Origin of the sequence: Acetobacter sp. DsW_063 (genome assembly GCF_002153745.1) — a bacterium.
Classification (GTDB): domain Bacteria; phylum Pseudomonadota; class Alphaproteobacteria; order Acetobacterales; family Acetobacteraceae; genus Acetobacter.
Genome location: NZ_JOPL01000005.1, coordinates 1 through 115,343 on the forward strand (window position 1 = coordinate 1; position 115,343 = coordinate 115,343).

Here is a 115,343-nt window from a genome sequence, read left to right on the forward strand (position 1 = left end):
GGGGCGATACAACCGGCGCCTCGACCGAGCGCTCTGCAAGAGCTTCCCCGCCACGTTGCGCCAGCATGTCGCTGTAGCCGCCCGCGTATTCGGTCCAGACGCCCCCGCCCGTCGCCGCGAGAATGGAGGTCGCGACGCGATCGAGAAAATCACGGTCATGGCTGACGAGCAGAACGGTGCCTTCGTAGGACGCAAGCATTTCCTGCAACAGGTCGAGGGTTTCCAGATCGAGGTCGTTGGTCGGTTCGTCCAGCACGAGCAGATTGGACGGCTGCGCCAGCGCGCAGGCGAGCATCAGCCGTCCGCGCTCGCCGCCTGAGAGCTGGCCGACCGGCGTGCGCGCCTGCTCCGGGCGGAACAGGAAGTCCTTCATGTAGCCGATGACGTGGCGCTTCTCTTCACCGACCTGCACCATGTCGCCGCCGCCGCCCGTCAGCGTGTCGGCGAGAGTACGGGTGGCGTCGAGCGCCTGCCGCTGCTGGTCGAGCGTCACCATTGCGACGGACGGGCCGATGAAAATCGTGCCGCTGTCGGGTTGGTCCACGCCGGTCAACAGGCGCAGCAACGTCGTCTTGCCTGCGCCGTTGGCGCCGACGACGCCAAGGCGATCGCCGCGCAACACGCGCAGATCAAGATCGCTGACGATCCGGCGATCGCCCCATGATTTGTTTGCGCCTTCCGCGACGGCGACCAGTTTGCCGGACGAGCCCGCCGACTGCGCGGCGAGTGTGACGGAGCCCTGCACGCGCACGGCCTCCCGCTTGGCGGTGCGGAGCGCGGCGAGTTCGGCCACACGGCGAACATTGCGCTTGCGTCGGGCTGTCACGCCGTAACGCATCCAGTCTTCCTCACGGGCGATCTGGCGGTCGAGCTTGTGGGCGTCGCGTTCTTCCTGCTCCAGAACTTCCTCGCGCCATGCTTCGAAACGGGCGAATCCCTGATCGAGCCTGCGGGTCGCGCCGCGATCCAGCCACACGACGTTGCGCGACAGCGTCTCCAGCAGGCGGCGGTCATGGCTAATGATGACCATCGCGGTCCGCAGCGACAGTAACTCCTTTTCCAGCCATTCGATGGTTGGCATGTCGAGGTGGTTGGTCGGTTCGTCCAGCAGCAACACGTCCGGCTCGGCCGCGAGTACGCGCGCGAGCGCGCAGCGGCGGGCCTCTCCTCCTGAAAGCGTCGCGGGGTTTTCCTGACCGCTCATGCCGAGTTCCGACAGCATGGCCGTCGCGCGCCATTCAGAGGAAGGGTCCGTCAGTCCGGCGACGACATAGTCGTAAGCGGTGGCGAAGCCGGTGAGGTCCGGTTCCTGAGGCAGGTAGCGTAAATTGCATCCCGGCTGGAGGAAGCGCGTGCCGGAATCGGCCATGATCTCTCCGGCAGCAATGCGCAGAAGGGTCGATTTTCCGGAGCCGTTGCGGCCGACGAGGCAGAGCCGTTCGCCAGCAGAGACTGAGAAACCGACGGAATCGAGCAGCGGTTTGCCGCCGAGCGTCAGCGTGATGTCCTGAAGAAGGAGGAGGGGAGGGGTGGCCATGGCGCGGATGCTGTGTCGGCGCGGCCTAGGATGCAAGTCGTGGCGTGAAGAATAGCGTGAAAGTCGTCCCGATTCGATCTGGTCGGAATTTCAGGGCGTTGGTACGCCGCCGGTTGTGGCCTGATAAGTAGCGATGGCGAGGGCTAGCGGCTCGAACGGTTTGGTGATGACGAAAGACGGCTCGACCGTATTGCCGGTCAGCAGGCACTCTGGATACGCGGTGACGAAGATAACCGGCACGTCCATGCTCTGCATGATCTCCGCGACGGCGGCCATTCCGTCTCCACCTTCGCCAAGGTTGATATCCGCCAGGATCAAACCGGGCTTTGTGCTCTTGGCCAATGTCACGGCCTCCGCTTGCGTATGGGCGACGCCCGCGATCGTGTGTCCGCACCGCGCCACGATGTCTTCGATGTCCATGGCGATGATCGGCTCGTCCTCGACGATGAGAATCGACGTCTGCGCCGACGATCGCAGCGCTTCATGTGCGCTGGCGATTTCGATCGCTGCTGCCTCCGGTTGCAGGTCAAGCACGTCTGCTGCGAGTTCGACGGGAACGTCCTCCAGCGTGGTCAGAAGCAGGAGCTGTCGCTGCAGCATGCTAAGAGAGTGAGGGACGTCGCCGTCGGTGAGGCTTGCCGCTTTCTCGGAAATGGCGCGATAAAGACTGAGGCGTGCGGGAAGCTTGTCGGTTGGACGGATGGCGAGGGCGCGCAGGCTCTCCGCAACCAGCAGGTCTCCTCGGGATTGGCTTCCGGTCAGGGCCCGAGCGTATCGACGCGCATAAGGTAGAGCGCGGATCAGTTCGCTTCTTTGCGAATCGGGCATAGAGGACAATCCTTCGCGGCGGAAACCGAAATGACAAGCATCGTTACGATGGCATGGCGAAGCCCCTCACGAAAAGGGGCGGAACTCTGAACGAGCGCAACCACCGTCGGGATGGGGCGTTCGCGCAACAATCGGACGGACAGACGGCATCTGCCGGAGAGGTCGCGGTGCGCGGGGGAATCGTGGCGTTGTTGCCCGACCTGCGGGCGTTTGCGCGGTTTCTTTGCAGAGATCGCGTGCGGGCCGACGATCTCGTTCAGGAAACTGTGGTTCGTTCCATCGCCGCGCGGGATCAGTTCGATCCCGCCACCAACCTTCGTGCGTGGACCTTCGCGATATTGCGAAACCTGTTTTATGAGCAGTCGCGGCGTCGCAAGCGCGAGAGAGAGGTTCTTGACGAATACGGTGCCGATCATGTCGGCGGCGGCGCCACGTCCGCCGACTTTTCGCAAATATGGGATCTCGACCGGATGCTCTGGTCTTTGCCTCCGTTGATGCGGGAGGCGCTGACACTCGTGGGCGCACACGGAATGTCTTACGAGGAGGCCGCCGCCGTATGCGGCGTTGCGGTCGGAACGATCAAGGCCCGGGTTTCACGGGCTCGCAGCGCTCTTGACCAGCAAATGCAGAACGATCAGCCGCCTGCCAAAGGTGGAGGTTGAGGTCAGCCTCGGGCTCCGTGAGACGTTTCGCCGACGTGACGGTGACATCCTCGCTTTTTCGTGATCGTCCGGTTCAATTCGTATGCAACCATTTTCCGTCCCCGTTCATTGGTGGTTCAAAAGAAGGGGAAAAGCGACATGGCTGACACGTTTCATACCCAGGTAATCGCAATCCTACCGAAGCTCCGCGTGCAGGCGCTGGCGCTGACGCGCAACCGGGCCGCGGCGGAGGACCTTGTGCAGGATGCGGTCTGCAATGCCCTCAGCGCTCGTGAGAGCTTCGTGCCCGGAACGAATTTCGGGGCTTGGATGCACCGGATTTTGAGAAACCGTTTTATCTCGGACCTGCGCAAGCAACGTAACGTGACGGATATCGAGGACGTGCCTGCCTCGCTCCTCAGCACCAAATCCGATCATGAAGACCGGCTCGCGGTGAAAGATCTGGCGTTTGCGCTGGCGCGCCTGCCGGAGGATCAACGTGAGGCTCTGGTGCTGGTGGTTCTTCAGGGGATGAGCTATCAGGAGCTTGCCGAACTTACGGGCTGCGCGGTCGGCACGGCGAAAAGCCGGGTTTTCCGCGCCCGGCGTCAGCTGGAGGCCTGGATGGTTGGTGATCTTCCGGCGGATGACAAGCTGCGTCAGCGCGCTGTGGCGTTGCGTGACGAGGCCAACCGTCGTACCTCCCTCGCCAGGGCGGGCGTATCGAACGGTTCCGGCGTGGCTCTTGGTTGAGCCGCGTTAGCAATCGTTGTGGGCGACGTATCCGGGGCGAGTGAGGTTGTGACGATCAATTCGCCGCCGGCGTCGAACCCGGACCGTTATGAACAAATCCCGTGGTGGTTGTGGATGTCGGCCAAGGACGCAAAGTCCGGTTCCGCAAGGAAGGCAAGAAGAAAGCGGGAAGATGCGTTCGAAATCTGGTTGAAGCGCGGCCTGCATCAGCTTTTCGACGACGTCGCGCAGGAGCCGATTCCCGAGGAACTGCTCAGACTGATTGAAGAGGACCGGGATAGCTGACTCCGGTCGGTTGACGCGCCGAGAGCGTGTCTGTTTCCGCTTCACAACGTTTTGTGGCGAGGGGTAGATTTTTGCGACGAAGAACGTAAACTTCGTCGAACGGGTCTTAAAAAAGAAAGACGAGACTACAGCCATGAAGCGGGAAGCGTAGCGTTTTGCCGGGCTGTAGGTCCGTAACGCTGCAGGACTGCCCAAAGTCCGTCAACGCAGCTCTAGAAACCTCGCTGTCAGTCGTTTCGCTTGCGCTAACGGGGAAGTCTTCTATCCCGCGTGATCTTGAACTGTATCGACGACGTCGCAGGAGATCGGTTTTTCGAGTCTCCCGGACTTTTCCTCAGGATAAGGGGCGGTTTGGCGTGCCGCCATGTTTCGTGCTTCCGATGGAAAAATTCTTCAGATGCTGCGCGATCTAGGCGCGCGCCTTTTTCAGTCTCGGCGGGTTTTCGACTCTGTCGGCGCACGAATGGGTGGAGTTATCTTGGGGTCCGTCGCGCCGGTTTCGGTGCTCGGCGGCGTTCTGGTGTGGCAGGATTACGTCCATCTGTCCGAAGCGAGCTTGCGGCGTGGCGAGGCCGTAAGGCTGACAGCCGACAGGCGGCTCCGGCACGATATCGACCGAACGACGGCGATGCTGGAAACAACTGGCGAGTTCGACGCTGATGGGGACCGCACGATGCGGTTCCTTTCGCTGGCCCAATCCGCCAGCGGGATGAAATATTGTTTCCTCGCCGAACTTGATCAAGCTGGATCAGTGGTCAATCAGGTCACTTCCACCGTGGCGTCCGGGGGGGGGTGCGAGGGGGTCGGCGGGCGTCCGACGGGAGACAAAACGTTCGCAGAAGTGGTGACATCCGGAAAACGCGCTTATGCGCGCGTCGTGGCGCCGATAGCCGGCGGGGGGGGAGGTTTTCCGACCCGAGTGCGCTTTCTTGTCGCCGTGGAACCGCTGGATCAGGCGGTGAGTCTGGCGGGGCCCCTTGATTCGACCGGCGGCGACGTGTTTGCGGATGCGGCGGCTTGGTACGTGGCTCCCGGCGGAGAGCTTTCACCGCTGTGCGCTCAGTGCGCCTGGTCCCGGCCTCCGGCGGGCGTCGTGGCGTCGCTCACGAGCGAGGCGCAGGAGACGAAATCCGAGACAGCGTCTCTGATCACCACGTATTCTTCCTACACGTATGGGCCGGTTGCGGGAGTCGGCGCGATACTTGTGGCGACGACGCGGCTTCCACGCGAGGCACACTCGCTCTGGATGCTTGGACTGTGGATACTCACAATCTTCGGTCTTCTCGTCACGGGGCTGATCGGCGTGATGGTTGCGGCGCACCGGCTGGTTGTCTCTCCTTTGAGACAGCTGACGCAGGACGTAAAAATGTGGGACCAGAGCGGCCGGTTCGAACCGGTGAACGCGCGCTCTACGCCGGTGGAATTTCGGACGCTCTCGAATGTATTCCGGCGGGCGACGGGGCGTCTGGCCCGGCGGGAGGCGGAACTGGAGCGTTCGATCGCCCGCCAGAATCTGTTGATCCGCGAAATTCATCACCGGGTCAAAAATAACCTTCAGATCGTGGCCTCTCTGCTGAACCTGCAGGGCGCCCGCATTCGCGCAGCCGACATGAAAGAGGAGTTCATGCTGGCGCGCGACCGCGTGCGCACGCTAGCGACGCTGCACCGCCATCTCTACGTGGAGGGAGAGGTCGAGAGCCTCAACATGGGACGTTTCCTCGCCGAATTGGGGCCTCAGTTGATGGAGGCGGCGGGAGAAGAGGCGCGTGCTTTCATAACGTTGCAGGTTGAGGCGAGCGACATTGTCTTCCCATCCAACCTTGCGACGCCCATGGCTCTGATTGTCTCGGAAACGGTGTCCAATTCGCTAAAATATGCGTTCCCGGATTTGAGGTCGGGAACGATCCTTATCTCTCTCACGCAGACCGGAGATGAAGTCATCCTCGTCGTCGCCGATGACGGGATTGGCTTGTCCGCGTCGCAGGGCATCAACGACCGGGAAGGGATTGGCCTGCAGTTGATCCGCGGGTTCGCGCGGCAGATGGGCGCGGTTCTGCAAATCGATGAAGGGGCAGGAACCCGTTACACTGTGAGGACGACATTGAGCGCCCGCAGAGCGGAGGCTGGATAGGAGGCTGGTTTTTCGGGCTCGGTCGCGCCCGACGCCGCCTATGCGCCTGCCGTGTGGCGACCCTTCCTTGCGGGGCTGTTTCAGGATGTGTCTCTCGGCTATAGGGAGGCATGACACAAAGCAAGGAAGCCACCCGCACATGGGTGCGCGCCCAGGCGCGGCGCGGCTTGCGCGCAGCGCGGCCTTCAATCGCCCTTGGGGTGTTTTCCGGGCTGGCGGGTGCGGCGCAAATGTGGTGCGCGGCCTGGTTGCTCGGGCAGGCGTTGACTGCGGCAGAGACGTCTGAGGCGCCGGCCATGTCAGCGTCGTCCGACGTTTGGCGTGCGCTGATCGCCTTCGCTGCCCTTGGCGCGCTCAGGATCGCGGTCGGCATTTGCGGCGAGACGCTTGCGGCGCGTGCCAGCGCTCGGGCCAGAACGCGTCTGCGTGGAGAGGTGCTTGGCGCGATCACCGAAGGTGGCCCGGCATTGCTGAGGCAGACGCATAGCGGCGCTCTCGCTGCGCTGGTGGTCGACAGGATCGAAGCGTTGGACGGGTATTTCGCACGCTGGGCTCCCGCGTCGGTGCTTTGGATGGCGGTTCCGTGTTGTCTTTTGGCGCTCGTCGCGCTGGCGCAGCCGCGCGCGGCGGTCGTGCTGGCCATCTGCGGCGCCGCCGTGCCCGTCCTGCAGGCAGTTTTCGGCATTGGCGCCGCCGTCGCGTCGCGCAACCAGTTTCTGGCCATGACGCGGCTTCAGGCGCGCTTTCTTGATCGCATACGGGGGATCGCCACCATCGTTCTGGCCGGTCGCGCCGAGGACGAGGCCGCGCGTCTGGCTGAGGCGGCCGACGATCTGCGGCGGCGGACGATGAAAATCCTGCGCGTCGCGTTCCTGTCCTCGGCCTCCATCGATATCGCGATGATCGTGGCGTTGATCGTCATCGCAGTCATGGACGGGCATGTGGCGCTTGCCGCCGTTCATGGTGGCGCGTCCGCGGATTTCTCCTCTTTTGTCTCGCGCAGCCTGTTCGCGCTGTTGATCGTCCCGGAGTTTTTCGCCCCATTCAGGGGACTGGCTCTCGCCTATCAGGATCGCGCGCATATCCAGGGCGCCGCCACCGACATTCTCGCTCTTCCGCCGCCGCCGCCGCTGTCCGAGGCGTTGCCGATCCGCACGGTCGAGGCGCATGGCGTGACCATAGCGTTCGAAGACGTTTCCTTTTCGTGGGACGCGTCGCGTGGTCAGGCCCTCGATCATGTGTCTTTTGTCGTCCCGGCCGGGGAAACGGTGGTGCTGGCGGGTCCGTCCGGCTCCGGCAAATCGACGATCATGGAATTGCTGCTCGGGTTCGCTCGGCCGGACAGTGGGCGTATCACCTTCAACGGCGCGGACCTTGCGACCGTAGTGCCCGACGCGCTGGCGAAGATGACCTCCTGGATAGGGCAACGGCCTGTGCTTTTCGCAGGCACGATTCGCGAGAACATCCTCTTTTCTCGCCCCGATGCGACCGATGAGGATCTGGCGTCGGCAGTCCGGGCCTCTGCCGTTGACCGTTTTCTCGCCGAGTTGCCTCAAGGATTGGAGACGCGCATTGGCGAAGGCGGGTTCGGCCTGTCGGGCGGGCAGGCCCAGCGGATTGCGATCGCAAGGGCGTATCTGAAGAACGCACCAATATTGCTGCTCGACGAGCCGACGGCGCATCTTGACCCGATGACCGAGGCCGACGTGTTCGAAAGCCTCAGGCGGCTGGCGCTAAAGCGCACGGTGCTGCTGGCCAGCCACTCCACTGCGGTTCACATGTTCAACGGGCGACGGGTCGACCTCTCTCATGGTCGCGTCAAGATAAGGCAGGGCGTGGCATGAGCAGCTCGGCAAGGCGCGCGGAGCGTTCTACAGCCGACCAGTGGGCGGCGGTTCCTCTGACGACGGAGACCGCGCCGATCGACGATGTCGCGGCGATGAAGCGTATTCTGGCCGTATGGCGGCCGCACGCGCCGCGCCTGTTTGTCGGGCTTCTGCTTTCCGTGCTGGCGGTTCTGGCCGGCCTCGCAATGATGAGCGGCGCGGGACTTCGGCTTGCGGGAGCTGTGCTCGGGGCCGTCGTCGTCACGACCGCCGCCCTGCGGCTCGTCGGCGGCGGTCGTGTGCTGCTGCGGTATAGCGAGCGGCTATACGCCCACGACGCCATGTTCCGCGCGCTGGCGACGCTGCGCGTCTGGTTCTTCCGTTCTCTTGCAAGCGGCGCAGGGGCGGGCCTCGGGTTTCGCCGGGCGGGGGATCTGCTGTCGCGTCTGGTTTCTGACGTGGAAGCGCTGGACGGCTTGTATCTGCGGCTGCTGCTCCCTCTTGCGGGCGCCTGCATCTCTCTCCCTGTATTGCTGATCGCCCTTGCGCGGGCGAACGGGTTGCTTGCCGCGCTGGTTGGCGCGCTGTTCGTTATCGCGGCGTTTCTCGCGCCTGCGTTGGCCGCTCGATTGAGCCGGGAGTCCGGTGACGGGCTGCTGCGTGCCTTGGCTGCGTTGCGGATTGACGCGCTCGATCTGATCGGCGGCATGCGCGAAATTCGGGCCTTTGGCGCTGGCGGCAGGATGCTGGAGCGTGTGCAGGAGGCGAATGACACGCTGGTCGGTCGTCAGACACGGCTGGCCGCACGCATGGCCCTCGTCGGCGGCGTCTCGCAGCTTTGCACGCAACTGGCCATATTGTTTCTGCTGGCCGCCATTGTGGGCGCCGGGTTTGTGCGGATACCGGCGGTCGAGGGTGTTGGCTTGCTGTTTCTGACACTGACGGCGTTCGAGGGCGTGGCGGGCCTGACCCGTGCGGGCATGCTGGCGGGCGCCATGGGTGCGGCAGCGTCGCGCGTGGTGTCGGCTGCGGGCGTTTCGACCACCGAGGAGTTGTCCGCCGGATCGGCGGAGACGCCTTCCCAGACAACACTTCCGACGCATTTCGACATCAGGTTCGAGGCGATCGGTTTTCGCTGGGCTTCGAACCGAGCTCCCGTGTTCGAAGAGTTTTCTCTAGATATCGTTGAGGGCAGCCGGGTCGCTTTGCTTGGGGCGTCCGGTGCGGGCAAATCCACGTTGTCGGCGTTGCTTCTCAAGGCCGTGCGACCGCAGAGCGGACGCGTGCTGCTTGGCGGCGTCGATATCGCGACGATCCCGGATGAGTGGTTGCGCCGCCGGGTCGCGTGGCTGTCGCAGGCGACACACCTGTTCGACGACACCATTCGCAGCAACCTGCTGTTGTCGAACCCTGACGCGTCCGAGACGGCGCTCTGGCGCGCTCTGGACGCCGCCGCTATCGGCGATTTCGTGCGCGCTCTTCCGGAAAGGCTGGACACCTGGCTCGGCGAGGGCGGGGTCAAGGTTTCCGGCGGGCAGGGACGTCGCATCGCGTTGGCGCGAACGCTGCTCGCCGACGCGCCGATTCTTGTGCTGGACGAGCCGACAACCGGGCTGGACGCGACTGTCGAGCAGGAGTTTTTGACGACGCTCAACACCGTCGCCGCGCATCGGACAGTGCTCCTGATCGCCCATCGTCTGACAGGGGTTGAGGAACTGGATCGGGTGTGGAGAATTTCGGGCGGAGAGGCGACGGCGGCCACCGCCTGAGCGCCCAGGAAGTTCTGCGCAGTTGACGGGGCCCGACCGATGGGGGCACGAAATATTTTTCAGGTTCGTGTCCCGGAATATCCTGATCGGGACGACGATTCGCGTTTTTTCGGAGTTCGCCTGATGCGCCGCCTGTTTCCTGTCTTAGCTCTTTGCCTGCTCGCCGGTTGCACCACGGGACCTGGGCGAAAATATGTCGTGTTTTTCAGCGAAAGCTCGACGACGCTCGATGACGCGTCAAAGAACGTGATTTCGGAGGCCGCTGCGATGGCGGCGAAGTATCCTCAGGCCGACGTGCGCGTTGAGGGGTACGCCCGCGCCAACGGCGACCTTTCCGCCGACTCTGCATTGGCGATCGACCGCGCCAAGCTCGTCGCGCAGCAACTCTCCGACGATGGCGTCGCGGCGAGTCGCATCTCTCAGCACCCGCGCGCGCCCTCCAACGCGGATGGCACGGTCGGCGCTCGCCGCGTGGAGATCGAGTTCGTTTCACACTGAAGGCCGGGATGTTGGGAACGAACCCGTCAACGTACGCTCAAAGTTCGCTAACGTTGCAACTCGGACATTCAACTTGTCCGGGCTGAAGGAAGCGCCGCCGGTTGAGGGTATTCCGGACGCGGATATTCCATATGAGGATATCTCCTACGACGATATCTACGACCCGGCCGTTCCGGACGAAGAGAGCGGGAACCGCGCACCGTCCCTAGGGGGGCGGGATCGTTTCGTTGGCGCAGAGCCGATTGACGTCCTGAAGACCGTGTTCGGCTTTCCGGCCTTTCGCGGTCTACAAGGCGACGCTGTTGCGCGGGTGACGGCTGGCGCGGACACGCTGGTCCTGATGCCGACCGGCGGAGGCAAGAGCGTCTGCTACCAGATCCCCGCCCTGTGTCGTCGGGGCATGGGGCTTGTCGTATCGCCGCTGATTGCTTTGATGGACGATCAGGTCGCCGCCCTTCGGCAGCTTGGCGTCAACGCTGCGGCCCTGCATTCGGAGCTTGGCGAGGACGAGGCGTTCCAGATTCGCGCCGATCTCGCGGACGGTCGTCTGGACATCCTCTACGTATCTCCCGAACGATTGCTTTCGCCCGGGACGCTCGACCGGCTAACGCGGCAGTCCATTTCGGTCATCGCAATCGACGAAGCTCATTGCATTTCCGCCTGGGGGCATGAGTTCCGTCCAGAGTACCGCGCCCTCGAAAGTCTGCCGCGTAATTTTCCCGGCGTGCCGCGCATCGCGCTGACCGCCACAGCTGATCCCCGCACCCGCGACGACATTCTCGCGGCGCTGGCGATGCCGCATGCTGAGGTCCTCTCGGCCAGTTTTCACCGACCGAATTTGATAATCTCCGCACGCCCCAAGGGCGGCGAGACGAAGCAGCTCATCGCCGCGCTGGACAGGCGGCGCGGCGACGCGAGCATCGTCTATTGCGGCTCCCGCGCCCGAACGGAACGTACGGCTGCGACGTTGCGGGACAAGGGTTTCCCTGCCTGCGCTTACCATGCGGGGCTCTCTCCGCAGGAAAAGCGTGCGGCGTTGCATCGTTTTCGCTCTGGCGAACCGATTGTGATGGTCGCGACCATCGCTTTCGGCATGGGGATTGACCGTCCCGACGTGCGGGCGGTCGTTCATCTCGACATGCCGTCCTCGGCGGAGGCTTATTACCAGCAGATCGGTCGCGCGGGTCGTGACGGCCTGCCGTCTGATACGCTGCTGCTTTATGGCGGGGAAGACATGACCCGCGCGCGGTACTGGCTGGACCAGTCGGCGGCTCCCGAGAGCGAGAAGCGGGTGATGAGGGGGCGGCTGGAGGCGATGATCGCCCTGACCGAAACCACGTCTTGCCGCACGCGGGCGCTGCTGGCGTGTTTCGGGGAAGTTTTGCCCGAACCATGTGGCCATTGCGACAATTGCCGCTCTCCGGCGCCGACGTTCGACGGGACCGAGGCTGCGCGCAAGCTGCTGTCCGCCGTCTATCGCACCGGACAGCGGTTCGGCGCCCTTCACGTTATCTCTGTGTTGCGGGGCAAAGCGTCGGATTCCGCCAGTCGCAATGGCCATGACAAGTTATCGGTCTGGGGCATCGGCAAGGATGGCAGTGAGACGTTCTGGCGTGGCGTCGTGCGGCAGCTCATTGCACGCGGGGCCCTGCGGATGGGCGACGAACATGGCGGTCTGGCGTTGAATGACGAGGTCGCGCGTCCGATCCTGCGTGGCGATGAGTCTGTGATGTTGCGCGAAGACGCGATCGAAGCGGAGACCGCCGGCGGGCGCAAAGCGGAGCGCCGTAATGATTCCCCTGCGGACGACTTGCCAGAAGAGGCGCGTCGCATTTTTGACGCCTTGAAGCTGTGGCGCCGGGCGGAGGCGCGCGAACAGGAGATTCCTCCCTACGTGATCTTCCACGACGCGACGTTGCGCGACATCGCATTGGAGCAGCCCGGCTCGCTTGCGGAGCTGGGGCGCGTGAAAGGCGTCGGCGGCTCCAAGCTGGATCGCTATGGAGAGGCCGTGTTGCGCACCTTGCTGGATGTGGGGCGCGCGGCGTGATCGGCGTTACGGGCGAGGACGGACCGTCCGCCCGGCTGATGGAGATCGCGACGCTTGTCCGCAAGCAAGGCTATGTCGCGAACGAAGATTTGGCGCGGACATTTGGCGTCGCCGTACAGACGATCCGGCGCGACATCCGTCGTCTGGCCGATGCGGGGGAGGTCGTGCGCCATCACGGCGGGGCCAGCGCGCCGTCCTCCGTCGAGAACATCGCCTATTCCGAACGGCAGATTCTCAATCACCGGGAGAAGGAGGCGATCGGCCGCCGCGCCGCCGCTGAAATTCCGGACGGGGCCTCGCTGTTCATCAATATAGGCACCACGACGGAAGCCTTCGCGCGCTCGCTGATCGGGCGGCGGGGGCTGCGGGTCATCACGAACAATCTTCACGTCGCCTCTTTGCTCGCTGGAGGAGACGGGTGCCGCGTCGTTGTGGCGGGTGGGGCTGTCAGAGTGCGTGACGGCGGCATTCTCGGGTTGTCGGCGCAATCGATGTTGGAGCAGTACCGGGCCGATTACGGCGTGATCGGAATAAGCGGCATCGATGACGACGGGACGCTACTGGATTTCGATCCGGAGGAAATACTGGCTTCGCAGACGATTCGCCGGCACTCGCGGCGTGTTTTCCTGTTGGCCGACCATGCCAAGTTCGCACGTCGACCGCTCGTGCGCGCCGGCCATATCAATGAAGCTACAGCTTTCTTCACCGATGCGCCGCCTCCGACCCGCATTCGCGACATGCTGACGGCGAGCGGGGTGGGGTTGCATGTGGTCGATACGAATGTTCGGAAACGAACATAGTGCTGTGACGTAATAATGATGACGAGGTATGGTTCTTGGGTATAGGGAACCATTGCTAAGTGTCGCCATGTTCGGATACGAATGTGCGGCGTCATCATCTTACGGACGAGGTGCGAGGTATGGTCGCTCAGGAACAGAAGTCGTCGCATGTCTTCGACCTGTTGGTCGTCGGCGGCGGCGTGAACGGGGCGGGCATTGCGCGCGACGCAAGCGGGCGCGGCGCCTCGGTGCTTCTCGTCGAACAGGACGATCTGGCGAACTACACGTCCTCTTCGTCCACGAAGCTGATCCATGGCGGCCTGCGCTATCTGGAATATTACGAATTCCGCCTTGTGCGCGAGGCGCTGATAGAGCGTGACCGCCTGCTGGCGATCGCGCCGCATATCATGTGGCCGCTGCGTTTTGTCCTGCCGCACTCGAAGTTGGTGCGCCCGGCCTGGATGCTGCGCGCCGGATTGTTCCTTTACGATCACCTCGCGCCTCACATGAAGCTGCCGAAATCACGCGGCATCGATTTGCGGAATCACTCTGCGGGCAAGCCGCTGAAGTCTGAATACTCCAAGGCGTTCGTCTATTCGGATGGTTGGGTCGAAGACAGCCGCCTTGTCGTCCTGAATGCGATGGATGCTGCGGCGCGGGGCGCAGACGTCCGCGTTCGCACGCGCCTTGTCTCGGCCAAGCGGGTCGATGGCGTGTGGGAAGCGCAGATCGAAGACAAGCGTTCGGGCGAGACGAGCACCGTTCGCGCCCGTGCGATGGTCAACGCGGCGGGGCCGTGGGTTGCGCGCCTGCTGTCCGACGAACTTGCCGTGCCGCACTCGAAGTCGGTCCGACTGGTCAAGGGCAGCCATATTGTCGTTCCTCGCGTATTCGAGGGACCGCAGTGCTATATTTTCCAAAACCCCGACAAGCGCATTGTCTTCGCTATCCCGTATGAGCGGAAATTCACGTTGATCGGCACGACGGACGAAGCGTGGGGCGAGGCTCCGGGACGCGTGGACATTTCGCCTGAAGAGGTCTCGTATCTCTGTGAGAGCGTGAACCGCTATTTCGAAAAGCCGGTTTCTCCGTCCGACGTCGTGTGGTCCTACGCTGGCCTGCGTCCGCTTTACGACGACGCTGCGGCCAATGCTTCCGCCGTGACGCGCGATTACGTGCTCGATCTCGATACGACGGGCGGCGCGCCGCTGCTGTCGATCTTCGGCGGCAAGATTACGACGTATCGCAAGCTGGCCGAGCACGCGATCGAGAAGCTGATCCCGGAGATGCCGATTCTCGCTGGCCGATCCTGGACGGCGGATGCGGCTCTGCCAGGCGGAGATCTCGGCGTCGGCGGATTTGAGGCGGCCCTGAAGCGCCTGCGCGACGCCGCGCCGTTCCTGTCGTTGACGCATGCGTGGCGTCTGACGCGGGCCTATGGTTCGCGCGCCTACGACGTTGTAGGCGCGGCCAGAACACTGGAGGATATGGGAGAGAATTTCGGCGCTGATCTTACCGCGCGGGAGGTCGATTATCTGATCGACAACGAGTGGGCGGTCACGGCGGAGGACGTGCTCTGGCGTCGCAGCAAGTTGGGCTTGCATATGACGCAGGAACAGAGGACGGAGGTGGAGAGGTATATCGCCGATCGCCAACATTAAACCGGCGTCCCGCCGGGTGTTGCGTCGTCGTTCAAGGTTTCCGAAACAAAATAATGAAAAGCGGACCTGTCATGAGCGAACAGAAGAAGTATCTGGGAGAGTTGATCGCCGAGTGTGTGGCGGTCTTTATCATCATCCTTTTCGGCGATTCAGTCGCCGCAATGTACAGCCTGTATGACCCAAGCCCGTACAAGACCGCCTACTGGGGCGTATGCATCGTCTGGGGCCTTGGCGTCACGGTTGCAATTTACGCCACCGGTGCAGTGTCCGGCACGCACGCGAACCCGGCCGTAACGGTCGCTCTGGCGACCTATCGTGGTTTCCCATGGCGTAAAGTCGCTCCCTACATCGTGGCGCAGGTGATCGGCGGCTTTATCGGGGCTGCGGTCGTATACGCGCTGTTCGCTCCGGTCATCGAGCACTTTGCCGCGGCGCAGCATCTCGACTTCATGCATGACGGAGCTGCCGCAGGCGTGTTCTTCACCCATCCGGGTGATTACGTGACGCCGATGCATTCGTTCTTCGTGCAGATTGTGCTTACTGGCATTCTGGTGTTCGGTATTTTCGCGATTACCTGCGAGTTCAACACCATGGCCCCACAGGCCAATGCGGGCGCGCTGATCATTGGCCTGCTGGTCGCGATCATTGGTGCCTCCGCCGGTTACCTTGACGCGTGGGCGATCAACCCTGCTCGTGACTTCGGTCCGCGTCTGTTCTGCTACCTCGCTGGTTGGGGCCCCTCGGCGATCCCCTCTCCCGGCAATTACTGGTGGGTGCCTATCGCCGGGCCGCTGATCGGCGGTCTGGTCGGCGCCGGACTTTACCAGTCGCTTCTGAAACCCTTCATGCCTCGCCCGGTCGCGTGATCGGCGAGCAGCCGAACCGTCTCTGAGACCCAAAGGAGTTGAAAAGATGATCAAGAAGGATCGCATCCTGGCCATTGACCAGGGCACGACGTCCACCCGCAGCATCGTTTTCGACGCTACCGGCGCTGAGTTGTCCGTGGCGCGTGAAGAATTCCGTCAGTACTATCCGCAGCAGGGCTGGGTCGAGCACGACCCTGAGGATATCTGGAAAGACGCGAAAAGCACTGCGATCGAGGCTATCGAGCGTTCCGGCGGCGTTGACCGGATTGCTGCGATCGGCATCACGAACCAGCGTGAGACTATCGTCGTATGGGACCGGGCTACCGGGAAGCCAATCCATAACGCGATCGTGTGGCAGGACCGCCGCACGGCCAAGCTGTGCGCGCAATTGAAAAAGGAAGGCGCAGAAGCTCTGGTGACGGAGCGGACGGGCCTTCTGCTCGATCCGTATTTCTCTGGCACCAAGCTGGCCTGGATTCTCGACAACGTCGACGGCGCCCGCGCTCGTGCGGAGAAGGGCGAACTTGCCGCCGGCACGATCGACAGCTTCCTTCTCTGGCGCCTCACCGGTGGGAAGGTTCATGCGACCGACATCACCAACGCCTGCCGCACGCTGCTGTTTGATATCCATAAGCAGGTTTGGGACAAGGATCTTCTCAAGCTCTTCAATGTGCCTGAGTCCCTGCTCCCCGAGGTCAAGGACAACAGCGGCGTGTTCGGAGAGACCGACCCGGCGCTGTTCGGGGAAGCGATCCCGGTTGCGGGCATGGCGGGCGATCAGCAATCCGCAGTCGTCGGACAGGCTTGTTTCCGTCCGGGGACGGCGAAGTCGACATACGGAACCGGCTGCTTCCTGCTGCTGAACACAGGGGACACGCCGGTCAAGTCCAGCAACCGGATGCTGACCACCATCGCCTATCGTATCGGCGGCAAGACCGCCTACGCGCTGGAAGGGTCGATCTTCGTCGCGGGCGCCGCGATCAAGTGGCTGCGCGACGGACTGCATCTGATCACGCATGCGTCTCAGACGGACGACATGGCGACGCGCATTCCACACAGCCATGGCGTCTATATGGTGCCGGGTTTTGTGGGGCTCGGCGCGCCCCACTGGGAACCGGACGTGCGCGGCCTGATCTGCGGCCTGACGCTCGACGCCACGGAGGCGCATATCGCGCGTGCGGCTCTGGAATCAGTGGCTTTCCAGACTCTGGACCTCGTTGCGGCGATGACGCAGGACGGCGGCGGCGCGGCGAACACCCTGCGCGTTGACGGCGGCATGGCGGCCAATGACTGGTTCTGTCAGTTTCTGGCGGACATGTTGCAGGCGAAGGTCGAACGCCCGAAGCAGATCGAGACCACCGCGCTCGGCGCAGCCTATCTGGCTGGCATCGGGGTCGGGCTCTGGGCCGGGCTGGAAGACGTCACCAACGCCTGGGAGCGTGACGCCCTGTTCGAGCCGAAAATGGACGCGGCTCAACGCAAGACCATGATCGACGGCTGGCACGTCGCAGTTCGCCGCGCGTTGCTGCAGTGACCATGTAACCGCCCCGCTTCCTCAGCCAAGGGGGTTTTGGGCGGTTGCTGAGGCCCGGGCGGTTTCGTCGTGCTGGCGGAATCGCCGCCCCACCGGATGTCGGATGGGGCGACGGCGTGTTATCCTTGCAGGATGCCCTACGCCGATTTTGTCCATCTCCGCGTCCATTCTGCCTACTCGCTCAGTCAGGGAGCGATCCGGATCCCCGAAATGGCGGCGCTCGCGCGCGGCATGGACATGCCCGCCGTGGCGATAACCGATACGGGCAACCTGTTCGGCGCTCTGGAATTTTCCCAATATTGCAGCGGCAAGGGCGTGCAGCCGATCATCGGTTGTCAGGTGGGTTTGCCTTCGCGCGACGACCGTCCCGGCGCGCAGTCGGAGCCCGTAGCGCTGCTGGCGCGAAACGCCACCGGGCTTGCGAACCTCCAGTTTCTCTCCTCAGCAGGATTTCTGGACAGCGACGCCAGCGATCCGTTCGTGACGCTGGACGTTCTCGCGGATCATGCAGAGGGACTTTTCCTGCTGACGGGAGGCACGCGCGGCCCACTGTACCGCATGCTCGCGGAGGGGCAGGAGGCGGAAGCCGAAGCTTGGCTCGCGCGGATGCGTGAGGCGTTCGGCGATTCAGTCGCTGTGGAGTTGCATCGTCACGGCTTGCCGATAGAGCAGGCAGTGGAGCCGGGCGTGATCTCGCTTGCGGACCGGATGCGACTGCCGCTGGTTGCGACGAACGAATGTTTCTTTCCCAAGCCGGAATTTTACGAAGCCCACGATGCGTTGATCTGTATCGCGCAGGGGCGGACGATGGCGGAGAAGGATCGCTGGAAGGTCACGCCGGAGCACTGGTTCAAGCCCCCCGCCATGATGCGCGAGCTTTTCAGCGATCTGCCCGACGCGTGCGACAACACGCTCGCGATCGCTCAGTGCTGCGCCATCAAGGTCGAGACGCGCAAGCCTCTTTTGCCGATCTGCCCGAAAGTGCGCGAAGGCTCGACGGAGGACGAGACCTTGCGCGCCATGGCGCGCGAGGGGTTGGCGTCACGCATGGAGATTCTTTCGCCCGACGAGACGACACGGCGGGTGTATGAAGACCGTCTGGAGTTCGAACTCGACATCATCTCGAAGATGGGTTTCCCCGGTTATTTCATGATCGTCGCGGACTTCATCCAGTGGGCGAAGGCGCATGACATCCCGGTGGGGCCGGGACGTGGATCGGGCGCAGGGTCGCTCGCCGCATGGGCGCTGACGATCACCGATATCGACCCTATTCCGTTCAACCTTCTGTTCGAACGCTTCCTGAATCCGGAACGCGTGTCGATGCCTGACTTCGATATCGATTTCTGTCAGGACCGTCGGGACGAAGTGATCGCCTATGTGCGCCGCGAATACGGCGCGGACCGGGTGGCGCAAATCATCACGTTCGGAAAACTGCAGGCGAGGGCAGCCGTTCGCGACGTTGGCCGCGTGCTCGGCCTGCCTTACGGCATGGTCAACAAGGTAGCCGAGCTGATCCCGAACAATCCGGCGAACCCCGTGACGTTGAAGCAGGCGGTGGACGGCGAACCGCGTTTGCAGGAAATGCGCGATACGGACGAGGCGCTACGGCGTCTGCTCGAGATCGGGCAGCAGCTTGAAGGGCTTTACCGACACGCTTCCACTCACGCCGCGGGCGTCGTGATCGGCGATCGGCGTCTTGTCGAACTGGTCCCGCTGTATCGCGATCCGAAAAGCGACATGCTGGTCACGCAGTTCAACATGAAGTTCGTCGAGCAAGCGGGGTTGGTGAAGTTCGACTTCCTCGGCCTGACGACGCTCACCATTCTGCAGCGTGGCGTGAATTTTCTGAAAGGACTTGGCGTAGAAGTCGATCTTTCGAAAATTCCTCTTAACGATGCCCCGACGTACGAAATGCTGTCGCGTGGCGATACGGCTGGCGTGTTCCAGTTCGAAGGCGCGGGCATGCGCGACGTCCTCAAGCAGATGCGTCCGACGCGGCTCGAGGATCTGATCGCCGCCGTGGCGCTGTATCGTCCTGGGCCGATGGCGAACATTCCTGATTATTGCCGCAGAAAACACGGGGAGGCGTGGGAGCCGCCGCACGAGGAAATTCGCGAGATCCTGGAAGAGACCTATGGGATCATGGTCTATCAGGAACAGGTCATGCAGATCGCCCAGAAGATGGCGGGCTACAGCCTCGGCGGCGCCGATCTGTTGCGTCGCGCGATGGGCAAGAAAATCCGCGCCGAGATGGACAAGCAACGCGAGATTTTCACCGAGGGCGCGACAGGGCGAGGCGTCGATAAGGACAAGGCGGTCGAAGTTTTCGACCTTATGGCAAAATTCGCTGACTACGGCTTCAATAAATCTCACGCGGCTGCGTATGCTCTTGTGTCGTACCAGACAGCGTGGATGAAGGCGAATCACCCGGTCTCCTTCCTGGCCGCGTGCATGTCGCTCGCGCGGGAGCGCACGGAGAAGCTGGCGGCGTTGCGGCAGGAGGCGACGCGTCTGGGCATTGCGGTGTTGCCGCCGGATATCAATCGCTCAGGGCCGGATTTTACCGTTGAGCATCTGCCTGACGGCAAACTCGGCATTCGATACGCTCTGGCGGCTGTGAAGAAGGTCGGTCTCGCGGCCATGTGCGGCATCGTGGACACGCGCGGAGACAAACCGTTCGAAAGCCTCGCCGATTTCGCAGCGCGGGTCGATCCGAAGCAACTCAACAAGATGCAGTTGGAAAATCTGGCCAGAGCTGGGGCTTTCGATACGCTGGAGCCCAACAGGGCGCGTGTTTTCGGGTCGGTCGAGAGCATTTTGCGTCGCGCCCAAATGCGCGCGCAAGAAGCGGCGAGCGGGCAGGTCGGACTGTTCGGAGATGCGCCGGAAGCAGAGCCCTTGCGGTTGAGCCAGGACCCTGAATGGCCGGAGTTCGACAAGCTTTCTTACGAAGCCGATGCGATCGGCTTCCATATGTCTGGCCATCCGCTCGACGCGTATCGGGCGACGCTGCGCCGTCTTGGCGCAATTCCAATGGCCCGATTGACAACATCTGCCGAGAGCGGGGTGACGCGCGCGAAAATCGCCGGCTGCGTGATCGATCGCAAGGAGCGCCCGACGCGTAGTGGGGGCAAGATGGCGTGGGTGCGGCTGTCGGACGCCACTGGTGGCTGCGAAGTGACGCTGTTCTCTGAAATCCTGGGACGGACTCGTGAATTGCTGGTCGCGGGTAAGGCGGTGATGGTGACTGCCGAACTCAAGGTCGAGGGGGAAGCCGTTCGGATAACGGCCACCGACCTGCAGTCGCTGGAGGATGTAGCCTCGCAGGCTGGTGGAGAAATGCGGATCTGGCTGGATTGTGAAGACGCGGTGTCGGGTGTGCAGGCGATCCTGTCCCGACAACGCGGCGGCGTTGGGAGGGTGGTGCTGGTTCCGGCGATTGGAGACAGCAGGGACGTGGAGCTTCGCCTGCGCGGCGGTTACCGCGTCAGTCCGGTAGTGGGTCAGGCGCTGAAGAGCGTGATGGGTGTTACGAAAGTAGAAATGGGATCTTCAATCCAAGGTTGAAAAACTGTTGCCGAAATAATATTTTTATGGTTGTATTTGTCCGGGGTGTGACATGCAAATCTTAAGAAACGCTTTAGTCCAGACGGCGTCTGCAACCTATGAGAGTTCCGAGGGCCATGCGACGGCGCATGTTTCGGGCGTAGCTGCGGAGAAAAAGGCGTCGATTTCGGCAGACACGCCGCTTTTCAATCCGGCCTCTCATATCGATCCGGCGCTGGGCATCGTGGTTGTCGAGACTTACGGCACGAACGGCGTTGTCGAAGACCAGTACCCGACCGCCAGAATGATGGAGCAATACAGCCTCTACGGACTGCATCAGGCGTCCTGAATTTTTCTTTATAGGTAGTCTTTCTCTCGGCCTTCGAATGTTTTGCGTGGCTGCCATGCCCAGGCACACTTGCAACATCCTGTAACAGGTTCGATCCTCATCCTTCAGCGCCGTGACGTCGCGTGGAGGGACATCTGAAGCCATGCTGCAGGAAAGCCGCCAATTTGATGCGCCGAACGATCCACGTTCAGGCGTGACCAGCGACCATGTCGCGCGTAGCGGTCCCGACCTGCGGCGCGTCGATCTCAATCCGGATTTCTGGCTCCCCGTGGCCTGGTCGCATCAGGTCAGGCGGGGCAGGCCGTTCGCTGCGCGTTATGCGGGTGAGCCTCTGGTTCTCATACGCCCTGAGACTGGTCCGCTCTATGCGCTGGAAGACCGGTGCGCCCACCGTCAGGTTCCGCTGAGCAAAGGTAAGATCGAAGGCGAGACGATCCGGTGTTGCTATCATGGCTGGGCCTTTGATCGGAAAGGCTCCTGCGTCACCGTCCCTTATCTCAATAAGCCCGGAAACGGACGCGGCGTGCGTGCATATCCGTGCCGCGAAAGCGGGGGGCTCGTGTTCGTGTTTCCCGGAAATCCCGAACTTGCGGCCCGTACGCCCGTGCCGCAGCCGTGTCAGGTGGACAATCCGGAGTTCAAGACGCGTCGTTTCGATCCGCGCGTGGAATGTCACTACAGCTTCATGCACGAGAACCTGATGGATATGAACCATCAGTTCCTGCATCGCCGCCAGATGGGGCAGATCACTGCGCGTTTCATGGGGCAGGGCAAGGGCGAGGATTTTGTCGAGGCGCGTTACAGCTTTGCACGCAAGGGCGGCGACCAGCCGCTCGCGGAGCGTCTGCTGTTCGGCAAGCACAAGGATATCGACGTCAGCCAGCAGCCGGTCGACGAAATCGTGACCGTGCGAACGTCTTACCCTTACCAGACCTTGCAAATTCACGACAAGGATGGGGATCTGGTGATGGATCTCTGGGTCGCCTATGTGCCTCAGGGGCAGGATCAACTGACAACGCAGACATTCGGCCTGCTGTCCGTGAAGCGTCCTAAGTGGAAGTTTCTGCTGGATCTGGCGTGGCCGGTTCTCGGCATATTCACCGATCGGATTTTCCACGAAGACAAGGAAGTCGTGGAGATGGAGCAGCAGGCGTGGCGCGAACTGGGAGGCGACCATAATGTCGAGGTGTTTCCGGTGGTTCGCAACCTGAGGGATCTGTTGATCCGCTCCGGCGTCCCGGCGGTCAGGACCTCCCTCTGACACGGTGACGCTGGCTCGTCATGTCCGTTGCCCAGACGGAGTGACGCGAAGGGTTGCTTTTTTGGCCTGAAACCGCCATATGCGGCGCGTCCGCGTGGAGACGCGCGGGACTACGCACGCGGCGCGATTCCTGGTGTCCGACATTGTCGGGCCGATGCGCTGCGGAGGAATAACCGGAACTTAAGGATACCGCATCATGGCGATGCCCGATTTCACCCTGCGTCAGCTCCTCGAAGCCGGCGTTCACTTTGGTCACCACACCCGCCGCTGGAACCCGCGCATGGCGCCGTACCTGTTCGGCGTGCGTAATCAGGTCCACATCATCGACCTGCAGCAGACGGTGGTGCTTCTCGACCGCGCCCTGAAGGCCGTGCGTGACACCGTCGCTGGCGGCGGCCGTGTCCTGTTCGTCGGCACGAAGCGCGCCGCGGCCGATCAGGTCGCCGAAGCTGCGCAGCGTTGCGGCCAGTATTACGTCAACCACCGCTGGCTCGGCGGCATGCTGACGAACTGGAAGACCATCACGGGCTCCATCAAGCGTCTTCGTCAGATCGAAGACATGCTGGCTGGCGACACCCATGGTCTGACCAAGAAGGAAGTCCTCGACATCACCCGCGACAAGGAGAAGCTTGAGCGCTCCCTCGGCGGAATCAAGGAGATGGGCGGCCTTCCGGACATCCTGTTCGTCATCGACACGACGAAGGAGAAGCTGGCGGTCGAGGAAGCCAACAAGCTTGGCATCCCGGTTATCGCCGTCCTCGACAGCAACTCGAACCCGGAAGGCGTGACGTTCCCGATCCCGGGCAACGACGACGCCATCCGCGCGATCGAGCTGTACTGCAACCTCGTGTCGGGCGCCGTTCTTGACGGCATTTCCGCCGAGCTGAGCGCGTCCGGTCGTGACATCGGCGCGTCGGAAGAAGCGCCGATCGATCCTGCGATCGAGGCGGCTGAACTGGCCGCCGCCGAGGCTGCTCCCGCAGCCTGATGACGACGCTCCGGGATAATCCGGAGCGCCCCACGATTTTGAGCATGAACGCAAGCACGTCCCGCAATGGCGACGTGCTTGCCGCTATTCTGGAGATGGGACTATGGCGGAAATCACCGCAGCGCTGGTGAAGGATCTTCGTGAGAAGACCGGCGCAGGCATGATGGACTGCAAGAAGGCGCTGAACGAGGCGGGTGGCGACATTGAAGCCGCCATCGACTGGCTGCGCACGAAGGGCCTCGCCGCTGCGGCGAAAAAGTCCGGTCGCGTCACGGCCGAGGGCCTTGTCGGCGTCCTGTCGGAAGGCCGTCGCGGCGCGATGGTCGAAGTCAACGCCGAGACCGATTTCGTTGCGCGCAATGAGGCCTTCCAGGGCTTCGTCGAGTCCGTGGCGAAGGTTGCTCTGAAGGTTGGCGATGACCTTGAGACCGTGAAGGCTGCTGCTCTGGAAACCGGTCGCACGGTCGCCGAAGAGCTGACGCACCTGATTGCCACGATCGGCGAGAACATGTCGATCCGCCGCGTGCGCGTTCTGGAAGTTCCGTCGGGCGAGGTCGCGACCTATGTCCACGGCGCCCTGAAGCCGGGCCTCGGCAAGATTGGCGTTCTGGCTGCGGTTGAAGCGCCGACGGCCGGCGATGCGATCGTCGCTCTGGGCCGCCAGGTCGGCATGCATGTTGCGGCGACCCGCCCGGCTGCTCTGGACGTCTCCAGCATCGATCCGGCTGCGGTCGAGCGTGAGCGTGAAGTTCTTAAGGAGCAGGCGCGCGCCTCTGGTAAGCCGGAAGCGATCATCGAGAAGATGATCGAAGGCCGTATCCGCAAGTTCTACGAAGAAGTCGTTCTTCTGGAGCAGGTATGGGTGCATGACGGTGAGAGCCGGGTGAAGGCGATCCTTGATAAGGCTGGCGTCAAGCTCGCTGCGTTCGATCGCTTCCACCTTGGCGAAGGCATCGAGAAAGAAGAGAGCGATTTCGCCGCGGAAGTAGCCAAGGCTGCTGGCGGCTGAGGTCGGACTCACTCCGGTGACGAAGGAGGGCGGGGCTTCCCTGGAATGGGAGGCGCCCGCCCTTGTTCTTTCTACGGCCCCGTTTGGCGAGGCCGATCTGCTCGTTCACCTGTTTTCAGCAGAACATGGTGTCGTGCATGGTCTTGCGCGTGGCGGCGGCGCCCGGCGCAATGCGGCCATGTGGCAACCGGGAAATCTGGTTCATGCGCAATGGCGGGCGCGCTCCGCCGAGCAACTCGGTTCGCTTGTCGGTGAGACCGTCGCGGCAATCGCGGGCCGCGCCATCCAGTCGCGCATTGCCCTCTCATGCTTGTCCTCTATTTGCGTCGTCGCGGATCTGGCGCTGCCGGAGCGACAGCCGCATCCGCATCTGTTTGACGACACGGTAGCGGTGCTGTCCGCTCTTCCTCGGGAAGAAAACGCATTCGCAAATCTGCTCCGTTGGGAAATGGCGCTTCTGGCTGACCTGGGGTTTGCCCTCGATCTTTCGGTTTGTGCAGTGACGGGCGAGCGAGAGGGGCTGGCCTACGTCTCTCCGCGGACGGGCCGCGCGGTATCGCGGGACGCAGCGGGGATATGGGCGCAGCGTCTTCTACCGTTGCCGGCGTTGTTCATGGACCCGGCGGATTTTGGAACGCCGGAGCAATGGAGCGAAGGTTTGCGGCTCACTGGACATTTTTTGTGGCGTGACGTGTTCGGTCCACTCCACCGCCCACTACCCTCTGCACGTCAGCGTATCGCTGATTTAGCGCGTGCATTAGGCGAGCAGTCCGCCTGAATCGGCTTCAACCTGCCGCCACAGTCTCGATCCAGCAGGCTAGTAGCCCCCTGGACCTCCGCCATAGCCATAACCGCCATAAGGCTGCGCCGATCCGGGGGGCGGTCCCATGGGAGGGGTTGCGCCGCTCGGCGCGTAGGACGGCCGTTGGGCCATGCCGGGGATAAGGTTACCGTAGGTCAGCATGCATGCTGCGTAGACGTTGTCATACTGCTGTTGAATGCCGCCCTGAGCCCGGCTGGACGAGGCCATGCCCATTGCGCCTCCGACGGCGGCACCAGACCCCGCGCCGATCCCGGCGCCTGTGCCCGCATAGGATCCATGCCACGGATCTCCATAGGCCGACCCGATCGCGGCGCCCAGACCGGCTCCAATGGCTGTCGGGATCAGGGCGCCGACGATGGCGCGGTGGTTTGCGCTTTCCGCCTGTCCATGGACGGCGTTCGTCGCCTGAGATTTGCAGAAACCCGATTCCTGCGAGAACTGCGCGAAACTTTTGCCCGGCGGCGGCATCACGGGAACGGACGGACCATCCGGAGTGGTCGCGCACGCTGAGAGGAGTGCGGCAAATGCGAGTGTCGGCAGGGCGAGACGGGAGTTCATGCGCGGATCAAAGCTCAGCCAGAGGGGGTGGGCAAGAATAACTGCGTAACAACACACGCTACCATAGTTGCAAAGCGCATCTCTGTAACTATGCGTGCGTGGTGTAGGAGCGGCGTTCCGTGTCGGGCGAGCGGTAGTAACGTTCGCGCACTCACTCCGACTGTCGATGAGAAGCGTTGGCGACGAGCTGTGTGTCTGGGGCCTGGTGGGAACAAGGTTATGACGCGCCCGGCCGCTTAACTATTGTAGCGGAGCGATCCGGACGCGTCGAATTTTGCGTATATTCAGCCCAAGCTGAATTGGCAGGAAGGTGGACTGATCACCTTTTGGCTCCTGCCCCGGCGAGCATCTGGGTGGTGAGTTTTCGAAAAACGCCTTTTTTAGTCAAGCTTCACGACGACCCGTCCATGCAGTTTTCCGTCAAGAAGCGCAGCCGCCGATTCGGATACATCCCGTAACGAAATTTCTTTTGTCTGACTTTCAAGTTTTTCTACGTCGACGAGTTTCGCGAGTGCGTCCCATGCTTTGACCCGGCGGTCATGATCACACATCACGCTGTCGATGCCGACAAGGGTGACGCCGCGCAGGATGAAGGGGGCGACGGTCGCTGGAAAGTCCATTCCGGCGGCAAGGCCGCAGGCCGTAACTACGCCGCCGGGTTTCATGGAGGCGCAGACATTGGCCAGAACCTGACCACCGGCGACGTCGACAGCGCCAGCCCACCGTGCTTTCTCCAGTGGCTTCCCGGGTTTGCTGAAGTCCTCTCTGGGAAGAATCTCAGCGGCGCCGAGATGGGTAAGGTGGTCGCGCTCTGTCTCCCGTCCTGTCACGGCGGCGACGTGGTAGCCAAGGCGAGCCAGAAGCATGACTGCAACGCTTCCGACGCCACCGGACGCGCCCGTGACGATTACAGGCCCGCTTTCTTTCGTAACGCCTTGTTGCTGAAGCGCGAGAATGCAGAGCATTGCCGTGTAACCGGCTGTTCCTAACGCCATGGCCGAGCGGGTGGAGAATGCGGAGGGAAGCGGCGTCAACCACGCGGCGGGTACACGGGCTTTTTGCGCGAGCCCCCCCCAATGCTTCTCTCCAACTCCCCAGCCGTTGAGCAGCACGCGGTCGCCGGGAGCGTAGGCGGAGTTAGACGACTTTTCGACCACGCCTGCGAAATCGACGCCGGGCGCCATGGGGAATTGTCGAATGATCGGTCCCCGTCCTGTGATGGCGAGCGCGTCCTTGTAGTTGAGCGTCGACCATTCGACGCGAACGGTTACGTCCCCATCGGGGAGTGACGTTTCATCGACTTGCCGTACATGAACGCTTTGCTGTCCGTCGGGAGATTTTTCTATCAACAGGGCGTCAAACATTGAGAGGTTCTCTTCAGAAGGTTGATGAAGCGTCGTTTGTCTGATTGGATGGCGACAGCCCGCCGCGAACGAGCGCGAAGAAGCCGTTTGCGAAAATGTCGAGTGGTCGTGAAGAACGTTCCATACGCGCGCGGAGCACAGCGCCTTCCCACCCGATCCAGAAAAAATTCGCCCAGATTTGGGCTCGTTCAGCGTCGAATTCTGTGAGGCAGGCTGCCAGACGTCGCTCCCACTCGCGCATGACGTTCTGCAACGCCAGTTGAAGGCTCTCGGGAACGGAGGAGAATTCCTGTGTGAGGTTCCCGATCAGGCAACCGCGTCGAAAGTCATGCCGCGTCATGCCGGCGGCTGCGTCGGCGACAAAGTTCTCCACCCGCCTTAGGGGAGGGACGTCTCTGTCTGTCAGCCATTTGTCCAGTTTGGCGTTGAAATAGTCAGCGTAGGAGTCGATCAGGGCCAACCCCAATGCCTCTTTACTGTCGAAGTAGTAATAAAACGAACCCTTGGGCACGCTTGCGTCTTTAAGGATCGTGTCGAGTCCCGTTGCAAGAAACCCCTGTTCAGTAAGGGCCGCCACGCCCGCTTGCAAAAGTCGTTCGCGCGTAGCTGCGTGCGTGTTGGTGCGTCCGGGGGGGCGTCCTCTGCGCCGGGTAGGGACGGTTGCGTCCATGGCGTAATATTGTAGACGATCGTCTAATTAAACAAGTTGCGAAGCAGCAGAGTGAGATCAAGAAAATGAGAGGGGTCGCGCCAACGCCACTTGGCGCGGGGGGATTCAAAAAGGAAGAGCGGAAAAGTCGGGGTCTACCCAAGTACGTCTGGCGACGGGACTGAAAAGAATCGGGCGGGTCCAGTAGGACAGAAGCCAGTCCGAGCGCCCGAGGGGTGACGCCATGGTGTGACCGAGCAGGATATGCAGCGGCGTCTCCGGCGCGTGTGTCGTCAGATGATGCCGGGCGCCTCTCAGGGACGCCTGCGTGATGGTGTGGTGATAGCCGCTGACATCGGTGTTCGGCGTGTTGGTGGCGTCATTGTAAGTGGTGATGAGGGCACGTAACGCGTCCGGGGTCGTGAGCTCAGGGCGCTTTCTCAAAAGCCACAAGGTCGCTGCAAAGTGGGCTTCATGCGTCCACTCGTGTTTGGGAAGGCTGTAATCGAGCAATCGGTGGGCGAGATGTTCGATGGCGTCGTCTGAAAAAACCATGGTCCGATGCCTCTCGCGCGGTGTTGTGGGCAGAGGCCGCCAGTTGGATCGAAACCTGACGTTGGCAGGACACAGCGGACTCGGAATTCGCCGAGATTACGCATGAGACCGCGCAGCCGCAAACATAGGCTCGAGTTTATCAAGGCAGATTTGCGAAAAACGTTCTCATGATAAGCGCAGGAGTGAAGGGGTGGTCGCGTCCATCAGCGTGAGGTTGCGGTGGCCTCGTGCTTGGGCCATCTGCGATGAAACCACAGCCATTGGTGTGGTTCATCCTTGACCCATCGTTCGACATGCGCGTTGACGAGTTTCATGATGGAGAGCTCGTCCGCCGCGCGCTCTCCTGTCTTCGTAATTGTCAGGGCTGGTTCACAAATAAGCTGAAAACGTGCGGCGCCGAGCCGTACGACCCGGATGGGCACGATGTCGCGCTGAAAGCGCATTGCCAACTGCGCGAGGGCAGGCGCGGTCCACGCATCCTTGCCGAAAAAAGGGACGGCGATGCCATCGTTCATTTTCTGATCGACGAGAAGACCGACTGTTCCGCCTGAGGCCATGTGTCCGACGATGGATCTGGCGCCACGAGATCCCTTGGGGAACATTGACGTTCCATTTCCTGCTTCATGGCGGATGCCCTGAACGAGGCGCTCGACGATCGGGTTCGACGCCGCACGGTAGACCCCGCCGACCGGCAATCCCAAAGCGCCTGCAATGGGAAGGATCATTTCCCAATTTCCGACATGAGCGGAAAAGAAAATCGGAGGCTGTCCATTCCGCCATGCGGCTGCGATATGTTCCTCTCCCGCGATTTCCCATCCCGGTCCGCTGGATGTGCGAGCGAAGTTTCGAAGATGGGAAAACTCTCCGATTACGCGGCCAAGATTGTTCCAGGCTCCACGCACGACCTGCTTTCTCTCCCTGTCTTCCATGTCAGGGAAAGCGATTGCCAGATTCTGCATTCCCGTTCGCGTGGATGAGAGAAAAGGACCGATAAATCCGGCTAGTTTCGCGCCGACATGAGAGGCCTGAGCCGGGCCGATAAGTCGCATCAGGCCGACTGCGCCGTTGAAACTCATTTCCGTCATATAAGCCCGGAAGCGGCGGCTTCGGGACGGCGTGATGTCCGTAATCATAAATTCACGCGATAATTTGGAGAGTTTCCTAGAAAATCAAGACACGCGCGCCCAGCCGGGCAGCACGATAGCGCGCCGCGAGTCGACGTCCGGTGGGCGTTCATCGGGTGTATCCTGTTATGGGGGGCAAACAGGAATGTCCTGTGCGTCCTGTATATCACATATTTTTCTTTTGACGCGTTACGAACAGTTTCGACGCGTCGCACAAGCGCACCAGCCGCAACTTGAATTGCGGCGGGTTGAAAAATGCCGAGGCCCAGCCAGCGTGGCGATTGCGCTTGATCGTGGTAGAGAAGGGATGCTCCGAACATGCGCCCATCGGGACGCTGACGGACATAACTTCAGGGGGGCGTTAACACGAGGATTGTACGCGTGTGCGCGTGGCGTAGCAGGAGCAGAGAAAACAGCCGTGTAAGCCTGAGCGCACTGACTTACACGCCGACTTTTACCCCGGCCTCCTGAAGCGCCGCCTGTTGACGGCGTGCGAGGTCGTCCTCATTGAAATCCGCAATCAGGTCCTGGAACATTCGGTGCCAGTTCAATTTCGCGCCCAGACGCATGAATACGGAGCCAAGCCCGATGGCGGAACGATCCACCAGAACAAATTCGCGCGGCGGTTTCACGCCGCCCGTGCGCTGCAGTCCTGCGTGCACTCGCGCGGCGATATCCCGACCGAAGATTGTACCTTCGTCCTCCTGAATGGCGCGCTCACGATCCTGCATCAAGGGTTCGTAGAGAAAGCTGGCCCACTCGTTGAGCACCGTCATCGTGTCACGCGACAGATTGCTGAAGCCCCACATTTCGTAGGCATGTGCGGTCCGATCGAGATCGCCGACCCGGAGGCCTTCGCAAAGTTCGATGATGCCGCGCACGAAGCGCGGACGAAACACACGGATTGCGCCAAAGTCCAGAAGATTGAATCCGAAATCGTCGCGGACGGTGAAATTGCCCATGTGCGGGTCGCCATGGATCACCCCGTAGCGATAGAGCGGCACATACCAGGCTTCGAACAACGCGCGCGCCATGGCGTTGCGCTCTTCCTGTGACGGGTTTGTGTCGAGCACCGACTGTAAAGAACGCCCATCCACCCATTGCATCGTCAGTAGGCGTCGCGTGCAGAGATCGGGGACCGTGCGGGGTATGGTGACGGATTGAGAGTTCCGAAGCATTACACCGTAAAGCCGCAGGTTCGCGGCTTCGCGTGTGTAGTCCAGCTCTTCGCGCAGGCGCTCGGTCAGTTCCTCGATGACGTCGTCCTGCCTTATGGCGTTGTCGAGGCGATGGTAGACGCCCATCGCCATGCGAAACTGCTTGAGATCGGCTTCGACCGTCGTCGTCATGTCGGGATATTGCAGCTTGCAGGCGACGATTTTCCCGTCAGGCAGGACGGCCTTGTGGACCTGTCCCAGACTGGCGGCGGCTGCGGCTTCCTGTCCGAACTGCTTGAAGCGCTGCTGCCAGTTCGGGCCGAGTTCCGTGCTCATGCGGCGGCGGACGAAGCTCCACCCCATGGGTGGGGCGTTCGACTGGAGCTGCGACAGCTCAAGCGCGTAATCGTCGGGCAGCGCGCCCGGAATTGTTGCGAGAAGCTGAGCCGCTTTCATCAACGGACCCTTGAGGCCGCCGAGAACGCCTTTCAGATCCTCGGCGTGCGCGGCGCTGCCTCCGGTAATGCCGATGCGATGACCGGCGATGCGCGCCGCTATGCCGCCAACCGTTCCGGTCGTGCGCACCATACGTCGCAGCTCGCCGAAAAGGCCGCTGTCGTCCAGATCGCGCCCGGCCATGTCAGGCGTTCTCCAACTGATCTATGAAGCCGGAAATAACGTCCAGCCCCTTGCGCCAGAAGGCGGGGTCGCTGGCGTCCAGCCCGAACGGCGCCAGCAGTTCCTTGTGGCGCAGCGTGCCGCCTGCTTGCAGCATGGCGATGTATTTATCCTGAAAGCCCGAGCCGTTTTCGCGATACACGCCATACAGGGCGTTCACCAGACAGTCGCCGAACGCGTATGCGTAGACGTAGAACGGCGAATGGATGAAGTGCGGGACGTATGACCAGTACGTGTCGTAATCCGGCGTGAAGTTGAAAGCCGGTCCGAGGCTTTCGGTCTGCACCTGCCGCCACAGTTCGCCGATCCGTTCTGGAAGAAGCTCGCCGTCGCGACGTTCATTATGAACGAGGCTCTCGAACCGGTAGAAGGCGATCTGTCGGACGACCGTGTTCAGCATGTCCTCGACCTTGGACGCCAGCATCAGCCGTCGTTGCGTCGGGTCTTTCTCGGCGTCCAGCAGATGCTGGAACGTCAGCATCTCGCCAAAGACGCTTGCGGTTTCGGCCAGCGTCAACGGGGTCGCAGACATGAAATAACCCTGCTCCCCCGCAAGCGTCTGATGCACACCGTGCCCGATTTCGTGCGCAAGGGTCATGACGTCGCGCGTGCGGCCGCGAAAATTCATCAGGATATAGGGATGAGCGGACGGCACCGTCGGGTGCGCGAAGGCGCCGGAGGATTTGCCCGGCACGGGCGCCGCGTCGATCCATGGCTTGTCGAGAAAATCGCCGACGATCGATCCAAGGCGGGGATCGAAGCCATCATACGCTTGCCGCACGATGCGCGTCGCCTCGGGCCACGAAATGTCGCCCTCATTCATGCCCGGCAGCGGCGCGTTGCGATCCCAGTGCTCCAGCTTCTCAAGCCCGAGCCACTTCGCCTTGAGCGTGTAATAGCGATGAGAGAGGCGTGGGTAATCGGCGACGACGGCGGAGACCAGAGCGTCAACCACCTCGTCCTCGACCATGTTCGAGACGTTGCGGTAGGATTCGGGGCGCGCGTAACCGCGCAGCTTGTCCGAGATCGCCTTGTCCTTGGCCAGCGTGTTGGTGACCAGAGACAGAAGGCGCAGATTGTCCTGCAGCGTGGCGCCGACCGCCTTGGCTGCGCGCTCACGCACTGCATGGCTGGGGTCGGACATTCGGTTGAGTGCATCGCCGAGCGTCAGGGAGGCTCCGTCGAAGGGCACGCGTAGCGCAGCGAGGTGCTCGTCATAAAGGCGGCGCCACGCGCTCGCGCCGGTGACGGATTTCTCCAACAGCACCTGCTCGATGTCGTCGGCGAGCTGATGGGCGCGGAACATGCGCAGATCGCGCAGGAAGGGACGCCAGCGGGCCAACTCCGGCGTCTGAAGCTTCAGTTCGAGATCCGCGTCCTCGATCCGGTTCAGTTCCAGCGTGAAGAACAGCAGGCTGGAGGAGATGTCCGACAGGCTCTCCGTCACCGACTGGTTGAATTTGGCCACGCCTGCGTCCGACATGTCGGCTGAGAACGACAGGGACGCGAAGGAGCCGATCCGGCCAAGCGTCTCGTCGATGGCTTCGTAGGTCTCGATCGCCCCCGCGAGTTCCTTGCCGCTCAGGCTGGCGACGCGACCGCGATATGCGTCCTGAAACGCGCGGGCGTCTTCGGCTGCGCGCGTCCTGTCGGCGACGAGTTTCTGCGAGTCGGGGGCGGGGTAGAGATCGGAGAGATCCCACCGTGGCGGCTCGCCTTCGTTCAGGCGCGCCGACGGGCCGTTCGCGCCGTCTGGAGAGAAGCGGAAATCAGAGGTCGATCCGAGATGGGGACGCGAAAGTTCATAAGCCATGCGGGAACTGTAGCGCGGCCTCAAACAGGAGGCGAGACCACGCCGCGCGGCGCCTCTTCATTACTTTGCGCGCGCGGAGCCGGGCATGGGTTCGGCAGGTGAATCTTTGCGCATCTGGATGGCTGACTTTTCCCGGTTTATCGCCTATGGGACGCGCATGACCGATACCTCGCTCCAGTTGATCCGTAACTTTTCGATCATCGCCCATATCGACCATGGCAAGTCGACGCTGGCCGACCGCCTGATTCAGGCCTGCGGGGCCTTGTCCGCGCGCGAGATGACCAACCAGGTCCTCGACAACATGGACATCGAACGCGAGCGTGGAATCACCATCAAGGCGCAGACCGTGCGCCTGACCTATCCGGCGAAGGACGGCAACACTTACGTCCTCAACCTGATGGACACGCCGGGCCATGTCGACTTCGCCTACGAGGTCAGCCGATCCCTCGCGGCGTGCGAGGGGTCGTTGCTGGTCGTCGACGCCTCGCAGGGCGTTGAGGCGCAGACGCTGGCCAACGTGTATCAGGCCATCGATGCAGGCCACGAGATCGTGCCGATCCTCAACAAGGTCGATCTTCCGGCGGCTGAACCGGAGAAGGTGAAGGCGCAGATCGAGGAAGTGATCGGTATTCCCGCCGACGACGCGGTCGAGATTTCGGCCAAGACGGGCCTGAATATCGAAGGCGTGCTGGAGGCCATCGTGACGCGCCTGCCGCCGCCGGTCGGCGACGCGGAGAAGCCGCTGAAGGCGATGCTGGTCGACAGCTGGTACGACCCGTATCTTGGCGTCGTGATTCTGGTCCGCATCAAGGAAGGCCGCCTGCGCAAGGGTGCGCGTATCCGGATGATGTCCAGCGGCGCCGTGCATATGGTCGATCAGGTTGGCGTTTTCGCCCCGCGCATGGTCGCTGTGGATGACCTTGGGCCGGGCGAGATGGGCTACATCAACGCCGCGATCAAAACAGTCGCGGACTGCAATGTCGGCGATACGATCACGGACGACCGCAAGCCTGCCGATGAGCCTTTGGCTGGATTCAAGCCTTCCATCCCTGTGGTGTGGTGCGGCCTGTTCCCGGTCAACGCCGATGATTTCGAGAAGCTGCGCGACAGTCTGGCGAAGCTGCGTCTGAACGACGCGTCGTTCCATTATGAGGCGGAGACGTCAGCCGCGCTTGGCTTCGGCTTCCGCTGCGGCTTCCTCGGGCTGCTGCATCTGGAGATCATTCAGGAGCGTCTGTCGCGCGAGTTCGATCTCGATCTGATCGCGACGGCGCCGTCAGTCGTGTATCACATCACGCGGACGAACGGGGAAACCGAAGATCTGCACAACCCGGCGGACATGCCGGATCCGTCGCTGATCGAGCGGATCGACGAGCCCTGGATCAAGGCGACGATCATGGTGCCGGACGAGTATCTGGGCTCGGTCCTGACGCTGTGCTCTGAGCGGCGCGGGACGCAGGTCGACCTCACCTATGTCGGCAACCGCGCGATGGCGGTTTACCGCCTGCCGCTGAACGAGGTGGTGTTCGACTTCTACGACCGTCTGAAGTCCCTGACTCGTGGGTACGCCAGCTTTGACTACCAGATGGACGGATACGAAGAGAGCGATCTCGTCCGCATCTCCATTCTGGTCAACCAGGAGCCGGTGGATGCGCTGTCCTTCGTCGCGCATCGCTCGGCGGCGGAAAGCCGGGGGCGGGCGATCTGCGCTCGGCTGAAGGACCTGATCCCGCGTCAGCTGTTCAAGATCGCGATTCAGGCGGCCATCGGTTCGCGCGTCATCGCGCGCGAGACGATCGGCGCGATGTCCAAGGACGTCACCGCCAAGTGCTATGGCGGCGACATCTCGCGCAAGCGCAAGCTGCTGGAGAAGCAGAAAGAGGGCAAGAAGCGCATGCGGCAGTTCGGCAAGGTCGAGATTCCGCAAAGCGCGTTCCTCGCAGCTCTCAAAATGGATCGCTGATAGCGGGTTCAACCATCGGTTTCACGTTGTCGCGCGTCCGGGCCGCGCGGCCTTGAACCGCGACGACGTCCGGCGCAGCGTCGGGCGATGGACCATCTTTCGCTGCTGTTCATAGCCGGGACGCTGGCTGGCGCGATGAACGCGCTGGCGGGCGGCGGCTCGCTCGTCATGTTTCCCGCATTTCTGGCCGCGGGTCTTCCTCCCGTGACTGCCAATGCTTCCAGTACGGTCGCCCTTTGGCCGGGAGGAGCCGCAAGCGCCTGGACCTATCGCGCCGGTCTCCATCCGGTGTGTGGGGTTTCGCTTCAGCGCCTCGCGCCCGTCACCCTTGTCGGCGGCTTGGCTGGCGGCCTGTTGCTGCTTTTCACGCCGGGTCGGGCGTTCGACGAGATCGTGCCGTGGCTGCTGCTTCTGGCGACGCTCGCACTGGCCTTTGGCAGAAGGGTAGGGGACTCGCTGCACGGCAAGCTGCCTCGCGGTCCGATCCTGCTGATTCAATTCGGGTTGGGCGTCTATGGCGGCTATTTCGGAGGCGCGGTCGGGTTGATGATGCTGGCGGCGTGGTCGTTGCTCGGCGAACGGGACATCAAATCGCTTAACGGGCCGCGAACCCTGATGGTTACGCTGGCGAACACAGCCGCTATTGCGGCCTTCGTTGTTGCGCATGCCATAAGCTGGCCCGGCGTGATTGTCGCCCTGCTCGGTGGATTGCTGGGCGGCGTGCTGGGCGCACGGTTGGGGCGTCGTCTGCCGTCAGGCGTCGTTCGCGCGATGACTATTACCGCGACGGCTTTAGTGACGGCGGCGTTTTTCGCTCGCCTGTGGTTTCCGGGTGTTATCTGACCTGACCTGACGAGGCGTCCGTTTTGGATGGGGAACATGGCCGCTTAGCGCAGGCCGGAAATGAGGCCTGAGGTCATCAGGCGACACGATATCAGTCCTTCGCATGATATGATTCCGTCATGGCAATAACGTTGGAAGTTTGTATCGCTGTCTGTGGCGAGGGAAAGCGGCGTCGCTGACCGCCCGGTTTGAAGGCGGACGTCATGAAAGATGAACCTCGCTGATGGAGTCGGTTCCCGAATGTCGTCGTTGGCGAGGCGCATAGCGATGATCCTCGTGTCGATAAGCTCTCGGAGCAGCGGACATGGCTGGCTATTTCGTCAAAAACGGACTGCGGGGATCTTCGGAAAAGCATCTCTCTGTTTCGTAAAATATAAAAATTATCGAGTGTTTTCTCATTGATCCGAGGGAGGGAGCTGGAACATAGCCGCGCGGAGAAAACAATCTTTAGGCGGGGACAGCGTCCGCCGGAGCTACCATCGGAATTAACTGACGGAACGTCTCAAGAGACGTGTGGTCGGCTGTATTATTTTTGCATCACCCTGCGGTTGTATACGGTCCGATACAGAAATGTGTCTGTTTGTATATAGACATCCCGGAGCGCGCTTGGCAGAGAGTTGAACTGTTCCTTTCCCAGCTCAGTCGCGGACTCTGCCCACTTATGCACGACCGTTCTTACAATCCGTTTTGTATCGGCATGCTTGCCACATTCCTGCTGACAACATCAGCGCTGGCTGCCGCGCCGGCTCCGGCTTCCGCTCCTGAGAAGAAGATACAACCCGCCAAGTCAGCCACGGCAAAAGTCGGCGTGAACAAGGTCGCCCAGGGACCAAAATCCGCTTCCACGACCCCGATCGCGGGGACGCTTGACGGTTCAGGCGGCGAAACGGTCACGGTTCACGGTCATCATGTGGCCGACGGCGCCCATGCCAGGTATATGAATAAAACCGTCTATCTGGGGCCGCTGGGTAACCGCGACACGCTGGATACGCCTTATTCCATCATGGGCGTCCCGCACGACGTCATCATCAATCAGCAGATCCGCAACCTGAACGACATGGCGCAATATTTGCCGTCCGTGCAGCTGGAGGTCCGGGGCGACCCCAACACCTCTCGTCCGCAATCGCGCGGCTTTGAGGCCGATGTTGTCGCTAACTCTCGTCTGGACGGCCTGAACGTGGTGTCGACCACGCCTTATCCCGCCGAACAGGTCGATAACCTGCAGGTTCTCAACGGGCTTGCCGGCGCAATGTACGGACCCCAGAATCCGGCTGGCGTCTTCGAGTATACACTAAAACGTCCTACCGACCGTCAGACGGAAAGGTTCTCGATCGGCGTTGATTCCATAGGCACCCCAACGGTCAATGGCGATATTTCTGGTCGCGTGGGTCGGAATGGCTGGTTCGGATATCGTTTGAACCTGTTGCACGCAAACGGCACGTCCTACGCACAGGGTAGCTGGCTGCGCCGCGATATGGTGAGTGGCGATTTCGATATTCATCTTGACAATAAAACGGTTATCGAAATCGACGCCAGTCATTACACCTATGATCAGCGCGGCGGGGCGCCTGCGTTCGGTATTCTGGCGACAGGCGTTGGTGGAGATAAATTGCCCGAGGCCCCGGACCTCAGCAAGCGTCTGGCTCCAGACTGGAGCGGGTACCACATGGAGACCAACACGTTTCTTGCCAAAATCAAGCATGAATTCAACGAGAACTGGAGCTTTACGCTCGGCGGTCTCTATCAGGATGCGGCGCGGCAATCTTTCGGCGTAACCGATACGCTGTGCGACGGCAGCAGCACCTGTGGCGGACGAAAGGGCAGCGATGGCTGGTACAGCTCGAAGGCGACCGCCACCACGACCGCAGATGATTTTCGTGTTGGCAGCAACATGGCCTATATTAATGGGCGCGTTCACACTGGCCCCATCCAGCATGACCTCGTCATAGGCACCAATGGTTATATGATGGGGAATTACAACCCGGTGGCCGCCGTGACCAGCGCGCAGAACTTGGGTTTGGGAAACCTGTATGAAATCACGTCAAACAAAGGTTCGCAGCCCTATTACCGTGGACGCTACAAATCCAGCAGTGTGACCAGCCAGTCTTTTATCGTGGGCGACACCATAAAATTCAACGAACACTGGTCGATTATGGGCACTCTTTCCTGGAGCTGGATCAACCAGGAAGGCGCGCTTAACGCCCAAAGCGCTCTGAGAAAAACATTTGACACGTCTGCGGCTTTTAGTCCGACAACCAGTCTGATTTACAAGCCGACCAAAAATCAGACTCTCTATTTTACCTATGGGCAATCAGTTGAAGCTGGCCCTGTCACGCCGAACAGCGCCAGCTACACCAACACGAATATCGCTCTCCCGATCGCGCACTCGGAAGAGTACGAAGTGGGCTACAAGCTGCGATACAAGAAAATGCAGGTAAACATTGACGGGTTTCGGATGACATCGCCGTACGCCCTGTATGTTTCCGCATCGAACCCAACGGGTTGCGCGGCAGGAAGCAATTGCCAGACTTACGAATATGGCGGCACGCAGCGGAATTATGGCGTCGAAGCCCAGATTTCCGGCGAAATTCTGCCAAACCTTTCTGTTCTTGCAGGCATGACATGGCTGGACGCGGAACTGGTCAAGGCGTCCTCTCGGTCTCTCAACAAAAAGGAAATTGTCGGCGCGGCTCCGCTTCAGGCGAACATATTGCTGGATTACCGACTGCCGGCTTCGATGGGCGCTTTCGCATCCGGATGGGCCTTCAACGCCGGCGTCCATTACATGGGCAACCGCGCCGCCAACGTCACCAACACATTGCAGACCGGGTCTTACACGACGCTGGAATTGGGCACGCGTTACGCGTTCAACGTGTATCGTTTCCCCTGGGTCGTGCGTTTCGGCGTCAGTAACGTCACAAACGAGCGGTATTGGGCGTCTGTTTACACCGGCGCGCCAAGCGGCACATCTGGCGCGTCCTCCAGCCTCTACGCGGGATTGCCACGCGTCTATCACTTCACTCTGTCGGCCGAGTTCTAAGGAAGCGTCTGTCAGGCGGCGCCGGCAGCCGCCCGACGTCGTCGCCTGGCCGATGATGTAGTCTCTCTGTTTGCCGGGAGATGCCGAATGCTTGAGGCTTGGTGATCCAAGATCTCAAGTAACGGTTTTAGCGGAAAATACGCTCTCAGAGAGAGCGTCCGGGCGCGCCGCGTTGCAGAACCTCGATCTTGTAACCGTCGGGGTCGGAGATGAAGAAAAACTTCCCGACAAAGCGATCGCCACAGGAAAGCTCTTTGATGGGCAACGGATTCAGCCCGGCGCGTTCAATACGTTCGTGCTCCGCCTCCAGATCGTCGACTGAAACCGCGAGGTGCCCATAGCCGTCGCCGAGTTCGTAAGGACGGTCGCGGTCGTTGTTAATCGTCAATTCCAGCTCGAAGCTCTGCGCATCATTTGACAGGTAGACAAGAGTGAAGCCGTCGAACGCGAACCGTTCGGCGACCTTCAGGCCGAATGCTTTTTCATAAAAATCCAGAGAGGCCTGCTCATTGAGCACCCGGATCATTGAGTGAATCATTTTCGCCATGGTGGTGGGGTCCTTTCCGGAAACTGAGGGTTCAGTCGCGGCGCTCGCACAGGGCGTCACCTGGTTCATAGAGGTTCGCCGCATGGGCATCAAACGTGTCAGGCAATAGCGCCGCCATAACTCATCGGGCGCCGAGCTTCCGAACATGAGGTTCCGTGGGCGGGCAAAGTGTTGCCTTCATGTCGCAGGCGCGGGGTTGCAAACGCCGCCCGTTGGATATGGTTCACACTACGCTTGCAAGTGAGAGTTATTCTTATTAACGCATCGCGCAGATTGGTTCTTTTTCCGAAAGCGCGTCGAGTCATGTCCACGATGTCCAGCCGAAGCACCCTGAGACGCCTCTGCCTGTCGAGCCTCCTGCTCGCCGGGGCGAGCGCAACGCAGGCATGGGCCGCCACTACGCATCATCGTCATGTCGGATCGAAGGCGCATGTGGTGAAGGCGGCGTCCGCGCCCACGCCGGTTGTCCCTGCCGCCGCGCCTTCCCCCAACGGCCCGACTGCGGCAGTTCCCGTGGGCGGCCCGGCAGGCGCGGGCGTTGCTGCGACGGCTCGTGAGAACATTCTTGTGACGGCTGAACGACGCAACCGCATGCTGGTCAGCAGCGGAGGGCAACTCGGCGCGCTGGGGAACAAGAAGGGCATCGACGTTCCGTTCAATATCCGCAGCTACAACTCCAGCCTGATTCTGAACCAGCAGTCACAGACACTGGGCGAGGTGCTTCAGAACGATCCGTCGGTCCGCACCACCATGGGCTACGGCAATTTCTCCGAAATGTTCGTCATCCGAGGCTTTCCTGTGGACGGGGACGACGTAGCGGCGAACGGCCTCTACGGCATCATCCCCCGGCAGCTCGTCTCCCCGCAGCTTTACGATCAGGTGCAGGTTCTCAACGGCGCCAGCGCGTTCCTGAACGGAGCGGCGCCGAGCGGATCAGCGATCGGCGGCAACATCAACCTGATGTTCAAACACGCTGAAGTCGCGCCGCTCAACCGTCTGACCGCCGATTACACCAGCAGCGGGCAGGGCGGCGGTGCGGTCGATTTCGGCCGCAGGTTCGGTGCGGACAAGGCGTACGGTTTTCGCCTGAACGCCGCAGGCATGGACGGCCAGACCTCCATCGATCACGAACATCGGCATGACGCTGTCGTTGGTGGCGATTTTGACTGGCATGACGACGCGACCCGCATAACGCTCGATATGGCGTTCCAGAACCAGAACGTGCAGTGGGGCAGGGGAGGTGTGTTTCTCGGTTCCGGCGTGACGTCGGTTCCGCGCCCGGCCAAGGCGTCGCATAATTTCAGCCAGCGCTGGACATATGCGGACCTGAACTATCTGTTCGGCATGATGAACATCGAACACGATTTCGGTAAGCACGTTACCGTATATGGCGCTTTCGGGTCTTTGGGTAGTAACGAGAAAGGAAACTACTCGTCACTGACAGTCACGGACGCAGCGACGGGCGCAGGCACGATCGGCAGCATGTACGTGCCGTATCAGGAGCAAAACGAAAGCACCCGGGCCGGTGTGCGCGCCCATGTGGACACCGGCCCGATTCACCATGAGATCAACGCAGGCGGCTCGGCTCTCTGGGAGCAGGCGAACACGGCCTACGCCATGTATTACAATAACGCCGTGCCCCTGCGCAGCAATCTGTACTCCACGCAGCAGATAGCCCAACCCGGAGAGAATCTGGTCGGTGGCAATCTTTCTGATCCGTTGAAATCAGCCTGGACGAAGCTGTACAGCCTGTACTTCTCGGACACGATGACATTCTGGCATGACCGTATCGCCCTGACCGCTGGCTTCCGCTATCAGAACATTCTCGAAAACAGCTATTACTACGCGAAAAAAGGCGGTTTGAGCGCAGGTTATGACAAAGACGCGTTTACGCCGGTCGTAGGGCTCGTCATCCACCCGACGAAGCAGACCGCGATCTACTTCAACCGTATTGAAGGTCTGTCCGCAGGGCCGCAGGCCTCCGGCACGAACCTGATCAATCAAGGGCAGGTCTTCTCGCCGTATCAGAGCGTGCAGTATGAAGTTGGTGCGAAATACGACATCGGTCGTCTGGCCGCGACCATCGCATTCTACCAGATATCGCAGCCTAATTCCTACACAGAAGCCTACGGCAACACGGGTTACAATATTTTCCGTGTCGACGGCATGCAGCGTAATCGCGGTATGGAACTGATGCTGAACGGCGAGGTCCTTCCCGGCCTGCGTTTCAACGGCGGCCTCACCCTGACCGACGCGGACCTTCGCCGCACGGCGAACGGCGCGAACAACGGCCACACCGCTATCGGCGTGCCGAACTACACCATCAATGGCAACATTGAATACGACCTGCCGTTCCTGAAAGGCGCGACAGTCGTCGGGCGCGTGGTCAATACCGGCAAGCAGATGGTCAATGTCGGCAACACCATGCACCTGCCGGTCTGGACGACATTCGACGTCGCCGCACGCTACACGTTCCTCGCAGGGAAAAAACCGATCACGGCGCGCTTCGGCGTCGATAATATTGCCAACAAAAGCTACTGGTCGTCCGCCTTCAACGGCTACCTGCTGCAAGGCATGCCCAGGACGTTCAAGTTCTCCATGACCGTCGATTTCTGATCCGACCGAGGCAGAGATGCGACACCCGGACGCCATAGTGACGGCGCGCCGCTGACGGCGCGCCGGATATGGTGTAAGGCCGCTCCGACACGCGCGCGCAACGCGCTTTTCCGAGCGGTGAATAAGGACATAAACGACTGTGACGCCAGCGCCCTATCGCATTGAGGACGAGCGGCGCCGCTCCGTCACGTCAGCACCCCGCAAAAACCTGAAGCGTCACATCCTGTTTCTGACTGCGGCGGTCTTTGCCGGCGCGCCCCTGACCGTGGCGAAAGCTGCCGCCCAAAGCGTGGCGAACCGCGAGGCTCAGAGCACAGTGAACCAGCCCGCAGCGTCGCCGAACGCCCGGGTTCGCAGCGTTCAGGCCGTAAAAAAACACTCGGCCCGTAGCCACGCAGCCCCGCAGCCTACAAGCCAAGCCACGACCCACGCCGCCGCACGGACGCAACCGTCAGCCCGCGCCGTAAAGCCCGTCACGGCAGCCCGCCGCCCCTTACCCACGCATGAAGCCGTGCAGGTCACAGGGCAGCGCCGCGACTTCAACTACCCCGAAGCGCAGCAGGAAGCAGACGCCTCCACGCATCTGACGGCCGCGCGCCTGATCGAACGCGGCGTCGTCACCCTGCGAGGGCTGGAGCGCGTCGCGCCGAACCTTACCATCCAGAGCATCAACGGCACGGCTTCCACCAATTTCTACCTGCGCGGCGTCGGCTTCAACGACTTCACGCAGAACAACACCGGTCCCGTCCTGACCTATTACGATGATGTGCCGTTCATCTATTCCACCATGACCAACGGCATGATGTTCGACCTCGCCAGCGCCACCGTAACACCCGGTCCGGTCGGCACGACGCATGGCCTGTCCGACACGGGCGGGGAGGTCATGCTCCGCACCGCCGACCCCACCAGCACGTGGCATGCAGGGGCGAGCGAGGACATCGCCTCCTATGCCCGCAGCCGCAGCGTGGCCTATATCTCCGGGCCGCTCGCCAAGGGGCTGACCTTCCGCCTTTCTGGCCAGACGCAGCACGGCGGCGGCTGGCAGACGAACCCGGTCAACGGCGCGCATCTGGGCGACGCCGATATGTGGGCGTTGCGCGGCAAGCTGCAATGGAAACCCGACAGCCATACGACCGTCACCCTGTCTGGTCACTTCACGCAAGACGACAGCCAGGTCGTCGGCGCGATCCCGATCGATCGCCTGCTCGGCTCCGGCTCCCTGCCGAACGTTGGCTGGAAACAGTCGGAATGGGACATCCGCCCCGCCTTCGCCAAGCTGATCGGGCGCAGCGCCAGCCTGAAGCCCAGCGAGCATGACCAGTTCTGGGGCGCGGATCTGCATATCGTCCACGATTTCGGCCCCGTCACCCTGACAACCATCAGCGCGTTCGAGACCGAGCGCGAGGGCGAATACACCGATCAGGACGCGACGACGCGGGCGGAGGGCGACGCCTATCGCAATATCGACGCCAACACGTTCACGCAGGAAGCGCGCCTGCAATCTTCCCACCCTGAAGACCGGCTGCAATGGGTGGTCGGCGCGATCTATCAGCGCAGTCGGATGAATCAGGAATTCTTCTTCGATTACACCGACTATTCGGCGCGCGGCTACATGTCCGGCACCAGTTTCGGCATCAATCAGGAAAGCACGTCGGAGTTCGGCAATGTCAGCTATCGCCTGCCGCACGGCGTGAAAATCTGGGCCGGGTTGCTGCATGCGCTGGACGACCGGGGCGTCACCGGTCTGCAATCCGTCATCTATGGCGCAGGCGGAAGCACGCTGAACTTCCACAGCCAGAACACGGCGTCTAACCAGTTCGCAGGACAGGTCGGCGTGTCGTGGCAGGTCGCAGCCCACGCCATGCTCTATTACAAGATGAGCAAGGGCTTCAAACCCGGTGGTTTCACCGCGAACAACACGCAGATTCAGGCGCAGCTCGACCCGTTCAAGCCGGAGACGGTTCTGACATATGAAGTCGGGATCAAGAGCGATCCGATTCCGAACAAACTGCGTATCAACGCCGCCGCGTTCTACAACGATTATCACAACCAGCAGATTCTGGGCACGGTGCTGATCCCGGATTACGGGCCGCTGAGCGAGATCACCAACGCACCGAAATCCGAAAGCTGGGGGTTCGAGGCGACGATCGAGGCGCGGCCTCTGCCGCAACTGTTCATCACGCAGAATATCGGCTGGCAGCGGGGAACGTTCCAGAACTTCCCGACGACCAACCGCGCCGCCACCAACGCCTATTACAAGAAATACGGCGTGTGGAAGGCTATCAACGACAATTTTTCAGGCGTGGACATGGGGCAGCCGAAGCTGACCCTGAACGGCTCGGCGGAATGGCGGCAGCAACTGACCCGCGATTACGCGCTGGAGTTTGGCCCGGACTGGTCCTATCGCGGCAGTCAGGCGATGACGCCGGGCGGCACGGGCTTTTATCGTTTGCCGCCGTATTTCCTTTTGGGCGCGCACGCCACGTTCCGCCCGGCGTCCGGGCACTGGCAGGCGACGGTCTACGCCAGCAACCTCCTGAACCGGCATTATTACGAGACCGGCGGGCAGGCGCTGACGGTGTATATGTACACGCCGGGCGAGCCCCGGTTTGTGGGGGCTCGGGTTTCTTGTGATTATTGATCTATGTAGAACAATTTTCACGTAATTTATGTTTTATAGAGATCCTTGCGGTCTTTATAGCTGACATAAATCACGAGCCTTTTGTGCAAGTAATCTTCCCCGCTGTTCACAAAATTCAGCATATGCACCTTCAAGGGAGTCGGGGGGGATTAGTGCTCTAGATAGAATGTCGTCTCTATCTGCTTGAGGAATATCACGTTGGTAGACGCTTGGGGCCTTGTTTTTTATTTTCCTGTTATCTGTCTGTGATAAAAAAGCAAAATTGGCTAGGCAAAACTGCAGATCTCTTCCTTTGATGCCTAACTGATTTTGTAAATAATTTTTCGGGAAAATATGATGAAACTCTGTTCTGTTGCAAGACAGAAGAGCTGTTTCTATATCAACCGAGGCTCCAGACAGAAAGGATCTTGGCTTGCACTGAGATAAAAGAAGAATAAAGGTCTTCGTGTTAACTGATGTTAGTGAAAATACATTCTCTACAAAAAAAGTAAATTCTATTTTGGGGGTGGTTAGGTTAAATAGGGAAGGATCCCCACTTTCCCTAAGCTTTATCATTGCTCGAATATCGGTCGTTAACGCTGTGTCGACGCTGTTTGAATATCGCCGAGAAAAACAACTAATCCAGAACCATGCTCTTAGTGTCGAAAGCTGATTCCCCGATGGATGAAAACCGTTTTCATTGTCGGTAGAAAAGAAACGAACTAGCGGTATGAGCATAGTCCTATAAGGAAGAACTTTTAGGGAGGCTACACCACATTGTTTTTTAAGAAATTCGACTGCTCCCTTTATGCCTAGGGTAAGATTTGAAAATTTATCGCGTACATCGCTACCTTTTAGCGCAACCACTGCGTGTGCGGTGCTTTCATCGGCGATAACCGCTGCAGCGCATTTAAGCAGCAAATCAGGATCGCTGGCTAATTCAGCGTAACCCTCGCCGTCAATCTCGGAAGACAGGTCGTCGAATTTGCTTCTTAAGTCAAAGTCTCCGCTCCATGTCCACGCGGCAAGAAGCTGGTAGGTATCTAGCGGCACACCACCACGGTTAACACGTTCGAATACGATTGCTATTTTTGAATGGTCATTTGTTTCTATGGTCTCTACGGGTATTTGAGCCTCTTTAAATCGGTTTTGTAAATCATCAATGATTGCGGCTTGATCTTCACTTAATTTGCGCACATGTGCGCCATAAGCGGCAACGTTGAACAGAATTTTTAATGGAAAATGGCAATTCTGATTTACGTCTTCGGGCTTTAGTGCGATGAATTGGCTGTCTTGGGCATCTTCGTGTGCATTTAAATCAAAATATACGTCCACCCATTCAATTTTTGGGTTCGGTGACTGACTTATCTCAGTTTGAAACACGCTGAAAATGGAAGTTAGGCGCTGTTGTCCGTCTAATACATAGTCGATCGGATACTGATCTTTGGGTTCAGGGAGCGTGTAAGGGCCCAAGTCTCTATCGGCCTGAAGTTTCTCCCGTGTCCTCCAAAATAACAACGTCCCTATAGGGAAGCCTTTGTAAATACTGTCCATAAGAAACTGAACTCTATCGGGTTCCCACACAAACTCTCTCTGAAATGCGGGGATTTGTATTTCACCCTGCGCTACCCGGTTCAATAGGTGGCGTATAGGAATAGATGACACTGACATGTGAAAATCCTGCTATAATGTAACGTTATGATACTCAGAAAAAATTATGGAAAAATATATAAAATGGTAATAATTAATATTTCTTTTCCGGATCAAGCCTGCATCGCCCTAACCATATCATAAGCCGCATACCCCGTGGTCAGCTTCGCCTCCACATGCCGCAGTCCCGTCAGCAGCCGCTCGCGGATATCGTGCAGGCGCCGTTCGTCCGTGACCTTCATGCCCGACAGGTCCTTGACGTAGAACACGTCGACCGCGCGCACGCCGTAGGTCGTGATATGCGCTGACGCGATCTGCAATTTTTGTTCATTCAGCGCACCAGTGACGTCGAACAGCAAGCCGGGGCGATCGCGCCCGTTGATCTCGATAACGGTGTAGGAGTTCGAAGCTCGGTTATCGATCACCACGCGCGGTGGCACATGGATGGCGCGGGTTCGCATATGCATCTGCGCGGGCGCGGACTCAGCGATGGCGGCGCGGATGTCCAGATCGCCGCGCAATGCGCGCTCCACGCTGTGCGATAGCTTCGCCAGACGCTCCGGCTTGTCGAACGCCTCTCCCGACGCGTCCTGAATCCACAACGTGTCGAGCGCCATGCCGTTAGTCAGCGTATGAATACGCGCATCGACGATGGACGCGCCCGCCAGCGCCATCGCGCCCGCGATCTGTGAGAACAGGCCGGGATGGTCTTCGGTGTGGATCGTCACTTCCGTCACGCCGCGGGCGGGCAGCGGCTGCGTCTCGATGACGAAGGGGGCGGAGCAGGCGTCGGCCTCGCGGATCAGACGGGCGTGGCGAAGCTGCGTCTCCTGATCGAAAGACAGCCAGTAACTGGCGTAGCCGAGGCCGAGGAAGTGCTCGATGTCGGGCTGTGCGACGCCGTCTTCCTCCATCAGCTCGGCGAGCATCGCCTTGCTGTGGGCCACGCGCGCATCGCGCTCGGGCGTCGCCAGACCGCCTTCCAGCACTTCTGCGACGCGCGTGTACAACTCGCGCAGCAGGGTCGCTTTCCATGCGTTCCACACGCGTGGGCTTACGGCGCGCATGTCCACGATGGTCAGCAGCAGCAGCAGGCGCAGACGCTCCGGCGACTGCACGACGTCGGCAATGTCGAGGATGGTTTTCGGGTCGTCGATATCGCGCTGGAACGCCGTGTGGCTCAGCAACAGATGGTGCAGCACCAGCCAGGAGACGGTTTCGGTTTCCTCGCCAGACAGTCCCAGCTTAGGGCAAAGCTCCAGCGCGACTTCGGAGCCAAGCTCCGAATGGTCGCCGCCGCGTCCCTTGGCGATGTCGTGCAGCAGAACGGCCATATACAGCGCGCGCCGCGACTGGATATCGCGCGCAAGGTCATAGGCGACGGAGATTTCGTCCGCCATCTTGCCGCGTTCGAGGCAGCCGAGGATGCGGATCGCCTCGATCGTGTGCTCGTCCACGGTGAAGACGTGGTACGTGTCGAACTGCATCTGGCCTACGATGCGCGACCAGTCCGGGATCAGCGCGCCGAGCAGCCCGGTTTCGTTCAGGATGCGTAGCCAGTGCGCGTGGTCGAGCTGTTTTTTTTCCGGCTGTTCCGGCGCTTCGTCCTTCGCGCCGGGGCGTCGGCCGCGATGCGGGCGCTCGTCCGGCCTGTCGCCGCACAGCAGCGTAAGAAAGATTTCGGAGGCGTGCGCGTCTTCGCGCAGCGACGCGGCGCGGCGCTCCCAACGGATCAGTTGCTGCCGGGCGAGGGGGTGGATCGGGATGTGCCGGTTGCGCGACCATTCGAGCAGTTCGAGCATCCGGATCGGCTCTTCGTCGAAGGACACGCCTCTCGCGGGCAGGATCTGCCCGTCCAGCAGCGTGAACCCGGCGTCGCGCATCGCCTCGTCCGCCTTCATGGTGTTGGCGGCGGGGCCGAGCGACAGACGCATGACCGTCGGCTCCAGCACGTGGGTCAGGCGCATGACCTCGCGCGCGGTCAGGAAATAGTGGCGCATGAAGCGCTCGACGCCGTTCTGGCGGCCGTGGCGCGTGTATCCCATTCGCCCGCCGACGACGGGCTGCATGTCGAAAGTCAGGCGGTCTTCGGCGCGCCCGGCGACGTAGTGCAGGTGCAGACGCACGGTCCAAAGGAAGTCCCACGACCGGCGTGCGCGGGCGGCTTCCTGTTCCGTCAGCAGGCCGAGACGCGTGAAGTCCGGGGCCAGCAGGTCGGAGACGTGTCGCGTGCCGAAGCTGTACCGGCACATCCAGTACAGCGTCTGCATGTCGCGCAGTCCGCCGCGACCTTCCTTGATGTTCGGTTCGACCATGTAGGGGCTGTCGCCGAACCGGCGGTGGCGTTCGGTGCGTTCCGCTCGCTTGTCGGCGACGAAACGGGCGGACCCGGCCTCGACGCAGGCCACGATGAAGCGGGCTTCGAACATCGCGAACAGCGTGGGATTGCCGATCAGCAGGCGTGCGTCGAGCAGGGCGGTGCGGACGGTGGTGTCGGCTTCGGCCTGTTCAATGCATTGCTGGATCGACCGTGTGGCGTGCCCGACTTTCAGGCCGAGATCCCACAGGAAGTAGAGGACGTATTCCACCAGCGCGAGCACTTCAGGCGACGGCGCTTCGGGAGTAAGGAACAGAAGGTCGATATCGCTGAACGGCGCAAGCAGACGCTTGCCGTAGCCGCCGGTGGCTGTGATGGCGATCTGCCCCAGCAGGTCGTCGTTAGGCGCAAGTGTTTCGCTGGCGAAGCGTGCGAGCGCACGCACCAGTTCGTCGGCGTACGCCGCGAGTTGTTTCGCGGCAGGCACACCTTTGATTTCCCGATTTTCGAACCGTGTTCGGATCTCGGCCTGATAGCGGCCGAGATGGCGGCGGAAGATCGCCAGCGCGGCTTCGCGGCCGGGCGTCGCCTGTTCGCCGGGCGCGGCCTCGCGCAATGCCGAGGCTAGGCCAGCGGCGAAGCTTTGCGGGGTCAGCGTGTCGCGGGCGGCCGACGCAATGTCGGCGACTGGGAACGGATCGCTCAGGGAGGTCGACGTCAAGGTGGGATCGGTCTCGGGCTATCGGCGGGGGTGGGCGAATGCCCGGTGCGCACGGTGGAAAGTTATCCTCGGGTCAAATGGCCCTTGGCTTCAAGTATTGCTTTCTTGATCTCGTATAAAGCGTCCAGCGCTTCCCGCGGACTCATGGAATCCGGGTCCATCCGCGACAGCAACGCGAGGACTTCATCTGCCCTGTCGTCGTCGTCCTCGCAACTGGCCGAGGCTGGCGTCGGCGGCGGCGAAAGGTCTTCGAACAGAGGCAGGGGACGCTGCCCGACGGAGTGATCCTGCTCCAGTTCACGCAGCAGCCGGGCCGCGCGATCGACCACGGGACCGGGCACGCCGGCCAGTTTCGCGACGTGGACGCCCCAGCTTTTACGGGCGGTTCCCGCCACGACTTCATGCTGGAACACGACATTTCCTTTCCAGTCGCGCACGGCCATGGTGTGCGGGGAAAGGCGCGGAAGGGTCTCCGCGAGCTGGGCCAGTTCGTGGAAATGCGTCGCGAAAATGGCACGGCAGCGCAGCGTGGAATGCATGGCCTCCAGCACCGCCCAGGCGATGGACAGGCCATCCAGCGTGGAGGTGCCGCGTCCGATTTCGTCCACCACGACCAGAGAGCGTGGACCCGCCTGATTCAGAATCGCCGCTGTCTCGGTCATTTCGACCATGAAGGTCGATCGTCCGCGCGCAAGATCGTCGGCGGCGCCGACGCGCGAGAACAGACGATCGACGACGCCGATCCGCGCCGATTTCGCGGGAACGGGCAATCCGGCTTGCGCCAGTATGACCGCGAGCGCGGTCTGGCGCAGAAAGGTCGACTTGCCCGCCATGTTCGGGCCGGTGAGCAGCATGACGCGGCGTTCCGGAGCAAGGGAGCACGCGTTGGCCGTAAAACGGACGCCGGAACCCAGCGCCGCTTCCACCACCGGATGGCGACAGGCTTCGAGTTCGAACGCCTCTCCGTCCTCGACCTTGGCCCGGCTCCATGCGCCGCCAGCAGCGAGGCTGGCGCAGGACTGAACGACGTCGAGCAGGGCGAGTGCTGCGGCGAGGGCGGGCAGGCCCGGATCGGTCAGCGCCTCCTGCGTCAGGGCGGCGAAAATCTGCCGCTCCCGTGCGGCGGCGCGCTCGGCGGCTTCGGAGATGCGGGAGTCCAGGTCGGCCAGTTCTGCTGTTGAGAACCGTGCGGCGCTTGCTGTGCCTTGCCGGAAGGAGAGTTCCGGCACGTCGCGCAGCTTCGCAGCTGCAGCGGTGGGCGCCTCGATGACGTAGCCCAGTTGGGCGTGGTGACGGATTTTCAGGCTGGCGACGCCGAAACTTTGCGCATACTCGTTTTGCAACGACAGGATGATGCGCCGTGAGTCGTCGCGCAGGCTGCGATGAGCGTCCAGCTCTCCGTCAAACCCGGTGACGATGAAACCTCCGTCGTCGATCCGTGCGGGCAGTTCGTCCGACAGCGCGGCTTCGAACCGGTCGAACAACGCGACGCATCCGCGCATCGCCTCGAACGCTTCGGCCAGAAGCGGCGGAAGTGTCTTGCCTGCGTGCTTGCCTTCCGGCGTCAAGGCGGCCGCCTCATGTGCGGCCCGGACTCCGTCGCGCAGGGCGGCCAGATCACGTGGCTGTCCGCGCCCCACAGAAAGGCGGCCAAGCGCGCGGTCGATATCGGGCGCGCCGCGCAGGACGGTGCGAAATGCTTCGGGCTTGCCTGTCGCGTGGCGCATCCAGTCCCAGCATTCCTGCCGGGCGGATATCGACGGGACATCGGTCAGCGGCGAAGCGATCCACTGCGAGAGAAGGCGGGCGCCCGGCGCGGTGACGGTGCGATCGACTGCCGCGAAGAGCGTATGCTCCTGCCCGCCGTCGCGTGCGCGCAGCAGGTCGAGGCTGGCGCGTGTCGCCGGGTCGAGGCCGAGCGAGCCGCGTTCAGACTGTGGAACAGGGTGGCCGAGGCGGGGCAGGGCGCCCGCCTGCGAGCGGCGAATATAATCCACGGCGGCCATCGCGGCGGCGGCTTCGGCGTCTCCAAACGTTCCGAAGGCGTCGAGGCTTGCTACGCCGAAGGCTTCAGCAAGCCGCGCCCGCGCGGTGTGGGCGGCGGGAGCGGGGAACGCGCTCGCGCGGCGCGCTTCGTAATCGCCAAGGGAGAGATCAGTCGGGGCGAGGATTTCCGCCGGGTCAAGCCGGGCGAGAAGATGCTCCAGATCGGCGGCCTCGCATGAGGCGGTTTCGAACTGGCCTGTTGAAATGTCGATCCATGCCGAACCCCACTGGGACGTGGCGGTGCCTTTACGCCCGGCGACGGTCGCAAGCGAGACCAGCAGGTTCGAGCGCCCCGCCTCCAGAAGTTCGTCTTCCGTCAGCGTGCCGGGGGTCACCAGACGGACGACGGCGCGGGGCAGCGGGCCTTTCTGGGCAGGGGCTTTGCCCGCGCGGGCTTTTGGCGCTTCCGCCGTCTGTTCGGCGATGGCGACGCGAAAGCCGCGCCGGATCAGCCGGGACAGGTAGGCGGGCGCCGCGCCCACAGGCACGCCGCACATGGGGATGGGGGCGCCTGCGTGAGAACCGCGCGCAGTTAGCGCGATATCGAGGGCCGCCGCCGCCGCCGCCGCATCGTCGAAGAACAGTTCGTAGAAATCCCCCATGCGAAAGAACAGCAGCATGTCGGGGTTTTCAGACTTCAACGCGAACCACTGGGCCATCGCGGGGGATGCACCCTCGGCGCTCGGACGTCCGGGAGGATATGCGACCGGTGGGACGTCCTCAGGAGCCTGGTCGAGGGCGCCATCCTCGTCGTGGCCGGAAGGACGCCCGGGTGGTCGCTGGCCTAAACGCGATGTCGCGCTTTCCGGCGCAGTATCGGTATGAACGTCAGCATCCACCATGGCCGCTTCCCGAGCGGCCCGTGTCTTGCGCGGCGATTTCATGACGGGTTCTTGACGGCGTATATCGTCATGTTCTCCCACACGCGCATGACGTAGCCGCGCGTTTCCGCATAAGGAATGGTCTCGATCCAGTCGAGCATCGCGTCCTGATCGCCGCCCGTTCGCGCGGGGTCTCCGGCCGATTCCAGCCACTGGCTGACGCGATGCGGACCGGCGTTGTAACCAGCGGCGGCGTAAGGCGCGACCCCGCCGAACTTGTCGTAGATCTGCCCGAGATAGGTCGTGCCAAGCTGCATATTGATCGATGGATCGCGCAACGTGCCGCCATCGACGGCGATTGAACCGCCGCCATTGCGTGCGACAAGCCGCGCCATGTCGCGCGCCGTGCCGGGCAGAAGCTGCATGAGGCCGATAGCCCCTGACCCGCTGGCGATTTCGGGGTCGAAGCTGCTTTCCTGCCGCATCAAGCCCAGCGCGAAACCGGGGGGAAGGGAGGAGGGCGGCGGCGTCACTGGCGCGGGCCAACCCAGAGCGGGAAGAGCAAGGCCCTCTCGCCCGTCCCGTCGCGCCACGGCGACGGCAACGTCCTGCAGGCCAAGTCGCGTCGCGAAAGCGGCCAGAGCGCTGCGCTCACCCGCGTTCGTCGTCTGCCCGAGCAGCATCGTCAGAAATTCGCGCGCGTGCCTTTTGTCGCCCCAAGCGACGAGAATGCGCGCGGCCTGCGCCAGATCGCTGTTGGCGATTGTCCGCACGGCGACGGACGACGCAACCGGATCGCCGGACGCATCGAACCGCTGCAGGGCCGTCTTGACGGACGCGGGCACTGAGCCGGGAGAAAGCAGCGTGGCGCCATCATGGGCCAGCGCCGAGATCGCTATCTGTCCGTAGAACGTCTGCGGCCATTGCGAAGCCTGCCGCCATGCGGCCTCGCTTCCCGCAGCGTCGCCCGCCGCCGCACGCGCGCGGCCGAGCCAGTAATAGCCTCCGCTGCGGACGATCAGGGATCGAGATTGCGCGACGCTCGTGAAGCGTTGCGTCGCGATCGTTGCATCATGGAGTCGCCGCAGGGCGATCCAGCCACTCAGAAACGCGGCGTCAGCGCTGTGGACGTCAGTCGCAGGCATGCCGTCGTCGGCGATTGCGAAAGCGTCCGCGTCGCGACCCTGCGCCAGCAACGCACGGGAGAGGGCGTCTCGTTCAGTCCAGAAGGCCGTCGCAGCGCCAGCCTCGCTGGCGCGACGCTCCGCCGTCATGCCTTCGGATTTCCATAGGGCCAGCGCATCGTCGATGCGCTCCGCCTTACGCAGCCAACGCAGGCGGTCGAGTGCGAGAACCGGGTCGCTGCGCCTTGCTGCGGGCACGTTGGCGAGCAGCGCTTCCGCGCCGGGATCGTTGCGGTGGAAGGCGACCCGCGCGGTCGCAAGCGCCGCCAGATCGGCGGGAAGAAGCTGCGCCGTCTGGCTCGCCGCCGTCAGTTGGCCGGATCTTTCCTCGCGTTGAAACCGCGCCCAGTTATCCTGCGCGGACAGATCGGCCGCGAAGAGGGAGCGCAGCAGGGCCGCGTCCTGCGCGCCGTCGTTCGCATCGCGCCACGCCGCGCGTCCGGCTGTCCGCAACGCGGGCGTCATGCCCAGCACGGCGACACACCGCGAGAGGGCGCGGGCGGAGTTGAGCGAGGCCGAGGCGCAGAGCGAGCGGGCGACGCCGTCGTCGGGTTCGTCAGCCAGAGCCTTCTGAAAACGCGTTTCGATCAGCTTCCAGCGCGGCCAGATCGGTCTGGTGGCGAGAAACTGCGCGTACGTCGACGCGGGAATCTCGCCGGGAGACGGAGCGACAAGCTGTCGCCAGACGGTCAGACGATCTGTCAGCTTCATCGACACGGCAGCGACAGGCTGTGCCGGAGCCGTCGGCGGGGTCGTTGCGGCGGGAGCGGAGTAGGCGGGCGGATCAGCGGGGTCGGGCGCTCCGGCGCAGGACGGCAGAAGGACTGCGCTGGCTACCCCGGCGTGCAGAAACGATTTCTTCAATGCATCACGCCCCAGACGTCGTTGCCGCCACGGATAATCAGTTCGATGGCCACGCCGAGCACGACCAGCAGTCCCAGCCACGCGATCCAGCGAAAACGTTCGAGCAGGCGCGCTATCAGGGACGCTGCGACGGCCATCAGCAGGACCGAGAAAGCCAGGCCGGTGACGAGCACCCAGGTGTGCTCCGCTGCAGCGCCTGCGACCGCGAGCACGTTGTCGAGACTCATGGACAGGTCGGCGACGATAATTCGGAATATCGCCGCCCGCAGTGCGCCGGGCGCCGGAGCCGCGTCGTCAGTGTGATGATCCGGGCCGCGCAATTCGCGGTACATGCGCCAGCAGACCCATAGCAGCAGCAGTCCTCCCGCCAGACGCAGGCCAATGACCGCAAGCATCTGCGTGGCGATGAGCGCCAGGCCCAGTCGAATGATGGCGGCCGCCGCGACGCCGACGATGACCGCGATACGTCGTTGTTCGGCGGCGAGACGACGAACGGCGAGGCCGACGACGATGGCGTTATCGCCAGCGAGCGTGACGTCGATCAGCACCACCTGGGCGAGAGCGGTGATGGCGGCGAGGGAAAACATGTCGGAAATAATCGTGCTCCGGTGCTGGCTCCGCCCCATTGGAGCAGACGCCATACTCTAGCTAACCACCTGGAAAAGATTAAGGGGGCGTGCGGTGGCTCGTCGTGCGCGCGGGCGGCTGGTTTCAGGATGCGTGATCGCCCTCGCCACGCGGCGAGATGACACGATGGCGCACGACCTCACCGACGATGATCAGGGCAGGGCTCTTCACATTTTCCGCAATAGCCTTCGCAGGAAGGGTGGCTAGGTCGCCGACGATCACGCGCTGTTCCGGACGTGTGCCGTTCTCCACCAGCGCGGCGGGCCAGTTTGCGGGCAGGCCGTGCGTCTGCAACTGCGCGGACAGGGAGGCGAGGCCGCCGAGGCCCATGTAGATCACGACTGTCTGTCCATGCCGGGCTATTGTGTCCCATGGCAGATCCAGTTCGCCGTCGGCGCGGGCGTGTCCCGTTAGAAACAGGCAGGACTGTGCGCAATCGCGATGGGTGAGTGGAATGCCGGCGGTCGCAGCGCATCCGTTCGCAGCCGACACGCCGGGCAGGATCCTGAACGGGACGCCAGCCGCCATTAGCGCCTCAACTTCCTCCCCCCCGCGTCCGAAGATGAACGGGTCGCCGCCTTTCAGGCGAAGGACGCGCTCTCCGGCGCGGGCGCGCCGCACGAGTTCCTCGTTGATCTGGTCCTGCGGCAGCACATGGTCGCTACGCGCCTTGCCGACGAAGATTCGTTCGGCGTCACGTCGCACGCGTTCAAGGATTTCGGGCGGAAGCAGACGATCGTAGAGCACGCTGTCGGCGTTCTGCATCAGTCGCAGTGCGCCGAGGGTGAGCATGTCCGGGTCCCCCGGCCCGGCGCCGACAAGCCAGACCTCGCCCATCCGCTCGCCCTGGCCACGGGCCAGTCGCTCCAGTGTTTGCGTGGCGAGGCCTTCCTGTCCGGCGAGCGCCTGTTCGGCTCCCGGCCCGTCGAGAAAAGCTTCCCAGACACGCCGTCGCGTATCCGCTCCGGGATGGATGGCGTTCATCTCGGGTCTTCGGGCGCGCATGAAGCGCGCGAGCGCGTCAAGGCGACCGGGCAGCATCGCTTCGATCTTTTCGCGCAAACGTCGCGCGAGAACCGGTGCTGCGCCAGAGGTGGAGATCGCGACCTGCACCGGTCCCCGCCGCACGATGGCGGGCGTGATGAAGGTTGACGCCTCCGGGTCGTCCACGGCGCAGACCGGTATGTTCGCGGTGCTGGCGATCCGGGCGACCGCACGGTTTACACTGCGATCATCGGTGGCGGCGAAGGCGACGCGGGCGCCGGGGAGCAGGGATTCCAGCAGGGTCTCGCTTACCGCCTGCGCGACGTGCTCGATGCGTCCGTCCCGATGCAGTCTCGCGAGTTCCGGGCAGAGTTCAGGCGCCAGGACGACGACATGCGCGCGGGCGGCGACGAGCAGCGCAGTCTTGTTAGCGCCTATGGCGCCTCCACCGACCACTAGGGCGCGGGCGCCGCCGCCAAGACGCAGGACAAGGGGAAACCATGCGTCGTCTTCGGCGTCCGCCTCGGAGGCCCGCGTCTCGGCCTCGGCACCGTCGTGGAGCGCCTCTTCATACGGGAGTTCCTGTTTGTCCGGATCGGAAAGCCCTTCAGGCCGTTGCACTGTCATAAGCTCCTCCGGCGGGATCAGGTCTGGCCGACGCAACCGGCAAAGCGGCGTCAGAGTCTCGTCCGTCTACGCAGATAACGCCTTAAAACTGTTGTTTTGACGAATATCGTTGTCTTGTCAGACGTTTCCGTCCGATTGGACGATGCTCTAGCGAATTGGCGTAGCTCGATCCAGCCCGGTCTGCGCAGCCATCAGGTCCAGGAACCACTGGCGTGGCGTTCCGACCGTTCCAGGCCGAACGTGGAAATCAGCCGCGCTGCGTCAACAGGCAGATCAGCGTGAAAAGCCGCCGGGCGGTGGGTCGGTCCATGGCGATTTTCCCGTCGAGGCGCTCCATCAGAAGATCGGCGGCTTCGTCATGGATACCGCGGCGCCCCATGTCGATCGCCTGCACCTTGCTGCGATTGCCTTCTTCCATGGCGGCTTCGAAGCTGTCGATCATCAGCGCGTAATCCTTGAGAAGCCGACCGAACGGCGTCAGGGATATGAGCTGTGCGTGTAGCGGTTGATCTTCCTCGCTGCGGACGTCGAAGACCAGTCCCTGATGGCCGCTGACGGAAAGGTGCAAAATGAACGGTCCGGTAAGTCCAACAGGCCGGAAATGCGCGGTCTGGCAAAGGTCCACGATAGCCTGTTCACGGTCGCGCTGGCGCGCCGGATTTGCGTCGGCGGCGGTGTCGAGCGCAGATGCGAGAACGACGCCAATCAAGGCGTCGGGCCGGTCAGGCGGCAGCGTCGGTTCGTTGCTGCGGTTCCGATCGTGAAAGAGTTTCGTCACTCTGAAATCTCCGCCCCGTTCCGGGCTCGCGCCCTGGGTCATCGTTTTTGTCGCTGCTTTTATTTTATCGTCGTCGTTCAGGGTCGATGATCGGTAATGTGACATAGCGCGAGGTTTTAATCTCGCGGAAAAATCCGGAGGCCATCGAACGCAAGTCCAATTATTGGCGCTATTGATTTTTTTTGACCTTTCGACATTACCTATGTGCGACCTTACGGCGCGGCCGGCGTGGCGCGTGGGAGATGATCGAGAGCGCGATGCAGGTTTTTGTCCAACTGAGTTACGGTTACGGGGCGCGGGTTTGGCACGACCTCTGGACCCGGGGCAAGGTCATCGGCGTCAACGAGAAATACGCCTATGGATATTACCGCGCAGCTGGGCCGGACGTCGTCATCGAGCAGTCCGAGGATCTGGTCGAGCCGTTGCCGTCCAAGGCGGTCCGCTATGCAATGCGGCTGCTTCTCGGGTTCGATTTTGTGCACGCCTGGCGCAATCGTCACGGGATACGGAAGGCGGACATAGTCTGGACCCACACGGAGGCCCAGAGTCTTGCCACGGCGATGGTTTTGCTGCTGTCGCGCGGACGTAAGCCGCGTCTGCTGGCCCAGTCGGTGTGGCTCGTGGATCGATGGCCGCGGCGTAATAGCCTTCAGAAAGCTCTGTATCGGTTTCTGCTTAACAAGGCGGACCTGTTGACCTTCCATTCTCCGGACAACCGCACCGTTGCGGCCCGGATGTTTCCGTCCCGCCGCACGGAGGTGGTTCTCTTCGGCATCAACGCTGATACCGTGCGTTCGCACCCGTTCAGGGAGGTTGCGCGCGACGTGCGTATCCTCTCTCTCGGCAACGATGAGCACAGGGACTGGAAAACGCTCGTTGCGGCAGGACGTCGCATCCATGGCGAGGTGAGGATCATATCGCGGGCGAAGGCGGCCAACGACGCGGTCGTCGGGGCAACGGGCGCGTCGGTCGTGACTGTGCAGAACAACGAGGAGTTGTTGGCCCAATACCATTGGGCGGACATCGTCGTGGTGCCGCTGCTGCCGAACCTGCACGCTTCTGGTTGTACAGTGGTTCAGGAGGCGACGTTGATGGGCCTTCCGGTCATTGCGACGGATGTCGGCGGTCTGCGTGAATATTTCGAAGAGACCGCAGTTCGTTATGTGCAGCCAGGCGATGCGCATGAACTCACTCTTGCGATCAACGAGGTCGCCGCCGACCCAAGTCTACGTGCGCGCATGGTGTCCAATGCGCAAGCGCGGATGAAAACGGTTGTGAATTCGCAGGTTTACGCCGACCGACATGTCGAACTGTCGCGAGAGTTGCTCGGGCGATAAAAGCGGCGTCGACTGAGCTTCGCACCCGGGGGCGCGCCGCAAGCGGCTCTCTTGCAGTTTGCTATTTGTTTCGATCCGGACTTTTACATTTCTGGCTACGCTACGCAGTCATACGCATGGTTCTGCTTGTCAGGCGTCCCGCTTGCTCTTATGAGGGTGCGCCAACGGTCGGGGACCCGAGGCGAGCCGTCAACACGGCCTGCCCTTGAGGAGACGTCCGGAAACGAGCGGCGTATTTTGCGCTGTCGATTTTCCGAACGCACAGGGCTGCAGGCTTGGGCCTGTCATGCAGTTGGGTCGCCCGCTTCACTCAGAGGGGTTCCCGCGCCATGGCGACCAGAGGCACACAATTCGGCTCACTCTATGACCGTATCACCGAAGCGCTGGCGTTCGACGACGTGCTCGTCGTCCCGGCGGCCTCCGACGTGCTGCCGGCGCACGCCGACACGCGCACGCGCCTTACCCGCACCATCGATCTGAACATCCCGCTGATCTCCGCCGCGATGGACACGGTTACGGAGTCGGCCATGGCGATCGCGATGGCGCAGCAAGGCGGCCTTGGCGTCATTCATAAGAATCTGGACCCCGAGGAGCAGGCCGAGCATGTCCGCCGCGTCAAGCGGTTCGAGTCCGGCATGGTCGTCAACCCGGTTACAGTTGGCCCCGAACAGACGCTCGCAGAAGTGCGGACGATCATGGCGCGCAACGGAATCAGCGGCCTGCCGGTGGTTGAGCCCGGCACGCAGGTCCTGGTCGGCGTTCTGACCAACCGCGACGTGCGCTTCGCGACTGATCCCAAGCAACGCGTCGCCGAACTGATGACGCATGAAAATCTGGTTACGGTGCGGCATGGCGCGGACCCAGCCGTTGCGCGTCAGCTCCTGCACAAGCATCGGATCGAAAAGCTGCTGGTGGTTGACGATTCCAACCGTTGCGTCGGCATCATCACCGTGAAGGACATGGACAAGGCGGTCGCTCATCCGCTGGCGATCAAGGACGGCCTCGGCCGCCTACGTTGCGCTGCCGCGACGGGCGTGGGCGAGGACGGCTTCAGCCGTGCGCGCCTGCTGATAGAGGCTGGCGTCGACGTGCTGGTGGTCGACACCGCGCACGGTCACTCCTCGGGCGTGCTGCGCGCGGTCGAGAGGATCAAGTCCGTTGACAGCTCGGTTCAGGTCATTGCGGGCAACGTCGCGACGCCGGAGGCCGCCGAAGCCCTGATCGACGTTGGCGCTGACGGCGTGAAAATCGGCATCGGGCCGGGCTCCATCTGCACGACCCGCATTGTCGCAGGCGTCGGTGTGCCGCAGTTCTCTGCGGTGCTTGAGACGGCCGCCGCCTGCCATGGGCGCGACACGCCCGCCATCGCCGACGGCGGTGTCCGGAACTCGGGCGATCTGGTCAAGGCGATTGGCGCGGGCGCTGACGTGGTGATGGTGGGGTCGCTGCTCGCCGGAACGGAAGAGGCGCCGGGTGAGGTGTTCCTCTATGAGGGACGTTCCTACAAATCCTATCGCGGTATGGGTAGCCTCGGCGCCATGGCGCGCGGATCCGCAGACCGTTACTTCCAGCAGGAAGTCAAGGACACCCACAAGATGGTGCCGGAAGGCATCGAGGGGCGGGTCGCTTACAAGGGCGCGATGGGCGCTGTGGTGCATCAGCTCGTCGGCGGCCTGAAGGCGGGCATGGGCTACACGGGTTCAGCCCACCTGCGCGACCTGCAGACGCGCACGCGATTCCGCCGGATCACCGGAGCGGGGTTGCGTGAGAGCCACGTCCACGACGTCTCCATCACACGTGAAGCGCCGAATTATCGGCGCGACTGATCTGCCCGTCCGCGCGCGGCGTCTTGTGAGGCGCGTGCGGACGAACCGGATTTTGTGGGACGCGCGTTGGCCGCGTTCCTGACGCTTGTGGCGTCGGCGCCAGTTTCTGTTTCAGGATATTCATGACCCCCTCCGCCCGCCTCGCCGCCGCCATTGATCTTTTGACCGCCATGGACGCCACGCCGCGCCGTCCGGCGGACGCCGTCGCCAACGCGTTCTTTCGCGAACGTCGCTTTATCGGCGGGGGAGACAGACGCGCCATTTCCATGATCGTGTGGGACGTGCTGCGGCATTGGCGGCGTGTCGCCTGGCGCCTTGAACAGGTCGGGGCTTCTGCGACGCCGCGTCTGCGCGTCGCCGTCCGGCGGATGGAACAGGGGGATAGCCTTGGCGCATTGTCCCAGGGCTTCGTCGAGGGGCGGTTTGCGCCCGGCGCCTTGAGCGCGGACGAACGTCACGCGTTGGACAAGCTGACGCAGCCCGACGCCGCTCCACTTGAGGGTGCGCCGCGCGCTGTAAGGCTTGAGATCCCGGAATGGCTGCTGCCGCATCTGGAGCAGCGATTCGGCGATACGCTTGAGGCGGAGCTTGCGGCGATGGCGCGGGAGGCGACGCTCGACCTACGCGTCAATACGCTACGGGGCGATCGGGAGGCCGCGCGCAAGGCGCTGGCGCGAGACGGGCTGCATGCCGACCCGACCGAACTGTCTCGGTGGGGTCTACGCCTGCCGGGCCGTCTGCCGGTTACGAGCAGCGCCGCTTTCAAGGATGGGCTTGTCGAAATTCAGGACGAAGGCAGCCAGCTTGTCGTGGCGATGCTCGGCGCCGGGCCGGACATGCGCGTGCTCGACTATTGCGCTGGCGCTGGCGGCAAGACGCTGGCCATCGCCATGACCATGGGGAACAAGGGGCATATCGTGGCGTGCGACGTTTCCGAGCCACGGCTGGAGGGGGCAGTACGCCGCCTGCGTCGCGCGGGCGTGCACAATGTCGAGAGACATCTGCTTGTTCCGGGCGACAAGTGGGCGAAACGTCGGGCTGCGAGCTTCGACCGCGTGCTGGTGGATGCGCCATGCACGGGGACGGGGACGTGGCGGCGCAACCCGGATGCTCGCGTAAGGCTGGAAGAGGCTGATCTGGCCGAATTAACTGTAAAGCAGAGCGAGATTCTTGATCGTGCGGCGGCTCTGGTGAAGCCTGGTGGCCGCATGGTCTACGCCACTTGCTCGATTCTGGATGCTGAAAACCAGAACCAGATCGACGCATTCCTCGTTCGCAATCCGACGTTCCGTCTAGCCTCCCCCGATGCGCGTGATGTGCCGGACGTATTGGCGGGTTCGCCGGTCTTGTCGCTGTCGCCCGGCAGAAACGGCACTGACGGGTTTTTCGCCGCTGTTCTGGAGCGCGCCCCAGCCTTGGCTGCTCAGGAGTGACGTCCGGCCTGGTGGGGTAGCGGCGTCGCGGCGTCGTCGTTCAATGGCCTTCTTTGGGATGAAGAGAATAGTGTGTGCGTCTTCGTCGTATTTGTCGCTGCGGCGGGTATTGGCGGATCGGTATGGGTTTGAAAGGCCAGGTGCGTCACCTTATTGCGTTTGTGCTAATTCGCTATGTCTCCCCGGGGGCTGGCACAGGTGTTTTGTGGCGCGACTGTTCTGAAGTATGGAGAGGATTTCTCTCTATTGTCTTGAAAAAATTCGTGTTGACGAGGCGTGGTCTAGCGCGGGCGCTGATGTAGGCGCCGTAGCCTGTCGTTTTTAAAATTCATATTCTTCTAAAAAATTTCCGATAATATATCGTGATATTTGTTCTGATTTTTATTGATGAATATCGTCCAGTGAATGCCTATTATGGCAGGGTGAAATATTGATTCGATAAAAGAGCGATAATTTTCAGCAGGGGTTTGGGATGATTATTGTGACTGGGAACGATAATTTTCTAGCTGTTTCTCAGGGTGCTCTGGTGGCAAAAGAGCAATCTCCTGGGATTGGGTTTATGAAAATAGGGAGATTTTACGTTATCTATGATAAAGATTGCGGTGAAAAATTCAAAATATTCGATTGCGATCGGATGTCTTATGGGCATTTAGTTAAAATTTCCCGCCATGTTGATGATTGTTTTTCTATATTACATTTAGATGGTAGAAAGTTTCTTTGCGCGGCACCTGCGTATGGACCGGACGATGTTGGTCGTATTGAACCGAGAGAGCACGTCAATGCCTGGGAGCTGTATCGTTCGACGCATGGCGTGCCCTTTGACGTTGAGTCGCGATATGATTTCGATTTTAGGGAAAGTGATGTCGGAGCTGTCAGGGAGTTCCTTCTGTCGGATCTTGAGCCGATAGAGAAACGGGCAGTTTTCTCCTGCGTGTTGAATAATTGTCGCGACGCTCTGCTTAGGGAAATTGTGCAGAGACTTCTTGTTGACGCCTCGTTTTTGGGATTGATTTCGGAACTGTTCGGAAATGATCTGGCGGCTGATATAGGCGATTTGGCTTCGTGGCTCAGGGATGGGAGAGTGGAGAGTCAGTATTACGACCTGAAAGCGTTGCCGTCGGAGATTTCACGCACGAGCTTGCCTCAATACAGGCTGGATACTGAAGAGCTGTTGCGGTTTTCGGCAAGAAGCTGCGTGCAGCCCGTAAAAAAATCCTGTGTTGTGACTACGATCCGCAATGAAGGAATTTATATACTCGACTGGGTCGCTCATTATCGGGCGATTGGCGTTGATAAGATAATTATTTACAGCAATAACAATACGGACGGATCAGATGATCTTCTTAAAGCGTTGAGCGATGCGGGTCTTATAATCTGGTGTGATGGGGATGTGACGCAGGGCGATAGCGCCCAAAGAAAGAGTTATTCGCATTGTCTCATGTTGAATAAAGAAGTTCTCAATTATGAATGGTCCATATTTTTGGACATGGACGAATTTCTGTGCTTCGATAGAAATATGTTCAGTAATATAAATGATTTTCTAGACTGGCATTCGTTGTCGCGAGAAGATGTTGTCGCGGTCAACTGGCGCTTTGTCGGTTCGTCAGGTCAAAAAAAGCGGACCGCAGGTCCGGTTTACAGCCGATTTTTCAGTTGGGGCGTAGCGGATCAACATGTAAAATCCATATTTAAAACAAGATATTTCTACGGATCATGTCCGCATGAACCTGTTTCCAACTCCCGTCGAAATTCTATAATGGTCGCGGCGAACAAGCGGCCATATGTTCCGTTGGACAGGAGCGCCGGGAACGCCAAATCTGATTTGCCCCTCGCGTCGTATGCGCAAATCTATCACTATTTCTTCAAATCCGCTGAAGAATTTTTGTGGAAATTTTCTAGAAATAGAGGGGATTTCCCTTTTGTTTCTGAAGATATCTTTGTTAACGTCTTGGATATGTCGATTTTTATTGACGCGTTTATCAGCGCGTTCAATGGCGAGGGCGACGAAAACGGCGGCGTCATGATGCAACGGCAGCTTCCGTCAAACATTCAAGAGTATGAGAACTTATTAAGCGCTGAGGTAATTCGTCAGGCGAATGATCGTGTTCAGAGCGCCTATGATGTGCGGCTGAACAAGTTAAAGGATGCCTTTCGTCTTATCGTTCCGCGTTTTCCGCAACTGGAAATATTGGCAGCTGTTCTGGATGATGGTTGCGCTGACTGAATGGAGGAGCGTGAGCTTGTCGGTAAGTGGCTGGCGTGACGCTGGTTGATTTCCGGTATGGCTGAGTGCTGCCTGAGTATGGTGCCAAACCTACCCCAAGGAGCGTTTGTCAGTTCACCCCTAACTCCCGTAGAGACGTGAGTCAGATGGACGGACGATTGTCGTTTACGCGGCTTCGCTTGATCCGCTGCATATGGTTGAGCCTGCGCCGTCCCAACCCCGTAACTAATGAAACGAAAGCGTCTTATTGAGGCGCTGTGTTGGGACTGGATATCGTCGCGCCGCGAAAGCCGCGCCTGCGCTGACGTTCCGACCATACCAGCGTCAGGCTCGCGCCGACGATCAATAGCGCGCCGCCAAATACATTGGCGTGCGGAACGTCGTTCCAGATCAGGTATTCGTAGACGAACGCCCATATCAGCCCGGTGTATTCCATAGGAGCGGCGACAGACGCAGGTGCGTAGCGGAAGCCTTCGTAAAGAAGGAACTGGCCGAAGCCGCTGGCGACTCCCAGACCCAGCATCATGGCGAGGGCCGCGAGATCAGGCGTCCGCCACATCCATGGCAATGCGACCGCGCATGCGGCTGCAAAGAAGCCGTTCGTAAGGACAATCTGACTTGCCGTTGAATCGGAGCGGCTTATGACGCGGATCAGGATCGAGCTCATACCCCAGCAGATCGCTGCAAAAAACGCCGCCAGTGCGGGCGTCAGGTCAGAGATTTCGCCGTGCGGCGCGGCGGCCGTCAGGACGCCGGTGAAACCGACGAGCACCGCCGCCCAGCGGCCTGCGGTGACGCGCTCTCTCAGCACGAAGACCGACAGTGCGACGGTTATGACCGGAGCGGCGAAGTAAATCGTCGTCAGTTCCGCCAGGCCGAGTGAACGCGCGGCGGAGTAGTAAGAGAACCACGCCATCAGCATCAGCGAGGCGCGGGTAAGGATGGCGCTCGGGTTGCGGGGCCTGAACAGCGTCAGACCCTGGCGGCGTCCGATGAGGCAGGCGATCGCCACGACGACGAAGCTTCGAAAGAGCAGGATTTCCGGCACGGAATAAGTGGCGACCAACCACTTCACCGTTGCGTCCTGCATGGAAAAACATAGATAGCCAAGCGCGCAGAGCGCTAGGCCCCGGGGGATGTTGTCCTGTGCGGTGGTCATTTTGAAAAGTCCGCGCTGATTCCTCGCCAGCCAGCGACGAAGAAGCATCAAGGCTTATATGAAATTTTTCAATGACAGATAATCGGTTTACACATACCGGCTATAATCTGTTGTAAGGTCGTATCGATAATCGTCAGATCGCAAGGCGCCTCGCCAGGGCCGAGGCTGCAATAGCCAACGCTTCCGGAAGCGTTGGCGCGACATGGACGGAGCCGCCGGAGAGGCGAATGAAACCTTCCGTCATCCCGTTCTGCACCATGCCTTCCGAATGAACGATCAGACCGTCCGCATCCTCCCACGCGCCGCTGCCGCCAGTCGTCTGGCGAAGACGCAGGCGCTCGCTCCAGGCTCGGGCGCAGTAGTCGCGCACCTTGTCGGGATAGGATCTACCATCAACGGTGTAACCTTCGAGCGCTTTGCCCTGCGCCGTCATGTAGCCGATCTCAACGGCGGTGCCGGGGTCCATGTCGGCGGCACGGCGAAACGGATCGAGGCAAAACATCCCCGCGTCGCACGAATCCATAAGGGTGCGATCGGCGGCGACAATCGACAGCGTCGTTTCAAGGCCGGGCGGCAATCCGCTGAGGTCGATCTGCCCGTCCAGCGGCGCTACGCCTTCCAGTCCGTGTGTCGCGCATACGGCCTTAAGGGTGGCGAACAGGCTCTCCGCGTTCGGGCGAAAGACAAGATCCCCGGCAAGATAAACGCGGGGACGAGGGCTGGCGGGCTTGGGCTTCGTCGGCACGGTGGGCGCTCATTTCCGATGCTGGTGGTTGTCGCCAATGCGATCGCCTGATCGGATTCTGTCAACCACCGGATCAGCGTGAGCTGCATGGCGGAGGGGTTTGACCGGAGGCCGAGGGATCGCCATCATAAAGGCATGATCCTGTTGATCGACAATTACGACAGCTTCACCTTCAATCTTGTCCACTATCTGGGCGAACTGGGTGAAGTCTGCGACGTCCGCCGTAACGACGCGCTGACCGCCGACCAGGCGATTGCGCTGGCGCCGGAGGCTATCGTGCTGTCTCCCGGCCCGTGCACGCCCAATGAGGCAGGCGTCTGCTGCGACCTGATCCGTCAGGCTGGGGGCATGATTCCCATATTCGGCGTGTGTCTTGGCCATCAGGCGATTGGTCAGGTCTTCGGCGGAGACGTGATCAGGGCTCCGAGTCCGGTGCACGGCAAGGTGAGCAGGGTGTTCCATGACGGGGCCGACGTATTCGCGGGCCTGCCCAGCCCTTTCCTCGCGACCCGCTATCACAGCCTGACTGTCGATCCGGCGACGTTTCCAGACGCGCTTGAAAAAACCGCGTGGACTGACGACGGCGTGATCATGGGGTTGCGCCATCGCGCGCTGCCGATCCATGGGGTGCAGTTTCACCCTGAAAGTATAGCGTCGGAGCATGGGCGCGACATACTGGCGAATTTTCTAGCGTCTGCGCGCGGATGGCGTGCGACGCAGAAGGCGGCGTGAGGCTGCACGGGTAATGTCAGAGTTTCGCTCCCGGCGAACCGTCATCGTGCGTCCCGTATGAGCGGCGCGAGTCACGTTGCGGTTACGGCCGCCGATCCCTTTCGTCCGGTTCTGGCCGCCGTGGCCACCGGTCGCCCCTTTTCCGTGGACGAGGCGCGTGACGCCTTTGGTCTGATCATGGATGGCGCGGCTAGCGAGGCGCAGATCGCAGCGTTCCTGATGGGACTCAGGGTGCGGGGTGAGCGTCAGGAAGAACTGCTCGGCGCGGTACTTGCCGTGCGCTCCCGCATGTTGGCGATTGAGGAATCACCGCCGGGCGCTATCGACGTATGCGGCACAGGCGGGGACGGCCACGGGACGCTTAACGTATCGACGGCTGTGGCGTTCGTCGTCTCGGCCCTGGGTGTTCCCGTCGCCAAGCATGGCAACCGGGCGTTGTCCTCCTTGTCCGGCGCGTCAGACGTGTTGGGCGCGCTCGGGGTGCCGCTTGAAAGCGACTGCGCGACCCTTGGGGCGGAGCTGCGTTATCGGCGCCTCATCTTCATGGCGGCGCCATCCCATCACCCGGCCATGCGCCATGCCGCAGGCGCTCGCCGGGCGCTGGGCGTGCGAACCTTATTCAATCTCGTCGGGCCTCTGGCCAACCCGGCGCGCGTGACGCGGCAGCTCGTCGGGGTTCCTGAAGCTGTGTGGCTTGAGCCGGTCGTGACGACGCTGCGTGACCTTGGGTCCGAGCGTGTGTGGGCTGTTTGCGGCGACGTTCCGGGTGCTGGGCCGGGTGTTCCGTCCCGGGGCGTCGACGAAGTCACGCTGTCTGGCCCTACGGAGATAGCAGCTCTGGAGAACGGCGAAATTATTCGCACGATTCTCACGCCGGATATGGCGGGCCTGCCTTCTGCGCCCATATCAGCGATAGCAGGCGGTGGTCCGGTCGAAAACGCGGAAGCGCTGTTGGCGTTGCTCAAGGGCGCCCATGGACCTTACAGGGACACTGTTTTGCTCAACGCGGCGTGCGCGCTGCATGTGGCGGGACGTGGCGTGGTGCTGCAGGCAGGCCGCATAGCCCCGGAGGCTTTACGGGAACTCGTTGCGCTTGCGGCGCATGTGATCGACAATGGCGCGGCGCTATCCAGTCTTCAGGCTGCCCGCAGGGGCAGAACTGAGGTTGCGAGCGACCGGGGCGGGAGCGGTTCGTGACAGTTGGTGACGCGACTTTCGCTATGGGTGGGAGCGGTTTCGAGCTGCGTTCGACCCGAATTACAGTTTCAAATGCGAGATCAGGGACATGATGAACGAGACGCCGAATGAGGCGCCTGTTGAGGCGTCGGGGGAGGGTAATTCCTCGCTACCAGACGTTTTGGCCCGCATTGTCGCGCGCTCCCGGATCGAGGTGGCGCATCGTTCGACATTGATGTCTCTGAAGGACATCTCGGCGAAGGCGCGTGAGACGGAGTTTGGGCCTCGCGGGTTTGGCCGAGCTCTCAAGGAGAAGACGGCGGACCAGCTTCCGGGCTTGATCGCTGAAATCAAGAAGGCGTCGCCGTCGGCCGGATTGTTGCGCGACCCGTACGATCCGGTCGCCATCGCGAAGTCATACGAAGCGGCGGGCGCCGCCTGCCTGTCGATCCTCACGGAAAGCTCCTGCTTTCACGGCGATGTGGAAGATCTGAAGGCGGCCCGGGCGGCCTGCGACCTTCCGGTGTTGCGGAAGGACTTCATCTTCGATCCGTGGCAAATCTACGAGACGCGACTGATCGGCGCGGATTGCGTGTTGCTGATCATGGCGATCCTCACGGACGTGGAGGCTGCCGAACTTGTGGATCATGCGCGCGGCCTCGACATTGATGTGCTGGTCGAGGTGCACTCCGAGGAGGAGTTGACGCGTGCTCTGGCTCTCGACACCTCCCTGATCGGGATCAACAATCGAGACCTCAAGTCGCTTCGCACGGATTTGGAAACGACGATGCGGCTCGCGCCGCTGGTGCCGCCTGACAAGATTATCGTGTCGGAAAGTGGCATCGGCACGCATGAGGATGTCGTCCGTCTTGGATCGGTCGGCGCCAGCGGCTTTCTTGTGGGTGAATCGTTGTTGCGTCACGAGGATCCGGGCGTCGCCGCGCGAGCGTTGCTTGGTCAGGGCTGACAGCGCGACGTCTCTCACGTCCGGTCAGGCGGAGCGCTGACATAATGTCTTCAGATCATTCCGAGTCCGGGGCTGACCCGGATGGGTTCACGCACCTCGATGCGCGTGGCCGGGCACTCATGGTCGACGTTTCGGGGAAGCAGGAGACCGTGCGCGTTGCGGTGGCCCGTGGTCGCGTGAGTATGGCGCCGGAAGTCGCGCTGCTTTTGTCTTCTGGCGAAATACCGAAAGGTGACGTGCTCGCGGCGGCCCGTATCGCAGGTGTGATGGCTGCGAAGCGCACTTCGGACCTGATTCCGCTTTGTCATCCCATAATGTTGACCTCGGTTAAGGTGACGCTTGAGGTAACGCCTGGATCTGTCGAAATCGAAGCAACGGCCAAAACCTGCGGCCAAACCGGAGTCGAGATGGAGGTGTTGACTGCCGTAAGCGTCAGCGCACTAACAGTTTATGACATGTGTAAGGCTCTGGATCGCTCAATGCGTATCGGCGATATACGTCTTGTGCAAAAATCTGGCGGACGGTCCGGCGATTTTACGGGTTCCTGAAAATCCCGACACGCGGGCGGCGCGCTGCGTTGCCCGCACGATATATTTTGACGAGTGGAGCGTTTTTTATGGCTGATACCCCCACGTCCAACCTGGCAGCGGGACGGAACGACCCCTCGCTCGACACGGAAGGCCTCAAGCGCGCCTTTCACGACATGCTTCTGATTCGTCGTTTCGAGGAGAGGGCCGGCCAGCTCTACGGCATGGGACTCATCGGCGGGTTCTGCCATCTGTATATCGGGCAGGAAGCGGTCGTCGTCGGCGTGCAGATGGCGCTCAAGGAAGGCGACAAGATCATCACGTCGTACCGTGACCACGGTCAGATGATCGCGGCTGGCATGGACCCGCGCGGCGTCATGGCGGAGCTGACCGGCCGCGCGACCGGGTATTCGCGCGGCAAGGGCGGCTCGATGCACATGTTCTCGCGTGAGAAGAATTTTTACGGCGGCCACGGCATTGTGGGCGCGCAGGTTGCGCTGGGCATAGGCTTGGCCTTCGCCAACAAGTACCGTGGTACGGATGAGGTCTCGATGACCTACTTCGGCGAGGGCGCTTCCAATCAGGGGCAGGTGTACGAAAGCTTCAATCTTGCCGCCCTGCACAAACTGCCTTGCGTGTTCGTGATCGAGAACAACCGTTATGGCATGGGGACGAGCGTCGAGCGGTCTTCTGCAGCCTCCCAGCATTTGTGGCGTAACGGCGAGCCCTGGGGCATTCCGGGAAAGCAGGTTGACGGTATGGATGTTTCCGCCGTCAACGCAGCAACCCGGGAGGCCGTAGCCTACTGTCGCGCAGGCAACGGGCCGTACCTGCTGGAGATGTCGACATATCGCTATCGCGGTCATTCCATGTCCGATCCGGCGAAATATCGTCAGCGCAGCGAAGTCGACGAAATTCGTCAGAAGCATGATCCGATCGATCACGTTCGTAATCAGTTGCTCGCCTCGGGTGTCGAGGAAGCCGAACTGAAGGCCGTAGAGGATGGCATCAAGGCCGTCGTCGCTGACGCCACGGAATTTGCAAAAACGAGCCCGGAGCCTGATCCGGCGGAACTGTACACAGACGTGCTGGTAGAGGCGTAAGCGTAATGGCCACCGATATTCTGATGCCGGCGCTTTCGCCGACCATGACCGAGGGCAAGATCGCCCGTTGGCTCAAGAAAGAGGGCGACAAAGTGTCCTCCGGCGACGTGATTGCGGAAATCGAAACCGACAAGGCGACGATGGAGGTCGAGGCTGTCGACGAAGGCGTGCTTGGTCGTATTCTTGTGCCTGAGGGAACCGAAGGCGTGGCTGTGAATGCGCCGATCGCCGTTCTCGTCTCTGACGGGGAGAGCGTTCCCGAAGCGGGTGGCGCCGCACAGTCGGCTGCGCCCTCTGCCGCGCCGGAAAAAGTCGAAGCAGCGGCGGAGTCCGCCACGTCGTCCAAACCTGCAGCCGCTCCGGTTGCGTTATCTGCGCCTGAACCTGAAAAGGACTGGGGTGAGACGAGCGAAATCACCGTCCGCGAAGCGCTGCGCGACGCCATGGCGCTGGAAATGCGACGCGATCCGGACGTGTTCCTGATCGGTGAGGAAGTCGGTCAGTATCAGGGCGCCTACAAGGTGTCGCAGGGACTGCTTGACGAGTTCGGCGAAGGGCGTGTCATCGACATGCCGATCACCGAACACGGCTTCACGGGCATGGCGACGGGCGCCGCGCTTACGGGGCTGCGTCCGATCGTCGAGTTCATGACGATGAATTTCTCGATGCAGGCCATCGACCACATCATCAATTCCGCAGCGAAGACGCTGTATATGTCCGGTGGGCAGATGGGTTGTCCCATCGTCTTCCGTGCCCCGAACGGCGCCGCATCGCGTGTCGGCGCACAGCATTCGCAATGTTATGCGAGCTGGTACGGGCACGTTCCCGGCCTGAAAGTTGTCGCCCCGTGGTCGGCGGCGGATGCGAAGGGTCTGCTGCGCGCGGCCATTCGCGATCCGAACCCGGTGATCGTTCTGGAAAACGAAATGCTCTACGGGCACAAATTCCAGTGTCCTGTCGATGAAGATTTCATTCTCCCGATTGGAAAGGCGAAAATCGAACGGCCCGGCAAGGACGTCACGCTGGTCGGTTTTTCGATCTCCGTTGGAACAGCAATGGCTGCGGCGGATATTCTGGCGGAACAGGGGATTGATGCGGAGGTCATCAACCTGCGTTCCATCCGTCCGCTGGATATCGCGACCATCGTGGAGAGCGTGAAGAAGACCTCCCGTCTGGTGACGGTGGAGGAAGGCTGGCCCTTCGCAGGTATCGGCGCGGAAATTGTCATGCAGATCATCGAGCACGCATTCGACTGGCTGGATGCGCCGCCGGTGCGCGTTGCGGGCGTCGATGTGCCGATGCCTTTCGCCGCCAATCTGGAAAAACTGGCGCTGCCGCAGCCTGACTGGGTTGTAGACGCCGTCCGCAAGCTGGTCTGAGGAGACATCATGGCTACCGATATCCTGATGCCGGCCCTCTCGCCGACTATGACGGAGGGCAAGCTTTCGCGTTGGCTCAAGCAGGAGGGCGACAAAGTCTCCTCCGGTGACGTGATCGCGGAAATCGAAACCGACAAGGCGACGATGGAGGTCGAGGCGGTTGACGAGGGTGTGCTCGGACGCATTCTTGTGCCAGCTGGGACCGAAGGCGTGGCGGTGAATGCGCCGATCGCTATTCTCGTGGATGACGGCGAAGCTGTTCCTGACGCGACGGCGTCGGGTAATGCTGTGGCAGAGGCGCCGAAGGAAAAGTCTGCCGTTGAGCAGGCGGCTGCGGCGCCTGCAGCCAAGGTTCCGCAGGCCGCGTCGAACGCGCCCACGAAATCTGCTCCTGCAGGGCGAGTTTTTGCGTCGCCATTGGCGAAGCGGATTGCGAAAGACGCTGGCGTCAACCTTGCGAACGTGAAGGGCTCTGGCCCGAATGGACGCATCGTGAAACGTGACGTTGAAGCTGCGAAAACAGCGCCAGCCGCGGCATCAAAAGGGGCCGCCGCTCCTGTTGCGCCTGGTGGTTTCATCAGCACGCCACTGTCGTCGATGCGTAAGGTGATTGCGCGACGTCTTACTGAATCGAAAACAACGGTTCCGCATTTCTATGTGTCGATCGACATGCAACTGGATGCGCTCCTTGCGCTGCGGTCGCAGTTGAACAAGGCTTCTCCGGAGGATGGGCCGGATGCATTCAAGCTGTCGGTCAACGACATGCTGGTGAAGGCGGCGGCTCTCGCGCTCCGCCGTGTTCCCGGACTGAACGTGTCCTTCACGGAAGATGCGCTTATCCAATACAATGACGTCGACATATCGATCGCGGTTTCGATTCCCGACGGTCTGATCACTCCGATCATCCGGCAGGCTGACAAGAAGACGCTCCGCGAGATCAGCAACGAGACCAAGGATCTTGTCGCCCGCGCCCGGGCAGGCAAGCTGAAACCGGAAGAGTTTCAGGGAGGCTCGTTCTCGATCTCCAATATGGGCATGTTCGGCGTCACGTCGTTCTCTGCGATCATCAACCCGCCGCAAGCTGGAATCCTGGCGATCGCCGCCGGTGAAAAGCGCGCCGTGGTCAAGGGAGACGCTCTGGCTGTCGCGACGGTCATGACGGCGACCCTGTCTGCGGACCATCGCGTGGTGGACGGGGCGTTGGGAGCGCAATGGATGTCCACGTTGCGTTCGATCGTCGAAAATCCGATCGCGCTCGTCATCTGAACATGAAGTGTCCCCGGGCGGCGTGCTGTAGTCGACGCCGGGGGCGGGGATCTCAACCGATCCCGTTTTCTCAAGAATCAGCCAGGAAACAGGCATGAGCACCACCGAGTTCGATCTTGTCGTCATCGGCGGCGGCCCCGGCGGTTACGTCGCGGCCCTTCGCGCGGCGCAACTGAAACTGTCGGTCGCCGTTGTGGAGGCCAATCACCTCGGGGGTATTTGCCTTAACTGGGGCTGTATTCCGACAAAAGCGCTTCTACGCGCTTCGGAAATCAACCACCTGCTGCATGATCTCGGGCAGTTCGGGTTCGCTGCGGACAATCCTCGTTTTGACTTCCAGAAGGTCGTTGCGCGCTCTCGTGCCGTGTCGAAGCAACTCTCCGGGGGCGTAGCGCATCTGCTGAAGAAGGCGAAGGTTCCCGTTTTCGACGGACTTGCGAAGCTCTCCGGCGTTTCGGGTAAAAAGCGCAAGATTGAAGTGACGTTGAAGGATGGGGCGAAAACCGTTCTGACGGCGACCAACGTAATTCTTGCGACAGGCGCGCGCGCGCGCGCGTTGCCGGGGCTGGAGCCCGACGGCAAGTTCGTCTGGTCATACCGAGAGGCTCTGGTTCCGGAAGAGTTGCCCAAGCGGTTGCTGGTTATCGGCTCAGGTGCGATCGGCACGGAATTCGCGTCGTTTTATCGCAACATGGGCTCCGAGGTGACGCTGGTCGAGGTCGCTGATCGCGTTCTTCCTGTCGAGGATGAAGAGATTAGCAAGCTTGCGCGCACGGCCTTCGAAAAACAGGGAATGAAGGTTCTCACGGGCGCCAAGGTTGGGCCTTTGAAGAAAAGCTCCTTGGAGGTCAACGTCGATATCGAAGCAGGCGGCAAGACGCATAGCCTGACCTTCGATCGCGTGATCTCGGCTGTTGGAATCGTCGGCAACGTCGAGAATATCGGCCTTGAGGGCACCCGGATCGTGGTCGAAAAAACACACATCGTCACCGACGAACTGTGTCGGACTGGCGAATCAGGCGTGTACGCCATCGGCGACGTCGCAGGCGCGCCATGGCTTGCGCACAAGGCCAGCCATGAGGCGGTGATGTGTGTGGAATCTATTGCCGGTCGCCACGTCCACCCGATTGACGCGACAAAAATTCCTGGTTGCACATATTGCCGACCGCAGATCGCTTCAGTGGGTTACACGGAAGCAAAGGCGAAGGCGGCGGGGTATGAAGTCCGGGTGGGCCGCTTCCCATTCATCGGTAACGGCAAGGCAATCGCCATGGGCGAAGTCGACGGGCTGGTGAAGACGGTGTTCGACGCGAAGACGGGAGAGCTTCTTGGCGCGCACATGATCGGCGCGGAAGTCACCGAGATGATTCAGGGCTACGTGATCGCCCGGAGCGGGGAGTTGACGGAAGCTGAGTTGAAGGAAACGGTGTTTCCGCATCCGACTATTTCCGAATCCATGCATGAGGCGGTGCTGGCGGCATACGACGGAGCACTTCATTTTTAATGTTCGTGTGATGGCGTTTTCTTTGTTTTTCCTTGATTTTGGAGCGGCGCATTACGATGCGCCGCTTTTTTTATATTGAAATTCTCCGATTTACTCGTGTAGTTTTATTCGGACAAAACGCAGTGAAACCACGCTATACCGACTGTTTTTCTGTTCGTATTTATTTTCACGATAATCGAAAATAAAACCTCATCGCATCAACGGTTAAGTAATTTGTTTATTATATAAATCCAGAATTTTTAGATTTTAAAGTGTGGCATATTGACATTCCGTGTTGTTTTCGGTCTTGCGCTTTGGACGTGAAGCGTGTGTCTAAGGTTTGTTCTGCAGGAGCACAATCAGGCCATGCCACCTAGCCTTGGGGCGCATTTCTTCGCGTCACTCTTGAACCCAGGCGTAAGTCTCCTGCTTGCCGTGGCGTTCGGTCTCTTGTGGAGACATAACCGCTCACAGGTGTACCCAAAGCTGGCGGCATATTGTTACGCGGTAATGACGGCTGCGTTTATTTTGGCGGAGCTGATTGGCCCAGAGTATCGCGCACTGTCTCTTATCGCAAATATAGGATTTCTTCTTTCTTCTATACTAATGTCGGCGTCTATAATAATTCGATACGAAGTTGGAATACCTTTTCTTCTATATTCTTTGATATTTTTGTTGATGGTTATTTCGTATTCTGTGGCGTCATTTGTTGATAATTGTTTGACTTGCAGGCTTTATAACGTGAACTTTGCGTTAGGCTCTGTTTCCTTATTGACGGCTTTCAAAATGAGTAAAGCTCAAAGAAAGCATGTCATAGACAATATATTGTTTGTTTTGTGCTTTTTGGTTTCTGCGAATTATTTTATTCGACCAATTCTTTTGAGGGTGCTGTTTTCCGACAATTTCTCGGCGTTTCATGAGTCCTTATACTGGGCGACGACTATTTTTGCCCAAATTATGATTTCAGTTGCAGTGGCGCTTAATCTCCTTATTGCCATCGCAGTTGATCAGATGATGGAACTCAGGCGAGAGGCTCATACCGACAAATTATCTGGTCTTCTGAATCGAGATGGATTTGATCACGCTTTGCAGGCGCTGAGAAACGCAGAGAGAGACAGGAATGAGCCAATCGCACTGGTGATAGCCGACCTCGATCATTTTAAGCGAATTAACGACACATTTGGCCATGGCGTTGGCGATGCTGTTATAGCGGCGTTCGGTTGCGTCGTGCGTGATACTCTGCACGACCGGTGGATCGCGGCGAGGTTCGGCGGAGAAGAGTTCTCAATTTTGATGTGCGGCGTCACCCCTTCGGAAGCTTACGGAATCTCCGAAAAAATTCGTAGAAAATTTGAAATTCACTGCCGCGACAATATGTCCGGAAGACTTCGGGCGACAGTCAGCATGGGGCTGACGCTGGGCACCTTATCAGGTGATATAAAGCGTTTGTATACAGAAGCCGACAGCACTCTTTATGAAGCAAAACGCGCCGGTCGAAACAACGTAAAAATCCATGTATTCGATGAAAAAATAGGGGATTTTCTCTCTCAAAAGAATGAAAACTGCCTGCATAGCGTCGTGTCCTAGGCCACGAAGCCACACGAAAAGACGAAACCGGTTGCGTCCGTGGATACTCTTCGTCCACGCAAGGGCTATGCTCGCCTTGAGTAAGGCTATGCTTTCATCGATATGGACGGATTTGTGTTAGATCGCTGAAAAGCGGCGTCACTAGCCTCATCGGAGTGCTTTGGAAGGAAACTTAGCGCAAGAGGTTTGATGTCGCGTTAGGCGCGGCGCCGCGATCGTCCGGCTCAGCTTGAGCGTGTGACCGGACGACGCGGCGCAAGGCGTATAGCCCGAACGATCGGGAGTTTCGATTTTTGAATACGTGAAAGCTTAGAGAGCGAGTTCGTTCAGAAAACCTTCAAGAATACTCAAAAATTCCATTGGTTTTTCGGCATGAAGCCAGTGCCCCGCATCAGGAATGGTTTCCAGATGATAGTGCGGAAACAAGTGCTTCATTTCCGGGTAATTCGACGGCTGTATATACCGGGATTTGCCGCCAGAAACAAAAAGCGTGCGCCCGGTGAAGTTCGTTTCTTGCGGCACGGGCGGCCATCCTACGATCTCGGGCATGGCGGACGCGATCTCATGTATTCCTATCGTCCATCCCGGGTTTTTACCCAGACGGAGATTTTGAAGCATAAGGTTCCGAACGTCGGCTTCCGGAATGACGCGGGACAGAAGCGCGTCCGCCTCGGTGCGGTTCAGCGACGCAGGGAAGGGCAGGGCGGCCAGAGCCGCAGCCAGCGTGTGGTTCTGTTGAAAGCCGCCTGCACCTGGGGCGATATCCGCCACAAGCAGGCGCTCGACGGCCGCTGGATGGCGAAGCGCCAACATCATGGCCGTTTTGCCACCCATCGAATGCCCGACGATCACGGCGGGTATTGCATCGTGCGCCTTCAACGTCTCGTAGACGTCTTCGGCCATCGTGGGATAATCTGCGGGGCCGTGGGGGCTGTCGCCGTGGTTGCGCAGGTCGAGCGCCAGAGTTCGTCTGAATTCCCCTATCCGTCTTTGAAAAAATCCGAAATTTCTGGCGCGCCCAAACAGCCCGTGCAGAAACACGACCGGAGGCTTAGACAAGCCGCCGCCTGATTCAGGTTTCCGTTCGATAACGTCAAGCAGCATGATTTTCAGAGCTCCGCTTCATGCAGCAGGACGATTTTTCCGGAATGCGTTCCGTCTTCCATCATCCTGTGCGCCGCCGCCGCGTGAGCGAGCGGGAATGTCGCATGTATCAGCGGTGCGATTTCGCCAGCGTCAAGTTTGGGCCAGACGTTTTTCAGCAATTCCCGCGCCACGCGCGCCTTGAACGCCGAATCTCTGGGACGAAGTGTCGTGCCGGTGATGGTAAGACGTTTTGTCATCAGACGGGCGAGCCCGACCTCCGACGCCTTCGGTCCGCCCTGAAGGGCGATGATTACGAGCCGCCCTTCTTCTGACAGGCAGCGCAGGTTGCGATCGAGATACGAGCCGCCGACGATGTCGAGAATGACGTTCACGCCTTTTCCAGCCGTCAGTGCGCCGATGCGTTCAACGAAGTCCTCATTACGGTAATTGATCGCTCGGGCCCCGAGCGTTTCGCACACGGCGCATTTTTCAGCGCTTCCAGCCGTGGCGTAGACCTCCGCGCCGAAAGCGCGCGCTATTTGTATCGCCGTGGTGCCGATGCCGCTGGAGCCGCCATGGATCATGACGCGCTCTCCAGCGCGAAGCCCTGCTGTGATGAACAAGTTCGTCCAGACCGTAAAGAACGTCTCTGGCAGGGCGGCGGCCCGCACTGCGTCGAACCCTTTCGGCCAGGGCAGGCACTGACCGCTCGGAACGGCGCAATAATCGGCATAGCCACCGCCATTGGTCAGGGCGCAGACGCGGTCGCCGATGGAAAGCGCCGGGGGAGGGGCATCGTCCGCAGTCGGCCCGAGCGCCACGACTTCGCCAGCGATTTCGAGGCCGAGTAAGGGGCTGGCGCCCGGCGGAGGCGGATAAATACCCTGACGTTGCATGACGTCCGGTCGGTTCACGCCACTGGCGAACACGCGCACCAATACTTCGCCGGGACGGAGCGTTGGAACAGCCTCCTCTCCGAGATGCAGGACCTCGGGGCCGCCGGGTTGATCGAGCACGATGGCTTGCATGGTCGGAGGGATGGTGGGGGTGGCTGTCATGATCAGGCGTCCTGCCGTTCAGCGGTAAGGAATCGTCGAAAACCCGGAGCTCTCGCTCGAGCGAAGATGCGATTGTGCCTCTCCGGGAGCGTCTGTCACGTCACATAAGCGGAGCGTCATTGTACATTCGTCGAGACGTTGATCCGCTTCTGATCAACAAAAGGTGCGTGTGTCAGAGTGAGAGTGTATGTCAGGGGAAGCGTGCTGGGCTGGAAGCCGGGTGGAGGCCGTCATTACGAACTCCGGTTGAGATGGCCCGCGAACGCAGTGCGGGGAAGCAGCGGGTATGGCCGCGAAGGCTGGAACAGAGGCAGGCGAGGCGACTAATCTTCTGCCTGAAGAGGAGATCCGGGACAGTTCGCGTGGACGTCCAGTTGGCCGCCGTCACAGATTTTCAGGCGCGCTGCAACTGGTGCTTGATGGGTACTTCGTCCCCGGCGCTCGCACGCTCCGCAATATCCGATGTCTGGTACGCGTCGATTCTCTTTGGTTGCTTGCTCTTGCGGCGTTGGTCGGCTCGTTGGCCGGGCTGGTCGTGGCGGCGATGACCCATGCGACGTTGCTGGCGCACGCTGTTCTGTTCGGGGCGCCCGGAGGGCGGCTATCCGGGCTTACGGCTCTGGTGTCGTGGCGTTGCGCTGTCCCGGCGATCGGAGGGCTGGCTCTGGGGCTGTTCGGCGTGGCGATCAGGCGCAGCCTGCCGCCGCGCCCGGTCGATCCGATCGAAGCGAACGCGCTTCATGGCGGCAGGATGTCGCTTCGACAGAGTGTGCTGATCGCGATCCAGACAATTATCTCCAATGGCTCGGGCGCCTCGATCGGGCTGGAGGCCGGTTTCACCCAACTGGCTTCTGCGGCAGGCGCGCGGCTGGGCTGCTTTTTACGTGTGCATCGGGCGGACATGCGGCTGTTGGTCGGGTGCGGCGCGGCTGGCGCCATAGGCGCCGCATTCGACGCGCCGCTGGCTGGCGCGTTTTATGCGTTCGAATTGGTGATCGGCAGCTACACGATGGCCAATCTCGCCCCGGTGGCGCTCGCCTCGATATGCGCGACAGGCGTTGCGACGGTCGCGTGCAGCGTGATTCCACCACTACATTTAGCGCCTCCGTCGGCGCTGCGGCTGCGCGATTGCCTGCCCATCGCCGGTCTGGGCGCGTTCTGCGCGTTATCTGGTATTGCGCTGATGCGTGTGGTTACGCTGATCGAGAGCGGGTTCAACCGGACCCGTTTACCCGTCTGGAGCCGCCCCGCGCTGGGCGGCGCGGTCATTGGTGGATTGGCGCTGTTATCGCCGACGGTGCTGTCGTCTGGTCACATGGCCATGCGCGCCGGATTGATGGAGAGTCTGACGCTCGGGCGGGCGTCGTGGCTGTTTCTTCTGAAGGCTCTGGCGTCGGCGGTGTCCATAGGTTCGGGGTTCCGCGGCGGCCTGTTTTTCGCTTCGCTCTATCTGGGCGTGCTGAATGGCGCGATGTACGGCGATGTTCTGGCGTTGATCGGGATCGACCCGGTGTCGGTTCAGGTCTGTGCAATGGCGGGGATGTGCGCGTTGGCTGTGGCCGTCATCGGCGGTCCAATGACGATGATCTTTCTGGCTCTGGAGACGACCGGCAGCTTTCCCCTGACGGTCGCCGTGCTGATCTCGGCGTTGACGTCATCTTTCGCGACCCGGCGCTGGTTTGGTTATTCATTCGCGACCTGGCGGTTTCACCTGCGTGGCGAGAGCATCCGTTCCGCCGTGGACGTCGGGCGGGTACGCAGTCTGACTGTTGAGCACGTCATGCAGAAAGTCCCGCCGGTTATCGCCATGACCGCGTCTGTTGGCGAAGCGCGTCGACGTTTTGAGGGGCTTCAGCCCCGGCATGTCATCGTCACGGATGAACTCGGAAAATATGCTGGGCTTGTCGCAGCGGACGCCTACAACGCGATCGGCCTGCCGGAAGACGAGTTGCTGGGGCTTTTGCGTACAGACCCCGGCGCCGTGCTCAGACCGTATGAACCTGTTCGCGACGCGCTTGCGACTTTTGAACGCATCCGCGCGCCAGCGCTCGTGGTGCTGGGCGGGTCGTGTCGTGGAGAGATTGTTGGCCTTCTAACCGAGCGTTACGTGCTCAGGCGCTTCGCGAAGGAGCTTGAGCGGGCCTGGCGGGATATCGCCGGAGACGTCTGACGGCGTCCGCCGGGTATGACGGACGCCCGGTCGCTTTCACCAGCCAAAGCCAGGGCCATACATGAACCCCGGACCAAATCCCGGTCCCCATGCGCCCCAGTTCCAACTTGCGTTGTCGTATTCCTGCGCTGACATCGCCTGCTCATCGGCCAGGTTTTGCTGTTGCTGAAACTGGCGATAACGCCCGTAAGCGTCCTGACTGCCTACATACAGGCAGGCGCAGACGGTCGGGTCGGCATAGACGTAAAATACTGAATCACCTTTGGTTCGGCGAACGAACCGGTGGCTCGGCAATGAGCGCAGCATCGCCTGTCGTTCGGGCGTGTTCGCAGGCTGGTCGACGAACCCTGCGGCCGAGAGGTGATCCTCCTTGGACGAGACGATCTCCTGAGGGGAGGCGCAGGCCGCGAGCGTGGCGAGGCCCAGCATTAGAGCGGCGACGGCTCCGGGGCGAACAGTTCTGATAGATGTTTTTGAAAGCACGGAGAGTGGCTCCCTTCCTTCTGCGACGGATCGATGCCGGGGGTCTGTTGGCGGTTTCACACTATCAACTGCTGTTTCTGCGCCAAGTTTGACATGTTTTGTTGTAATTTATATTTAATTTTGAGACGAGCTTCGTGTTGGAAGCTGTCGCTGCGAGATTGCCAGTTGCCTATCGCCGCGTGATTTCGGATGTTCCGGACATGTGGGACGAACCTTACCTTGAAACCTGTTGTCGATCGGCGCTGCATCGGCTCTGCCTCTCCGGTTCTCTGGGCAGGCCGACCGGGCTGAGGGACCAGCCATGCCTCGAGCGGCTTGAGGGGCTTGGATTCGCGTGTATGGGCGCGGATGGGCGATTTCGTGCCACGCCGGAGGGCGAAGCCCGGCGCCGCTCAGAAATTCTGAAACTCGCTTCATGACGGAACGCCGGCTCGGGAGAAGCGCCGGAGGTTACGAGAGAGATGAGTCTCCGCAAGCGGCGGAAGGCATGCGCTGGGAGGCGTTCTGGGAACTGCTTGATCTGGCTGCGGCTGAGCGTGGGCTGAGCGTGTCGGGTCTGGCGAAGGCCGCAGGGCTGGACCCCACTGCGTTGAATCCGTCAAAGCGTTTCGCCCCTGACGGCCGCCGACGCTGGCTGCGGATGGATACGGTGTTTCGCTTGCTCGATATCGCGGAGATCTCCTTGGCGAGGTTTGGGGAAGCAATGGAGCAAGGAGCGGCGCGAGGAAACGTCACGCCAGGCGCGCAGACGGGCTTGCCGGAACACGCCTTGCTGCGCGCGACGTCGTTCTCGCATCTCGCGGTCGCAGGACTTTTTGATCGTGCGTTTTTGCCTGTAGGGAGACCTCGCGGGAATGTCGTAGCGCGCCGTCGGCATGACGCCTCTGCGTCTTCATGGGGTGAGATCGCTGCGCCGACCACTGGCTGCGGTCCGCATGATTATGCAGTGCGCCTCGATACGGCAGATTATGAACCGGTGTTTCGCGACAACAGTTTGCTCGTCATGGCGCCCGACGCCGCTTTGCACTCGGGAGATCGCGCGCTTTTATATGGAGAGGGTCTCGTTCCGCGGATTGTAAGGATTCAGATATTGAACGCCGATACGGCGACGGTTGTTTCGCCGATCGGAGACGTTGCTGAGACTGTAGATTTGTCGTCGCGACTGGTCTTGCATCGAATTGTCGCCGCTACATTATAGCTACTCAGTCGACTATGCCGCGTCGCGCAGTTGAGCGACGGTTACTAAAAACAAGGCTGTATCTGCGGAGTGGCTCGAGCAGGTAAATGGTTCGCTTCTTTTGAATGTAAAACTTGAAGTTGAAGGCAGACAATAAAGCCTCCCGTTCCTGATGAGGCGATCATTAAGCGCGATCGTTGGCTTCGTGCGTCCCGTGCGTGGAGCGCATGTGGTCCAGGAGGCGTCTGGAAATGGAATTTCGAACGGAGTAAGTGGCCAGTCTTGATCCGTCCGAAGGAAGTTCGTCTTCGGGCGCCTGAAGGGTTGATTTAACGGCAGGTCATTCTCCAGCGGCCAAGAGAGTCGAAATGTTTATTTTCTGAGGACGTAAGTTTTTCTAAATTTATCGTATTCAAGTCAAAGTATTTCAGAGTCGATTTCAGCCTTTTAACTTTATGAGCGGGGTGGCCGTGACGCCATTACATATACGTAATGTGGATGGATGTTCAACGCAATCACACAATTGAGATGAAACTTTATCTGACGTATGCGGGAAAGTAGTTAACAAGCAACAAGCCCAAAAAATGGGCGCAAGGCCAAAAATGAAAACGGAAATCGGCGCACTCGCCGCTGGAAATTCGTATCCGGCGAGCCAGAAGCCAGATCGCAGTGCCCCCGCACGTCCGCGTTTTGTCCCAACCGTCGTAGCTGCAATGGGGCTGTTCGCTGGAACTGCAGAGGCGCAGGAGGCTCTCCCCGTTGCAGGTCGAAGCACGGACCTTGCCGTGCACGCTCACACCTCATGGGCTACTGGTCCTGTCGATCATGATCCAGCCAGCCCAGCACGAACATTATCCGGAGACCGGGTTACACGGATCATTACGATTCCGTCGGCTACGTCGGGGCAACCGCCGAATAAAATTGAAATAGCTCCAATGTTTTCTCCCGAAGTTTTTTCGGGATTTTTTCCGCCGCAATGGGATGCGCACCGTAATACGTTGCTGGAGGACCAATATTTCGCGCCGTCTCCGACGACCCAGCATCTGTTGCCGTCTTTGAACGGTTTCAGGCAAAAATTGGGCAATTACGGCATTGGATTTCAGATGTCGTACAAGGCCGAAGCGCTAGGCGTCGCCAGTGGCGGTAAAGAGCGCGGGATGGAGTATATACACGAGGTCAACTTCCGCGTGGACCTCGATCTAAAGAAAATGCTCGGATTAGATGGCTGGTCCGTACATGGCCTGATCCTTGAGCGGGCAGGCCGCTCGGTCGGTAAGCAAAAGCTCGGCGATTATTACATAAATTATGGAGAGATATACGGTCTTTCAGGAAATTCGGCGGCGCATCTTGGGTTTCTCTACGCCGAAAAAAGGCTCCTGAACAATCGGGTCGACATTATTTTTGGCCGTATGCCGCTTAGCACCGACTTCGCGACCTCTCCGCTGATCTGCACCTTCATGTTGCTCTGCTCTGCTCCAGTCGCATTGAAGCTTGACGCGGGTCTCAGCGTCTATCCGAAAGCGTCATGGGGCGCGCGTATTCGGATGCGTCCGACGCGCGACACAGTGCTTCAATTCGGCGCGTACCAGGTTCGCCCGACCGCAAGCGACATCAGCGGCTGGGCGTGGGCTGGCGAAGAGACTACCGGTGCGGCATTCCCCGTGGAATTCACGTGGCAACCGTTTTTCGGATCAAAAAAACTCGTCGGGCATTACAAGGTCGGCTACATGCACGACACCTCGATCTATGCCGATAACATCGGGAAGCTATCGCCTGCTCTGGCGAAAGCGAATGGTGTGCTCGCGCGCACGTCGCAAAGAGATTCGGTCTGGGTGTTGTTTGACCAGATGATTTATCGCAGCGGCGGCGTGACGCAGATGGACGGCGCCTATGTTCTGGCAGGGTATGTCCACAACACGCCGCGCAATTCGATCTATTCGGATGAAGCGTGGGCGGGAGCGTCGTTTGCCGGGTTGATTCCCGGACGAAATCACGATCGTCTGGGCGTGCTATACAACTATTACCGGGTCAGCCCGAGGCTGGAGACCGGCCAGCGCATTCGCGAGGATGCAGGGTTCAGTCTGGGCGCCACCGTCACGGGTCCGCAGAAAACCACATCGGTGATCGAGGTGAACTACGGTATCGACGCCATGCACGGTTTGCTCGTCCAGCCGGAGTTCGAATATGTCTTTCGGCCCGGTGGCACCAGCCGAATTCCAAACGCGGCGGTGTTGGGCGTGAAAGTCATCGGGATTCTGTAGTTTATTTTTATACGAGTCACCGGGCGAATGGGGGCGGCGTCATTCTGTCGAGCATAATGGTCGATGGTATAGGGTCATATAACGACGTTGGCCGTCATCCAGTGGGTTCCGCAAGACTTTGAAAAGATTGATGGAGTGTCTGGATTGATGCTCAGCGATCGACCCTAAACGACCAGTCGATCCGCCATTTCAGCCTTTGTAGAAAGAGGGCGTTATCGATGTTTTGAAACCCGGCTACATGGAGTAGCCAGGTTTTTTGTAAAGATGGCTCTCTTTCTGAACGATGTCAGGCAGGTAAACCTGATTGTGCCAGTCAGGCGGCTGAACCTCTTCGAAGCTGATCGACACTGCGTCATTTCCGTAACCAAGAATGGTAGTCACATTTTCCGTTATGGCTTCGGCAAGTCGCAGCTTTTTTTGCTCGGACTGCCCGGGCCACAGTTTTATAATTACATGCGGCATGAATCACCTCACCAAGGTTGGCTGGTTGGACCAATCGTAAATTCGTTTATGTTGGTGTCTTCAGGCGCGTCGATCGCAAATGAAACCACGCTTGCAACCCGCTCGGGAGAAATGGCGTGCTGGCTGTAAAGATTTTTCATCGCTGCAGCCGCGGTTGGATCAGAGATGCCGCCTAGCAGTTCTGTATTGATCGCCGCCGGATAGATGGTCGATGTGCGGATGTTGGAGCCTTCCATGGCGGATTCCATGCGAAGCACCTCCATGAAATCGCGAACGAACCATTTGGTGCCCCCATAAATGGCGCTGCCCGGATAGGCTTTGAGTCCTGCGACGGAAGAAACAGCGATGACCTGCCCCGATTTCTGCTCCAGAAAGAGAGGCATGGACGCTGCGACGCCATTTAACACCCCCTTTATGTTGATATCGATAGCTGCGTTCCACTCGTCCGTTTTCAACGCGGAAACTGGCGACGTGGGCATCAGGCCAGCATTGAGGAAAATGACGTCGACACGACCGAACCTGTCTTCAGCGCGGCGAATTATCGCGTCGTTGTCGGTTGGTCTGGTCACGTCCATCGCAACGAAGGCGGCCGAGCCGCCTTCGGCTTCTATAGATTCGGCTATGGCCTTGAGACGATCTTCTCTCCGGGCGCCGAGCACAACTTTCGCCCCCTGACGCGCCAGCAAGCGGGCGCTCGCCTCGCCAATGCCCGAAGACGCCCCCGTAATTACGACGACCTTGTTTTCAATCATTGTTTTTATCTCGCGAAAATTGCCTCGTCAGACGCCGTATTGCTGGTCCGAGACCTGCTCCATCCAGTCGACGACCTTGCCATTTTCGACTTCCTGAATGGCGATATGGGTCATGGCTGTGGCAGGCGCGGCGCCGTGCCAGTGTTTTTCTCCGGGCTCGAAAAACACGACGTCGCCCGGACGAATCTCTTCGAGAGCGCCGCCCCAGCGCTGCGCACGCCCAACGCCCGACGTGACGACGATGGTCTGGCCAAGTGGATGGGTGTGCCACGCAGTACGCGCGCCGGGCTCGAAAGTGACGCTTGCGCCCTGCACTCGATCCGGGGCCGCCGGGTTAAAAAGCGAGTCGATGCGGACCGTGCCTGTGAACCAGTCCTCCGGACCTTTCATTGAAGGTTTATGTCCTGAACGGAAAATTTCCATGTTATCTTCCTGTCTGTGACATGCTGATGGCGCGGCTTGCAGGCAGGAAGATAGGCGCAGCTTGCGGTCTGTGATTAGGGTGCATAGAGTTCACGCATCATTGAAATAAGCTCAGCAATGCCACGCGATCATATCAACGAAATAACCGCCTTTCTGACTGTCGCCAGAGAGAGGAGCTTCACGCGAGCCGCTGCCGAGTTAGGCGTCACGCCCTCTGCCCTAAGTCATACGGTCAAGGGGTTGGAAGAAAAGCTGGGGCTCAGGCTGCTTTCGCGCACGACAAGAAATGTGGCCACTACGAACGCCGGTGAACGTTTGTTGCAGCGAATGGGGCCATTGTTTGAGCAGGTGTCGGCCGAGCTCGATTCAATTACAGCCCTTCGCGACAAGCCGGCGGGGACCATTCGGATCACCTGCGTCGATGTAGCGATCGAGCTCGTGTTTCGTCCCAAACTGGCCGAATTCCTCCGTCGATATCCCGATATAAGTGTGGAAATCAGCATGGATTACGCATTCGTTGATATTGTCGCTGAGCGTTTTGATGGCGGCGTACGTATAGGCGAATCCATAGAGCGCGACATGGTGGCTACGCGCATTGGTCCTGACTGGCGCTTCTGCGTCATCGGAGCCCCTGCATATTTTGAACATCGCCCTGTTCCGGACACACCTCAGGAACTCGGGGGCCACAACTGTATCAACATGCGGATGGCAACTGCTGGAGGAAACCTTCGGTGGGAATTTCGTAGCCCCGAAGGTGAAGATTTTGCATTGCGTGTTTTCGGGCAGGCTACTTTCAGCAACGCAATGTTGGTATTACAAGGCGCTTTGGATGGTTTGGGTCTTGGATACGTTCCATATGTTCTGGCTAAACCATATCTGGATGACGGCAGACTTATGGAAGTCCTGTCGGAATGGTGTCCAGAGTATGAGGGGTATCATCTTTATTATCCCAGCCGAAAGCTTCACTCGCCCGCCTTCGCAGCGTTCGTCGAGGCGGTGCGTTATCGCCACTGAGTGTCGTTGAAATATTGTATTTTATCGCAGCGTTTTTTTTAAAACGAAATCTCGGACCTGTCACTTCAACTCGAACGCCGCTGTCCCGCGCGTCGTTATTTCTCTTCAAAGGGGAAAGGCAACGCGGCCCGCTGATTGACGTCCGGCGTCAATCTGTGCGCGAGCGGAGGGAAGGCGCGGGAGCGGCAATCCACCCAGTCGCAAAGATGGCACGATATGCCGATCGGAGTTGCTTTTGCTTCCAGGTTGAGGCGCTCTCCATAAACCAGTTCCTTGGCGCGAGAGACGTCGCACCCGATGGCGACAGTCTGTCTTGGCCTTGGCTCGCCCCAGCGGGATACGCCGCTGGAGATCGTGCGCGCGACCGAAAGGTAGCTCATGCCGTTGGTGAAGGAGCCGATCTGGACCTGAATCTCTCCGGGTGTTGAAAACGCTGTGCAGGCGTTCCATTGCGGGCAGGGGTTACCCTGGCGCGGCATTGGAAAGCCGCATGAAGAAAAGCTTTTCGTGATGTTGCCTGCGGGGTCGAGGCGCGCGAAAAACAGAGGCACGCCTCGTGCGCCCGGCCGCTGCAGGCTTGCCAGCCTTTGAGCCGCCTGCTGGAACGAAACGCCAAAACGCACCGTGAGAATGTCGAGGTCGTAGCGCAGGGAGACTGCGGCGTTCAGATAGGCTGTGTATGGCATCAGCAATGCGCCGGCGGCGTAGTTCGCAAGGCCGATGTGCAGAAAGGTCCGCGCCTCTTCCGAACTTGGCGCGGCGTCCTTGATGACGTTCTCGATCGCTTCGCGTGCTTCAAACAGCATCATCTGGAAGGCGAGGTGAAACCCGCGGCTTTCGCGGGGAACGAGATCGGAAAGGATCAGCACGCGTGAGGATGGGTCGTAGCGGCGCAGCACGTCGTCCACGGGCAGGACGCGGACGATGACGCCGTGACGCTGGCGCAGCCTTGTCGCGATGGCGTGGTTGGTTTCAGCCTGCGGCAAGGCTTCTCCTGCTGAAAAGCCCAGCTCACGGGCCATGTCGGCGCGAACGGCCTCCGCCACAGCTTCCAGTTCAGGAAAATAGTTCATCCGCTCGTCGTAAATGCGGCGAACTTCGTCCTGCGGGAGAATGACGCGCCGTCCTCCGGGCAGCGAAATCGACTCCGCATCGTGTCGTGCGGCGCGAAACGCCTGATGCAGCGTCAACACCGCGCGCGCGACTGTCGGCTGCGCCGCCAGGGTCGTGATCTCGTGGGCGGAGCCTTCCAGATCGGTGCCCAGTTCCGGATCTGACAGGGCTTCGCGCAGAAGGTTCTCGACCTTCTGTTCCTCTGTTCCCGAAAGGGTTTCGATGTTGACGTCGAGCGCGCGGGTGAACTTGATAAGCAGCGACGCGGTTACGGAGCGCTGGTCGTGCTCGATGAGGTTCAGGTAGCTGGCGGAAATGCCCAACCGCGCGGCGAGCGCCTGCTGGGATAATCCTCTTTCCAGACGAAGGCGTCGCACGATGCGGCCGATGCGTGTTCCGGGACTGCTGCTCATGGGTTGATTTACAAATGTTCAGGGTTGTTTGTAAAGATGTTTACAACATTCACAGGCAGAATGACCTTTCCATCTGGAAGTATTCGCCGTGTTCATCCTAACTGACGTCACGAACGATCAATTGGGAGCGGCTGTCATGTCGATCCAGGGTGGTGAAGTCTGGGTGGACGATCTGGGGCGAGGCGCGAGCAATGTTGCATGCAACATGGTTGGCGGCTGCGGCTTCCTTGAGATTGGACGAGCTTTCGCTCTGGCAGGCGCTTAGCGCTTGCTGAAACTGTTACGTGAGAACTCGCTGGCTGGTGATGCGACCGTCTGGCGGGCAGGAATAGGCGGCGACATTCTGGTGGGCGAGATGACGCGTTGCATGCGCGGAATCCATGCAGGCCCGCTTGATGTGGCTGCCACGATCGCCAGCGGCGGAACGTCTTTGACGGTCGCCATGCATGGCTCCACCGGAAGCGGTCGACCTCGAAGGAAGGCGGCGTACGGAAAGGATAAGACTCCGGACTAACGGAGCGCTCTCCCTGCTTACGCTTCGTGCAGCGGGGGCGGGGAGTGAACATTTGTGTCTCTGCATCCCGGTCCGACCGGTCCCAAGGGGGTCGGTCGGAAACCGGTTCAGTGGCTTTTTGAATTCCGGCGCGCGAAATCAGCGCTGTCAGTGGGAGAATCTGACATGACGACCCGTATCGAGATCGGTTCGATTAGCGTGGACCAGGGGCTCCACGCCTTCATCAACACCGAAGTTCTGCCAGGAACCGACGTTTCGGCGGCGACGTTCTGGAGCGGGTTGGCTGGTCTGGTCGAGACCTTCGGGCCTAAAATCAGGGAGGCTCTTGAAGCCCGCGATCAGTTGCAGGACAGGATCGACGCGTTCTTGGCGGAGAACCCTAACGCCGAAGCCGACAGTCAGGTCGGATTTCTGCGCGAGATAGGGTATATCGAGCGCGAGCCGAACGATTTTACGGTGTCGACAGACAGTCTCGATGATGAAATCGGGCGGGTGGCTGGCCCGCAGCTTGTCGTGCCGGTGAATAACGCCCGTTACGCGCTGAACGCTGCGAATGCGCGGTGGGGTAGCCTGTATGATGCGTTCTACGGAACTGACGCGCTGTCGCAGTCAGCGCCGCTGACCCCGGGCAAAACATATAATGAATTGCGTGGCCGCGCGGTTGTGCAGCGCGTGCGCCTGTTTCTCGATGAGACGACGCCTCTGTTGTTCGGAAGTCATGTCGATGTGACAGGCTATTATGTCCGTCATGGCGAACTGCACGCGAAGCTCGAATGTGGTCGCACCACCGGGTTGCGGAGCCCCACCCAGTTTGCGGGATTCGCAGGGGAGGCGGGCGAACCGACCGCTGTGTTGCTGCGCAATCACGGGCTGCACATAGAACTGTGCTTCGACCGGACCTCGGCTGTTGGTAAAACCGACAAGGCTGGCGTCGCCGATGTGATTCTGGAATCCGCCCTCACGACAATCATGGATTGTGAGGACAGTGTTTCTGCTGTCGACGCTGAGGACAAGGTTCGCGTCTATCGCAACTGGCTCGGTCTGATGCGTGGTGAACTGACCGCGGAAGTGCCGCGCGGCGACAAGGTCGTGACGCGCAGGCTTGCTTCTGATCGCACCTATATCGGCACGGACGGCGCGCCGTTCACGCTGCCGGGTCGTAGCCTGCTGCTCGCCCGCACGGTCGGACACCATATGACCACCGACGCGGTTCTGGATTCAGGACTGGACGAAGCGCCGGAAGGCGTGATCGACGCCGCTGTGCTGGCTCTGATCGGCCTGCACGATCTGCGCAGCGAGCGCGCAACGCGCAACAGCCGCGCCGGGTCGATCTACATCGTGCGTCCAAAGATGCACGGTTCGCAGGAAGTCGCGTTGTCCGATGGCGTGTTCGCCGCGATAGAAGACATGCTGTCGCTGCCGCGCAACACGATCAAAATGGGCGTGATGGATGAGGAGCGTCGCACCAGCGTCAATCTCGCAGCGTGCCTGCACGCCGCGCGCGAACGGGTTGTCTTCATCAACACAGGCTTCCTCGACCGGACGGGCGATGAGATTCACACCTGCATGAAGGCAGGCCCCGTCGTCCGCAAGGGAGAGATGAAAGCTACCGCCTGGATCAAGGCGTATGAGCAGCGCAATGTCGCGATCGGCATCAAAAGCGGCCTGACCGTCGGTCCTGACGGCCACGGGCAGATCGGCAAGGGCATGTGGGCCATGCCTGATCGCATGGAGGATATGCTGGAACAAAAGGGCGCGCAGCTCCGCGCCGGCGCATGCACGGCCTGGGTGCCGTCGCCGACAGCCGCCACATTGCACGCGCTGCACTACCATGAGGTCGACGTCGCCGCCGCGCAGCACGAACTGAGACACGCTCCTGCTGCGCCGCTGTCCGAGCTTCTGACGCTGCCGCTGGCGGGAGGCCGCTCGTGGTCCGAGATGGAGATCGCCCACGAACTCGATACGAACCTGCAGAGCATTTTGGGCTACGTGGTGCGCTGGGTGGATCTGGGCGTCGGATGCTCCAAGGTGCCGGACATGAACAATGTCGGGCTGATGGAAGACCGTGCAACGCTTCGTATCTCCGCGCAGCATGTTGCAAACTGGCTGATGCACGGCGTCGTTTCGCAGGAGCAGGTTGACAGCGCATTCACGCGCATGGCTCGCATCGTCGACCAGCAGAACGAGGGCGAGCCCGGCTATCGCCCGCTGACGGCGAATGCAGAGGGGCCTGCGTTTATGGCGGCGAAAGATCTCGTGTTTCGCGGAGCGGAGCAGCCGAACGGGTACACGGAGGCGATCCTGCATCGTCGCCGCCGGGAGGCGAAACGTCGTGACGTTCTGGAGGCGACTTCACGCGCGGATGTCGGGTTCGCCGCAGGTTAAACCTGATGGCCGCAGATTGATCGAGCCAGTTGGTCGGGGCCCCCCGAAGTCCCTCCGATTGCTTCGGCGCCTCTGCCGCGCGACAGTTCCGGAGGCCCCTTCGTCACTTCACTGGCTTTCGCCGTGATTGCCAGTCGGCGGGGTCAGCCGAGTGCCGCATAGCTGGCCTCGGGAAGCCAACGTTTGCGGTGAAATGGTCTATGCCGGAAGCCTTTCTTACTCTCCTTCTATTTCAGTTTCTGGGCGTCATCGCGCAACGCGCGTTGGCTCTCCCGATACCAGGGCCGGTGATCGGGATGTTTCTGCTTGCAGGGATGCTGCTCTGGCGCAAGGCGCGGCAGAAGAGCGCTTCAGACGACGCGACTGTCGTTGAGGCTCCGGCTGCGTCGCCAGCGCTTTCGGCGCTGGCGCGGTCTTTGATTGCCTGTCTTGGCTTACTGTTTGTTCCTGCGGGGGTCGGTCTGGTCACCGAACTTCCGGTTTTGGGCGTCAACGCCGTGCCGATCGTCGCTTCCCTGTTTGGCTCGACGGTGCTGGGGTTGCTGGTGACGGCGTTCGTCATGCACCGGGCGACGCATCACGCGCCTGCGCCGGAGCAGGTCTCCGATGCCGACGGGCAGGTGCTCTGATCTTATGACGGACAGATTTTTTGCATTCATTCACAATGTCTACGCGCAGGCGATTCCGTCGCCTGACACAGAGACTCTGTTTTGGTTGTGCGCGACGATCGCCGCCTTCGTGGTCGGCATGCGTATCCAGATCCGCCTCAGACGCGCTCCATGGGCCAACCCGGTGCTGTTCGCGATAGTTGTCATTTCGACGGCGTTATTTGTCACGAAAACGCCTTACGACGCCTATTTTCGAAGTGTAAAGATCATCCATTTTCTGCTCGGGCCCGCTACGGTCGCGCTGGCGATTCCGCTCGCGGACTCCATCCGGCAGGTGACGCGGAGCCTGCCTGCCATGGTGTTGGCCCTGCTTGCTGGTTCGGTAACGTCTGTGGTCAGCGGCGTTCTTTTGGTCGTCGCGTTTGGCGGCAGCCATGAAGTGGCGCTGTCGATGGCGCCAAAAGCCGTGACAACGCCTATAGCTATAGCCATCACGCAGCAGATCGGCGGCACGCCGGCACTTACCGCCGCATTCGCTATCCTTGGCGGGATCATTGCCGCCATGATCGGAGAAACGACGCTACGTCGTCTGGGAATTCATGACTGGCGCGCCCATGGTCTTGCGGCGGGAATAGCGGGTAGCGGCATCGCCGCGGCGCAGGTGGCGCAACGTGATCCGGTAGGCGCGGCGTTTGCGGCGCTGGGCATCGGATTGAACGGGTTGGTGACTGCGATCATCGTGCCTTTGCTGCTGTATATCCTGCCGGGGTAATAGCTGGTTTTATAAGTGACACAGCGAGAAAATTATAGAGCCGGGCGCTCATCCGGCTTGGGTAAACGCGTTTGCGGCGAACATCCGTTTAAAATTGTTGGGGAGTGATATGCCGCGAGGCAGGGTTCATGCCGGATACGTGGGTGGATTGAAGCGCGTGGCCGGGCAGCCGCTCACCTCGTGATTTTGACAGACGTTCTTGATGTGCATTTATTAGGAAAAGATTTCTGTAATTATTTTCCGTGCATTCTTTTGGGCGGTGGTCGATGTCGGTAAATTTTATCAGGCTAAGAGAATGCAACGTCGTTTGCTGCGAAGACGATGTCGGTCGGACCTCGGCCGTTATCGGCATGACGCCATGCAGTTTGTCGATTACTGACAACGGGGGCGTCAACGCGATCCTCACGCGACCGCACGAATGAAGTCGACAAAAGCGCGGAGAGGCGGAGGCAGGCGCCGCCGCCCAGGATAGTAAAGGTAGGGGCCGCTGAAACTCTGCCACCACGGCTCGAGAACGGGCGTCAGAGTTTTGTTGTCGAAGTAAGGTTTCAGCCAGTCTTCAAAAAAATGGATGACGCCAAGCCCGCGTACGGCGGCGTCGATAGCGAGGTCAACGCCGCCGCTGATCTGGACGAGCAGGGGGCCTTTCGGATCGATGGTTACAATTTCGTCGTCTTTCTCGAATTCCCACAATGGAGTGTGGCCGCTTGGAAAGCGGCCGCGCAGGCACGCGTGGCCGAGCAGGTCGCTCGGGCGTTCGGGGCGTCCGCGCTCCACCAGATAGGCGGGTGACGCAGCCGTCGCCACGCGTTGGGCGCGCGGGCCGATTGGGACGGCGATCATGTCCTGCTCCAGACGCTCGTCATAGCGAATGCCAGCGTCGCATCCCGCAGCCAGCACGTCCACGAAGCTTTCCTCGACGATGATCTCAAGCTTGATGTCAGGGTAGGTTTTCAGGAAGGGCGTTATGATCTGTGGCAAAATCAGGCGAGCCGCGCTGGCGGGAACATTGAGCTTGAGGGTCCCGGCTGGCCGATCCCGAAAGCCGCTGAGTCCATCAAGCGCAGCTTCGACCTCTCCCAACGCCGGGGCCAGGCGTTCAAGGAGGCGCCCGCCCGCCTCGGTCGGCGTTACGCTGCGCGTCGTTCTGTGCAGCAGCCGCAGGCCCAGCCGGTCTTCAAGGCGGCGGATCGCCTCGCTGAGTGATGAGGCGGACTGGCGGCTTTGGCGCGCGCCTTCACGAAATCCTCCTGCCCGACAGATTGTCACGAATGCCTGCAAGTCTTGAAGTTCGGTCGTCATTGTCCTGATTTCCGCACGGCCTGTGCATATTATGACGTATTATCGAGCAATCGGAAAGGACGCATAGTTTTCTCTGCATTCTTGTCTGGAGAGCAAAAAATGGCGGATATCAAAGACTCCGGAACGTTTATGTTGGGCGACCGCCCGGTGTTCCGTATGGGGTATGGGGCGATGCAACTCGCGGGGCCTGGCGTATTCGGCCCGCCCAAAAACGTCGAAACTGCCCGAGCCGTTCTGCGTGCAGCGTTGGAGGCTGGCGTCAACCATATCGACACCAGTGATTTTTACGGCCCGCATGTCGTCAACCAATTGATCCGCGAAGTGCTGTCGCCCTATCCGGACGATCTCGTGATCGTCACCAAAGTCGGCGCCAAACGCGGTCCCGACGCTTCATGGAACCTCGCCCAGAGTCCGGTGGAGCTGGTCGACGCAGTTCACGACAATCTGCGCAATCTTGGTGTAGATGCGCTGGACGTCGTGAACATGCGGCTCATGTTCGACATTCACGGCCCTGCTGAGGGCTCGATTGAAGAACAGTTCACGACTCTCGCCGAATTGCGGCAAAAGGGTCTGATCCGGCACCTTGGTCTCAGTAACGCGACGGCGGCGCAGGTTGCTCAGGCGCAGACAATCGCGCCGGTGGTGTGTGTGCAAAACCAGTACAATCTCGCCCATCGTGAGGACGAACCGCTCATTGCTGAGCTTGAGCGGCAGGGAATAGCCTACGTGCCGTTCTTTCCGTTGGGCGGCTTTTCTCCGCTTCACTCAGATAAACTACATGATGTGGCGAAGCAGCTTGGCGCGACGCCGATGCAGGTCGCGCTCGCGTGGCTTCTGGCGCGCGCACCGAACCTACTGTTGATACCAGGCACGTCGTCGCTCGGGCATTTGGGAGAGAATTTCGCTGCGGCGTCTATCATTCTTCCCGAAAGTGCTTTTGCCGTTCTCGAAGATATTGCGGGGTAAACACACGGGGGAGGTTTGTGTGCTGACGATGCGTGAGCGTCTGGGCCGCGTTGGCCACATGTATGCTGCAAATGTTTCGGTATGCGGTGTGTAAAACGAAGGCGCGCCGAATACCGTCAGGTATGGGCGTGCGAGCCGTCCTGTTTGTCGTCTGTGCAAACGACAAGAACCCCGGTCTTCACGCGGAAGACCGGGGTTCGGGTTGGCGGCTCGGTTTTTATTTTTATTAGCCGCAGCCCTTGATCGTTATTGGACGGTCAAGAGATCGTTGATCAGGAGAATTGCCCCATGGTGTTGTGCTTGCCACCCGCCTTAAGGGCGGCTTCTCCTGCAAAATACTCCTTGTGGTCGTCGCCGAGGTCAGAGCCCGCCATGTTCTGATGCTTGACGCAGGCGACGCCCTGACGGATTTCCGCACGCTGCACGTTCAGAACGTAGCCCAGCATTCCATCTTCGCCGAAGTAGCGGCTGGACAGGTTGTCGGTGGACAGCGCCGCGGTATGATACGTCGGCAGGGTGATCAGATGATGGAAGATGCCAGCGCGCAGGGCCGCGTCGTGCTGGAACGTGCGGATGCGGGCGTCGGCTTCTTCCGCCAGCGGCGTGGAGTCATAAGCGTCGGACATGAGGCGCGCGCGGTCATAGGCCGAGACGTCGCGTCCGTCTTCCTTCCACGCGTCGTAAACCTGCTGGCGGAAATTCAGCGTCCAGTTGAAGGACGGCGAATTGTTGTAAACCAGCTTGGCGTGCGGCACGACGTCGCGGATACGGTCCATCATGCTGGCGATCTGCTCGACATGCGGCTTTTCCGTTTCGATCCACAGCAGGTCGGCGCCGTTCTGCAGCGCTGTGATGCAGTCCAGCACGCAACGGTCGGCGCCGGTGCCCGGGCGGAACTGATACAGGTTGCTCGGCAGACGCTTCGGACGCAGCAACTTGCCTTCACGAGCGATGATGACGTCCCCGTCCTGCGTTCCGCCGGAGGTGACGTCGTCGCAATCAAGGAAAGCGTTGTACTGGTCGCCAAGATCCCCCGGCTCGCGGCTGAAGGCGATCTGCTTGGTCAGACCTGCGCCAAGGCTGTCGGTGCGGCAGACGATGATGCCGTCCTCAACGCCCAGCTCAAGGAAGGCGTAACGGATGGCGCGCACTTTTGCGAGGAAGTCCTCGTGCGGCACCGTGACCTTGCCGTCCTGATGGCCGCACTGCTTTTCGTCGGACACCTGATTTTCGATCTGCAGCGCGCAGGCGCCCGCCTCGATCATCTTTTTCGCGAGCAGATACGTCGCCTCGGCATTGCCGAAGCCCGCGTCGATGTCGGCAATGATCGGCACGACATGGGTCTGGTGCCCGTCGATCGTCGCCTGGATCTCGGCCGCGCGACCGGTCTCTCCAGCCTCGCGGGCGGCGTCGAGATCACGGTAAAGCATGCCCAGTTCGCGCGCGTCGGCCTGACGCAGGAACGTGTAAATCTCTTCGATAAGAGCAGGCACGGAGGTCTTCTCGTGCATCGACTGGTCGGGAAGCGGGCCGAATTCCGAACGCAAGGCCGCCACCATCCAGCCTGACAGATAGATGTAGCGGCGCTTCGTCGATCCGAAGTGCTTCTTTACGGAGATCATCTGCTGCTGAGCAATGAAGCCGTGCCACGCGCCCAGAGACTGGGTGTACTGAGTGGGGTCGGCATCGTAAGCAGCCATGTCGCGGCGCATGATTCCGGCCGTGTAGCGGGCGATGTCGAGACCTGTCCGGAACCGGTTCTGCGAACGCATGCGCTCGACATACTCGGGGTTGATCGCATCCCACGCGCCGTTCTGAGCCTGAATGATCTGCTTGAGCTTCGCGGTTGCCGAATCCTGGTATGACATCTGGCGGTTTCCCTTCTCTGTGGAAGCGTGACTGGCAGATGCTTAACGGTATTGGGGCAGGGCTGGAAGGCGGAAACAGCGGTGCATGATGTATTTCTGTAAATTATTTACAGACGCCGATTTCCAAATGAAAAGATATTTCCAGCGCCGTTGTTGCTGGTATGAGGCGGGCTCGAGCGGCGGGAGGAGGCCGACTGCGCCTAGGCGGATCGCAAGAAAGTAAAATATCGACACGCCTGCCCAAGCTCATAACGGCTGTTCGAAGTAGCGAAGGACCCCTGCGGCTTTATCACTCTGGAGGCGGCAGTAATGGGTGTCTAACCATAAAACTGACGCCGTAGGAGGTAAAATTCTGGCGCAAATCCCATCGCAGCTAATCGCGTGGGCATGGATTCAGACGTAAATCGCCGCCCATGAGAGACTTTTGAGTGCACCCTGAATATAGCGAAGAATTTTCGCGTCTGTATGTTGCGGTAATCACTTCCGCGTCGCGTGTTCCGATGCGTATATGGTTAGGCAAATCTGTCCAGCGCCGATTTCGTTCAGACGAGGTGGCACGTACACGTGAAAACTATCGTCAGAATAGGCGACCAGAGAGTTCCGGGTATGTCGATGCATTGTCCACGTCGACCAGCTGACACGTTCCTTCAGCGTAGCGCGCTCGTGCTTGCGGTGTCGCCACCGTCCGAATCTCCAAGGCGCCACCACAACCCGACGAACGCCTCCACCCCCTCTCGTGCGATGGGGACCAGCATGTGTTCGTCAGGGCCATGCTGTTTGCACCCGTTGTGGCCATGTGGAACCCAAACCAGCGGTAAGCGGAGCGTGTCCGTGAACGCGTAGCCCGGCATGCCGCCGGATACGGCGGGGATGACCTGCACATGGCGGCCAAGCGTTTTCTCCATGATCGTCGCGACGCGCACGATCCACGGATGATCGGTCTCTGTCGCGCTTGCAGGCATGGTGATCCCGGACTTTTCTATCGCGACGTTTTCAAACCCGGCGTCGTCAAGATGCTTGCGCAATGCGGGCATGAACTTCGTGGGGTCGGACCCGGGCTCGTAGCGTATCTGGCACGTTGCGCGCGCGCTGGGCGCCACGGCGTTCATCGGCGCTTCCGGCCGTCCACAAGTCATGGCTAGCACAATAAAGGCGTTCCACGCGTAACGCTTCTCCGGAACCGTCAGGCCGGGCTCCCCCCAGTTCTCGACCACCGTCGCTGCGTCATCGCCCGGATCGACAGGGCATTTTGCAAGTCCGCCGGCACTGCGCTCGCCGGGCGTCAGAGGAGGGAGCCAGTCGTCGATCTGAATGCAGCCCCGGCGATCCACGATGCTGGCCAGCGCGTGGGTGAGGATGACCGCGGGATCTGTCGTGACCCCGCCCCAATGCCCCGAATGAACCCCGCCCTTTCTGAGCCGCACGGCGAGATCGAAGGTGAAGCTGCCTCGCGACCCGGCGGCGACAGTGGGGGTTTCGGGGCTGACGCGCGGGCCGTCGCTCGCGATCATGACGTCCGCTTTCAGACGTTCGGCGTGCTGCGCGACGAACGTCGCGAGCCCCTGGGACCCACGTTCCTCTGCCGTTTCCACGACCAACTTGATGCTGAACCCGAGCCTGCCGTCCTTCCTGGCGGAACGATGCCTCAGCACCCGCTCAAGCGCGAAAAGATTGATCGCGTGCTGTCCCTTGTTGTCGGCCGTTCCGCGGCCATACCAGCGGTCGCCATCGCGATGCACGCTCCACGGACCAGACGGAATGGACCACTGGGCGTCAAGCCCGGCGACCGTGTCGCCATGGGCATAGCTGAGCACGGTGAGCGGAGCGTCAGGTTCGATCCGCTCGGCCAACATGATGGGGCCGACTCCGCTCTCCGGGTTCGGAAATATTTCTGTCGAGAAACCCATCTCTTCGAGCCAGGGAGCAAGCCCGTCAGTCAGGTAGGCATGCAGCCCCGGCAGCGCGTCTTCATCCTGCGACGAACTTCTGCGCGCCACCAGATCGGCCAACCGCCGCTCGAACGCGCCGCCGTCGAACGCCGTGCGGGCCGCTTCCAGTGCGGCGTCGAGGAATTGTTCGCTGGCGATCTCGGTCATGCTGTCTTCATCCTGCCGGATTGGTCTTCCGGCGACAGGCCGAGGCGACCGGAACCAAGGTTGAGCGCCAGTCCGCATGTCACTGCGACCATCAGCAATGCGAACGTCATGGCGTAGGAGCCGGTAGCGTCCAGAACGACGCCCATCATGGGCAGAGCGACGAATCCGGCCATCTGGCCGCCAAAATTGATGAAGCCGTTACCTGACGCGAGCCGCGCGCGGGGCAGTCTGACCGTGACGATGGCCGTTATCACCGCCAGAATCATGCCCTTGAAAAAATACGCTATAGATTCGAAGAGAATGACAATGTTGACGGACCCTGCGGTGGCCATGCCAGCGAGGGACAGGGCGACGCCGAGCAGGATGAGTGACAGCAACGCGTCGGCTCGCCGCGAGAAGAATCGCATGACGATCCATCCGCCAAGCAAAGAGCCGAGTGTGGCGGCGAGATTCGGCGCCGCCAGAAGCGCGCCTGCGCTCTTGATGGCGACATGATGGGCCCGCAGCAGGAACGTGGGCATCCAGCCGTCCAGCCCCTTGTTGACGAGACTTGCGACGAACCAGACCAGCATCAGGCGCCACACGTCCTTGCGTCGGATGATCTGCGACCAGCCCTCTGGTTTTTCTTCCTGCGGAGCGGCGCTTTGACCAGGAGACGGCCGCGTCGTCAGCGCGAAGATCACAGCCATCGCAACGCCGAGCCCGGCGAGTATCTCGAAACAGGTTCGCCATCCCACGACGCCCAGCAGGGGCAGCAGCAGTGGCGGCGTGAAAACCAGCCCGAGATAGGACGATGACATCAGCAGGGACGCTGCGAGCGGCGCCTTCTCACGAGAAAAGCTTTCGCGAATCATCTTCACGCTGGCAGGGGGGTAAAGCCCTTCGCCCAGCCCGAATAGCAGCCGCACGGCGAGCAGCGCCGCAAATCCGCCAGACAATCCGGTCAGCAATGTAAAGAGCGACCAGAAGCCGACGCCCGCCAGCACCATGACGCGCGCGCCGAAGCGGTCGGCAAGCCAGCCCGCCGGGATCTGCATCGCCGCGTAACCGAGATAAAACGCCCCCAGCGTCCAGCCGATCTGCTGGTGGTTCAGGGCGAACTCGGTTGCGATCACCGGCGCCGCGTAGGTGATGACGGCGCGATCCACGTAGGAGACGAGCCAGATCAGGTACAGGACGCCGAAGACGAGTTTCGCCCGCATCCCTTCAGCTCTCGACCGCAATCATTGCGTGGCGCCTATGGCCGCGTCGAGAATCTCCAGTCCAAGGTCGATCTCGGCCTCGCTGACAGTCAGGGGCGGCGCAATGCGGAACACGCCGCCCATTCCGGGCAACTGAACCACGTTCATGCTCAGCCCCCGCTCCATGCATGCGTTCGTGATCGCTGCGCCCCGCTTGTCGTCCGGTTCTTTTGTCGCCCTGTCGCGAACGATCTCCATTCCAAGCAACAAGCCGCGTCCGCGCACATCGCCGACGCAGTCATGGCGGTCCTGAAGGGCGCGCAAACCGTTCGCGAGCCGGGCGCCCATGCGCCGCGCCTGACCGGCCAGATCGTCGCGTTGCACGATTTCCAGCACTTTCAGTCCGATGGCCGCGGGGAGCGGGTCGGACACATGCGTGGTGTAGAACAGGAAGCCGCGCTCATGGGCGCGTTCCTCGATTTCGCGCGACGTCAGCACCGCGGCTAACGGCAACCCGGCGCCCAGCGTCTTCGACAGCGTCAGGATGTCGGGAACCACGCCGTCCCGCTCAAACGCGAACATGGTCCCGGTGCGCCCGACGCCTGTCTGCGCCTCGTCGAGGATCAGCAGCATTTCCCGTTGGCGGCACTTTTCCTGCAAGGCGCGAAGGTAGCCTTCAGGCAGGTCGATAATGCCCCCGCTGCTGAGGATCGGTTCGGCTATGAATGCGGCCAGATTTCCGGTTGATTGCCGGTCGAGCAGGTCGAAGGCGTAATCAAGTTCCGCGCGCCAGTCGTATTGACCATTCTTCTCGAAACGAGGGCGGTAGGGAAACGGAGCCGGAATGGCGAAAGATCCGACCGCCGCCGGACCCGCGCCGCGTCGTCCCGCGCTATACGTTGCGGAGGCAGCGGCGCCGGTCATGCCATGCCAGGACTGGGCGAAGCTGACGACCTCGTATTTTCCCGTCACGACCTTCGCCAGTCGCAATGCGGCCTCGTTGGATTCGGCGCCGGTGCTGAGCAGCAGGGCCCGCTCCAGACCGGGAACGAGGCTCCCGAGGGCTTCGGCCAATCCGACCACCGGCCGGGAAAGCATTCCGCTGAACAGATGGTCGAGCGTCCGGGCGGACTCTGCGATGGTCGCGGCGATCTCCGGGTGGCAATGGCCCAGTACGGCGCTCATCTGGCCGGATGTGAAGTCCAGTATCGCCCGCCCCGTGGAGTCATAGACGAAGCTGCCTTGCGCGCGCTCGATGATATGCGGGGTGAATTCGCCGCCATAGCGGATCAGGTGATCGCGCGCGGCGTTCCAGAATTCCTTCGCGCCGGACGTATGAGGTTTTGCCGACATCGGGCGCTCCAGCCGTATTTGTTTTGATACAAAAACAGTAGCAGGAGTTTTTCGATGAGAGTTGCGAATAGATTTGAAGGACTCTATCAAATATTTTGATACACTGGAGGAACGATGCCGGCGGCTCTCGATATCGACCTGCTTCGCTCCTTCGTGGCGATTGCGGACGCGGGATCGTTCAGTCTTGCGGCGCCGCGCATAGGACGCACGCAGTCCGCCCTGAGCATGCAGGTGCGGCGGCTGGAAGACGTGGCGGGCGCGACGCTGTTTCATCGCAGCCAGAAAGGCGTGAGCCTCACCATGCAGGGCGAGAGATTGCTTGCTCATGCGCGCGAGATTCTGCGCAGTCATGATCGCGCCGTGGCTGATCTGGCGGGACAGGTGTTTTCGGGCAGTTTCCGCTTCGGGTGCCCCGATGATTACGCGGTGTCGTTCCTGCCAAAACTGATCAGGGACTTCACGGAACAACATCCGGGCGTCTTTATAGAAGTCGTCTGCGCCTCGACGCCGTCCCTCCTGCAGGCTCTGGCCGAGCGTCGGCTCGATTCCGCTCTGGTCTCCGTGCTTGTCGACGAGGCCGCGCCGTCGTCGCGTTCGCGAGGCGCTCTCGTGACACGGGACACGGTGCTGCGTGCCGTGGATTGCATCCGTCTGGAGCCGCTGGTGTGGGTGGCGCGCCCGGATTTTGTCCCGGACCCATGCGCGCCGCTTCCTCTGGCGTTGGGAGCGCCGGACACGCACGATCACAGTTGCGCGCTGGCGGCGCTCGCGACGCTGAACTGGCCGTATCGTATCGCCTACGCCAGCATCAGCCTGTCCGGCCTGCTGGCTACCGTCCGATCAGGCCACGCGGCGGCGGTGCTGACCCGCAGCGCCATTCCGCCGGATTTAAAGGAAATAGCGCCAGAACATGGCCTTCCTCGCCTGCCGGTTCTTGGGATTGTGCTGGCGCCGGACCCGGAACATTCGGAGGCGCCTCCGGCCGTAGCTGCCTTCGCCGCGCATGTCCGCGCAACGCTGCCCGGAGTTTGACGGGCGTTGCACCAGAATCTGAAGGAGCCTGTGCGCCCTGTATTCGCTCATGTCTGTCGCGGAGCAGCAGTAAACGATTGAACAAGCGCGTCTTAAGCCGGACGTCGCTCCCTATGACCGCTCCAGCACGCGTTGAAGCGCGTGTTCGACGATTTCCGCGTTGAACTGCTGCGCGATGGTGGCGCGCGCGACAGCGCCTATTTCCGCCGAAAGTTCCGCGTCGTGATACAGACGGACCACCGCGTCAGCGAACTCTCTGGCCGTCCTCGCCAGACAGCTCTCAAGCGGGGCGGGCAGAGGCAGGCCTTCCAGAGCTATCGGCGTCGCGACACACGGCAATCCGGCGGCCCAGCTCTCAAGAACTTTCCCCTTGATACCGGCGCCGAAACGCAAAGGAGCCACAGTCAGACGCACGCTGCGCAATAGGGTAGGGAGTTCGGCTACATGCCCAAGAACCCGAACGCCGGGAGCCTCGTCCATGCGAACAATGGCGTCCGGCATCGCGCTGCCCACAAGCAGCAGTTCGATCTCCGGGGCAGCTTCTCTGATCAGAGGCAGGATATCTTCGACCAGCCACTTGGCCGCGTCGAGGTTGGGAGCGTGACCATAATGCGCCACGAACGCCACGCTGCGTCGTTCATGAAACGGCATTGGCTCGGGCGGCAAACGCGTCAACCACGGCACGACGTAGACATTCGCCGTAGGCACTGCGCGCGCGAGTATATCGGCTTCGACCCTTGAGTGAGTGATTACCGCATGCGACGCCCATGCGGCCATATGTTCCCGCACACGCTCCTGACCGGCGGCGGTCCTCAACTCCGGACGTCCCTCCACCACCGCCTGTCGCTCAAGACGAAGATGCGCGAGATCGGCGACGCTCGATATGATCCGTGCGCCAGGCATGTAATGACGCGCCAGCGCGAGGTATCGGGACGCATTGGACAGCCGGTGCAGATAAATCGCGTTGAAGGCCCCAGCTTGCCCGCGAAGCAGGGATTCAACCATCGGATAGGTGGGAGCGGCCCAGCACCTGAAGCCGCCCTCCTCCAGTGTATGGCGGGTGGTGGCGTCAGGCTCGATTGCGGAGGCGATGAAACTGACCTCATGGCCCAGCGCCTGTGCCGCCTGCATATGCGACAATATCGCGCAGGAACCGGCGTCCCGGCGCATGTCGGGCGCGCGGTCGTCAATAAACAGGATGCGCGGCGGCGTCTCTTCGGCGTCTGCGCCTAGTCGCCGAGCCCTTTCGTGTGCAACGGACTCCGCTTCCCGTGCATCGGCGCGCGCCTGTTCTTGGCGTAGCTTTTCTACCTGACCGATCAGGAACGTCAGCGCGTCCGCCCGGACATTCGGCGCGCTGAGTCCAGCAAGCGTCTGTGCGACGTGCTGGCGAAACGTTTCGTTGAAGCGGTGCGAAGCCGGGAAATGAAATGGCGAGCCGGGCAAAGGTTGTCCTGTTTCCTCGCACAGGATGGTAATTGCGTGATCTGCGTCGGAGGGCAGGGGGGGCGAAAGAACGAAATCGAATCCGTAACGACCGTCCCCAAGTCCCGTATCCCGCAGGTCGGTCCGCAAGGCGTTCGCGACCGCGCTACGCAAGACCACGTCATCCAGAAGGATCGCTACGTTCAGACGCTGGTCTGGTTGCGCCTCGTCGCGAAGCCATCCGGCAATGCGTGTGCGCCCGACCACGTCTACGGACGCGCGCAAACGGATCTCATGCCTTGGCGCGGCCGTCGCTACAGCAGCGCGCGGTAGCGGCGTGCGTTCCGGCAATGCGACGACGTCCAGAGCAGCAGGGTTATGAGCGTGCACTTCGTCAAGCGGCGCCAGCAATTCGAAGCCTCTGCGTCCGTCGTCCACGCCGGGCCGCAACAGGTCTGCGCGCGCGATGGACGCTTCGGCGCGAGCGACTTCGCGCCCGGAGCACAGCGCAGCGACGATGACGCGTCTGTCAGGGGTCGTCGGATCGAAGGCCCAGCCTGTCACCAGCCATCCCCGACTCGGCTGAAACCGGATGTCGTCGATGAAGCCACAGATCCAGGAGGGCGTGTCACAAGAAGACATGCAGGGATCAGGCGCTGAAGATCCTGAATATTTCCCTACCATACGCTGTCTGCAATTGACGCAGGTTACCCGGCGAAACGCCGCGCATGGGGCCGCCGCGCCCTGACGTCACACCGCTGCGCGTCTCTCCCTGGCGCCGGAAGGGCGTAACCGCACGTCGCTCAGCGCCTCATGCACAGTCAGACCAGCGATATCGATCTTCTCATCAGGCCGGAATTCGAATCCATAGGCGCCAGAGTAACGAGGGGAGCCGTCCAGATCGGCGCGTCTCCGGTCTGCGACAATGCGGCCCACTTCGATGCTTCCACGGCGTACCACCAACTCCACGGGTGTTCCGGGCAGGCGCTGCGACCGCGCCCAGCCGGCGATCACACCGCCCGCCGCCACATCGACATATCCAGCCACCGCCCGGCGGTCGGTTTGCTTCGCAGCAATGAGGCTCAGTCGAGCGCGAATAGCTTCGAGCGCCGGCCCGTCCTCGATACGCGGCAGACAGAATCGCGTCTCAGCCGTCTCACCCTTCACGGGAGGATAAAGCTGCGCGAATTCGACTGCGTTGTGGAACATGGCGCGGCTGCCGTCGTCGATGAAGGTTTCCGATGGAGCGCCTTCAGCCAGCAGCAGGTCGTGCGTTTCTAACTCAATATGAATGTAATCCACTCGAGCGAGGCGGCTTTGTTGGGCGATGGATCGGCCGTTGAGCAGAAGGCGGGCGGGGACGAGCCAGCCATCCACCGCCATGGCATGCAGCGGCGACACGGTGAGGTCGCGCCTGGGGAGGTCATCGCCCAGAGCGCCAGCTCGGATGACGACCGGCATGATGTCCGGGTTTCCGGCGGCGAAACGACCTTCATAAGAGCGACGCCCGATCCAACGGATCGGGCGCGGCGCGCCTGACGCCGTGAGCACGAGATCGCCAATGGCCAGCCTTTCCACGGGTCTGTCGCCATCGGGCGTCGTGATCAGCGTTCCGGGGCAATAGCATGGGACACCGTAGGTGATTTCGGTGCCGCCATCGGGGGCTCTTTGGAAATAAAACTCGGACCCGAAGGCGCCCGACAGATGCAGTGTCGCGCTCGTATCGCCTTCGATAACCGTAAGCGTGCCGTCCGGCCCGATCTCGCCCCGGTCGATTTCGCCATATGAGCCTGCGAAAGTAAGGTCGGAGACAATAATACGGTTGATTGTGTCCCCGGCGAGGGGCTTGAGCGTCTGATAGGCGTAATAAACAGACCCGGTGACGTTAAAGCCCACGATCGTCATGGCGGAGAGCTGCGAAATTGTGGCCGTCAGCGTCGATCCGGACGTGTAAGGCCCTGTTTGCCCACCGTTCGGTGGTTCAGCAACTGGCTGAAAAGTAAGGGTCCCTTTATACGTCGCGTCAATCTCCAGCGTTAACGAACCGCCGCCCAACGACGCGTCCGACGCAGTTCCGCCCGCCTGTACGTCGATTGCTCCGCCAACATTTGCGACGGTTCGAATCGCAGTTCCGCCTGAGAGCACGGTTTCGGTCGCAAGTCCTGTAACCCACCATGTGTTCATCAACTGGAACCGCGGAGAGAGGTCCCCATTTAAAACAGTGTCGATCGCAACGCCTCCGGTGCCCACGACCTGAGCGGCCGTGTGATAGGAGACAAGACCTTGCGCGTTTGTTGCGACCCCAGTCGACAAGGTGGTCGCAATGGCGACGCCTCCGGAGGTGATGGTTTGCAGCGCGTTTCCGTAAGTGTCTGATCCTATCGTGGAGTAGTAATCAGCGCCCATCACCGTCGCGCCGCTGACGACCCCGCCTTCGACGGACTGCGTGCCAGCCAACACGATAGTGTCCAAAGAGCGTCCGCCGCTGGAAACAACCTCCTGTCCGCCATCGATGGTCGAGCCGATCGCGATGCCGCCGCTGATCACATTCTCAGCTCCGTACACTTGACCGCTGACGATGGCGCCGGCGACGGTTAGCGTGCCGCCGTTCATTACCGTGGGGGAGATGAGATAGGCGTCGCTGTCCACTACGACGCTTGCGCCGCTCGAGACGACGGAATTGGCGTTTGTCGTGCTCATTGCGACGGCGCCCTGCGGGTAAGTCTGATCATGAGCGTGCTCCGGCTTATTTGGCGCGTGATCGGGCGCGCACGCCGCCCGGCTGCCAGTGACCAGGCACTGTGTCTTGTTTTGATGTAGTTGTGTCATCAAAAAAACGAAAATGAACGCGCTTCTGCAGGCAGGCGCGGACGTACGAGGCCGCAGCGACGTCGTCGGCGGATACGGCTTTTGAAAAAATAACGGACCCAGAAAGCTCTGGTCGCTTTTCGGACATGTCCGATTGCTTGACAGGGCATTGCCATATCGTTAGCAAGCGCCTGCACCCGGTCTTGAGGTGCGAATGGACGAGGATAAGACTTCCTTCGAAGAACGTCTCCGGGCGGCGGAAACCCGTCACGGAAAGCCGGTTGTCGAAGTCATGCCTGACAGCGAGGATAAATCGCTGATGGCTATGGCGGCGAGAGCCGGGACCGAAATGGTCGGCGGGCTTCTGGTGGGTGTGCTGCTCGGGTGGGGACTGGACCGATGGCTCCATTTCCGCGCTCTGTTCCTTGTCGTATTCGCGCTTCTCGGTGGGGCTGCCGGCGTAGTGAACGTCTGGAGGCTGGTGAAGCCGCCGGACGATCTCGGAAAATCCTGATCGATCCTCGCGGTCGTGGAGAAGAGTTTTGGCGGGCGGTTCAAGCATAGACGTTCTCGGTCAGTTCGAGCTGCACCCGGTTATCGGCGGTCTTGGTCAGGCCCTGCGCCTGAGCCAGTCACCGATTTACATGGCGGTGGCCGTCTGTCTGGTTCTTGCGTTCCTCTATTACGGAATGAAGCCGAAGGCCGTCGTGCCGGGTCGTTTTCAGGCTGCGGCGGAAATTTGCTACGAATTCGTGCGTAACCTGGCCGTCGATACGATCGGGCCAGAGGGCGTTGCTTTCTTTCCGTTTATTTTCGCCCTCTTCTTCTTCATTCTCGCCGGTAATTATCTCGGCCTTTTCCCCTTCTCGTTCACCTTCACCAGCCACATCGCCGTCACCTTCGCGCTTGCGATGATGGTGTTTCTGGTTGCGATCATCGTGTCGCTGAAGGTGCAGGGGTTGAAGTTCTTCGCGCATTTCATGCCGGCCGGAGCTCCTGTCGCTCTTGCGCCCCTGCTGGTGCCGATCGAGATTCTTTCGTTTCTTTCTCGTCCCGTGAGCCTGTCCATCCGGTTGTTCGCCAACATGGTCGCCGGTCACGTGATGTTCGATATCTTCGCAAGCTTCGTCATCATGCTGGCCGGACTTGGCTTCGTGGGCGACGTTCTTGCGGTGGGCCCTCTCGTGATCAATGTCGCGCTGATGGGGTTGGAATTGCTGGTCGGCGTTCTCCAGGCGTATGTGTTCGCCATCCTGACCTGCATCTATCTGCGGGAGGCGGTCGCTCACTGAGGCGGCCATTCTCGTCGTTCAACGTTTTCGTCACACAAGGAAGAACCAGACATGGACATCGCTGCTGCCCGTGAAATTGGCGCCGGTATCGCCGTTATCGCTCTTGCCGGCGTCGGCATCGGCCTGGGCAACATCTTCTCGACGCTGGTCAGCAGCATCGCCCGTAACCCGGCTTCGCGCCCGCACGTGTTCGGTCTCGGCATGCTCGGCTTCGCTCTGACAGAAGCGGTCGCCCTTTTCGCCCTGCTCATCGCTTTCCTTATCCTGTTCGTCTGAAACAGGAGTAGGTCGCGTGCGCTTGTCGGTGACTTCTTTCCGCCGCGTCGTTCTCGCAGGGGCGTCCTGCGCCCCGCTTCTTCTGGCGGCGGCGCCGGAAGCGCACGCTGCGGGCATGCCGCAGCTGGATTTCAACAACCCTCTCGTCACCGGTCAGGTGGTGTGGGGCGGCGTTGTCTTCCTCTTCTTCTACCTCGCCTTGCGTGGCTGGGCCCTGCCTAGGGTCGACGCCGTCCTGCAAAATCGCAGTGAACGTATCGCCGGGGATCTTGATCAGGCGCGCGCTGCCAAGGCGGAAGCCGATAAGGCGGTGCTTGAACTGCGCGAGACCAAAAAGGCGGCTGCGGCGGAAGCCCAGGCTCATCTTGATGCAGTGCTTGAGCATGAGCGTGCGTCTGCGGCCGCGAAGCTTGCCGAGATAACCAAGCGCCTCGACGGTGAGATTGCTCGCGCCGAAGCAGGGGTTGCGGCGGAACGCGAACGTGCGCTTCAGTCGCTCCGCCCGATCGCTGTCGATGTCGCTGAATCGCTCGTCGAGCGTCTCATCGGCGCGCGCGCTGATCGTGCAGTCGTGGAAGCCGCCGTCGGGCGCGCCACGGCCCAAGCGGCTCACTGATTTCCGATTTGCGCCCAGACCCGGCTTTGCGTCTGACGAGGAGATAGCACCAGTGTCCAATCTGTTTCACGAGGCTGGTTTCTGGTTCTCGGTTTCGTTCGTTCTGTTCTTCGTCATTTTTGGCCGGAAAGTCTGGACGCCTCTCGCCGCCATTCTCGACAGCCGCGCGGATCGTATCCGGGCGGATCTCGACGAGGCGGCTCGGCTGCGTCGTGAAGCCGAGCAGATGCTCGAAGATGCGACGCGCGAGCGTGAGCAGGCCACGATCGAAGCCCGCGCTCTTGTTGAACAATCCCGCCTGCATGCCGAACAGCTTGCGGAGAAGACCCGGCAGGAAGCCGAAGAATCCCTTCGCCGCCGCGAGCGTATGGCGCGCGATCGTATTGATGCGGCGGAACGGGCTGCGGTCGCCGAAGTGCGTGCTGCTGCGGTAGACGCAGCTTTCGACGGCGCTCGCGACGTCATCCAGGGTTCTGTGGGTGGGCAGTCGGCTGAGGCTCTGATCGATAAGGCCATTCAGGATCTTCCGGGCGCGTTGTCGGCGCGAGCGGCCTGAGCGGTCGTATTCCGTTGGCTGAAGGCAGCGCCATAAGCCCCTCCGCTGAGGCAGAAGACGCGCCTCCGGCGTTGAGTGTCGTTATCGCGGTTCTCAACGAATGCGAGAACATCGCTGCAGTGTGTCAGGAACTCGCCACCGTGCGGCGCGACTTCCCTCGGTCCGAAATTATCTTCGTTGACGATGGAAGCACCGACGGCACGATTGAAGCGATTGCCGCCGCGCGCAAAATCGACGGCCTCAGCGATATCCGCATTCTGTCTCATGACCGTCGGTGCGGCAAATCCTCCGCATTGCGCACCGGAATCCGGAATGCGCGTGGGCGTTGGATCGCGACGATGGATGGAGACGGTCAGGACGATCCGTCCGCCATCGTGGCGCTTTATGCAGAGGCTGGCGCCGCAAAGGGACGGCCTCCGCTCGTGGTTGGCGTGCGTCCCCGGCGCAGCGACACGATCTGGCGCAAGCTGGCGACCCGCTTCGCTAACGGTCTGCGAAAGCGGCTTTTGAACGATGGGTGTCCGGACACCGGTGCGCCGATGAAGCTTTTTCTGCGTTCCGACTTTCTTGCGCTACCGCAATTCGAGGGGCTGCATCGCTTTCTGCCCGCTCTTTTGCAATCTTATGGCGTCTCGCTGGTCTGTGTGCCTGTGCGGCATCGCTCCCGCCTGCACGGGCAGTCGAAATACAGCAATCTTGGTCGGGCCGTCGTCGGCGTGCGCGACCTGCTCGGGGTCATCTGGCTCCGTAACCGCACTCGTCTGCCTGCTTCCGTGCGGGAATGTTGAAACCGACTCTCCGATTAAACGCGGCAGCGAAATCGACTGTCGGGAAAATCGCCGCGCTCGTTTTCTGCACATTCGTCCTGCTGCTGCCCGGTCGCTCGACTATCCCCCCTTTCGACCGCGACGAGCCACGGTATATGCAGGCGACGGCGCAGATGCTGGAGACCGGCAACTTCGTTGACGTCCGCTTTCAGGATCAGCCGCGCTATTTGCAACCTGCGGGTATTTACTGGCTTGAAGCCGCCTCCGTCTGGCTTTCAGGAACTCTGAAACAGCGGGAAGTCTGGGCTTATCGCGTTCCGTCTCTGTTGGCGATGACCGGGGCGATCGCGCTTACGGCGCGCATCGGGGCGATCATGTTCGGTCCGGCGGTTGGTCTGCTCGGCGGCGCACTGTTGGCGGGCTCTGTCCTCGTCGAAGCCGAAGGTCGCATGGCGACGATTGACAGCACGTTACTGCTGGTCGTGCTGATCGTGCAGACAATGGTGCTCCGCGTGCTGATGGACCGCTCCCGGGATCGGTCGACTCCACTGTGGACGGCATTGGCTTACTGGCTTGCGCTCGGGTGCGGGCTGATGCTGAAGGGTCCGGTTGTCTTGATTCCCGGGCTGGCGACCCCGCTGGTCATGGCGGTTTTGGAGCGCGACGTTTCAGTGTGGCGGCGGTTGCGGCCTTCCTGGGGCTGGCTTGCGATGCTCGCCGTCGTGGTCCCCTGGTGCGTCGCCATTGATGTGATCAGTCATGGCGAGTTCTTCCAACGTGCTGTTGGACGGAATTTTCTGGGTAAGATCGGCCATGGGCAGGAAGCTCATGGGGCGCCGCCCGGTTTCCATCTCGCGGTGTTCGCTCTGGCCTTCTGGCCTGGGTCCCTGTTCGCAGCAATTGCGCTTCCGGTGGTGTGGGCGTCGCGAAAGGCGTGGCGAATCCGGTTCCTCCTGTGCTGGATTGTCCCGCATTGGCTGGTGTTCGAACTGATCGCAACAAAACTGCCGCACTATGTCATGCCGACCTACCCGGCTATCGCGATCCTGACTGCGGCGGCGCTGCATGCTGCGCCCGATAACTGGCGGGCGTGGCCTGCACGCAGGTGGACGCAGGCCCTTCTCGGTATTTACGGCGTGGTCTGGCTTCTGGTTGGCGTGGCGTTGAGCGTCGCCGGGATCGCTCTGTCGTGGTTTCTCGAAGGCCATGCGCCTCTCAGCGCCTGGATCGCCGCGGCGGGAAGCCTGCCGCTTCTGGCGGTCGCAGTCAGGCTGATTGTGCTGGGCAAAGTCTGGCGCGGGGCCATCACGTCGTTGGGCGCCGCGGCGGTCGTCTATTGCGGGATTTTTCTGGGCGTAGCGCCTCATCTGGATACGATATGGCTGGCTCCGCGTCTTGCGGAGCTGACCGATGAATATCGCCCGTGCCCGAACACTGAAGTCGTCTCCAGTTCGTTCTCTGAACCCAGTCTTGTTTTCCTGATGCATGGAAAGGTGGAGTTGCGTAGCGCACGTGCTGGCGGCGAGATGCTGGCGCGCAATCCCTCGTGTGGACTGGTGCTCGTTTCGCGACGAGACGAAGCGCAGTTTCAGGAAGGCATAGGGACGAGCGGCGTGAAGCCGATCGAATATGGCCGCGTCAGGGGGCTCAATTACTCCACCGGCAAATGGCTCGATATTGGCCTGTTCGGCGCAAATCCGTCGTGAACCGATGCGTTCGGCGGGGTTGAATCACCTTCTGAGCCACTAAATTTGGGGCTGGGAATAGAGAAGCCCGTCACGGCTGTGCTCAGGAGCAATTTCCTTGGTCTGGCATAGTGGTTCCTCTACTGCGCCACGGACACAGGCTGCGCGGGGCGACTGCGCGCCACGTAGCCGGGAAGACGTTTTGCAACGCGTGCGGGAGCGCGTCTCAGGATCAGATCCCGGTGTCGAGCGTCGAGGGTTTTCCATGCCGAAATCGGTGTGTTGGCTGACGGCGGCAGGTGGTCGGGACGTCCGAGGAGCAGGGCGATTGCGACCCGTTCGGCGGGCGTGGTCATCTGCCAAAGGACTTCTGGATCCAGTTTGCCGGTGATGACCAGTCGGGCTGCTTCTAACACGCGCATCACCTGCACCTTCCTCAATTAAGGGAAAAGACGGCTCTTCCCGGCATATAGATGCCGTCTCCGTCAGTGCAGGATGACGGACGGGAGTTTCCAAATAGTTAAAATGATCAATGAAAACGTGGCGATTAATAGATTTGGGACCGATACCTGTTGTTCGCCCTATGTGCTCAGCCTCAGGGAAATTTCGCGGAGACATGGATGCGGCGGGGCATACGAAAGCTATTTGAGCGACGCTGCCGTTTCCGCGTGGATTACCGGAAACGGCAAGATGGGGTTACCGGAAATTTGCCGGCCCACCATTCCACGTTACGACTGTGCCGGGACCGCATACCGCCCCCTGCTTGCCGCCAAATCCCCAGAGTGTTGCGGGAACTACGACGTTATTGCCCGACAGGCTGGTTTGCACGTAGCAGGCTTGTTTTGGGGCGGAGGCGTTCCATTCATCAACCGTAATCGTCGAACCAGCGCTCATGTAGATCGACCCTGGGGGAACGCCTTCCAACGCCTTCAAAACAATTTCGGTCGCTCCAGTATCCCGATTTTCGATATGGCCAGTGAACGAAGTGGGACCGGCAAGGATCATTTGCTGCGCGTTGAAATCGAAACTCACGCCCTGAAAATCGATCTCGCAGGAGGATTCCTCGTCCACGCCCGCAACGGCGTTGTTGTAGATCGTGCCGCCGATAAACGCGGAGCGCTCGCCTGAGTTATGCGTGCCGGGTTCTGCGTAGATGCCGATATTGCCTTCGCCGATGATCACGTTGACCATGTCCACGCCCCAGACGTTGTTCCCAAGAGTGATCCCGTGATTGAAGCCGGCGATCTTTACGTTGAACAACGACATGCCTGCGTCGATGTTATAGTTTTGGGAGTCCGTGTAATTCATCGTGATGCCGTCGGCTGATTTGTTGCCGATCAACGCCACGCCCTCCAGACGATGCGCACCGCCGCGCCCCTTTCCGACATAACCGTCCTCCGACACGTAGAGGCACGTTCCGCTCGTCATCGTGCATTGGAAGATCACGTCGCGGATCGTCACCAGTTCCGGATCCACCTTGAGCGTGGTGGCGAGCGTCTTCGTCGCTCCCTGCAGGTCGATCACGCAGGGACCGCTGCCAGCGTAACAGGCGTCGAGCATCCCCTGCACCGCGGCGCTGTCGTCGGCGCGGGCTGCAATGGGAAGCGCGCTTGCGACGAGAAGGGGCAAGGCAAGCAGAGCAGGCGGGCGGAAATATCTCACCGGAACGAACTCCATCGATGTCAGGTTTGAAACGAGGGGCGACGATAATCGGCGACATCCTCGGCGGTCAGCGTGCGGGGCGCTCGCGGCGTGTGAGTACCTACAAAGGACGCTGCGCACTGGCGTCGCGCCTATAAGACATACATGTCTCTGAACGCCGTTCGGTTCCATGAAATTCTTGTTTTTGGGACACGGAGTCCCCGTCGCGCTCCGACGGGCTCGTCCCGACGGCACGCAGGCGCAGCTTTCGCGGCTTGACCTGTGACTGGTCCTGCGGCCCCATGGGCGCACTGTATCGGGAACACAGAGGGCTCTACGGATGGCGCACGCGAAGCAATTTTATATCGATGGCGTGTGGGTGGACCCGATCGAGCCCCGAACGCTCGACGTCATAAATCCGGCGACAGAAGAGGTCTGCGCCACCATTTCTATCGGTGGCGCGGCGGACGTTGATCGCGCGGTCAAGGCCGCCGCACGCGCTTTCGATACGTGGTCGCAATCGTCGAAGGACGAGCGACTCGACGTGCTCGAGCGAATCCTTGCTGTGTATCTGCGTCGCATCGACGACATGGCTGCCGCGATCTCGACCGAAATGGGCGCGCCACTGCCCATGGCGAAATCGGATCAGGCCGGGATCGGCGCCGCGCATCTGAGCGAAATGATCCGCGTGTTGCGCGCCTACGAGTTCGATCGTGTCGAGGGCGACATGCTCATTACGCACGAGCCGGTTGGCGTCGCAGGCCTGATCACCCCCTGGAACTGGCCGATGAACCAGATCACCTGCAAGGTTGCGCCCGCGCTGGCTGCAGGCTGCACGGTGGTTTTGAAGCCCAGCGAGGTGGCCCCGCTCAGTGCGCTGCTGTTCAGCGAGATCGTCGACGAGGCAGGATTACCGCCCGGCGTATACAACATGGTCAACGGCGACGGACCGGGCGTTGGCGCCGCGCTTTCCACCCATCCTGATGTCGGCATCGTCTCCTTCACAGGTTCGACACGCGCAGGAATCGCAGTGGCCGAGGCGGCGGCGCGGACGGTCAAGCGCGTCCATCAGGAGTTGGGAGGTAAATCGCCCAACATCGTGCTGCCTGACGCCGATCTCAAGGAAGCGGTGAGGAAGGGCGTGCAGAGATGTTTCGGCAACTCCGGGCAGTCCTGCAACGCCCCCACGCGTCTGCTTGTCCCGGCCGCGAAAATGGACGAAGCGATGGCTGCGGCGAAGGAGGCTGCTGACGCCATCGTGGTCGGCGCTCCGGACGCCCCGAACACTATGCTCGGTCCTGTGGTCAGCGACGTGCAGTTCGACAAGATTCAGGCGCTGATTCAGGCTGGCGTCGACGAAGGCGCAACGCTTGTCGCGGGCGGCGTCGGCCGACCTGAAGGGCTGACGAAAGGGTATTACGTGCGGCCGACAGTCTTCGGTCGCGTCAGGCCGGAGATGACCATTTCCCGAGAAGAAATCTTCGGGCCGGTGCTTTCGATCATCGGTTACGACAGCGTCGAAGAAGCTGTGAAGATCGCCAATGACACGCCGTATGGCCTCGCC

General features: G+C 61.0%; 91 protein-coding genes (1 of these 91 running past the window's edge). 56 read left to right on the plus strand and 35 right to left on the minus strand.

Annotation, left to right across the window (positions count from 1 at the left end):
* Nucleotides 1-1,537: ABC-F family ATP-binding cassette domain-containing protein (locus HK28_RS00225; RefSeq protein WP_143217265.1), on the minus strand; the 1,537-nt coding region annotated here is incomplete at its 3' end.
* Nucleotides 1,538-1,627: 90 nt separating this feature from the next.
* On the minus strand, nt 1,628-2,365 hold the full coding sequence (locus HK28_RS00230; RefSeq protein WP_086642622.1) for a PhyR family response regulator anti-anti-sigma factor: 738 nt from the start codon (nt 2,363-2,365) through the stop codon (nt 1,628-1,630).
* A 53-nt stretch (nt 2,366-2,418) separates the two neighbouring features.
* Between HK28_RS00230 and HK28_RS00235 the strand changes: the two genes are divergently transcribed.
* From HK28_RS00235 to recO, 18 genes are all read left to right on the plus strand, one after another.
* Nucleotides 2,419-3,027, plus strand: a complete 609-nt coding sequence (locus tag HK28_RS00235; protein ID WP_086642623.1) for a sigma-70 family RNA polymerase sigma factor — start codon at nt 2,419-2,421, stop codon at nt 3,025-3,027.
* A 138-nt stretch (nt 3,028-3,165) separates the two neighbouring features.
* Complete coding sequence (locus HK28_RS00240) at nt 3,166-3,759, plus strand: sigma-70 family RNA polymerase sigma factor (RefSeq protein WP_086642624.1); 594 nt, start codon at nt 3,166-3,168, stop codon at nt 3,757-3,759.
* A 114-nt stretch (nt 3,760-3,873) separates the two neighbouring features.
* Nucleotides 3,874-4,044, plus strand: coding sequence for a NepR family anti-sigma factor (locus HK28_RS00245; RefSeq protein ID WP_255376440.1), 171 nt, complete (start codon nt 3,874-3,876; stop codon nt 4,042-4,044).
* A 364-nt stretch (nt 4,045-4,408) separates the two neighbouring features.
* Nucleotides 4,409-6,175: a sensor histidine kinase gene (locus HK28_RS00250; RefSeq protein ID WP_086642626.1), complete on the plus strand. Its 1,767-nt coding sequence runs from the start codon at nt 4,409-4,411 to the stop codon at nt 6,173-6,175.
* A 110-nt stretch (nt 6,176-6,285) separates the two neighbouring features.
* A complete protein-coding gene (gene cydD / locus HK28_RS00255; RefSeq protein WP_086642627.1) occupies nt 6,286-8,019 on the plus strand; it encodes a thiol reductant ABC exporter subunit CydD in 1,734 nt (577 codons plus the stop codon).
* Nucleotides 8,016-9,770, plus strand: a complete 1,755-nt coding sequence (cydC, locus tag HK28_RS00260) for a thiol reductant ABC exporter subunit CydC (RefSeq protein WP_086642628.1) — start codon at nt 8,016-8,018, stop codon at nt 9,768-9,770. Before cydD ends, cydC begins: the two co-directional genes overlap by 4 nt.
* Before the next feature lie 123 nt (nt 9,771-9,893).
* Entirely contained in the window at nt 9,894-10,268 is a 375-nt protein-coding gene (locus HK28_RS00265) for an OmpA family protein (protein ID WP_086642789.1), read from the plus strand.
* Nucleotides 10,269-10,509: 241 nt separating this feature from the next.
* The gene (recQ, locus tag HK28_RS00270; RefSeq protein WP_233140280.1) at nt 10,510-12,318 is read left to right on the plus strand and encodes a DNA helicase RecQ; all 1,809 of its coding nucleotides are present in this window, start codon (nt 10,510-10,512) and stop codon (nt 12,316-12,318) included.
* Nucleotides 12,319-12,356: 38 nt separating this feature from the next.
* Nucleotides 12,357-13,118, plus strand: coding sequence for a DeoR/GlpR family DNA-binding transcription regulator (locus tag HK28_RS00275; protein WP_086642791.1), 762 nt, complete (start codon nt 12,357-12,359; stop codon nt 13,116-13,118).
* Between the two features lie 119 nt (nt 13,119-13,237).
* Nucleotides 13,238-14,758, plus strand: coding sequence for a glycerol-3-phosphate dehydrogenase (gene glpD, locus HK28_RS00280; protein ID WP_086642629.1), 1,521 nt, complete (start codon nt 13,238-13,240; stop codon nt 14,756-14,758).
* Between the two features lie 71 nt (nt 14,759-14,829).
* Nucleotides 14,830-15,624, plus strand: coding sequence for an MIP/aquaporin family protein (locus tag HK28_RS00285; protein WP_086642792.1), 795 nt, complete (start codon nt 14,830-14,832; stop codon nt 15,622-15,624).
* A 46-nt stretch (nt 15,625-15,670) separates the two neighbouring features.
* Nucleotides 15,671-17,158 (plus strand): glycerol kinase GlpK, encoded by a 1,488-nt coding sequence (glpK, locus tag HK28_RS00290; RefSeq protein ID WP_086642630.1) that lies wholly within the window; start codon nt 15,671-15,673, stop codon nt 17,156-17,158.
* A gap of 132 nt (nt 17,159-17,290) precedes the next feature.
* A complete protein-coding gene (dnaE, locus tag HK28_RS00295; RefSeq protein WP_086642631.1) occupies nt 17,291-20,725 on the plus strand; it encodes a DNA polymerase III subunit alpha in 3,435 nt (1,144 codons plus the stop codon).
* 52 nt (nt 20,726-20,777) lie between these two features.
* A complete protein-coding gene (locus HK28_RS00300; protein WP_086642632.1) occupies nt 20,778-21,053 on the plus strand; it encodes a hypothetical protein in 276 nt (91 codons plus the stop codon).
* Between the two features lie 142 nt (nt 21,054-21,195).
* Nucleotides 21,196-22,314, plus strand: a complete 1,119-nt coding sequence (locus tag HK28_RS00305; RefSeq protein WP_086642633.1) for an aromatic ring-hydroxylating dioxygenase subunit alpha — start codon at nt 21,196-21,198, stop codon at nt 22,312-22,314.
* Nucleotides 22,315-22,510: 196 nt separating this feature from the next.
* Nucleotides 22,511-23,302 (plus strand): 30S ribosomal protein S2, encoded by a 792-nt coding sequence (rpsB, locus tag HK28_RS00310; protein ID WP_035376409.1) that lies wholly within the window; start codon nt 22,511-22,513, stop codon nt 23,300-23,302.
* Nucleotides 23,303-23,405: 103 nt separating this feature from the next.
* Nucleotides 23,406-24,311: a translation elongation factor Ts gene (tsf, locus tag HK28_RS00315; RefSeq protein ID WP_086642634.1), complete on the plus strand. Its 906-nt coding sequence runs from the start codon at nt 23,406-23,408 to the stop codon at nt 24,309-24,311.
* Between the two features lie 40 nt (nt 24,312-24,351).
* Complete coding sequence (gene recO, locus HK28_RS00320) at nt 24,352-25,089, plus strand: DNA repair protein RecO (RefSeq protein WP_086642793.1); 738 nt, start codon at nt 24,352-24,354, stop codon at nt 25,087-25,089.
* 39 nt (nt 25,090-25,128) lie between these two features.
* Here the strand turns inward: recO and HK28_RS00325 are convergent, their stop codons facing one another.
* From HK28_RS00325 to HK28_RS00360, 7 genes are all read right to left on the minus strand, one after another.
* Nucleotides 25,129-25,692, minus strand: a complete 564-nt coding sequence (locus tag HK28_RS00325; RefSeq protein ID WP_233140265.1) for a glycine zipper family protein — start codon at nt 25,690-25,692, stop codon at nt 25,129-25,131.
* 380 nt (nt 25,693-26,072) lie between these two features.
* Nucleotides 26,073-27,056, minus strand: a complete 984-nt coding sequence (locus HK28_RS00330; protein ID WP_086642635.1) for an MDR family oxidoreductase — start codon at nt 27,054-27,056, stop codon at nt 26,073-26,075.
* 13 nt (nt 27,057-27,069) lie between these two features.
* A complete protein-coding gene (locus tag HK28_RS00335) occupies nt 27,070-27,726 on the minus strand; it encodes a TetR/AcrR family transcriptional regulator (RefSeq protein ID WP_086642636.1) in 657 nt (218 codons plus the stop codon).
* 105 nt (nt 27,727-27,831) lie between these two features.
* Nucleotides 27,832-28,260, minus strand: coding sequence for a hypothetical protein (locus HK28_RS00340; protein ID WP_086642637.1), 429 nt, complete (start codon nt 28,258-28,260; stop codon nt 27,832-27,834).
* A 203-nt stretch (nt 28,261-28,463) separates the two neighbouring features.
* On the minus strand, nt 28,464-29,393 hold the full coding sequence (locus HK28_RS00345; protein WP_086642638.1) for a lysophospholipid acyltransferase family protein: 930 nt from the start codon (nt 29,391-29,393) through the stop codon (nt 28,464-28,466).
* A gap of 431 nt (nt 29,394-29,824) precedes the next feature.
* Entirely contained in the window at nt 29,825-31,180 is a 1,356-nt protein-coding gene (locus HK28_RS00355; protein ID WP_086642640.1) for an AarF/ABC1/UbiB kinase family protein, read from the minus strand.
* A gap of 1 nt (nt 31,181) precedes the next feature.
* On the minus strand, nt 31,182-33,032 hold the full coding sequence (locus HK28_RS00360; RefSeq protein WP_086642794.1) for a M3 family oligoendopeptidase: 1,851 nt from the start codon (nt 33,030-33,032) through the stop codon (nt 31,182-31,184).
* A 157-nt stretch (nt 33,033-33,189) separates the two neighbouring features.
* On the opposite strand from HK28_RS00360, the gene lepA reads away from it, so the two are divergent.
* The 3 genes from lepA to HK28_RS00380 all read left to right on the plus strand — a co-directional run bounded on the left by lepA (nt 33,190) and on the right by HK28_RS00380 (nt 38,878).
* A complete protein-coding gene (gene lepA / locus HK28_RS00365; protein WP_026397825.1) occupies nt 33,190-34,995 on the plus strand; it encodes a translation elongation factor 4 in 1,806 nt (601 codons plus the stop codon).
* Between the two features lie 87 nt (nt 34,996-35,082).
* Nucleotides 35,083-35,838 carry a sulfite exporter TauE/SafE family protein gene (locus HK28_RS00370; protein ID WP_086642641.1) on the plus strand — a complete coding sequence of 252 codons (756 nt, stop codon included), beginning with the start codon at nt 35,083-35,085 and terminating at the stop codon, nt 35,836-35,838.
* Between the two features lie 661 nt (nt 35,839-36,499).
* A complete protein-coding gene (locus HK28_RS00380) occupies nt 36,500-38,878 on the plus strand; it encodes a TonB-dependent siderophore receptor (protein ID WP_143217266.1) in 2,379 nt (792 codons plus the stop codon).
* A 145-nt stretch (nt 38,879-39,023) separates the two neighbouring features.
* Here HK28_RS00380 and HK28_RS00385 read toward each other — a convergent pair whose 3' ends face one another.
* Nucleotides 39,024-39,425: a VOC family protein gene (locus HK28_RS00385; RefSeq protein WP_086642796.1), complete on the minus strand. Its 402-nt coding sequence runs from the start codon at nt 39,423-39,425 to the stop codon at nt 39,024-39,026.
* A 312-nt stretch (nt 39,426-39,737) separates the two neighbouring features.
* Here HK28_RS00385 and HK28_RS00390 point away from each other — a divergent pair, with 312 nt between their 5' ends.
* Both HK28_RS00390 and HK28_RS00395 read left to right on the plus strand, forming a co-directional pair.
* On the plus strand, nt 39,738-42,041 hold the full coding sequence (locus HK28_RS00390; protein WP_086642797.1) for a TonB-dependent siderophore receptor: 2,304 nt from the start codon (nt 39,738-39,740) through the stop codon (nt 42,039-42,041).
* A 316-nt stretch (nt 42,042-42,357) separates the two neighbouring features.
* The gene (locus HK28_RS00395; protein WP_369823569.1) at nt 42,358-44,682 is read left to right on the plus strand and encodes a TonB-dependent receptor; all 2,325 of its coding nucleotides are present in this window, start codon (nt 42,358-42,360) and stop codon (nt 44,680-44,682) included.
* 54 nt (nt 44,683-44,736) lie between these two features.
* On the opposite strand, the gene HK28_RS00400 is transcribed toward HK28_RS00395, so the two are convergent.
* From HK28_RS00400 to HK28_RS00430, 7 genes are all read right to left on the minus strand, one after another.
* Complete coding sequence (locus HK28_RS00400; RefSeq protein ID WP_086642643.1) at nt 44,737-46,332, minus strand: DUF262 domain-containing protein; 1,596 nt, start codon at nt 46,330-46,332, stop codon at nt 44,737-44,739.
* Between the two features lie 92 nt (nt 46,333-46,424).
* Nucleotides 46,425-49,307: a [protein-PII] uridylyltransferase gene (locus HK28_RS00405; RefSeq protein WP_369823570.1), complete on the minus strand. Its 2,883-nt coding sequence runs from the start codon at nt 49,305-49,307 to the stop codon at nt 46,425-46,427.
* 104 nt (nt 49,308-49,411) lie between these two features.
* Nucleotides 49,412-52,054: a DNA mismatch repair protein MutS gene (gene mutS, locus HK28_RS00410; RefSeq protein ID WP_086642798.1), complete on the minus strand. Its 2,643-nt coding sequence runs from the start codon at nt 52,052-52,054 to the stop codon at nt 49,412-49,414.
* 221 nt (nt 52,055-52,275) lie between these two features.
* Nucleotides 52,276-54,264: a lytic transglycosylase domain-containing protein gene (locus HK28_RS00415; protein WP_086642645.1), complete on the minus strand. Its 1,989-nt coding sequence runs from the start codon at nt 54,262-54,264 to the stop codon at nt 52,276-52,278.
* Nucleotides 54,261-54,851, minus strand: a complete 591-nt coding sequence (locus HK28_RS00420; RefSeq protein WP_086642646.1) for a YjbE family putative metal transport protein — start codon at nt 54,849-54,851, stop codon at nt 54,261-54,263. Before HK28_RS00420 ends, HK28_RS00415 begins: the two co-directional genes overlap by 4 nt.
* Nucleotides 54,852-54,975: 124 nt before the next feature.
* Nucleotides 54,976-56,502, minus strand: coding sequence for a siroheme synthase CysG (gene cysG / locus HK28_RS00425; protein ID WP_086642647.1), 1,527 nt, complete (start codon nt 56,500-56,502; stop codon nt 54,976-54,978).
* A gap of 247 nt (nt 56,503-56,749) precedes the next feature.
* Nucleotides 56,750-57,280, minus strand: a complete 531-nt coding sequence (locus HK28_RS00430; RefSeq protein WP_086642799.1) for a UPF0262 family protein — start codon at nt 57,278-57,280, stop codon at nt 56,750-56,752.
* 242 nt (nt 57,281-57,522) lie between these two features.
* On the opposite strand from HK28_RS00430, the gene HK28_RS00435 reads away from it, so the two are divergent.
* From HK28_RS00435 to HK28_RS00450, 4 genes are all read left to right on the plus strand, one after another.
* On the plus strand, nt 57,523-58,617 hold the full coding sequence (locus HK28_RS00435) for a glycosyltransferase family 4 protein (RefSeq protein ID WP_086642648.1): 1,095 nt from the start codon (nt 57,523-57,525) through the stop codon (nt 58,615-58,617).
* Nucleotides 58,618-58,946: 329 nt separating this feature from the next.
* Complete coding sequence (gene guaB, locus HK28_RS00440; protein ID WP_026397813.1) at nt 58,947-60,443, plus strand: IMP dehydrogenase; 1,497 nt, start codon at nt 58,947-58,949, stop codon at nt 60,441-60,443.
* 122 nt (nt 60,444-60,565) lie between these two features.
* The gene (locus tag HK28_RS00445; RefSeq protein ID WP_086642649.1) at nt 60,566-61,876 is read left to right on the plus strand and encodes an RsmB/NOP family class I SAM-dependent RNA methyltransferase; all 1,311 of its coding nucleotides are present in this window, start codon (nt 60,566-60,568) and stop codon (nt 61,874-61,876) included.
* Between the two features lie 472 nt (nt 61,877-62,348).
* Entirely contained in the window at nt 62,349-64,100 is a 1,752-nt protein-coding gene (locus HK28_RS00450) for a glycosyltransferase family 2 protein (RefSeq protein WP_086642650.1), read from the plus strand.
* A gap of 244 nt (nt 64,101-64,344) precedes the next feature.
* Here the strand turns inward: HK28_RS00450 and HK28_RS00455 are convergent, their stop codons facing one another.
* Nucleotides 64,345-65,259, minus strand: a complete 915-nt coding sequence (locus tag HK28_RS00455) for a DMT family transporter (RefSeq protein WP_086642800.1) — start codon at nt 65,257-65,259, stop codon at nt 64,345-64,347.
* Nucleotides 65,260-65,392: 133 nt separating this feature from the next.
* Nucleotides 65,393-66,004 (minus strand): nucleoside 2-deoxyribosyltransferase, encoded by a 612-nt coding sequence (locus tag HK28_RS00460; RefSeq protein ID WP_086642651.1) that lies wholly within the window; start codon nt 66,002-66,004, stop codon nt 65,393-65,395.
* Nucleotides 66,005-66,139: 135 nt separating this feature from the next.
* Between HK28_RS00460 and HK28_RS00465 the strand changes: the two genes are divergently transcribed.
* The 9 genes from HK28_RS00465 to HK28_RS00505 all read left to right on the plus strand — a co-directional run bounded on the left by HK28_RS00465 (nt 66,140) and on the right by HK28_RS00505 (nt 76,224).
* Nucleotides 66,140-66,736: an aminodeoxychorismate/anthranilate synthase component II gene (locus tag HK28_RS00465; RefSeq protein ID WP_086642652.1), complete on the plus strand. Its 597-nt coding sequence runs from the start codon at nt 66,140-66,142 to the stop codon at nt 66,734-66,736.
* Between the two features lie 57 nt (nt 66,737-66,793).
* On the plus strand, nt 66,794-67,933 hold the full coding sequence (trpD, locus tag HK28_RS00470; RefSeq protein ID WP_086642653.1) for an anthranilate phosphoribosyltransferase: 1,140 nt from the start codon (nt 66,794-66,796) through the stop codon (nt 67,931-67,933).
* Between the two features lie 91 nt (nt 67,934-68,024).
* Nucleotides 68,025-68,879, plus strand: a complete 855-nt coding sequence (trpC, locus tag HK28_RS00475; protein WP_086642801.1) for an indole-3-glycerol phosphate synthase TrpC — start codon at nt 68,025-68,027, stop codon at nt 68,877-68,879.
* 44 nt (nt 68,880-68,923) lie between these two features.
* Nucleotides 68,924-69,427 (plus strand): cyclic pyranopterin monophosphate synthase MoaC, encoded by a 504-nt coding sequence (gene moaC / locus HK28_RS00480; RefSeq protein ID WP_086642654.1) that lies wholly within the window; start codon nt 68,924-68,926, stop codon nt 69,425-69,427.
* Nucleotides 69,428-69,495: 68 nt separating this feature from the next.
* A complete protein-coding gene (gene pdhA / locus HK28_RS00485; RefSeq protein ID WP_086642655.1) occupies nt 69,496-70,509 on the plus strand; it encodes a pyruvate dehydrogenase (acetyl-transferring) E1 component subunit alpha in 1,014 nt (337 codons plus the stop codon).
* A gap of 5 nt (nt 70,510-70,514) precedes the next feature.
* Nucleotides 70,515-71,888, plus strand: a complete 1,374-nt coding sequence (locus HK28_RS00490) for a pyruvate dehydrogenase complex E1 component subunit beta (protein WP_086642656.1) — start codon at nt 70,515-70,517, stop codon at nt 71,886-71,888.
* A 9-nt stretch (nt 71,889-71,897) separates the two neighbouring features.
* On the plus strand, nt 71,898-73,154 hold the full coding sequence (locus HK28_RS00495; protein ID WP_086642657.1) for a pyruvate dehydrogenase complex dihydrolipoamide acetyltransferase: 1,257 nt from the start codon (nt 71,898-71,900) through the stop codon (nt 73,152-73,154).
* 94 nt (nt 73,155-73,248) lie between these two features.
* Nucleotides 73,249-74,658 carry a dihydrolipoyl dehydrogenase gene (lpdA, locus tag HK28_RS00500; RefSeq protein WP_086642658.1) on the plus strand — a complete coding sequence of 470 codons (1,410 nt, stop codon included), beginning with the start codon at nt 73,249-73,251 and terminating at the stop codon, nt 74,656-74,658.
* Nucleotides 74,659-75,423: 765 nt separating this feature from the next.
* Nucleotides 75,424-76,224, plus strand: coding sequence for a GGDEF domain-containing protein (locus HK28_RS00505; protein ID WP_158093338.1), 801 nt, complete (start codon nt 75,424-75,426; stop codon nt 76,222-76,224).
* Between the two features lie 309 nt (nt 76,225-76,533).
* On the opposite strand, the gene HK28_RS00510 is transcribed toward HK28_RS00505, so the two are convergent.
* On the minus strand, nt 76,534-77,328 hold the full coding sequence (locus tag HK28_RS00510; protein WP_086642660.1) for an alpha/beta fold hydrolase: 795 nt from the start codon (nt 77,326-77,328) through the stop codon (nt 76,534-76,536).
* A gap of 5 nt (nt 77,329-77,333) precedes the next feature.
* The gene (locus HK28_RS00515) at nt 77,334-78,368 is read right to left on the minus strand and encodes an NAD(P)H-quinone oxidoreductase (RefSeq protein ID WP_233140268.1); all 1,035 of its coding nucleotides are present in this window, start codon (nt 78,366-78,368) and stop codon (nt 77,334-77,336) included.
* 286 nt (nt 78,369-78,654) lie between these two features.
* Between HK28_RS00515 and HK28_RS00520 the strand changes: the two genes are divergently transcribed.
* On the plus strand, nt 78,655-80,538 hold the full coding sequence (locus HK28_RS00520) for a chloride channel protein (protein ID WP_086642661.1): 1,884 nt from the start codon (nt 78,655-78,657) through the stop codon (nt 80,536-80,538).
* Nucleotides 80,539-80,574: 36 nt separating this feature from the next.
* Here the strand turns inward: HK28_RS00520 and HK28_RS00525 are convergent, their stop codons facing one another.
* On the minus strand, nt 80,575-81,021 hold the full coding sequence (locus tag HK28_RS00525; protein ID WP_233140269.1) for a hypothetical protein: 447 nt from the start codon (nt 81,019-81,021) through the stop codon (nt 80,575-80,577).
* A 200-nt stretch (nt 81,022-81,221) separates the two neighbouring features.
* Between HK28_RS00525 and HK28_RS14200 the strand changes: the two genes are divergently transcribed.
* The 3 genes from HK28_RS14200 to HK28_RS00540 all read left to right on the plus strand — a co-directional run bounded on the left by HK28_RS14200 (nt 81,222) and on the right by HK28_RS00540 (nt 84,459).
* The gene (locus HK28_RS14200; protein WP_086642803.1) at nt 81,222-81,440 is read left to right on the plus strand and encodes a hypothetical protein; all 219 of its coding nucleotides are present in this window, start codon (nt 81,222-81,224) and stop codon (nt 81,438-81,440) included.
* On the plus strand, nt 81,437-82,219 hold the full coding sequence (locus tag HK28_RS00535) for a hypothetical protein (RefSeq protein ID WP_086642663.1): 783 nt from the start codon (nt 81,437-81,439) through the stop codon (nt 82,217-82,219). Before HK28_RS14200 ends, HK28_RS00535 begins: the two co-directional genes overlap by 4 nt.
* A gap of 581 nt (nt 82,220-82,800) precedes the next feature.
* Complete coding sequence (locus HK28_RS00540; protein WP_233140270.1) at nt 82,801-84,459, plus strand: carbohydrate porin; 1,659 nt, start codon at nt 82,801-82,803, stop codon at nt 84,457-84,459.
* A gap of 234 nt (nt 84,460-84,693) precedes the next feature.
* Here HK28_RS00540 and HK28_RS00545 read toward each other — a convergent pair whose 3' ends face one another.
* The 3 genes from HK28_RS00545 to HK28_RS00555 are packed head-to-tail and all read right to left on the minus strand — an operon-like array spanning nt 84,694 to nt 86,096.
* A complete protein-coding gene (locus HK28_RS00545) occupies nt 84,694-84,921 on the minus strand; it encodes a tautomerase family protein (protein ID WP_086642664.1) in 228 nt (75 codons plus the stop codon).
* Nucleotides 84,922-84,929: 8 nt separating this feature from the next.
* A complete protein-coding gene (locus HK28_RS00550) occupies nt 84,930-85,673 on the minus strand; it encodes an SDR family oxidoreductase (protein WP_086642665.1) in 744 nt (247 codons plus the stop codon).
* Between the two features lie 27 nt (nt 85,674-85,700).
* Nucleotides 85,701-86,096 (minus strand): cupin domain-containing protein, encoded by a 396-nt coding sequence (locus tag HK28_RS00555; protein WP_086642666.1) that lies wholly within the window; start codon nt 86,094-86,096, stop codon nt 85,701-85,703.
* Between the two features lie 117 nt (nt 86,097-86,213).
* Between HK28_RS00555 and HK28_RS00560 the strand changes: the two genes are divergently transcribed.
* Nucleotides 86,214-87,110, plus strand: coding sequence for a LysR family transcriptional regulator (locus HK28_RS00560; protein WP_086642667.1), 897 nt, complete (start codon nt 86,214-86,216; stop codon nt 87,108-87,110).
* A 95-nt stretch (nt 87,111-87,205) separates the two neighbouring features.
* Here the strand turns inward: HK28_RS00560 and HK28_RS00565 are convergent, their stop codons facing one another.
* Nucleotides 87,206-88,636 (minus strand): short-chain fatty acyl-CoA regulator family protein, encoded by a 1,431-nt coding sequence (locus HK28_RS00565; protein WP_086642668.1) that lies wholly within the window; start codon nt 88,634-88,636, stop codon nt 87,206-87,208.
* An 88-nt stretch (nt 88,637-88,724) separates the two neighbouring features.
* Between HK28_RS00565 and HK28_RS13885 the strand changes: the two genes are divergently transcribed.
* From HK28_RS13885 to HK28_RS00585, 5 genes are all read left to right on the plus strand, one after another.
* Nucleotides 88,725-88,901, plus strand: a complete 177-nt coding sequence (locus HK28_RS13885; RefSeq protein ID WP_158093339.1) for a hypothetical protein — start codon at nt 88,725-88,727, stop codon at nt 88,899-88,901.
* 3 nt (nt 88,902-88,904) lie between these two features.
* Entirely contained in the window at nt 88,905-89,150 is a 246-nt protein-coding gene (locus tag HK28_RS00570) for a hypothetical protein (protein WP_086642669.1), read from the plus strand.
* A 165-nt stretch (nt 89,151-89,315) separates the two neighbouring features.
* A complete protein-coding gene (locus HK28_RS00575; RefSeq protein WP_086642670.1) occupies nt 89,316-91,535 on the plus strand; it encodes a malate synthase G in 2,220 nt (739 codons plus the stop codon).
* A 188-nt stretch (nt 91,536-91,723) separates the two neighbouring features.
* Nucleotides 91,724-92,164, plus strand: coding sequence for a CidA/LrgA family protein (locus tag HK28_RS00580; RefSeq protein ID WP_233140271.1), 441 nt, complete (start codon nt 91,724-91,726; stop codon nt 92,162-92,164).
* Nucleotides 92,165-92,168: 4 nt separating this feature from the next.
* Complete coding sequence (locus HK28_RS00585; RefSeq protein ID WP_086642805.1) at nt 92,169-92,915, plus strand: LrgB family protein; 747 nt, start codon at nt 92,169-92,171, stop codon at nt 92,913-92,915.
* Between the two features lie 402 nt (nt 92,916-93,317).
* On the opposite strand, the gene HK28_RS00590 is transcribed toward HK28_RS00585, so the two are convergent.
* On the minus strand, nt 93,318-94,217 hold the full coding sequence (locus HK28_RS00590) for a LysR family transcriptional regulator (protein ID WP_086642672.1): 900 nt from the start codon (nt 94,215-94,217) through the stop codon (nt 93,318-93,320).
* Between the two features lie 99 nt (nt 94,218-94,316).
* Here HK28_RS00590 and HK28_RS00595 point away from each other — a divergent pair, with 99 nt between their 5' ends.
* Nucleotides 94,317-95,183, plus strand: a complete 867-nt coding sequence (locus HK28_RS00595; protein WP_086642673.1) for an oxidoreductase — start codon at nt 94,317-94,319, stop codon at nt 95,181-95,183.
* Nucleotides 95,184-95,455: 272 nt separating this feature from the next.
* Here HK28_RS00595 and HK28_RS00600 read toward each other — a convergent pair whose 3' ends face one another.
* The 4 genes from HK28_RS00600 to HK28_RS00615 form a co-directional block, all read right to left on the minus strand.
* Nucleotides 95,456-97,051, minus strand: a complete 1,596-nt coding sequence (locus HK28_RS00600) for an isocitrate lyase (protein ID WP_086642674.1) — start codon at nt 97,049-97,051, stop codon at nt 95,456-95,458.
* 647 nt (nt 97,052-97,698) lie between these two features.
* Nucleotides 97,699-99,147: a M20/M25/M40 family metallo-hydrolase gene (locus HK28_RS00605; RefSeq protein ID WP_086642675.1), complete on the minus strand. Its 1,449-nt coding sequence runs from the start codon at nt 99,145-99,147 to the stop codon at nt 97,699-97,701.
* A complete protein-coding gene (locus HK28_RS00610; protein ID WP_086642676.1) occupies nt 99,144-100,349 on the minus strand; it encodes an MFS transporter in 1,206 nt (401 codons plus the stop codon). The genes HK28_RS00605 and HK28_RS00610 overlap by 4 nt, the downstream gene beginning before the upstream one ends.
* A 21-nt stretch (nt 100,350-100,370) precedes the next feature.
* On the minus strand, nt 100,371-101,681 hold the full coding sequence (locus HK28_RS00615; RefSeq protein WP_086642677.1) for an aspartate aminotransferase family protein: 1,311 nt from the start codon (nt 101,679-101,681) through the stop codon (nt 100,371-100,373).
* A 114-nt stretch (nt 101,682-101,795) separates the two neighbouring features.
* Here HK28_RS00615 and HK28_RS00620 point away from each other — a divergent pair, with 114 nt between their 5' ends.
* Entirely contained in the window at nt 101,796-102,713 is a 918-nt protein-coding gene (locus tag HK28_RS00620) for a LysR family transcriptional regulator (protein WP_086642678.1), read from the plus strand.
* A gap of 111 nt (nt 102,714-102,824) precedes the next feature.
* On the opposite strand, the gene HK28_RS00625 is transcribed toward HK28_RS00620, so the two are convergent.
* Together HK28_RS00625 and HK28_RS00630 are read right to left on the minus strand one after the other, a co-directional pair.
* On the minus strand, nt 102,825-104,780 hold the full coding sequence (locus HK28_RS00625) for a glycosyltransferase family 4 protein (protein WP_158093340.1): 1,956 nt from the start codon (nt 104,778-104,780) through the stop codon (nt 102,825-102,827).
* Between the two features lie 108 nt (nt 104,781-104,888).
* A complete protein-coding gene (locus HK28_RS00630; protein WP_158093341.1) occupies nt 104,889-106,838 on the minus strand; it encodes a Hint domain-containing protein in 1,950 nt (649 codons plus the stop codon).
* Between the two features lie 322 nt (nt 106,839-107,160).
* On the opposite strand from HK28_RS00630, the gene HK28_RS00635 reads away from it, so the two are divergent.
* The 7 genes from HK28_RS00635 (at nt 107,161) to HK28_RS00665 (ending at nt 112,159) form a co-directional block, all read left to right on the plus strand.
* Nucleotides 107,161-107,460: an AtpZ/AtpI family protein gene (locus HK28_RS00635; RefSeq protein ID WP_086642681.1), complete on the plus strand. Its 300-nt coding sequence runs from the start codon at nt 107,161-107,163 to the stop codon at nt 107,458-107,460.
* A gap of 28 nt (nt 107,461-107,488) precedes the next feature.
* The gene (locus HK28_RS00640) at nt 107,489-108,238 is read left to right on the plus strand and encodes a F0F1 ATP synthase subunit A (protein WP_086642682.1); all 750 of its coding nucleotides are present in this window, start codon (nt 107,489-107,491) and stop codon (nt 108,236-108,238) included.
* Between the two features lie 51 nt (nt 108,239-108,289).
* Entirely contained in the window at nt 108,290-108,514 is a 225-nt protein-coding gene (locus HK28_RS00645) for an ATP synthase subunit C family protein (RefSeq protein WP_026397781.1), read from the plus strand.
* 28 nt (nt 108,515-108,542) lie between these two features.
* Entirely contained in the window at nt 108,543-109,130 is a 588-nt protein-coding gene (locus HK28_RS00650) for a hypothetical protein (RefSeq protein ID WP_233140282.1), read from the plus strand.
* Nucleotides 109,131-109,191: 61 nt separating this feature from the next.
* Entirely contained in the window at nt 109,192-109,686 is a 495-nt protein-coding gene (gene atpF / locus HK28_RS00655) for a F0F1 ATP synthase subunit B (protein WP_198945750.1), read from the plus strand.
* A gap of 14 nt (nt 109,687-109,700) precedes the next feature.
* Nucleotides 109,701-110,474 carry a glycosyltransferase family 2 protein gene (locus tag HK28_RS00660; protein ID WP_233140272.1) on the plus strand — a complete coding sequence of 258 codons (774 nt, stop codon included), beginning with the start codon at nt 109,701-109,703 and terminating at the stop codon, nt 110,472-110,474.
* Entirely contained in the window at nt 110,468-112,159 is a 1,692-nt protein-coding gene (locus HK28_RS00665) for a glycosyltransferase family 39 protein (protein ID WP_086642684.1), read from the plus strand. The genes HK28_RS00660 and HK28_RS00665 overlap by 7 nt, the downstream gene beginning before the upstream one ends.
* 119 nt (nt 112,160-112,278) lie before the next feature.
* On the opposite strand, the gene HK28_RS00670 is transcribed toward HK28_RS00665, so the two are convergent.
* Entirely contained in the window at nt 112,279-112,563 is a 285-nt protein-coding gene (locus HK28_RS00670; RefSeq protein WP_158093342.1) for a hypothetical protein, read from the minus strand.
* A 271-nt stretch (nt 112,564-112,834) separates the two neighbouring features.
* Nucleotides 112,835-113,800 carry a hypothetical protein gene (locus tag HK28_RS00675; protein ID WP_143217267.1) on the minus strand — a complete coding sequence of 322 codons (966 nt, stop codon included), beginning with the start codon at nt 113,798-113,800 and terminating at the stop codon, nt 112,835-112,837.
* 319 nt (nt 113,801-114,119) lie between these two features.
* Between HK28_RS00675 and HK28_RS00680 the strand changes: the two genes are divergently transcribed.
* Nucleotides 114,120-115,343 carry the 5' portion of an aldehyde dehydrogenase family protein gene (locus HK28_RS00680; RefSeq protein ID WP_086642687.1) on the plus strand. It continues 210 nt past the right edge of the window, so the window shows 1,224 of its 1,434 coding nt (coding positions 1-1,224); its start codon is at nt 114,120-114,122; the stop codon falls past the right edge of the window.

What these genes read in the sequence shown, in the direction of transcription:
- HK28_RS00230 (WP_086642622.1), bottom strand. Translation starts at nt 2,365, where the DNA reads ATGCCCGATTCGCAAAGAAGCGAACTGATCCGCGCTCTACCTTATGCG.
- HK28_RS00235 (WP_086642623.1), top strand. Translation starts at nt 2,419, where the DNA reads ATGGCGAAGCCCCTCACGAAAAGGGGCGGAACTCTGAACGAGCGCAAC.
- HK28_RS00240 (WP_086642624.1), top strand. Translation starts at nt 3,166, where the DNA reads ATGGCTGACACGTTTCATACCCAGGTAATCGCAATCCTACCGAAGCTC.
- HK28_RS00245 (WP_255376440.1), top strand. Translation starts at nt 3,874, where the DNA reads ATGTCGGCCAAGGACGCAAAGTCCGGTTCCGCAAGGAAGGCAAGAAGA.
- HK28_RS00250 (WP_086642626.1), top strand. Translation starts at nt 4,409, where the DNA reads ATGTTTCGTGCTTCCGATGGAAAAATTCTTCAGATGCTGCGCGATCTA.
- cydD (WP_086642627.1), top strand. Translation starts at nt 6,286, where the DNA reads ATGACACAAAGCAAGGAAGCCACCCGCACATGGGTGCGCGCCCAGGCG.
- cydC (WP_086642628.1), top strand. Translation starts at nt 8,016, where the DNA reads ATGAGCAGCTCGGCAAGGCGCGCGGAGCGTTCTACAGCCGACCAGTGG.
- HK28_RS00265 (WP_086642789.1), top strand. Translation starts at nt 9,894, where the DNA reads ATGCGCCGCCTGTTTCCTGTCTTAGCTCTTTGCCTGCTCGCCGGTTGC.
- HK28_RS00275 (WP_086642791.1), top strand. Translation starts at nt 12,357, where the DNA reads ATGGAGATCGCGACGCTTGTCCGCAAGCAAGGCTATGTCGCGAACGAA.
- glpD (WP_086642629.1), top strand. Translation starts at nt 13,238, where the DNA reads ATGGTCGCTCAGGAACAGAAGTCGTCGCATGTCTTCGACCTGTTGGTC.
- HK28_RS00285 (WP_086642792.1), top strand. Translation starts at nt 14,830, where the DNA reads ATGAGCGAACAGAAGAAGTATCTGGGAGAGTTGATCGCCGAGTGTGTG.
- glpK (WP_086642630.1), top strand. Translation starts at nt 15,671, where the DNA reads ATGATCAAGAAGGATCGCATCCTGGCCATTGACCAGGGCACGACGTCC.
- dnaE (WP_086642631.1), top strand. Translation starts at nt 17,291, where the DNA reads ATGCCCTACGCCGATTTTGTCCATCTCCGCGTCCATTCTGCCTACTCG.
- HK28_RS00300 (WP_086642632.1), top strand. Translation starts at nt 20,778, where the DNA reads ATGCAAATCTTAAGAAACGCTTTAGTCCAGACGGCGTCTGCAACCTAT.
- HK28_RS00305 (WP_086642633.1), top strand. Translation starts at nt 21,196, where the DNA reads ATGCTGCAGGAAAGCCGCCAATTTGATGCGCCGAACGATCCACGTTCA.
- rpsB (WP_035376409.1), top strand. Translation starts at nt 22,511, where the DNA reads ATGGCGATGCCCGATTTCACCCTGCGTCAGCTCCTCGAAGCCGGCGTT.
- tsf (WP_086642634.1), top strand. Translation starts at nt 23,406, where the DNA reads ATGGCGGAAATCACCGCAGCGCTGGTGAAGGATCTTCGTGAGAAGACC.
- HK28_RS00325 (WP_233140265.1), bottom strand. Translation starts at nt 25,692, where the DNA reads ATGAACTCCCGTCTCGCCCTGCCGACACTCGCATTTGCCGCACTCCTC.
- HK28_RS00330 (WP_086642635.1), bottom strand. Translation starts at nt 27,056, where the DNA reads ATGTTTGACGCCCTGTTGATAGAAAAATCTCCCGACGGACAGCAAAGC.
- HK28_RS00335 (WP_086642636.1), bottom strand. Translation starts at nt 27,726, where the DNA reads ATGGACGCAACCGTCCCTACCCGGCGCAGAGGACGCCCCCCCGGACGC.
- HK28_RS00340 (WP_086642637.1), bottom strand. Translation starts at nt 28,260, where the DNA reads ATGGTTTTTTCAGACGACGCCATCGAACATCTCGCCCACCGATTGCTC.
- HK28_RS00345 (WP_086642638.1), bottom strand. Translation starts at nt 29,393, where the DNA reads ATGATTACGGACATCACGCCGTCCCGAAGCCGCCGCTTCCGGGCTTAT.
- HK28_RS00355 (WP_086642640.1), bottom strand. Translation starts at nt 31,180, where the DNA reads ATGGCCGGGCGCGATCTGGACGACAGCGGCCTTTTCGGCGAGCTGCGA.
- HK28_RS00360 (WP_086642794.1), bottom strand. Translation starts at nt 33,032, where the DNA reads ATGGCTTATGAACTTTCGCGTCCCCATCTCGGATCGACCTCTGATTTC.
- lepA (WP_026397825.1), top strand. Translation starts at nt 33,190, where the DNA reads ATGACCGATACCTCGCTCCAGTTGATCCGTAACTTTTCGATCATCGCC.
- HK28_RS00370 (WP_086642641.1), top strand. Translation starts at nt 35,083, where the DNA reads ATGGACCATCTTTCGCTGCTGTTCATAGCCGGGACGCTGGCTGGCGCG.
- HK28_RS00380 (WP_143217266.1), top strand. Translation starts at nt 36,500, where the DNA reads ATGCACGACCGTTCTTACAATCCGTTTTGTATCGGCATGCTTGCCACA.
- HK28_RS00385 (WP_086642796.1), bottom strand. Translation starts at nt 39,425, where the DNA reads ATGGCGAAAATGATTCACTCAATGATCCGGGTGCTCAATGAGCAGGCC.
- HK28_RS00390 (WP_086642797.1), top strand. Translation starts at nt 39,738, where the DNA reads ATGTCCAGCCGAAGCACCCTGAGACGCCTCTGCCTGTCGAGCCTCCTG.
- HK28_RS00400 (WP_086642643.1), bottom strand. Translation starts at nt 46,332, where the DNA reads ATGTCAGTGTCATCTATTCCTATACGCCACCTATTGAACCGGGTAGCG.
- mutS (WP_086642798.1), bottom strand. Translation starts at nt 52,054, where the DNA reads ATGGCCCAGTGGTTCGCGTTGAAGTCTGAAAACCCCGACATGCTGCTG.
- HK28_RS00420 (WP_086642646.1), bottom strand. Translation starts at nt 54,851, where the DNA reads ATGTTTTCCCTCGCCGCCATCACCGCTCTCGCCCAGGTGGTGCTGATC.
- cysG (WP_086642647.1), bottom strand. Translation starts at nt 56,502, where the DNA reads ATGACAGTGCAACGGCCTGAAGGGCTTTCCGATCCGGACAAACAGGAA.
- HK28_RS00435 (WP_086642648.1), top strand. Translation starts at nt 57,523, where the DNA reads ATGATCGAGAGCGCGATGCAGGTTTTTGTCCAACTGAGTTACGGTTAC.
- guaB (WP_026397813.1), top strand. Translation starts at nt 58,947, where the DNA reads ATGGCGACCAGAGGCACACAATTCGGCTCACTCTATGACCGTATCACC.
- HK28_RS00445 (WP_086642649.1), top strand. Translation starts at nt 60,566, where the DNA reads ATGACCCCCTCCGCCCGCCTCGCCGCCGCCATTGATCTTTTGACCGCC.
- HK28_RS00450 (WP_086642650.1), top strand. Translation starts at nt 62,349, where the DNA reads ATGATTATTGTGACTGGGAACGATAATTTTCTAGCTGTTTCTCAGGGT.
- HK28_RS00455 (WP_086642800.1), bottom strand. Translation starts at nt 65,259, where the DNA reads ATGACCACCGCACAGGACAACATCCCCCGGGGCCTAGCGCTCTGCGCG.
- HK28_RS00465 (WP_086642652.1), top strand. Translation starts at nt 66,140, where the DNA reads ATGATCCTGTTGATCGACAATTACGACAGCTTCACCTTCAATCTTGTC.
- trpD (WP_086642653.1), top strand. Translation starts at nt 66,794, where the DNA reads ATGAGCGGCGCGAGTCACGTTGCGGTTACGGCCGCCGATCCCTTTCGT.
- trpC (WP_086642801.1), top strand. Translation starts at nt 68,025, where the DNA reads ATGAACGAGACGCCGAATGAGGCGCCTGTTGAGGCGTCGGGGGAGGGT.
- moaC (WP_086642654.1), top strand. Translation starts at nt 68,924, where the DNA reads ATGTCTTCAGATCATTCCGAGTCCGGGGCTGACCCGGATGGGTTCACG.
- pdhA (WP_086642655.1), top strand. Translation starts at nt 69,496, where the DNA reads ATGGCTGATACCCCCACGTCCAACCTGGCAGCGGGACGGAACGACCCC.
- HK28_RS00490 (WP_086642656.1), top strand. Translation starts at nt 70,515, where the DNA reads ATGGCCACCGATATTCTGATGCCGGCGCTTTCGCCGACCATGACCGAG.
- HK28_RS00495 (WP_086642657.1), top strand. Translation starts at nt 71,898, where the DNA reads ATGGCTACCGATATCCTGATGCCGGCCCTCTCGCCGACTATGACGGAG.
- lpdA (WP_086642658.1), top strand. Translation starts at nt 73,249, where the DNA reads ATGAGCACCACCGAGTTCGATCTTGTCGTCATCGGCGGCGGCCCCGGC.
- HK28_RS00505 (WP_158093338.1), top strand. Translation starts at nt 75,424, where the DNA reads ATGAGTAAAGCTCAAAGAAAGCATGTCATAGACAATATATTGTTTGTT.
- HK28_RS00510 (WP_086642660.1), bottom strand. Translation starts at nt 77,328, where the DNA reads ATGCTGCTTGACGTTATCGAACGGAAACCTGAATCAGGCGGCGGCTTG.
- HK28_RS00515 (WP_233140268.1), bottom strand. Translation starts at nt 78,368, where the DNA reads ATGACAGCCACCCCCACCATCCCTCCGACCATGCAAGCCATCGTGCTC.
- HK28_RS00520 (WP_086642661.1), top strand. Translation starts at nt 78,655, where the DNA reads ATGGCCGCGAAGGCTGGAACAGAGGCAGGCGAGGCGACTAATCTTCTG.
- HK28_RS14200 (WP_086642803.1), top strand. Translation starts at nt 81,222, where the DNA reads ATGTGGGACGAACCTTACCTTGAAACCTGTTGTCGATCGGCGCTGCAT.
- HK28_RS00535 (WP_086642663.1), top strand. Translation starts at nt 81,437, where the DNA reads ATGACGGAACGCCGGCTCGGGAGAAGCGCCGGAGGTTACGAGAGAGAT.
- HK28_RS00540 (WP_233140270.1), top strand. Translation starts at nt 82,801, where the DNA reads ATGAAAACGGAAATCGGCGCACTCGCCGCTGGAAATTCGTATCCGGCG.
- HK28_RS00545 (WP_086642664.1), bottom strand. Translation starts at nt 84,921, where the DNA reads ATGCCGCATGTAATTATAAAACTGTGGCCCGGGCAGTCCGAGCAAAAA.
- HK28_RS00550 (WP_086642665.1), bottom strand. Translation starts at nt 85,673, where the DNA reads ATGATTGAAAACAAGGTCGTCGTAATTACGGGGGCGTCTTCGGGCATT.
- HK28_RS00555 (WP_086642666.1), bottom strand. Translation starts at nt 86,096, where the DNA reads ATGGAAATTTTCCGTTCAGGACATAAACCTTCAATGAAAGGTCCGGAG.
- HK28_RS00560 (WP_086642667.1), top strand. Translation starts at nt 86,214, where the DNA reads ATGCCACGCGATCATATCAACGAAATAACCGCCTTTCTGACTGTCGCC.
- HK28_RS00565 (WP_086642668.1), bottom strand. Translation starts at nt 88,636, where the DNA reads ATGAGCAGCAGTCCCGGAACACGCATCGGCCGCATCGTGCGACGCCTT.
- HK28_RS00575 (WP_086642670.1), top strand. Translation starts at nt 89,316, where the DNA reads ATGACGACCCGTATCGAGATCGGTTCGATTAGCGTGGACCAGGGGCTC.
- HK28_RS00585 (WP_086642805.1), top strand. Translation starts at nt 92,169, where the DNA reads ATGACGGACAGATTTTTTGCATTCATTCACAATGTCTACGCGCAGGCG.
- HK28_RS00590 (WP_086642672.1), bottom strand. Translation starts at nt 94,217, where the DNA reads ATGACGACCGAACTTCAAGACTTGCAGGCATTCGTGACAATCTGTCGG.
- HK28_RS00595 (WP_086642673.1), top strand. Translation starts at nt 94,317, where the DNA reads ATGGCGGATATCAAAGACTCCGGAACGTTTATGTTGGGCGACCGCCCG.
- HK28_RS00600 (WP_086642674.1), bottom strand. Translation starts at nt 97,051, where the DNA reads ATGTCATACCAGGATTCGGCAACCGCGAAGCTCAAGCAGATCATTCAG.
- HK28_RS00605 (WP_086642675.1), bottom strand. Translation starts at nt 99,147, where the DNA reads ATGACCGAGATCGCCAGCGAACAATTCCTCGACGCCGCACTGGAAGCG.
- HK28_RS00610 (WP_086642676.1), bottom strand. Translation starts at nt 100,349, where the DNA reads ATGCGGGCGAAACTCGTCTTCGGCGTCCTGTACCTGATCTGGCTCGTC.
- HK28_RS00615 (WP_086642677.1), bottom strand. Translation starts at nt 101,681, where the DNA reads ATGTCGGCAAAACCTCATACGTCCGGCGCGAAGGAATTCTGGAACGCC.
- HK28_RS00620 (WP_086642678.1), top strand. Translation starts at nt 101,796, where the DNA reads ATGCCGGCGGCTCTCGATATCGACCTGCTTCGCTCCTTCGTGGCGATT.
- HK28_RS00625 (WP_158093340.1), bottom strand. Translation starts at nt 104,780, where the DNA reads ATGTCTTCTTGTGACACGCCCTCCTGGATCTGTGGCTTCATCGACGAC.
- HK28_RS00630 (WP_158093341.1), bottom strand. Translation starts at nt 106,838, where the DNA reads ATGAGCACGACAAACGCCAATTCCGTCGTCTCGAGCGGCGCAAGCGTC.
- HK28_RS00635 (WP_086642681.1), top strand. Translation starts at nt 107,161, where the DNA reads ATGGACGAGGATAAGACTTCCTTCGAAGAACGTCTCCGGGCGGCGGAA.
- HK28_RS00645 (WP_026397781.1), top strand. Translation starts at nt 108,290, where the DNA reads ATGGACATCGCTGCTGCCCGTGAAATTGGCGCCGGTATCGCCGTTATC.
- HK28_RS00665 (WP_086642684.1), top strand. Translation starts at nt 110,468, where the DNA reads ATGTTGAAACCGACTCTCCGATTAAACGCGGCAGCGAAATCGACTGTC.